Below are 115,343 nucleotides of genomic sequence, written 5' to 3'. Positions count from 1 at the left end.
TGACGGATGCGGCGATCCATCTGACGGGGATTCTGTTCGCTGAGCCGCGCTTGATTGCCGCATTGGGAATTGAGCCAGCGCTCCGCCTGCTGCAAGCCCACAGTGAGCGGCGGGATACGAACGATGCGCTGCGCACCGCCAGCGCCCTGACGAGTTATATGTTGACCTTTGGCGAAGGCGGCACCGCCCTGCTGGATCGGATGTTCCCCTTGATAAACTGGAACGCCGAGGTGGGCGAGGCAGCGATGGAGCTTGCCCGGACGTACATCCGCAGCGCTCCAGCGGAACAAGGGGCGCAAGTGCCGCGTTTGCTTGCGCGGCACGGGTCAGAGGTGGGAACGGCGCTGGACGCCACCTATCGCTTACACCAGATTGTAGGGGGACCGGATTTCGTTGGATTTGCCGAGCGGGTCAAGATGGCGGCGAATCTCTTGCTGGATTTGGCAACCTTCTACAGCGATGGGAAAGAACTTCCCAGTTTGATCAAGCTGCGACGGAATGCAGAGAGCGTCACGGGCGGGCTGACAAACAGCGAGCGGGCGCGGCTTTCGGAATGTCTCACGCGCATTGGCGGGCAAATTTTGCGGCTCACGGCGCTCCATAACAGCCGCGCCGTCCGGCGGAACAAAGCCGAAAACGAGGCACGCCGCCTCGCCCTGATCAAGAATCGCATTGCGCCGATGACGGCGGTGGAATCGCTGACATGGATGAGCGGCTATTTGAGCGAAGGGCGCGAGGTGAACATCAACCTGAACCGTGATGCGTCGGGAATGCTATTGGGGGCGCGTTCGGTGAATATCCTCCTACGGGAGGGGGAGTTGATCGCGGCGCTCTTTGGGGGGATGATTGCCGCCTTCTCGGAAGACAATACGTTAGAGAGTCCGCGTGCGGCGTGGGCAGCCGAGATTGAGGGATTATGGAGCGGCGTGTCGTTGTTCAAACAGCGGGAACTGCGCGATTCATTCGTAGAGGATGCCCAACGCCTTGCCCAGATCATCCTTTACGTGGGAGAGCGCGGGAATGAACGCAGCTTGCAATCGACGGGTGTGGGCAAGCAGCTTTTCATTGGGAAAGGGCAGCCGCGCACGGTGATTGACGCGCTCCGCTGGCTGAGTGGCTACTTTGCCGGGGAGCAAGGGTGATGGTTGTCATTGGTAATGTGGACTTCACCCATCAACGGCTTGTCGAATTGACTTCATTAGCAGATCGGGCAAAGCCTTTTTATGATTGGGTGGAAACACAATTTCAGCGCTATCTAGGACAAACTCAATCCCTTCATCAATTTCTATCTCATCTAGACGCAGAGGCTATCAGAAAGGGTATTCAGCATTGTTATATCCCATCCCGATCTGAGCCTGTGCCACACTTGTTTGACGGAGTGGGACGAACATATCCCCATACGAAAGCCTGCTTTTATTTCTTTGGGTGGCTTATTCGTGATGCCCATCAACAACGCTTGCGTCCGTTAATTCAACGGATTGCCCAAACGACTCGTGAGGGGCGTCATGAGGTGGAAACCAAAGCCCTAGCTTTGTTGATCACAACCTATCGAGAACAGGTTAAAACCTTTCAGTGGGAAGCAATCCGCGAGGTAATTCTAGATCGTTTGGAGGGGTCACGACGCAGCATCAAAGGACATGATTTAGAAGTGGCGATCCGTACCGCATTGGTCGTCGCTATTGAAGATGTGTTCGAGCGCACCAAGCACTATGGTATTTATCTCGATGTGATTGTTGCCAGTGGACAAACAACCATTGGTAAGGAAACATATGATGTTGTGGCACGGTTGATCGGGGCTGAGGACAGGGTTTCCCGTCGTGTTCTAATTGCCATCAAAACCCGTGAAACAGAGGGAGGAGGACATTCCCATCTCTTCTCACGAGATATATTATCTGCTGTAAAAAGTGTTCGTAGCCATAATCCAGAGGATTTTATCGGTGTTGTGATTGTGGCAAAACATTGGTCTCAGCGGGAGGCAGATACCCTGACCGAGGTCGCTGATCATCTCATTCACATTCAGGGGTCGCCAACAGATTTTCGGGGTCTTGATGAACATGACCAAAGCGGGCTGAATCGTTTTATCGCTTCTGTTTTGGGGGGTGTCATCACGCCCAAAGGGGAACTTTAGATGAACGCTCAGACGCAACAGCCTTTTGTCAATCAAATCATCGCCGGAGATTGTCTATCGATAGCAAAAACATTGCCAACGGAGAGCGTGCAATGTATTGTCACCAGTCCGCCCTATTTTGGACATCGGGAGTATATAAAAGATCGCACCGATCTTCGTAATGACGAGATAGGACGAGAGAAATCCCCTCTTAATTATGTGGGACGGTTGGTCACTCTTTTTGGAGAATTACGCCGTGTGTTGAAAGATAGTGGCACAATCTGGTTAAATTTGGGAGACACTTACCGAGATAACCAACTCTTGGGAATTCCATGGCGGGTAGCGTTTGCCTTGCAGGATGATGGCTGGCTGCTCCGTAGCGAGATCATTTGGGAAAAACCCAATGCAATGCCTTCCTCGGTAAAGAACCGTCCGACAACCTCTCACGAAACCATCTTTTTATTCGCTAAAAAAATGCTTTACACCTACTACGCCGATGCAATACGTGAAGCCCATGTGACCTTTTCCGAACAGTCGAAAATGAAGGGGGGGCGTAATCATTTTGGAAAGGCAGAAGGAACACCCGAACAGGGAAAAAATCAGGGTAATGCTAATTTGCATCGCGGGCGGTGGGATCAAGCATTTCACCCACTAGGGCGTAATAAACGCACGGTCTGGTCAATCCCGCTTGGGAAATTTCGTGAGGCACATTTTGCTGTTTTCCCCCCTGATCTTGTAGAACTATGCATCCGTGCAGGGACAAAAGAAACGGATATTGTCCTTGATCCATTCATGGGGTCAGGAACTACCGCCGTTGTCGCCCGATCCTTGAAGCGTGACTTTGTAGGGATAGAATTGAACCCTGAGTATGTTGCTATGGCGCAGCGGCGTTTAGAGACTGTGCCATCGCCATTATTTGCTTAAATCTATGATGCAAATCCTAATCACTGGGGCGGGGGGAAAATTGGCGCGGCGGGTCGAGGCGTGCCTCACCGCTGCCGGACACCACACGATTGGTATTCCCCGCGCCGACCTCGACATTACCCATTGGAACACCGTGCGGGAGGCGATCTGCGCCCACCGTCCCGATCTGGTGATCAATGCCGCTGCCCTAACAAACGTCGATCACTGCGCCTTGTACCCCGCCGATGCCTACCGCGTGAATGCGGTGGGGGCGCAAAACCTTGCCCTTGCCTGTGCCGAGATCGGTGCAGCGCTTTGCCAGATCAGCACGAATGAGGTCTTTGATGGGGCGAAGGGATCGCCTTACTATGAATACGACGCCACACATCCGGCAAACCCCTACGGCGAGAGCAAATGGGCAGCCGAGCGGATGATTGGCGCGGCGCTGCGGGAACATTACATCGTCCGCACTGCGTGGCTCTTTGCCCATAATGGCATGAATTTCCTCCAGAAAATCCTCGCCGCCGCCGGCGCAGGTCGCCCTATTCGCGTTGTCACTGATGAGGTTGCCAACCCCACCTACACAGACGATCTCGCCGCTGCCGTCGCTGCCTTGATCGAGACGCGGCGCTATGGAGTCTATCATCTTGTCAACGAAGGCTACGCCTCGCGCTATGAATTTGCCCGCCATATCCTCGATAGGTTTGGGCGGGCAGAGTATCCAATCACCCCGATTACCTTAGGCGATTTTGAACGCCCCTCCGCGCCGCCGCCCTTCACCCCCCTTCACAATGTCATTGCCGCCTCGATGGGAATTCGTTTGCGCTCTTGGCAAGAGGCGCTGAGCGCTTTTGTTGAGCGCGAAGGGGCGGTGGGATAACGACGCCGCATGGTCAACACGTCCAGCACATCGCCCGCCTTTTCGGTAATCATCCCCAATTGGAATGGCGGACGCTATCTGCCTGTCTGCCTGAACGCTCTTCGCGCCCAGACTTACCCAGAGGTGGAAATCATCGTTGCCGATAACGCCTCCAACGATGGCTCACAAGCGCTCATCGCCCGCGATTTTCCCGAAGTGCGCCTCGTCCAGCTTTCCGAAAATCGGGGGTTTACCGGCGCGTGCAATGCGGGCTTAAGCGCGGCAAGGGGCGCTTACCTTGCCCTGCTGAACAACGACACCGAGGCTGCCCCAACGTGGATCGCTGAGGTTGTCGCCGCCTTTGAGCGCCACCCTGATGCCGGATTGGTCGCCTCTAAAATGCTCCTTTTTGACAAGCGCGATCACTTTCATACCGCTGGCGATTTGTTCCGCACCGATGGCAGCGCCGCAAACCGAGGCGTTTGGCAGCGCGACGATGGGCAGTTTGACGCCGAGGGTTACGTATTTAGCGCCTGTGGGGGATCGTCAGCCTACCGCCGGACGATGCTCGATCAGGTTGGGCTGCTGGACGATGATTTTTTCTTCAGCCTTGAAGATATTGATCTGGCGTGGCGGGCGCAGTTGGCGGGGTGGCGCTGTGTTTATGCGCCGCGTGCCGTCGTTTATCATATGCTCTCGGCAACGGGCGGCGGTGTCACAGCAAGTTTTTATGATGGGCGCAACGCGATCTATGTCTTGGTGAAGGATATCCCGCGTGCAGTATGGCGCAAACATGGTGGGCGTATTCTGCGGCGGCAGGCAAAAACAGCGTGGGAGGCGCTGCGGGCATGGCGGGGAAAAGCCGCCCGCGCCCGTTTGCGCGGGATGGCCGTTGGCATTTTGCACCTTCCCCGCTTATTAGGCAAACGGCGAACCGTGCAGCGAACGCGCCGTGTTACAATAGCCTACATTGAATCCATCTTGACACAGGACTAAACGAGGTCGCCCGTGACCGCCATAAACACACCTGCCGCCACGCACTATGAAGGCGTGATCGGTTTGGAAATTCACGCCGAACTGGAAACCGATTCCAAGATGTTCTGCGGCTGTGCCGTTGTGGATAGCACCACCGCCGCCCCAAACACCCACATTTGCCCCATCTGTATGGGAATGCCCGGCGTCCTACCCGTGATCAATCGCCGTGCGGTGGAGTTTGCCATTCGTGTGGGGTTGGCGCTCCACTGTGAGATTGCCACGCTGAACGTCTTTGCCCGCAAGAGCTACTTTTACCCCGATTTGCCGAAGGGCTATCAGGTCAGCCAATACGAACTCCCCCTTTGCACGAACGGTTGGTTGGAGATTGACCTCCCCGACGGGGGGACAAAGCGCATCGGCATTCGCCGCGCCCACCTTGAGGAAGACACCGGAAAATCCATCCATGTCGGCAGCAGCAGTCTGATCGATTTCAACCGATCCGGTGTGCCGCTTTTGGAGATCGTCACCGAGCCGGATATTCGCAATGGAGCAGAGGCAGAGGCGTTCGGGCGCAAGCTGCGGGCGATCTTGGTCTATTTAGGGGTGAACAGCGGCGATATGTCGAAGGGCGTCTTGAGGATGGAGCCAAACATCTCTGTGCGCCCACTTGGGAGCAGCGAACTGCGCACCCGAACCGAAGTAAAAAACCTGAACAGTATCCGTTCTGTGCAGCGTGCCTCGGATTACGAGATTGAGCGCCAAAGCAAGCTGTGGGAGGGGAAGGGAACGGTTGTTCAGGCGACGATGGGCTGGGACGAGGTGAAAGGACAGACGATCCTTCAGCGGACGAAAGAGAGCGCCCACGATTACCGCTATTTCCCCGAACCGGATTTGCCCCCATTGAATATCAGCCGCGAGTGGGTGGAGACGATTCGCCAGACGCTCCCTGAGCTCCCCGACGCAAAACGGGATCGCCTGATGAGCGCGGGGGTGAGCGCCTACGAAGCGTCGATCTTGGTGGCGGAACGCCCTGTTGCCGATTACTTTGAAGCCACCCTAAAGGCGGGTGCAGAAGGGAAGAAAGCGGCGAACTGGATCATCAATGAGTTGTTCGCCCGCATGAACAAGATCGCCCTACCCACCGAGCGCGTCGCTGAGACAAAGGTGACGCCGGAAAGCATCGCCGCGCTGATTGCCCTTGTGGACGGAGGGACAATCAACAACAACGCGGCGAAGAAAGTCCTTGATGCGCTCTTTGCCGAAGGGGGCGAGCCAGCGACATGGGTGGCAAGGCTAGGACTGGAACAGACACAAGACACAGGGGCGATTGACGCCGCGATCACCAAAATCTTGGACGCTCACCCAGAGGAAGTGGCACGCTTTAAGGCGGGGGAGGAAAAAGTTTTGAAGTTCCTGCTAGGGCAGGTCATGCGGGAGGGGCGCGGAAAGTTCCCCGCCGAACTGACGGGTACACGCTTAGAGGCGGCGCTCAAGGCGCGGGCATAGCGATTTGTGGGTAGACGGGCGCATACCATGCGCCCCTACACAACAGGTTGCCCATGTTTGCTATACTCCCCCACATACAAATTTTTTGAGAGACAAAAGGATTTTTCACCATGGAATTTCCACGCGCAAGCGGAATACTTCTCCACCCGACCTCGCTGCCCGGGCGCTATGGAATTGGCGATCTAGGGACGTATGCCTACCGCTTTGTCGATTACCTCGTTGCTGCGGGGCAAACCTATTGGCAAATTCTCCCCTTAGGTCCCACCAGTTATGCTGACTCGCCCTACCAAACACTCTCGGCAATGGCGGGCAACCCAAACCTGATCAGCCTGGAAAGCCTTGTTTGGCGCGGCTGGCTAACGCAAGCCGATCTTGCCGATGTGCCGGACTTTCCAACCTTTAAGGTCGATTACGGTCCGGTGATTGATTACCACACGCAGATATTGGCAAAAGCCTATGAACGATTCACCACCATAGGCGACGCCGCCGAAAAAACGCGGTTTGAAGCATGGTGTGCGGAAAATGCCGAATGGTTGGATGACTTTGCCCTGTTTGTCGCCCTAAAAAACTCGTTCAATTTGCGCCCATGGACGGAATGGACGCCAGACTATGCCCTGCGCAAGCCGGAGGCATTGGCGAAGGCGCGGAAAGACCATGCGACGGCAATCCGCGATCAGAAATTTCGCCAATGGGTGTTCCATGAGCAGTGGGCAGCGCTAAAGGCTTACGCCAACGGAAAAGGCATTCGGTTTGTGGGTGATATTCCCATTTTTGTCGCCCACGATTCAAGCGATGTGTGGGCAAACCCAAGCCTGTATTACCTGAACCCCGATGGCAGCCCGACGGTGGTGGCGGGCGTTCCGCCGGATTACTTCAGCGCGACGGGGCAGCGATGGGGCAACCCGCTTTACCGTTGGGATGTCATGGCAAAAGATGGCTATGCGTGGTGGATTCGCCGCTTTAAGGCGACGCTGGCGGTGGTCGATATTGTACGTGTTGATCACTTCCGGGGCTTTGAAGCCTATTGGGAGATTCCCGGCACAGAGCCAACTGCCGTGAAGGGGCAGTGGCTACCCGGACCAAACAAACCGTTTTTTGAGGCGATGGTCAAGGCGCTTGGCGATCTTCCGATCATTGCCGAGGACTTGGGGGTGATCACGCCGGGCGTCGTCGCCCTGCGCGATGATTTCAATTTGCCGGGGATGAAGGTCTTGCAATTCGCTTTTAGCTATGACCCCAACGGGGAAAATGTGTTTCTTCCCCACAATTACACGCGAAACAGCATTTGCTACAGCGGGACGCACGATAACAACACGACGCTTGGCTGGTGGCAAAGCAGCGAGGCAAGTTACGACGCCCGGAACCACCTTGAAGCGTATATTGGTCACCCCGTGAGCGAGCCGCATATCGAATTGATCCGGTTGGGGATGTCGTCGGTGGCGCATACCTTCATCGCCCCCTTACAGGATGTCTTTGGCTTTGGGGCGGATACGCGGATGAACATCCCCGGCACAACGGGCGGAAATTGGGCATGGCGATTCACCGAGGCGTGGTTTGATAATCCGGCGCGGGAACGGTATGCCTTCCTCACCCGCCAATACGGGCGCTGGAATCCCCCCCCAAGCCGTCCCGAAGGGGAAAGCCGCGATTGGGCGGTGGGGAAGAAGGACTGAGGACAGGTTCGATCTATGCCCTACGAGAATTCTGCTGAGTGGTACGACCTAATTTACCGCTGGAAAGATTATCGCGCTGAGGTGAACGCCCTGCGCGGTTACTTCGCCCGCTATGAGTCGCGCCCAACGCACACCATCCTTGATGTTGCCTGTGGGACCGGGGCGCACCTCGTCCATTTGAACGATCATTACACTTGCACAGGGCTGGACTACTCCCCCGATATGCTCCGTGTGGCGCGGGCGAAACTGCCCGATCTGCCCATCCACGAGGGGGACATGCGGACGTTTGATTTGGGAATGACCTTCGATGTCGTCCTGTGCTTGTTCAGCGCCATTGGCTACATGCACAGCACAGATGATTTACACAAGGCTGTGGCGACGATGGCGCAGCATGTCGCCCCCGGCGGGATGCTGATCTTTGATGGGTGGTTTACCCCGGAACAATACACCCCCGGACGGCTGAGTATGCTCACAGTGGATGAGCCAGAGATCAAACTCGTCCGTATGTCGGTGAGCGAGATACGCGGACGACTCTCGGTGATGGACATGCACCATCTGGTGGCAACGCGAGAAGGCGGGACGCGCCATTTCATTGAACACCACGAACTGCATATGTTCACCGAGGATGAATATGCCGAGGCGGTGCGGGCGGCGGGTCTGGGTATTGTTGTTGACCCACAGGGCTTGATGAATCGTGGGCTGTATATTGGGATCAAACCCCTGTAAGCCTAAGCGTCTATCCATAAATTATGGGTAACGTTTAGGGCAAACCCTCACCCCCTAGCCCGTGGCATTTCTCCCCTTTCTCCGCGTGCGGGGAAAGGGAACGGGGGATTAGGGTTCTTCTAGAAATCTTCCTGACGGACTACTCGTTCCCGGACAAGCCTTTAAGCACGGCGCTGAGATCAGGTGTTGGTCTCCCCTCTCCGTTTACGGGGGGCGAGGGGGTTAACACGTTCAACCGACCTTAGCTGTACTATGGACTGCCTGTCTAAAGCGGCTTAAATCCACCCCCGCCGACGGAAGAAATAGATTATCGCAGCCACCGAAAAGACCATCAGGGTGAGTACCCCCAAAAACATAACTCGTCCGCTGATCGGCAAAACAACCGGATCGCTGAGCGAGACAAAATTCAACTCAAAGAGGCTGGTGAGGAAGGTCAGGGGGAGGAAGACCATCGAAAAGATGTGGATGAACTGCTGCTTCATGGCGTAAATCGGCTTGCGAAGTTTGTCTTTCGTCCCGTTCAGCATGAAATCTTCTTCCAACCGGTAGAGGGCTTGGCTCATGCGATCTAGAAGGGGGTAATAGGCGTCAATGACGTGCTGCGCTGCCAGATAGAGGAAATAGGATGCCCCTAACCGCCAGGCGCTGGCATTTTGGGCGACGCGCTCATAGGCATCTTGCGCCCCTTTAGAATCCCTTTTGGGGACGGTGACAAAGTAGTTTTTCCCAACGACGCAGTGAATTTCCTGCCCATTGATCAGGTGGGCGCGGGTATGGGGCTGGATGAGCGAGAAAAAAATGTATTCCGGGTAGACGTGCAAGGCGGGACGGGTATCGTCTCGCCGCAGATCACTGACGATGATCGGATGAAGCCGGAGGTTTGTTTCGAGCCAGCGAATCGTTTCTTCATCAGGATCATCCGTATAGGATCAGATTACAACGATCACATCGAGATACGGTATTTGAACCGATCCCCCCGAAAGGCAGCCTGAAGGAATTCAACAACGATGCCTGATTCAGCGACGACTGTCCGCTCAAGGTAAAGGATGGGCGCTCCCACCGCCACGCCAAGATGCTGAACTTCCAACGCTCCGGCGGGGCGTGCCTCTAATGTACGTTCCAGACGCGCCTTCGCCAACTCCGGCAGCCCGTTGAGATAATCGAGCGATTCGCCTACCTCTAGGGCAGCCTGGTTGATGAAGCGCCCGCAGCGTTCGGGGAGATAAGCAAAATGGTAGCCGATAGGTTTGTCCCCCGCCAAACGCAAGCGGCGAATGGCGATCAGATTGGGGGCTGTCTTACGCCCTCCAAAGGCGGCAACCACTTCTGGCGGAATGGCGACGGCGGTCTCTTGAAGGGCGAGTAAACGCCAGCCAAGTGTCACCCCTTGCTGGCGCATCATCTCGTTCAGTTCGATCTTGGAACTAGGGGTATAGGTGATTTTCGGTTTGGCAATGAATGTCCCACGCCCACGCTGGCGGATGAGATAGCCCTCCGTAACAAGTTCAGAGAGCGTCTGGCGGACGGTGATGCGGCTGACGCCGTAGGTTTCGCCCAACTCTTGCTCACTGGGAATAACCTGCCCTGCCTTCCAACGGTTGGCGATGATTTGATCGAGAAGGATTTGTTTTAGCTGAAAGTACAACGGTACGGGAGAGTCGCGGTCAATCGTCGTCATGAACACGCCGCCTATCCAAACATTATAATGTTATGACAATATAACAAACAGTATAGGGAGATTCTCCGGCGGTGTCAAGCGGGGGGACATCCCAAAGCGCCAAACCAGAGGCGGCGTGAGGGCGGCGCTCGATTCCTACCCCATCATAAACGGTGAGGGTGTATTCAACGGCAAAGACCGCCGCCTGCACCACATGCCCCCCAACATAGGCGGTGTTATTTGGGGCAGAAGGGTCACGATAGGTAACCAGAAGATGGGTATGGATGTGCGGGGCATTGTTCAGGCGGCTGATGGTGGTATGTCCAGCGGCGATCTCGAAGCCGTCCGTCAGGGTGAGCGGCGGGTAGCGAGTTTGTCTCGCCATATCAAAGGATGTGAAGGTGATGCCCGTCAGCCCGCCAAGCAGATCGCATGTCCCTGCCCGCACGTCAAGGGCGCGGGCAAGTTCGCTGAGCGCGGCGATCAACTCAACGCCAGCGGTGAGCGTCCCCATGTAAACACGAATACCGCTGGTGGGCTGTGATCATTGGCTTGTTGAGGGGCTAATTGATCACGTTGTAGGTGATCGTGCGGCGGTTGTTTTGTTCGCCAATCTGCCCCTCGTCTACCTCGTTTTGTACGTCAAGGCTGAGAACACCCTCTTGGTTCGGTCCACCCGTTTTTAAGGTGATATAGAGGGGGGGAAGGGTGACCAACCCACCCGCAGCAATCGGCGGGACGGACATATCGGAGCGCTCGTTGCCCGGTTGGAAAATCCCCGTCAGCAGGGATGCCGGCGCATCCACCGTCCCCTGATTACGGACGACGACGGTGATGTAAAAGGTTTGGTTTGCCAGCGGGGTTTGCGGGGTGATCGTGTACGCCTCAATGATCAGATCGGCAAAGTCGCCGGGGGCGCTGGTGGGGGCAAGTCCGGGTTGGACGATGCTGAGCGTCGGCGTTGCGCCGGGGGCGTCTTGCACGGCGACAAGGGGGAGATTCGTTGTATCGCCGCTGATCTCAACCAAATTTGCGCTTGTGCTGACCCATCCACGCACGCTGCCCCATTCGATGACCACCCAGGTGCGATCCGCGTTGCGCCCCACAACTTTTGCTGTATCCCCTTTGTTCATCCGCCCGATGGGGTCGTAGGTGGTGCCGGGTCCCCGCCGGATGTTCAGAAAGTCAAAGGTGACGCGCAGCGTGGGGGCGATGAAGGTCGGCGAGGCGGTGGGCGTCTCCCCTTCGGCAGCGGGGGTGGGCGTGACGGTTGCTGTTGGGGTCGGGGTGTGCGTTGGCGGAAGCGACGGCGTTTCGGTGGGGGCAAGGGTGACGGGCGGGGTCATTGTGGGGACACTGCCCATCGTGGACACTGCCGCGCTCAGGGTGGGGTCGCCTGTGTTGAGGGGGACAACCTGTACCGTCACACCTGCCTCGCCCAGAGACGAACCATCGGCGCGGAATGCCTCCGCCGTCAGCAAATGCCCTTGTATCCCTTTTGTCACCCACACAATTTTTGCCGTGAAGGTCGTTTGCCCTTCGGGAATGGGCGCGGTGAGGCTCTCTAGCGGTGCGCCATCAAGACTGAAGGTGATTTTGGAAACGCCCGTCAGCGTATCGCGGGCGGCAGCGGCTATCTCCACATGGACGCCCTCGCCAATGACGCTGTTGTTTTCAGGGGCTATCAAGATGATCCCGCTGGTCGCTTCCCCCCCTGGCAGGGGGGGCGTCCCCCCCAACTGGACATTGCAGGCTAACGCCGCCATCCCTAGAACAAGGGCGGCGAGGACGGGCAGACGAAGGGCTTGATAACGTCTCATAGGCATAGATATATCCCAACCTAACGGGAGGGTATGGTAGCCTCAAACGACGAAAAAGGGTAGGTGGCGTCCATGAGCCGTTGCTAAGTCGTAGGTGGCGAGTGGGTGAACAAAGGATGCAGGCGGGCGCCCCCGCAGGATCGTCCCGACGGAAACCCTATCTGTTTTGGTGTACACTTCCCCACACATGGGCGCACATTGCCCACCCCTCCTCCCCGCCGCATCACCTGAACAGGGAAAAACCACTGCCAGTCGGGGGGCGATCTATGGAGGAAAGGGGGGGAAATGACCGATGCCCACACGCATCATTCAGCGAAGGACATACGATGACCGTTCTCCCTGATTACACCACGATCCTCACCCCGCTTGGCGTCACCGTCCGCCTGAACGAGCCGCTTGCCCGTTACACGGCGGCGCGGCTTGGCGGGGCAGCCGATGCCCTTGTCGTCGTGGAGAGCGCCGACTTCTTTGAACGGGTGGCGCGGGCGGCATGGGCGGCGGGTTGGCAAACACGCATCCTCGGCGGGGGGGCAAATGTCCTCGTCCGCGATGAAGGGGTGCGCGGGTTGGTCATAATCAACGACGCCAAAGCGATCAGCATCGATCCATCCGGTGTTGTCACCGTCGAGAGCGGCTTCGGCTTGATTTCCCTTGCCCGCCAAACGATGACACAGGGTCTTGGCGGTTTTGAGTGGGCGATCAACGTGCCGGGGACGGTGGGGGGGGGAGTGGTCAATAACGCCGGAGCGCACGGCGGCGATATGGCGGGCTGCTTACTTTGGGCAGAGGTGGCAGAGCCAGAGTCGCCCGCCCGCCGCTGGATGGCTGACGATTTGGCATACCGCTACCGCGAATCGGCATTGAAACACCGCCAGCCGCCGTTTGCCGTCTTGCGGGCGGCGCTCAGGCTTACCCCGGGCGCTGATCCAACGGCGCTGCTGGCAACGGCAGAGGGGTACACCGCCCACCGCAAGCGTACACAGCCCCCCGGCGCCAGTTTGGGGAGTATGTTCAAGAACCCACCGGGGGATTACGCCGGACGTCTGATTGAAGCGGCAGGCTTGAAAGGGACGCAGATCGGCGGGGTGATCATCTCGCCGCTGCACGGGAATTTTTTCGTGAACACGGGCGGCGGTACAGCCGCCGACTATCTGGGGCTGGTTCGCTTGGCGCAGGAAAGCGTCCGGGCGCAATTCGGCGTTGATCTGGAGCTAGAGGTTGAGGTGATTTAAGAGCCTATCGGTAAATTTGGGTTTGGCTTGTAATCAGATCAGCGCCGGAAAAAAATACCTTTGGCAAGCACCGCATCGTTCCCTGAATACCATCGATAAAGGGGTTGTGAGGGGCAGCACCCCGCACAGACATGATTCCCGCTCTCCCACCGGGTGGGAGAGCGGGTACATCCCGAAGGCGGGTCGCAAGGGGGATGAGAGGGCTGTTTGTATCGTCTATGAGATCGTGTCGCCCCCTCATCTATCTACGGGAAAAGGGGATAAATTCTGCGGGCGAGGGGGATGCGGGCTGTACCACTGGGGACTTGGTGTAAAGGCAGCACCGCGCCGTGAAAGCCCGCTGAGATTTGGCAAACCCTAGACAGACTCCCTACAATAGTCCCTAGAGGGCATGAATGGCACACCCTATTACAGGAGAAATTACCTATGATATTGGTCACGGGCGCGTCGGGGTATGTGGGAAACAACCTTGTGCGGCGGTTGGTGCAGTTGGGAAAACCCGTCCGGGCGATGGTTGGCAGCGTGAACAAGGCGTTGGAACGTCTAAAGGACGTTGAAACGAAGGTTGAAATTGTGAAGGGGGATGTCACCCGCCCAGAAACGCTTGCCGAGTGGATGGAGGGCGTCGATACGGTCATTCACCTTGTCGCTATCGCCATTGAAAAAGGGAAAAACACCTACGAGGCGATCAACTATCAGGGGACGGTCAACATCGTTGAGGCGGCAAAACGGGCGGGCGTCCGGCGCTTTATCAACATGTGCCAAAACGGGGCGTATGCCGATGTGAAATCGCCCTTTCTGCGCAGCAAAGGACGCGCCCAAGAGTATGTGGCGAAATCGGGCTTGGATTGGAGCGCCGTTCGCCCCTCCGTCATTTGGGGTCCCCAAGATGAATTTGCCAACGTCCAAGCGCGGCTGATTAAAATGACACCCTTCATCTTCCCCATTGTGGGGGATGGTAAGGCGCAGTTTCAGCCCGTCTATGTGGGCGATGTGGTCGAAGCGATTGTGAAATGCCTTGACGATGAAGCAACCATTGGCGCTGAATTTGAACTTGGTGGGGCGGAAGTTCTCACCTATAGCGATATTGTAGAGCGCGTTTTGAAAGCGCTTGGCACGCGCCGGGCGCGGGTGAAACTGCCGGTGGGGCTGCTGCGTCCAGCCGTCGCTCTCATGCAGGTGATCCTCCCCAAACCGCCTGTTTCCACAACCCTGTTGGATCTTTTAGCAGTCCCAAACGTCTGCAAAGAGAACGCCCTTGAAACGCGGCTAGGGATCACGCCGAAGCCGTTCACCCCGGAGAATCTGGCGTACATGAGGCAGTTCAATACGTTGACCACATTGAGAAAATTCTTCGGGAAAAACACCGAAGAATCCACCGTTATTCGTGCGGCAATGGGGAACTGATCGGGCGCATCATATGCGCCGCTAGAGGGGATGGAGTCCATTGCCTTCAAGCCCCGAAGGGGCGGTTGATCTCGGTACTTTAGCATCGAGATCAACCACCAATAGTGACCCCACAGGCTAATCTTACGGACAGCGGCGAATAATCCCCACCACATCCCGTAGAAGCGGGATGCTGCAATAGAGATCGTTCGTATCAATGTAGATGGCAGCAATTACCGTCACCACAACACAGAGAACAATCAAGCACCCACAGCCGATGAAAAACCACCGCCCTAACCCGGGATTCTGGCTGAGCGCTGGCTCATAGCCATAGGGTTGTTGGGCATAGCCCGGCGGCGCGGGTTGGTAGCCACCGCCCATCTGCTGCGCTGGGGCGCCTGGATAATTTGCTTGGGCAGGGGGCATTTGCCCCATCCCCTGCGGCGCTTGGGGCATTTGGAGCGTCGGCGCGGGCGGCTGCATGGGCTGTTGTGGGGCGGGGGGAAGCTGCCCAGACTGAACGGGTTGATAGGGTGGGGGCTGCTGTGAGGCGGCGGCACGTGGAAAATCTGCCGGGGCAAAGGCGGCTTCGTAGGCAAGGGTCACTGTTTCACCCAGACCAATTTGGTCGCCCTGTGCTAAGGGACGCGCACCCATCAACCGCTGCCCGTTCACAAATGTGCCGTTTGTGCTACCGAGGTCTTCCATTGTGTATCCGCCGCCGCCACGAGTGAGCCGACAGTGGTGGCGGCTGACTTCGGGATCGTTGATCACAATGTCGTTCGTAATGTCTCGTCCAAGCGTCGAGACATCTTTGCTCAGTTCGTAGACCTGATTGGGTTGCGGTCCCCGGCGTACAATCAGCCGAAAGCTGCCGCTGCCTTGCATAAACCTTGCCCCCTTTGTTTTTTGGGTATGAAATTGATGTTGATTGGCACGGTACGTGGTTAGGAGTCTACGGGCAATTGGGGGTACTGTCAACTCACCTTCCGCCAACGCCTCGCCTCCGCCATGCTGCCGCCCTTAAAGCGCTGGTTTTTCCCCCCGCACAAGCGCTTCGTAACCCTCCAACAGTTCGTCCATGATCGTTTCCCACGCGAATCGCTCGCCCATGACACGGGCGGCGGCTTTCATCTGGGGCAGTTTTTCGGGGCTGTTCACAATATTCTGGACGCTCACCACCAGTCCCTCTACATCGTCCACTGGAAAGCTATACCCCGTCTCTCCTTCAACGATCATATCACCCGCACCGCCCACCCGTGAAGCAACAACAGGAATCCCCGCCGCCATTGCCTCCAGCATGACCAAGCCGAAACTTTCAAAGGCGGAGGGAAAAACAAACATATCGGCACTGGCATAGACACGCGCAAGGGATTCCCCAGTCCGAAAGCCGAGGAAGGTTGCTGGCAATCCAGCAAAATGCGCCTCCAACGCGGCGCGGTGAGGACCATCGCCCACAAGGGCAAGGCGCGTCCGCGGCACACGTTCCAAAACGGGGCGAAGCTGCTCAATCTGCTTTTCCGGAGCAAGGCGTCCGGCATAAAGCAAGATCGTCTCCTCAGGGTGTCCATCACTGATCGCGGCTCGCGTTTCGGCATCGCAAAACCGGGGGTGAAAGAGGTTTGCGTTGACCCCCCGCCGCCACAGCCCGACATTGTGGATGCCATCAGCAACCATTTGTTTTTGGATCAGTTTCGAGGGAGCAAGGGCGTAATCGCTCTGGTTAAAGCCCCACCGGATGGTCTTTTTGAGGATCGCGCCCAAGAGGTGCATCTTGTAAAAGGTCAGCATATGCGCCAAGTCAAGATGAAATGAGGTGAGCAGCGGAATCTTCATCTGCTTGGCAAACAAGACGCCCGCCATGCCGATGAGGGCGGGGTGAAAGACATGGATCAGGTCAGGACGAAAGGCACGCACAGCGCGGTAGGTGAGCGGTGTTGCCAAGCCCAAGCGCCCTTCGGGGTAAACAGGGTTGCGCACACAGGGAACACCTACTACCCGCGCACCGAGGTACTCTCGCGTCCCTTGATCCGGGGCGACAATCAGGACCTCGACCCCACGACGGCGAAGATTTTCCACCGTTGTGCAGACAACCCGCACAATCCCGTCAATTTTGGGGAGAAAGGTTTCTGTGAAAATGGCAACCCGCATGGTTTTATTTGATCCCGTGTGTTAGAGGATAAATGGCACGAAGATGCCAAAAAACGTGGGGCATTGTCGCTGTGAGATGCCAGCTGAAAGAGGCACAGGGCGACAAAATAGGGAATGGTTGGCTTATAAAAGTAGGGCTGGAGGGAGTCGAACCCACACGCCTTTCGGCTAAGGATTTTAAGTCCCCTGCGTCTGCCATTTCGCCACAGCCCCACGCCGTATTCTAATCAAGAATTCCCCGCTGCGCAATCCTTTGTAAGGATAAAAGCGAATGTCACCTATGAATGATTAGGACGCGCTGTAGTTTCTGGCACTGTCATGTTGTTTCTGGCGTTTCTGTGACCCTTTTCCGAGCCGATAAACTAACCAGAGTCCGCTAAATGCCAGCGAGGTCACCACAATGACCATGACATTGGCATCTTCGTAGCGCCGTGCCTGCACCGCATCATAAATTGCCAGTGGGAGGGTTTGTGTGCGCCCTGGGATATTCCCCGCGATCATCAAGGTCGCGCCAAATTCCCCCAACGCCCGCGCTGCACTCAGAATCACGCCGGCTAAAATCCCCCGCTGTGCCAGTGGTAGCGTGACATACCACCACACCTGCCATTCCCCTGCGCCATCGACACGCGCCGCGCCTTCTACTTCGGGGTCTACCTCCTCAAACGCGGCACGTGCCGTCTGCACCATCAACGGCAAGCCAACGACAATGGAAGCAAACACCGCCGCCTGCCAAGTGAACAGGAGGGCAATCTTCAACTGTTCAAGGAGGAAACTCCCACGCCCCAAGATAAACAGCAGATAGTAACCAACCACTGTTGGCGGCAGCACCAACGGCAAGTAAATGATGGTTTCAAGGATGAGTTTGCCGCGAAACGACACCCGCGCCAGCAGAAGCGCCAGCACCAACCCGATGATGAGAATTCCCAGTGTTGCCGTGCCCGTGACTTGCAGCGAGAGCCAAAAAGGTTGCCCATTCATCTTATTGAATCAGGTCTTCCCCTGGCAAGGTAAACCCATAGCGCCGCATGACCTCACGCCCCTCAGGGCTGTTCACAAACAGCGCAAACTGCCGGGCTTCTGCCTCATGGGTTGTGCTGGTGATCACCCCTAAGGCCTGATCCAATGGCTTATGCAACTCCGCCGGAATCAAGATATAACGCCCTTCATCCCCCGCCGCAATACTCAACGAAAGTGCCACAACAGCGACATCGACATTCCCTGTTTCGGCGTATTGCAGCGTCTGAGTGATATTCTCACCTAAAATGAGCTTCTGCTGGAGCGTTTCCCACAACCCGGACGATTCTAAGGCTTCGCGTGCCGCAACACCATACGGCGCGTGTTCGGGGTTGGCAATGGCAATGCGCTTTACCTCTGCGCGGTTCAGATCGCCTAGGGTAGTAAACGTCAGCGGGCTATCAGCGCGTGTCCATAGGGTCAACCGCCCCTGCGTGTAGAGCGCAACCGTATCGGGGATCACTAATCCGGCTTGCGCTAAATCATCAATATGGGAGCGGTCAGCCGCCGCAAACACATCAACCGGAGCGCCCTGCTCAATTTGCTGAGTAAGCTGCCCGGTTGAGCCAAAGTTGAATACGACCCCAATCCCCGTTTGTTTTGTGAACAGAATCCCTAATGCCTCAAAGGCAGGGGTCACCGATGCTGCCGCTGCCACCGTAAGGGTTACTGTTGGCTGTGGGGTAGGGGTTGGCGCTCCGCTGCTGGTACAAGCGGTAAGCGTGAGAACGGCAAGGATGAGAAAACCAATGCGGCGCAGCGTCATAACAGGAAATTCCTTGATTGAAAACGGGTAAATTTTACGAATTGTCCGGCTCAGAGGTCACGTGTTCACAGCGTTCGATCCACCGCAGGACGGCGTCTAACTGGCTGATCTGTAATTCAAGAGCAAGCACATCAATACCATGTTCGGTGTTATCGCGTTCGGAAACGAGGTGGGCATAGTGGGTTGTACATGCCTCTCGTTGATAACCTACAACGGTGTTCGTGGGGATATTCAACTGTCGCAGGATGTACAAACGGCTGAGAAACTCCACCCGAATACGGCGAATGCTGGCAGAGGGTTGAGGATCATTGAGCCAGTCATACAGATGCTTTTCGCCCGTTTTGGTCAGCTTATATTCTGTCCGTGTGGGGGCAACCTCAGAGGCGACTTCATGCCCAACAATCCAGCCTTGACGTTCCAAGCGCTTCAACACGGCATAAATCTGGCTGGTGCTTAAATACCACACGCGCCCAAGCTGGTGGTTGCTGCGAAAGCATTCCAGCAGGTCATAGCCATGCTGCGCTTGAACTGCTAACAGCCCCAAGATCGTTTCATCTGGTGTCAGTGAACTCATGTCACCTATTCTATCATGGAATAGGGTTTATTTCATCGGTTCACCAGACCGTTTCCCTTAGCCCAACCACCAGGGACGCCCATCAACGACATCCGTTTTTTGAGAAACCATGCGGTTATGCGCGGCAGAGGGGTAAACCGCCCCCCGCAGCCAACCGCCTTCGCCTTCCAATCGTGTTGTGATCGGGCGGCTGATATGCCCATCAAAGGGGCGTGTTGCCCACTCCGTCCACAGAGTGAAATCATGCCCAACGGCGTGAATTGCGCTCCCACCCGCTGCGGAGGGGAACGAAGCGGCGATCACATTCAGGCGGTTTTCGGCGGCACGTTCGGGCAAGCCGGTGGTTGATTCCCATCCCTCCACCAGCCGCGTTGGGCAGGCGACAATCTCCGCTTGCGCCAATGCCGCCAGCCGGAACGACTCTGGAAAGAACGTATCCGCCCCCACGACGAGGGCGATCCGCCCCCACGAGGTGTCCCGATAGCCGATGCCGCTGCCGCTTGGCTGCGCCCACTCGTGACGCCCGCCCTGGTGAATCTGTGGCTGACGGTGCAGAATCCCGTTTTTATCGAGGATCACCCCCTGATGGATGAGCATTTCCCCCTCGCGGGCGGGGACGCTCAAGGCGATCAGAGTCGCCCGCCGCCGGATCGCCTGTGTCAGCCGTTCAAGGGCGGTCTCCGTCCGTTCCAGCGCCTTGTCCACATTCTCTAGCAGGTCGGGAAGGAAAAATAATTCGGGAAGGACAATCAAGGCGGGTTCGCTGCTATCTTGGCTGAGGGCAAAGACGGTTTCATCAAGCGCCCGCTGCCCACGTGTTTTCGGCTGGTAGACCGCCACTGTGACCTGATTGGCACTCTCCCGCCATGTGCGCGGAGTGGGTTTTTCCCACAAGGGGGTATAAAGCGCCGGACGGCGGGCGGCAAAGGTCAGCGTGCCATCGGTGCGGCGTTTGTCGTCCGCCTCAGCGGGGTCAAACTCGGCGCAGATCACCGCTTCGCCGTGATGCGACGCTTTAGCAAGGACGCGCCCATCAGGGGCGATAATCTGACTCTCGCCCGCCCCCTGCAAATGTGCCGGATCAACCTTCACCCGTTCGGCAATCATTGGGGCAAGTTCAGGCGGCACAAGCCACCCGATCTTATTCGCAGCGACAACGAACACCTGATTTTCCGCCGCCCGCACGGGGACGTGGAGCGATGCCTCATCAAGAGCGAAGGAATTTAGGCTGTTCAGCAGCACCTGCGCCCCCCGCAGCGCCAACCCACGCGGCGTCTCATAGATCACGCCGTCCATGCACGAATACATCCCGACACGGGCGAAGGGTAAAGCAAGGATCGGGCAGACTTCGCGGGCGGGCGTCAGAAAGTTGTTTTCGCTGCCCATCAAGACCTGTTTATCGGAGGCGGCGATTTGGCGCCCATCACAGTCAAAGAGGATGTTTGTGCCGCTGACCATGCCTTCCCCCCATTTGGGGCGGCGGATAGTACAGTTGATCATCACATAGATGCCGTGCTGCCGCGCCCGCTCGCCAATCTGCCGGAGGAATTCTCCCTCCAAGTCAACAGCGACAAGGTAACTGTGATCGCGATCCCGATACCACGAGAGGTGATTGCAAAATTCGGGCAAAACAAGGATATCGGGGCGCTCTTGCGCAGCAAGGTCGATCACCCGTAGACAGGTGGCAAGGTTTTCATCAAGGTTTGTGCCAATATCACACTGCGCCGCCGCTGCACGCATCAAAGGCATAAGGAACGTTTCCTTTTCGCTGGGTTGTCGATCATTAGGCTTGCCCTGCCATTGCCTTCAGGCGGCGAATCCGTTCTGCTGTTGGGGGATGGGTGCTAAAGAGCGCCTGCATCGTCCCGCCATGCAAGGGATTCACAATGTACAGCGGCGCACTGACAGGATTCACGCTTGGTTGGGGTTGGTTGGCGGTGGCGCTGACCCCTCGTTCCAGTTTCATCAGGGCATCGGCAAGGGGGAGCGGGTTGCCCATAATCTCTGCCCCACCCGCATCTGCCTTGAACTCCCGCGCCCGCGAGATCGCCATTTGGATGATTGCGGCGGCAAGTGGCGCTAACAGCACCATGAGGATTGCCGCAATTGCCCGCAGTGCCTCTGCTCCGCCATTGCTATCACTGCTGCTCCGCCGGCTGGATATGCCGCCCCACATGAGCGAGTGCTGCGCCATTTGCGCCAGCATGGTGATTGCGCCGGCAATCGTCGCTGCAATACTGGAAATCAGCGTATCGCGGTGCTTGATATGGGCAAGCTCATGGGCGATCACCCCCGCCAGTTCGTCCGGCTCAAGCGCCTGCATGATGCCCGTCGTCACTGCCACTGCCCCCTTTTCCGGGCTGCGTCCTGTGGCAAAGGCGTTGGGCATTGGTGAGTCAATCATATAGACGCCCGGTTTGGGGATTCCAGCGCGGAGGGCAAGCGTTTCTACCATCTGGTGAAGGGTGGGGTTTTGCGCCGCATCCACAGGGCGGGCGTGGTTCATGGAGAGCGCGATTTGATCGCTAAACCACCACGCCCCAAGATTGGTGAAGGCGGCGAAGATCAGGGCAAAAAATGCCCCATAATTCCCGCCGAGCAGCCATCCGATGGTGACCAGCAGACCGCTTAGCCCACCAAGCAAGAGCGTTGTTTTTAGGGTTGATTCCATCCCGATTGTTGAAGAATTCACCGGTTAAGCTCCCTTGCCTATGTGTATTTTTCTAACGCATCTTACGCACAGACCCTCACCCCCCAGCTTCCTCAGCCTGTTACGCGGGAGAGGGGGTAGGGGGGTGAGGGGTTCTTCTAAAAATCACTGTGGTGGACTACTAGCCAAAAGGCTAGGGAAAAACTGGTCAATCGAACGCCTAAAAACCCCCCGATTGAAGGACGTAAAACATACGTCCCTCTGTTACGATTTTATCATCGTATGCGCGGGGATCATCCATGCACCGAAAAACAATTCTGCTGGCAGATGATGACATTGGACTACGGGCTGGCTTAGAGACACTTCTCACGCTAACAGGTTATGAGGTGATCGAAGCGAGCGACGGCATGAAAGCGCTAGAACTCTACCGTATTTACCGCCCTGATGTGTTGGTCTGCGACATGAAAATGCCAATCATGAACGGGGATATGGTCTTTAAGGTGTTGAAAGCTGACCCTAACGTTCGTTCGCTGAACTTCATTTTGATGAGCGGCGCGGCGGATGCTACTGCGGTGGCAATGAGCGCCGGCATTCCCGTAACAAATATCCTGCAAAAACCGTTCTTTGTCGAAAACCTTCTCCGTCTGATTGAGGATGTTCTTAATCAGGCGGGACAGGCGTAACCTCTCTGATCTAAAACTTAGGCAGTTGAGCGTATTTACCCTGTATTGATCGAAAAGGGACGTTTGAGGGGGAAACCCCCTTAAACATAGATATCCGCTTCTCCCAGTGAGAGAAGCGGGTACACGCCGAGGGCGGGTCGTAGGGAGATGAGGGCAACTGCGTAACGTCTATGATCAAGAAAAAGGGCTTTCGAGAGGCACCACCTACGCGGATCGCCCGAAAGCCCCCTCTGACGTTTAGCCGCTATCCCCGTAGAGCGGGCTTTACTTTCCTAACGCTGCCACACCCTCCAACTCAACCTCACCGCGTTCATCGTGCGGTTCAGGCACGCTTTCCTTCGCCACTGCCACCGTTTCCGCCGCCGCCTTGAATGGATCGTAGGCGGCTTCGCGCTCGTGCCGGAACTGATTCGTATACAGACGGTAGTAATGCCCTTTCTGGCGCATCAGTTCCGCATGGGAGCCTTGCTCGGCAATGCCCCCATCTTCAATGACAAGGATACGATCAGCGCGGCGGATGGTGCTGAGACGGTGGGCGATGATGAAACTCGTCCGCCCTTGCATCAGCGTTTCCATCCCGCGTTGGATGAGCGCCTCGGTGAGCGTATCGACGGAACTGGTTGCCTCGTCCATGACGAACACTTCCGGCTGTGCCAAGATCGCCCGCGCCAAACTGATCAACTGCTTTTGCCCAACAGAGAGCAAATTCCCGCCCTCGCCAACTTCTTCCTCGTAACCCTTTGCCAAGCGCGTGATGAATTCATGCGCTCCCGCCATTGCTGCCGCTTCTTCGACTTCGGCATCCGTCGCTTCAAGGCGTCCGTAGCGGATGTTTTCGCGCACCGATCCGCTGAACAAGTGCGGCGTCTGAAGGACGATCCCGATCCGCGATTGTATCCCGTGCAGGCTGTAATCGCGGTAGTCCGTCCCGTTGATCGTGATCCGCCCATCTTTCGGCTCGTAGAACCGACAGATGAGATTCACAATCGTTGACTTTCCCGCACCCGTCGGACCGACAAGGGCAATCGTTTCGCCATGCTTCACCCGCAGATTCAGGTTTTTCAAGACAGGTTTATCGGCATCGTACCAGAAATTGACATTCTCAAAGACGATCTCGCCTTGAATGGTGCCGGGGTCATACGCATTGGGTGTATCCGAGACTTCCGGCACAGCATCGGCAAGGGAGAATGTCCGCTCTGCCGAGGCAAGCGCCTGCTGCATCTGGGCATAGACCCGCGCAAGGTCGGCAACGGGCCACAACATAAAGAACACATAGCTGACAAAGGCTTGAATCCCACCGACGGTGATCAAGCCTTGTTGGTTTTGCGTCCCGCCCACCCAGACGATTGCCCCTAGCGCCGCCGCACTGAGCATCTGCACCGCAGGGAGAAAGAGCGCCGAGAGCCACGCCGCTTTGAACGACGAACGGTACATCCCTTTGGTAAGGACGCCGAATTCCTCAAGGTTCTTTTCCTCGCGGCGGAGTGCCTTCACCACCCGTACACCGGTGATGTTCTCGTTGTAGGCGCCGGTGATCTTGCTGTTTTGTTTGCGCACATCACGGTATTCGGTGAGGATGCGCTTTTGAAACCACGCCGCCACGCGAACCAACACAGGCAGCACCAAAAACACGACGAGGGTCAACTGCCAACTGATGGTGAGCATGAAAAAGAGCGAGGTGAGGATGTTCATCACCGCCCACGATACGTCCAACAGCCCCCAGGTGACGAGTTCCGAAATGCGTTCCGAGTCGCTCGTCACGCGGGACATGATCCAGCCGACGGGTGTCTTGCTGAAGTAGCTCAGGGAAAGCGTTTGGAGGTGTTTGAACAACTTCCCCCGCAGTTCATACTCTACACGCTGCCCCAAGATGCCCGCCAACGAGATGAACACGATCACACAGCCCGCCAAGAAGAACATGAGCAAGGCATATTGAAGGGCGAACGACCCAACCAGATCGCGGTTGCCGGTCATAATCCCTTCGTCAATGATGCGCTTATTCAGGTAGGTGAAGTACGCCTCGATGCCGCTGACAAGGGCGATGCTGACGAGGAAGCCGACAACCCACCGCCAATGCGGGGTGACCAGCCCGGCAATCCGACGGAGAATCTTTCCATCGAATTTCGTGCTGAACTCTTGTTCCTCGAATTGATGACTATCCGACATTGGCGATTTCCCTTTCCAATTCCAATTCGATGCGGGTTTGCACCTCGTAGATTTGACGGTAAATGCCCGGCTGTGCCAACAGCGCCTCGTGGCTGCCTGCCTGCACCACCTTACCCTTATCCAAGACAAGGATCAGGTCGGCATCCATGACGGTATGGATGCGGTGGGCAATGACGAAACTCGTCCGCCCGCGCATCAACCGTTCGAGCGCCTCTTGGATGGTTGCCTCGGTCTCGGTGTCCACCGAAGATGTGGCGTCGTCCAAGATCAGGATACGCGGGTCTTTCAACAGGGTACGGGCGATAGCGACGCGCTGCTTTTGCCCGCCAGAGAGTGTCACGCCCTTTTCTCCGATGATCGTATTGTACCCATCGGGGAACGCCATGATTACATCGTGGACGGCTGCCGCCCGCGCTGCCTCATGAATATCCTCCTCGGTCACCTCGCGCCGAACGCCATAGGTGATGTTCTCGCGGATTGAGCGGGAAAATAGAAACGGCTCTTGTTCCACGATCCCGATCTGTTGGCGGAGGTAATCTCGGCTGTAGTCGGTCAGTTCCACCCCATCCAGCGTGATCCGCCCGCTGCTGTAGTCATAAAAGCGCGGGAGCAAGCCCATCAGCGAGGTCTTTCCCGATCCGGTTGATCCCATCAAGGCGATCATCTGCCCCGGTTTGGCGTGAAAACTGATTCCCTCGGCAACGGGCTGCCCCGGCTCGTATTCAAAGCCAACGTCCTCAAAGATGATCTCGCCGCGCAGATTTTCTTCGGGTTGGTAGATACCCTCCATAATCGGTTCGCGTTCTTGCTTGAGCATCTCCATGATGCGCTTGTAAGAGACGCCGCCTTCGCTCATGGCAACGATAATCCGCCCCAAGTTGCGCAGCGGGTTGATCACCTGCCAGATCAGACCAACATAGGCGATGTACGTCCCAACAGTGATCTCTCCGCTGATCGCCATGCTTGCGCCGAGGAAATATCCCACTGCCACTTGTATCCCGCACAGAACGTCGGTGGTGGGCCAATATGCGGCATGAAGCAAGAGCAGCTTTCGCCCTTCTTTGAAGCGATCATAAATTGCCTTGTCGTACTTGCCTTCCTCATAGCGTTGGCGGGCAAACGCCTTCACGACGCGGACACCGCTCAGGTTTTCTTGGAGGATGGTCGATGCCACGCCGTCTTTTTCTTGGTATGCCTCATACGCCTTCCCAATCTTGCGGAAGAAGATCAGCGAGAGGACGACCAACGCCGGAATCACGATCAACGAGATGAGCGTCAGCGGCACGTTTAAGCTCATCAGGGCGATCACATTCACCACGAATAGCAAGCCAATGCGCCCCAGACCAATTGCTTGGTCGGCATAGAAGCGCCGGATGGCGTCCACATCGGAGGTGGAGCGCTGGATCAGGTCGCCCGTCTGCGCTTTGCTGTGGTAGCGGAAGGTGAGCCGCTGCACATGATCAAAGATATAGTTCCGCAGCCGCCAGGTGATGCCCTCTGCCGTGCGTGCTGCCAAGCGCCCGCTCAGAAAGGTGAACGCCCCTTCGCCCGCCGCCAACACCAAGAAGATAAGGGCGATCAGCGGGAGCGTCAGACTTTCCAGCGGTCCGCTCAAGACGTTATCGACAACGTGCGCCAAAAAGAGGAAGGCGAACGCCCGCGATGTTGAGGCGATAGCCAAACTTGCCGCCGCGCCCACATAAGTGGGACGGAAGCCCTTTGAAAGACGCCACAGCCCACGAAGCTGCTTGTCGCTCACCGCCTTGGCAATGTCATAAGGCGGATAGATGCGCGTCTCAGAATCGAACCAACGCGCCAAAAACCCACGACGGGCGGGCGTTTCGGTTGGCTCTAGGTTAGGTGATCCCGGTAAGGGAGCGTTTGCCACAGCGGTCAAGACGACATGCCTCCATGCCTTTAGACATAAAAAACACCCACGGGGAGATTCCATCGGTAGGTGTACTGTACACCAAAACAAATTTTGTGTCTAGGGGGTTTTTGAGGTTAAGAAAGCTCAGGATAGGTCAAATTTTGGCTTATGCGATTACCTTCATAATACGAATTTACCCTGTTGGAGGGGAATTTTCTTGGTGGGGGAAAATCCTGTTATATATCCCCCGCGCCTTAACGAAAATGGATCAGGAAACGCATGTCCGCCGTTTGAAAAACACTGCCCGGATTTTCTTGCCAAAGGTAAATCACGGCTTGGGCGGGGAGTGCTAAGATCGTGTAATAACTGATCTCTGGCGTGGATGGACTCATGTTGTTGCAGCCGCCCGGATAGCCACAGCTTCCCCCACGATGCAAAAAATGGGTGATGTAAAAGGGCGTCCCTATTGGTTCGTAGTGGCTCAGGTTAGGGGATTCATTGAGCGCGAGGAACAGGTAATTCAGATTCAGGTCGCGGGCGTTATAGGCGATCAGGTCAAAAGGCATATTTTGGAGGGTGAGGGGGGCGGTTGCCCAATAGCTGAGTGCCGTCATGCAGCCGGACACATCGTAGGTGACTTCGGCGCGGCGCTCGCTTGGATACCACCGCAGACCTTGTGGCTGGCAGATCAGCGGGAAGTTGGGACGATCTACGTAGGAGTCTTTGATCATTGCCAAATTCCAACCCGGATTCGATTGTTGGGTGAGTCCCCAAAAATCTGCCGCCACCAAGAGGTAGGGGTTGAGCAAAAAGCGTGCTTCCTCAGAGGGTCCTTCGATACTGCGCATCCCCGCCCCATAGTAGAACTGACCGGACATGCCCCACCAGGGCAGCCCATCTTCAACCTGCCCAAAGACGGCATCGCTTGGGGTGTAGGGTGCTGCCAAAAGGTCGGGACGGGATTCCACCGCAGCGCGACGAATTTGCCAAATAGCTTGTTTCGATTTTCCATCGAAATCTTGCGGTGCTTGCAAGGGGATGTTGAGCGGACCCTGTGGTGCGCCTGTGCCGAGGTTTAGGCGGTTCATGTTGGGCGCGGGGAGGTAGCCCCGTCGAATGGCTAAGAGGAGCACCGCAAAAAGGGTGGCGATGAGAATCAAGATAACGAGAATTTGCCGAAAGGTAAACCCTTCCCGTGTGATTGGCGGTGTATGGGACATCGTAGTTCCCTTCCCCTCAAGCCAGTCCGCAAGGAAAAATTATTCACTCACCTTACGCACAGACCCTCACCCCTAACCCCCTCTCCCGCTGCGCGCTGAGGGGGCGGCTTCTCTTTGCGATGGGCGCTGCCCGTCCCCACCTTTTTATGCGGCTAATCTCAGGGAGAAATGCACTGCTTGCGTAAGATGAATTATTCATTCAAAAGGTAATTCCTCAGATGAATATGTTCACTCAGTCTATCATAGGTGTGTGTGGGGATAGATCGTAAAGTGATCACGAACAGCAATCGCCAAATAGCCCCATTCCTTTTGCCCAAACCTAACGAGAGGTGCGCCACACAGATAAGGAGAGATAGACTGACCCAACAACCCCACCCCTCACCCCTCCCCGTAAACGGAAAGGGGAAGGAATTCACCCCCTTTCCCTGCAAGCGGGGAAAGGCGACTGCTACGCAGCAACCGGGGGGGATAGGGATTCTTCTAGAAATCACTGTGGCTAGGTACTAAGATGAACAGGCGGACGTGCGCATGATCCCGCCGCTAAAGCGGCGGGCTGAAAGCAGCCACCCCTTCGGGGCTTGAAAGGCATCGGCGCACCGGTTGTTCCACCTTCTTCACCCAAAGGACTTTTGTGGTGGTACTTAGAGTTTATAGACAATCCCCCTACCGCAAGAAATTCGCCCGCAGCCTCTCAAAGACCTCCGGCTCAAGCCCACCGGTTTCTGTCAGATAGCGCTCAATGCTCCCGTAGCGTTCGCGTACAAATGTCAACGTCTCCTGCATAATCGCCGGATCAGCCGTCAAAAGGGGTTGCAGATCGTCCGGGCGCAAGCCCACTGCCCTCAACCGTCCGGCGTTCTCATCGACCACCACACGAATCCCTGCAAAAGCATGATTCGTTAGCGAGTAATCGGCAATGATCGTCTCGTCAGGGACGCCCAAAACCTCCAGCAGCAGGGCGATGCTGATTCCCGTCCGGTCTTTCCCCGCTGTGCAGTGAACCGCAGCCGGAAGGTTGCTTACATCTGCCAACGCCCGAAACATGGCGGCGAAGGAAGCTGCTTTATGAGCGAGGATGATCGTTGTATAAGACCTTAATAGCAGGCGATCCAACTGCCGCAAATTGAGCAGAATCGCACGCGGCGATAAGCCCCGTTCGTGATCAGCCAAAAGGGGGAGGCGCACGCCAACCGCGTGGGGGGGAAGGGTGTCGGGGTACTCGTGAATTTCCCGTTTCGTGCGCAGATCGCACACCCAACGCAGCCCCAACCGCGCCAAATATGCCGCGTCTGCCTCGCTGAGGTTGTGAAAATGGCTGGTGCGGTAGAGTTTCCCCCACCGCACATGGCGTCCCTCTGCCGTGCGGTAGCCGCCAATATCTCGAAAGTTGTAGCCCCGTTCGAGGGGGAGCGTTCGCTCCGCGACGATCAAGGGATGGGCATCCTCATCAAAATAGAGCGCCACATAAGGGCGTTGATCGGTGAACGGGATGGTTAGGGTAACGCTCCCTACCCCTTCGACAACAGTCAGCGGGGCGCTCTGATCAAGCCCCGCCGCGTCGGGGTCAGCACTGACATACACCCGTGTTTGGGCGGCAGGGCGTTCCCAACGGATGGTGAACGACCCATCGGCGTTTCGTTCGAGCGCGGCGTCTACCTTTGGCGGGATGATCAGCGATTCCGGTGGGGGGTAGGGTGTGCGCGGACGGCGGGCGATGAGGTAGCGCAGCCCAATCAGAATCCCTCCGGCAATCAGCGCCCCGCCAATCTTTCCTATACGGCGTAATGGCGACATTTAGCGTTTCTCACAAGTCGGCTGTGGCGGAATTCCATAGGCAAGGCGTTCGGCAGCGGTGAAATCACGGGGGAGACGCTGACAGGCTTCCCGCAGAGCGCCTTCGGGCGTCGTCGCCCATAAGCGGGCAGTCCGATCCCGACTGCCGGTAAGGATATGCCCCCCATCGGGCGAGGTGACAACGCTGAGGATTTCCTCCGTATGTCCGCTCAGACGGCGGATAAGTCGCCCGTCAGAAAGGCGAAAAACGGCGGCGGTCTTATCCGCCCCGCCGCTGATCAGGAAGGCGCTGTCGCCGCTGAAGGTGAGGGTGTTCACTTGGGCAGGATGGGCGAGGATTTCCCGCTCCATCAGGCCATCTTTCGCCGCATAAAGCCGGATGCGCCCCGCCTCATCCCCTACGGCGGTGGTCTTTCCATCGGGGCTGAGGGCAACCGCCCACAGCGCAGCGCTCTCCGTCTGGATGGCGAACCGCGGGCGGAGCGGATCGCTCGAATCAGGGCTCACCTCATAGAGGCGCAGCATCCCGCTGAGCGTCACGGTGGCAAGGAAATTCTCCGCGCTGCTGAGGGCAACCCCCGAAACCCAATCGCCCTGATCAGGGAGCGTCACCAGCAAGCGCCCACTGGCAATCTCCCAGAGGAAGGCGCTTTGATCAGCGCTGCCCACCAGAAGGTAGCGCCTCCCAATGGCGATACTGGCGATCTGCGCTTGGCTAGGGAGGGTGAAGGTCTGTACCACGTTGGGGGCGGTCTCGCCTAAATCGCCCAAATCGAACATGGTGAGCCTGTCCCCTTCGCTGCTCAGCGCATAGCGACCATCCGCCGAGAGTGCCACAACCGGAACGGATAGATCACGACTGAGGGGCGGGCGATCTGCCCTACCTGTCCACTCCCATACCGTAGTTCCTGAGGCAAAACGGGGGCGGAGAATACCGGTTTCATCCACCCCACCGCCTACACTGATCACCGCCGCTGCCGTTTCGAGGGCAGAAGGGTGCGTGTACTCCCATGTGCGGATTGTACCGTCGGCGCTGGCGCTGAACACCTCTGCTCCCTCAACAACTATATCGAGGACAGCATCGCTATGCCCAAGCAAACGGCGCTGTTCAATACCGCTTTCAAGGTCGTAGAGGCGGATGGTTTTGTCGGCGCTGGCGGTCAGGATTGCGCGTTCCGTTGGGTCAAAAAGGGCGACATTCACCAAATCGCTATGCCCGCTGAACACCGTTCCGCCAAGCGGATCGGCAAGGCGGAAAAGATACGCCTCGTTCCCGCTGGCGGCAAGGACGCGCTTTCCTGTTGTGTCCATTCGCAGGCTCAAGATTGGATTCTCGAATTGGCGCAAGACGGCGTGTTTTGTTTGGGTCGCCACCTCCCAAACGATGATCTCGCCGCCGACGCCGCCGGAGAGCAGCGTTTTCCCATCAGGGGAAAAGGCAAGGCTCAGAATGCCAAAGGCATCGCCCTCCAATGTGCCAATCTCGCGCTGCTTTTCCGTGTCCCACAGGCGAATTAGACCGTCCACCCCGCCCGTCGCGGCGAGACTCCCATCGGTGGTGATTGCCGCCGCCAACACCGCCCCCTCATGCCGACCAAGTTCGATAAATGGCTGAACAGCGGCAAGGTGTGTCAGGTAAACAGCGCCGGAATTCGCCGTCACCAGCAAGAAGGGCGCTGCCCCGCCAGAGACGGCTATATCGGTGACACCTTCGCTGTTGGGGAGCGCCTCGTGCCTCTCTTGCTGACGGATGTAGACAACGCCATCTTGCCCGCCGCTGATGTAATCGGCATCGAAGGCGAGGCTGCTCACCGCCCCATCGTGAGGGGTGGCAATCGCTTTGATGAATAACTGATCGAGCGCCCCCACCAGAACGCCATCACCCTGTGGGGAATAGGCGTGCTGCATCGAACGGACGGCGAGAAGCGCTGCCAATTCGGGGCTGCCCGCCGGATCACGGAGAATGTCGCCAGCGATACCCGCCAAACGCAATCCGGCAAGGAGCGCCTCTTGTTCGGCGCGGGCAAGGGCTACCGCCGTCGCCGTTGAGCGCCCTTCGGTAATCAGCCGTTCGCCCGCCACCAGTGTCAGTTGGACGGGGGTTAGCGTCTGCGGGACGGGGGTGAGTGTTTCCGCCGCAAGAGCGACCTGTGCGGTAGCCTCTGCCGCCTGTCGTGCGGCAAGGATGATAGCGATCACGGCTAAGACGACCACCCCCCCCAGAAGGATCGCCGTCCGCTGGAAATTTTGCACGCGGCGGGCAATACGGGCATCACGGGCGCGGTGTTCGGCTTGCTCCCGCTGGCTTTCCTCTAGAAACCGCCGTTCGCGGGTGGTCAAGCCCAGTTTTGTCGTCTGCGCCCATGTCTCAAACTGTTCTAGCCGCGCCCCCGCCGCAAGGTAACTGGCGTCACCCTTCGCCTCCCACTCATCGACTGCGGCGATAAGGCGGCGCTGTGTGCGGACATCATCCCGTCCGGCATCCAACCACCCGCGCAGTGTTCCCCATTCGCGGATCAACGCCTCATGCGCCACCTCAACGGTGGGGGCGCGGGTGGCGGGGTCGCGGTCAAAACTGAGCAAACGAAACGTTCCGTAACCATCGAGGATCGCCTCAATGTCTGTCGGGTTCTCGCTGAGCGCGGTTAGTTCAGCCCGATCCGCACGGCGGCGGGTATCTTCTGCCCCTTCGCCAAGCATCACCAAGCGCAGAAAAATAGATTGCGCCAATGCCCGCCGTGCTTGATCAAGCGCCTCGTAGAGTTCATCCGCCCGCCGCGCCAACGCGCCGGCAACGCCCCCGCTGGCTTGATAAGCGGCAAGCGTCAGCCGCGTTCCCGTCCGTCGCTCAAAGAGTTCGGTCAGGGCGTATTGCATCAGGGGGAGTGTTCCGGGCTGTGCTTGGACGCTGCTCAGGATCGTCTCTGTCAGCCCGCTTTCAAGCGTCAAGCCCGCCCGCAGCGCTGGCGCGGTGATCGCCATTGCCAATGCCTCGCCATGCAGCGGCAAGATGATCTCCGTCGTGCGCCGCAGCAGATCGCCAAAAAGGGGGTATTGCAGGGGGCGGTCATAAAAATCGGCGCGGATGGTGATCACGATCCGCAGGCGGCTGGCGGGATCATGAGCGGCGGTTTGGAGCGCCCGCAAGAAGGCGGCGCGGCGCAGCTCATCAGGGCAGACGGTGAATACTTCCTCGAATTGGTCGATCAGAATGACCAAATCGGAGTCAGCATCGGGCAGTACGGCGTTGACGATCTCAACAAGGGCGCGATCACCCTCCAAGAGCGCGGCGGGGAGATCGGGGGGCGGGTTGACCGCCACGCGCAAGAGCGCATCTGCCAGTTCGTTATAGGGGTCGCTGCCCGGGATCATGTCGGTGTAAAACCAGCGTTCCGAGGCGGGCAGCACCCCCCGCCGCAGCGCCGGAATCAGACCCGCCCGCGCCAGCGACGATTTTCCCGACCCGCTTGCCCCCACAAGGGCGAGGAAACGCCCCTCCGCATCGGCATCGCTCAGGCGGGCAGTCAGCGCAGTGATTACCTCATCACGCCCAAAAAAATCGCTTGCATCCGCCTCTTGGAAGGCGCGCAGCCCTTTGTAGGGGTTCGTCGGCGTAAGAAGGACGAACGTGCGCATGTCGGTTTGTTCCGCCTCGCGGCTGGTGGCGGGGCGCGTGGAATCGCCGTCCTCCTCATAGCCGAGAGGGGTGATCAGCGTCCGTTCGGGGCTTTCGAGGATTGTCGTCTGCTCGCTGAGGCTTGGCGGGGAGAGGTTGGGACGCTGGCTGGTGGCATCGGTGCGCGGCAGGGGGGCATCAGTCAGGGCGGACTCACCGCCCATTGCCACCGCTGCCGCCCGTCGAAAATCCACCGCCAATGCCAGGGCGTCGGGATAGCGGATGTGGGGCTTTTTCGCCGCTGCCCGCCGGATCACCCCATCCAAATCAGCGGTAAGGTTCGTCCCTTGCAGGGTGGGCAGCACCTCGCGCACATGCTTGATCAAAATATCGGTGGCGCTCTCCGCCTCAAAAGGACGCCGCCCAGAGAGCATCTCAAAGAGAACGATCCCCAAGCTGTAAATATCGGTCTGAATGGAGACCGGTTCGCCCAAGACCTGTTCAGGGGCGGCGTAAGCGGGCGAGCCGACCAAGACGTTCGTCGCCTCCTCGTCTTGCAGATCAGCAATCAGTTTGGCAATGCCAAAATCGGCAAGATAGGCGTTGGCGTCCTCATCGAGCAGGATATTATCCGGTTTCAGATCGCGGTGGACGATCCCGTTGCGGTGGGCGTAATCAAGCGCAGCAGCGATCTGGTCAAGCAGGCGAACAGTCATAGCGGGTGTCCAGCGCTGGCGGGCAAGGGCTTGGCGCAAACTGCCCCCGCGCACCCAACGCATGACAAAATAAGCGCCATCCGGCTCCCGCCAATAGTCATAAAGGGGGATGATGTTCGGATGTTCCAAGCGGGCGACAAGCTGCACTTCGGATTCAAAATCGCGGATGAAATCCGCCTGATTTGCATAGATGGGGAGGATCACTTTGATCGCCACATCGCGCCGGACGGCGGGTTGGTAGGCACGGTAGACCGCCCCAAAGCCACCCGCTCCAATCTGTGCCTTCAGTTCGTACCCGCGCAGTGCCGTTCCGGTCAAGTCCATCACAAAAGGTGTCTCTTTCCTTAGGTCTATGGGCTGCGGTATGAACGGGCGCAGCGAAATCCGGCGATAAGGTCCTCGTTGGTGGGGGCGTAGCGAAGGCGGTTTGCCGCCCGCACGCTGTCGTCGCCGTTGTTCCAGGCTCCGCCGCGAAGAATACGCCCACCTTCTTCGCCAGGGGCTTCCCGTCCATCATCCGCCTGATAGGGGTAGGGGGCGTAAAGGCTGCTCACCCATTCCCACACATTTCCGCTGAGGTCGTAAGCGCCCACCCATGAGACTCCCTCAGGGTAATGCCCAACAGGGGCGGTGTGTGAATACCCGTCGTCAACGGTGGCGTCTCGATAAGGGTACTCGCAGCCCCTGTCGCAATAATTCAGGCGGCGACCCTCAAAGGCATCGCCCCACGCATACAGGCGGCTTTCCGTACCCCTTGCCGCGTATTCCCATTCCGCCTCGGTGGGAAGACGCCCCCCGCGTGATTCACAGTAGGCTTTTGCCTCAAACCAGGTGATCCGTTCACGGGGAAGTGCCTCGTCCGTCCAATTGCTCGCCCGCCCTGCCTGCCCGCCCTTTGCCTTGAACTGCCCGTTCGATACCTCGTACTGATCGATCCAGAATGGCTCGGCGAAGCATACTTCATGAATGGGCTGTTCGTTATCAAAGCGAGTGCTGCCCATCATGAAACAGCCAGCGGGGACAAGGACCATCGGCACGCCCTCGAATTCCTGAACAAATGCCACCCACGATGCCTTTGTGCCAGCGGGGATCATCGTCGCCGCAGAGAGATCGGGCGTGGGAAGCAACGGGATAGGCGAGGAAACGGCTGCCGTCGGAGACGACGGGGGCGAGGTATCCGAACGACCTCCCCGAAAGGCAATCCATACCACAAGGACAAGCGCCACGATCCCGATCAGGCTGCCCCCCAAAAGCACGCCGTTCCGCCGAGGTGTGGGGGGGCGTTGATTCTGATGTGAATCACGGCGCATGGTGTGGTGTCCTCTCTGTCATCTTTGGGCGGCGATCATAAGGTGAATGACCGCACCCTATTGTACCCCGAATGGGTTGTTCGTTCGTTAGGCGCACACCCTGTAAGATACTATAATGGAGATCAGACATTGTGGGGAACGGAGGGGCTATGTTTGAAACACACCACCGACAGTACCCAACCACCGGCGGAAATATCAGCATCGTCGTGGGGGAATCGACCTTGCCCGCTTATTGGGTTTACCCCGACAGCGGCGGGAAACATCCGGGGATTGTGTTCCTGCCAAGCGAACAGGGGGTGACGCCCACCGTGCGGGCATGGGTGCGTCGCATTGCCGAGATTGGCTTCATCGTCCTGATCCCCGATTTTTTCAATGGGTCGCACGCCCCCACCGCCGCCGATGTCGCCGCACTGCGGGTGGGCGATTCCCCCGTTTTCTCGTGGGGGTTCACCGCCGCACGGGAGGCGCTGGAAACGAATATGCGCTGCACACGGAAAATCGGCGTTGTTGGGTGGCAGTTGGGCGGCGAACTGGCATTTCAGGCGGTGGTCAAATCGCCCGGACTGCGGGCAGCGGTCATTATCAGCGGGAATCCGCAAGGGGCGCTGCCCATTCTCCCTCAAAATGAGACGCCGTTGTTGGCGTTTTATGGCGATGCGGACGAGGCAATCTCCCCCCCTATCCTCAACGAATTTTCCGCCGCTATTCAGGATTCCCCCGGACGGGAGCGAATGTTTGTCTATCCAGGTGTGGGGGGTGCGTTCATGGACGATACCTCTCCTGATTACCATGAGGCATACACCGCTAAGACATGGACACGGATGCTGGAATTTTTAGTCACCCACTTGGAGGCAACACCGCGCCCCGTCATGGCGATTATTGATGAAGATGGGGATGAGGACGATGACGACAGGAATGAGTAACCGTCAGACCCTCCTAACAACGCCCTACCAGGTGATCGATCTGGGACGGATGGCTTACGCCGAGGCATGGGCGCTTCAGCGCGATTATGCCGCACAGCGCGGGGCGGATGTGATCCCTAACACCTTGCTTTTTGTTGAACATCCCCACACCTACACACTCGGCACAAAGGGCGACGCGGCGAACATCCTCCTTTCGCCCGCCGCGCTTGCCGCACGGGGCATCACCGTTCATCAGGTGGATCGCGGCGGCGATGTGACTTATCACGGCTTAGGGCAGCTTGTGGGCTACCCCATCCTCAAACTTCCCCCGGGCGGCGATGGGCTTCACGCCGATGTCGTTGGCTATGTCCGCTGGTTGGAGAGTATCCTGATCACGGCATTGGCTTCCTTTGGGATTCACGGGCAGCGCTTGGCGGGGTATACGGGGGTTTGGGTGGAACAGAGGGGCGAACTGGCGAAGATTGCCGCCATTGGTGTGCGCGTCACCACCCGCCGCGTGACGATGCATGGCTTCGCCCTCAATGTCGATCCCGATCTCAGCTACTTTCAGGGGATCGTCCCCTGCGGGATCAGCGACAAGCCGGTGACGAGCCTTGCCGCGCTGTTGGAACAGCCCCCCACCTTAACCGCAGCGGCGGCGGTTGTGGCGGCGATCTTTGCCGCAGAGGGCGGCAAGTCCCCCTCGTAAGGATGCGCTACAGCGCGTCTGCGCCATGACCCACCGTTAAAAAGCGTGTTCGGGAATTAGTATCTCACCCTAGTGATTTCTAAAGAACCCCTATTCCCCTACCCCCTTTCCCCCTACACAGGGAAAGGGGAGAAATGCTGCGGGCGAGGGGGACGCCTCCTCAAAGATGAGATTCCCCTTCTCCCGAAGGAAGAAGGTGGGTAGGGGGGATGAGGGCAATGACGTAACCTCTACGCCTATAATTCGGTGAAGAAGGTAGCCCTATCCATGGTTCAATCCTTTCGTTGTTGGCTTGGATTGTCCATCGGCGACACCTTCTTTTCCTTACCAGACAAGCCTTTTAGCGTCGGGATCATAAGCGATCCCGTAGGGGATCAGCAGCCTATAATTAGGACAGGTAACCTTGCCCATTCGTAAGTTCAGGATAGGCTATGTCAGACACAAAAACCGCCCAAGATTATCTGACCGCAGGGGTAGCCGCCTTGAAAAGAGCCGCTTGGGCTGAGGCTAAAGCCGCCTTTGAACATGTGTTAGAAATGTCCGAGATGCCTGAAGCTCACGATGGGCTTGGGATTGCCCTTTGGTGGCTGAATGAAATTGAGGCGGCTCATCATCAGCGCACCCTCGCCTATATGGGGTTTAAAAGGAGCGGGTCTGTTGGGCAGGCGGCGCTGATTGCCTGTTGGCTAGCACGGGAACAACTTTTTCTAAGCGCGAACGTCCCGGCAATGCAAGGATGGTTCGCCCGCGCTGAACAACTCCTTGTGTTATTGCCCGCTAGTTTGGAACAAGCGTGGTTCGTCATTTTACGTGCCTCGGTGGTGTCCCCCCCCCACGAATTGGTTGATATTGCAGCCCAAACAACCGCGGCGGCTCAGCAGTTCAAGAACAGCAACCTTGAAGCCTTTGGGTTGGCATTACATGGACAAGGACTCGTTACGCTAGGTCAGGTGGGCGAGGGCATGGCTCGTTTGGACGAAGCGATGACCATGGCGACTGGCGGGGAGGTCACTGAGTTCACCATCATCAGCGAAATTTTTTGTTTCATGCTCTCCACCTGCGAGATTGCCGGTGATGTGACTCGCAGTGATTTGTGGTGTCGCCGCGCCGCCGCGTTTGCTGAACAGTATAGCTGTTTCTTTCTGTCTGCCTACTGCCGGACGGCATATGGCGGGTTGATGACTGCCTTGGGACGATGGCAGGATGCTGAAACTGCCCTAATAGATGCCATTCATGCATTTGAGCGCGGTCATAAAGGGCTGCGTATTCACGCCATCATCAAATTGGCAGATTTGCGAGTCTCGCAGGGGAAATTTGAGGAGGCGGAGGTCATGCTTCAAGGTATGGAGGATCATTCCGTTGCTGTCGTTCCTCTTGCCCGACTGTGGCTACAAAAAGGGAAAACAGCCCTTGCCAAAGCGATGTTGGAATTAGCCGTTCCCGATTCCGCATCGTTTACCCTTCACCATCTTCCTGCCTTGCTGCTGCTTGTTGAAGTCTTGTTGAGGCTTGGCGATTATGCCGGCGTTCAACGCCTTGTCGCACACCTTGTCGCAATGGCAGCACAGGCGCAAAGCCCCTTATTCACAGCACAAATCGAATTTATCAAAGGGCGGGTAAGCCTTCACCGTGGCGATTTTGGGGCGGCAAAAGTAAGTTTTAATCGGGCGCTGGATCATTTGCAGTTTTACGAACAATCTCTGCTTGCGGGTCAGGTTAGGTTGAGGATGGCGCAGACCCTCCAAATAGACGATCCGGCGGGTGCTATTGCCTGGGCAAAAGGGGCGTTAGCAACCTTTGAACGGGTGGGGGCTGAACAAGAGATGGCTGAGGCTGCCCAGTTGCTCCGCGAACTTGGCATTGGGCGTGGGGCGCTGCCTCGTACACCGAACATACTCACCCGACGAGAGCTAGAGATCGTTGGGTTGATCACACAAGGGCTGACCAACCGCGATATTGCTGCGCGGTTGGTCATAAGCCCAAAAACCGTCGAACATCATGTGAGCCATGTGCTAGAAAAACTAAACCTTCGCAGCCGAGCGGAGATCGCCGCATTTTCGGCAAGTGGAAAACTTAGCACCAGTCTTGAGGAAAATTAAGCCTAAAAACGACAGGGCTTATGCCATTGAACGGTGTACCCTATCGTCATTGACAGTGTAACCCCCGTAGGGGCGCTAGGCATTGCGCCCATCGCCGTCCGTGACCGCCGCCGCTAAAGCAGCGGGCTGAAAGCAGCCACCCCTTTGGGGCTTGAAAACCCTGACCCCCACCCCGTAAACAGAGAGAAGAACTCTCTCCCCCTTTCCCTGCAAGCGGGGAAAGGATCAGGGGGGATAGGGGTTCTGAACCAAAAACGTCAACAGACCCTAATTTCCCCTCTTCTACGAAGGGCTGAGGGGGGCTAGGGCTAGGGGGTGAGGTCGCCAGCGTACACGTAACCCGATCAAAATAGGGGGTATAAATAGGGGGTATCCCCGATTTTTTCTCAGCCCACATCCCCTATGATCATCTCAATACATTCCACCGAGGAGCATGTGAGATGATGGACGAAAAACAACTCAGGGCAATTGTACTTAACGGCACACAGGGGCGGGCGCTCTGGCATCTTGGAGCGCTGCTGACCTTTAAGGCGTTAGGAACAGAAACAGGCGGACAGTTTTGGGCGCTGGAGGGTCTGGCTGATCGGAATATGGCTGTTCCTTTGCACGCCCACACTCATGAGGATGAACTCTGGTTTGTCCTTGAAGGGGAAATCCGCTTCATCACCGGGACGGAAAGCCGTATTGGGGGACCCGGCACGTTTGTTTACATCCCACGCCATGTACCGCACACCTTCCAAATCCTTTCAGAAACGGCACGCTGGTTTGGCGTTGGCACACCTGCCGGACTTGACAATTGGTTTTTCGAGACGGGCGAACCTGCCCTCCGTCTAACGCTGCCACCGCCGCCTACTGCCCCGCCCAATGTGGAGATGATTGTCGCCAGCTTAAAAGCCTATGGCACAGAAACGATGGGACCACCGCCCACCACTGAGGGGTGATAGGATACAAGGGGCGCTGCCAATAAGGGCGATCCCTAAGATCGCCCACTGCGCAATCACCCCCTTTGGCAAATGGGGTAGTGCCAACGAAGACGTTTAGGCAAAAGCCATTGTCTGTAGCATAAGATCAAGCACCCACTGGTATTGGGCATAAACGTCCGGCGGGGCTGCCAATTCGATGGCATAGCGCCCCCCGGCTGTATCAACAAACGTCGTATCGATCACTAACACGGCCCCATCATAAAACAATTTGCGCGTCCGCCAGCCTTCTAGCCCACCAAGCATGAGTGGAAATGGCGGCACATGCTGATCGTTTGGATCGTCATCCGCGCCAGCTTTGTAAACTGTCTCTGCTCGCTCACGGGCTGTTTGTTCCCCCAATGGCTCAAAGGTCAGGTCAATTTGCACATCATCATCTGTCTCTGTCTCCACGATGATCGCCATCGCCGGTGTCTCTGGGTCGGGGAATTCAGCGATCAACGCCTCACTGGGATAATCAAAGGTCAGTCCATCACTACTAAACTGAGTCACATCAACCCCAACGGGAATTGCCATCATCTCTAAGGTTGCCATGCCTGTTCTCCTACTTCACCTTGGTTATTTGAATGTCCACCGCGCCGCCCACACCCGCCCGGACTTTCACTTTGTACAAGCCGTTGGCAGGGTTTTGCTTGTACGCCTGCTTGAACTTCTCGTTATGTTGGGCTTCATAAACACTGCCATACCCGCGATCCTTCAAAATATACTTCGTATTCGCGGTGTTGAAAGCGTTCGTCTCGTCGTAGGCAATGCCATCGCGCAGGGCATACTCACGGGTATGCGCTCGGATTTCCGTATTCACTGCTGCTTGCACCTGCGCTTGAATCTTCGTCTGAAGTTGAGTAAGCGCCCCGGCATTGGGAATGGCATAGCTGTTGATCACAGGGACTTGCGTCCGCCCCTGATTGCTATCATAAGCGTGCTGCATTTCGTGAATAAGCGTGCGTGCAAACATCGTGGTATTTCCCGGCATGGTAAACCGCGATGTGGAAATCGAGATCGTCCTAGACCCGAAGTAGGTTGTTCCAGAGGCACTGTCTAGATCGGCAAAGTTCACCGTCCATGATTTCGCGTTTGAGGCATTGACATCCCCCAACACTGTGCCACCAGGGAGCGTGAATTTCATGCCCGCGTTGGTAATGCTCGTGATCAGTGCATTTCCGGCGGTGGATGCCGTGATCGTATTCACCACATTGGGAATCCTGCTGGTAAGTGTGGCTTGCGTATTCCATGTGAACAAACCGCCAACGGCATCTTTCGTCTCGGTGGTGAAGCTATCGCCCGTCAGGTTTGCCGCCGAAGGCAGCCGCCCTAACATCCCTATGCCCTCTCCCTTAAAGAGCCGCCCGGCGTCCTCCTCTGCCTCTTGAAAGGCTTGGGCAATTTTCTGGGTAGCGTTTGCCCCTTCCTCAAGGACGGCTTGAAGCCTCTTAAGCGCAGGGAAAACGAGATCGCCCATCTCTTTTTGGTAGCGTACTCCTCCTTCACCAATCCACCCACCTTCGGATAGCCCTTGTGTGATCTTGGTCAGCGCCGCTGTTAAATTGCGGGTCTGCTCCACCCGCCGTTTGAAGAGCGACGAGATCGCTGTGAGTTTTTCGTAATCCGCTTGAATTTTCCGTGCCGACATGGTGTACCCTTCCTCCTATCTTCGTGGATCGTACACCCATTCGGGGATTAGACGGATCGCCCTAACCACCATTTGGGGATCATTTGCGACCTACTTTTGGGAGACTGTTATAAGTTCGTGATGAACCGTTTACGGTTTGCTAAACGGATAGACAATGCGCCATAGGCTACCATAAGTCCGGCAGCCTGATTCATTTATCTTACCCAAACAATGTGATTCTCTCTGAGATTAGCTGTATAAAAGGGTGGGGAGGGGCAGCGCCCCTCCGAAAGAAAATCTCACCTCTCCCGCTGCGCGGGCTAGGGGGTGAGGGGCTGTGCGTAAGGTGAGTGATTCATTCTATGGCACTTATGGCAGCCACATCGGAAAAAATCCCCCCCGCACGATGCGGCGCGGTTCGCCCCCTTCTAGGGTATAAAGCCAAACTTCCGGCACGGCAGCCGAATCGTTGGGATCGAAGCGCTGGAACACAATCTGATCGCCCGTCGGACTCCACTGTTCTGCGCCGTGAATGTAGCGGGCGTCAACGACGAGCGGCACAACCTCCCCCGTTGAGGGATTCATCATGTAGAGCTGCGCGGTCATTGCCCCAGAGCCGTCCATATACCGCCGCGTGAAGGCAAAGCGCTGCCCATCGGGATGCCATGCGGGTTGATGATCCTCTATGGGCGGTGTGTTTTCCCCGCTGAAAGTTTTAATCCCGGCGGCGCGGTCTGTCAGATCAATCCATTCCAACTGCGTCGTAAAGCGCCCGCCGAACATTTTTAGAGTGGGGTAAATGAAATAGCGTCCGCTGGGGTCAAAGGCATATAACCCTGATTCGCTCTCTAGGGTGGGGATGGTCTGCGCGGTGCCTGTCTTGACCTCATAAATAACGATTCCCGATTGAGAGAGGTCAAAGACGGCAAGGCGTGTTCCATCAGGCGACCATAAAGGCGTTCCGCCCAAGAAAAGTGGGTTATCCAGCAGCGGCGCAGTGGCAAGGTCGCGGAGATTAACCGCCCACGCACGGGGAAAGCGCCGATCCGTTTCGGGAACAGCCGCGCTTAACTCCCGCCGTTCGTAGGCAAGCCGTCCACCATCGGGGTGCCAACTGGGCGCCCCGCACGCGGCGCTCACCGCCGCACAGTTTGTCACCTGCCGCACTGCCCCCGTCGCCATGCTCAGTTCGTAGAGATCGGAGACGCCCCCTGCGCCGGCGCGGACGAAAACAATCCGCGATCCATCGGGGCTAGGGCGAAATTCGTTCACCCCAACGGCAAGGCGGCGCGGGGAGTCATTCGCCGTTGGATCGATCAGCCACAAGGCATTCAACGCATCGGCATCAGCGGCGACGGCAGGCGCAAGGTAGACAAGGCGGGGCGAGCGCGGTGTAAACGACCACTGTTCTTCACGCACCAACGCCCGCCCATTCAGCGCCCGAACGCCCATCCCGATGCGTACCGTATAGGGGATGCCCGCTTGCCATGCCCGCCTTGGGGTGAAGGTGAGGACAGCCCCATTGAGGTGCAGCGTTCCCTCGGTGGCAGGGGTGATGGTGAATCGTTCGGTAAGGCTTGCTTCCTCCAGCGGAGCGGAAAAAACGACGCGAATCGCTTCCGTCACAGCGGGCGACTCGGTAGGGGTGCGCTCCAATAAGACGATTCCGGCATGATCACCGCTGAGAACGGTGAATGCAATCAACAGGACAAGCAGCATCATCGCGCCGCCAGCGGCGACATCCAGGCGATCAAAGGCACGCTGAGTAGAGGATTTCATAGAGGGGATTGTAGCAAATGAACGACTTAGAGAATTAGGGCATAACTGCCTGAAAATAGACAAAATAGGGGCGCGATAGCAAGGCATCGGCAAAGAGATAGGGGTTATCGGCATGGCGATAGTGCCTTACATCCCACCGATAATTCCGCGTTGGATCCGCCGCTGTCTCGCTTACCCCGCCGCGATATGCTGTCCAGATGAGCGCCATGTCCGTCGCCGTTAAGGTCGCCATGGATCGTCCATTTAGGCGCAGATCAGTGTAATGGCGGACCATGACCGCCCCGGAAAGAATCCCTACCAATGTAGAACGCGAGGCGGAACGGAGATAGTTTGCCTGATCGCCGTCGATGATCAGATCGTAAAAGTCCTCATAAATCGTTGAAGAAAAAAACGCCCGTCCCATAGAAAGAAGCGTCCGCCGAAGGGGGAGATAGTGAACTTGGGCATAGCCCGCGCTGACATCAAAGGCGGTGAAGGGATCGCCCCACCCGAAGGCAATTGCCCCATCGACAAAGCGATCAATGGCGTTGTAGTCAAAATCAAGGGCGGCAGCAAGCACACCAGCAAGGAGGGACGATGGAATCTCAACAACCTTCGCGGCACAGATAATCTCATCGGCAAGGGCAAAGACATAATCAAGCGCCTCCGATGTGCCTAAGAACTGCCGATCTATCGCCACCGCATTACTGTAGGGCGATTTGCGGGCAAAGAGGGCATTCCATTCGCGGGCGTGGGCGAGATCGGCATAAACTGCTTCGCGGGGGACGAGGGTTAGTGTGGCGCTGGAACAAACAGCCGCTTTCGCCGCCATGATACGCCCCGCCCGCAGATCGCCACTCACGACTGGCACAGTCGCAGCGATCCCTATGCATAGGGTACGGAGCAGGGTGCGCCTTAGCAGGGTTAGTAGGGTGGCAGCCATACAAACCTCGTTCCCAGAATAGGAAGCAGCCCTGAGCGTCCGGTTTCCACATCGAGTATGCCAAGCTGCCCATCCCCCCGAAGGAACGCCAAGCGCGTCCCATCAAGGCTGAAGGCGGGCTGCCACGCTCCCCCCAACACGCCGGTGACGAGGGGCGAAATAGCCCCGTTGGCGGTGCTGAGGGCGTAGATCGTTCCCGAAGCCCGTTCGCTGAAGGCAATTGCCGTTGCGCTTGGATGCCATGCCACCCCTTCAATCACCCCCGCCACCACCTTGATTTGCCATGCCGAGGCGCTGCACGCCATATCCCCAACGCAGTTTGGGTCAACCGTGTAAAAGGCAGCGCTCTTAGGTGTTTGTTGATCAACAATGAGCAGCCGCCCCGTTGCCGGATCGGGAAGGGCGGGGGCGGCGGGCAGCGTGACCGTCAATATCGATTCCACCTCACTACCCTCCAACGGGGTGCGCTGCAAGATATAACCTGTCCCCGTTTGGAGATAGCTGTAAATTGCCTTGTGATCGGCGCTGAGGACGGGAAGAATCCCCTCTGTAGCACGAGAGTCGATCATCCCTACATTGTCTGCCCAACAGAGCTTTGCCGTTGTCGTGACACAGGGCGCAATGACCCAATCGCCCCCCACCACGAACGGCTGATCGCCGCGCAGCCCGGCAAGAGACAACCCATTGGGGTAATCTGGCGTGTAACGGCGCACCGTGCCATCGGGAAGCGCCACCGCCAAACTCCCCCCTTTAAGCGCATCGGCAAAGGGTATCACAGCATCACCGATAGGCGATGGGGCGCTCACCCCACCGGCTCTGTAGACAGTGGGTATGGGGGGAGCGGGTTTGTTTTGTGTCCATGCCCAGATGCCGATCCCGCTGAGCGTAAAAAGAGCGACAATCCCCACCCCAAAGGCAAGGTAAACCGGATTTAATGCCCAATAGAGAACCCATTTTCGTTTGCGCATAGAGTGCCCATCCTCGCCACTGTGTTCATCGCTTTGATGGCAAAACAACCTTCTAAAGACCGGTTGTAGGGATGCCCCACAAGGGCACCCCCTGACGTGATTTAGACTACCGTTTCACCAGCCTCCGCCGGAAAATGCCCACCAGTCCTAACCCTGTCACCAGCCCCCCAATGATCATCAACGCCGTATTCAGCGCCCGAAAATCATCTCGGTAGAGCAGGGCGAGTCGTGGCAACCCGACGCCGGGTAGCCCTGCCACTGGCTGCCCTGCTACAGGTTCGCTAGGGTTCGGGTTGACAACGACGAACGAGGTGTAGGGGGTGATGATCTTGTAGGTCTTGCCAAGCGCTTTCACCTCATCAACGAGTTTGGCGTCGGGTCCGTGAATGGCCATATGGCGCACGAGTGAATCGGCTTTTTCTTGCGCCCACAAACGAGGGACATAACTGTTTACCGCGTTTGCCTTCGCTGCTTCTGAATCGTTGACCGCCACCGCCTTTGAGTCAAGGAAGGTGATGTCCTTATACTGTGTTTCGTAGGGTTTGCCATTGATCGCCCCGCGCAAGGTGACGGTGGTTGTCCCGCCGCCTTTGTAGCGTCCGGCAATGACCACCTGCCCACCGAGGAACATATCAGGGAGTGGGTTGGGATAGAAATCGGTGACTTCGATCCCGCCGAAGTCAAGGGCAAGATCAACCAAAACGGGGTTATCAATTGCCGCGTAGAACTCTGCCAGCGGTTTTTCCAGCGGTTGGAAGGCATCGACAAAGAGCGCTTGCCCTCGGTTTTCACGCGCCAATGATTCCAAAAGCGGCTTGTTTACATCGCCAATGCCAATCGTGTATATCCGGCTGCGATTATGGATTTCCGTTTGAACGTTCTTCAGGATTTGCGCGGTGTCTACAACGCCCGTTGAGGCTTGTCCATCGGTCAGAAAAACGACGATATGAGGGCGTTCGGACGTTTTGTCCACTGTTTTGAGTGCCGTTTGCAGCGAGTCGTTGATGTTCGTCCCGCCGCCGACTTGGAACAGATCAACCCATGCCCGTGCCGTGTCACGTTGATCGATCCCTACGAGGTCATAACGATAGGTGGTGACATCGTTATCAAAGACGATCACGGTGAAACGATCTCCCTCGTTGAGCGCATCCAAAATCCGTTTTAAAGCGGCGCGTGCTTGCTCAAACTTTGCCCCCTGCATACTGCCCGAACGATCCAACACAAAGACGAAATCTTTCTCAATGATCTCGGCATGATCGGCGTTCAATTGGGGAGCGGCAATCAAGATGAAGTAGCCATCATCCTCGCCTGTTTTCCGGTGGGTGGCGACATTCAAGCCAAAGGTGTCTGCCGACTGGGTATAGACGATCTCAAAATCCTGGGCGGGGACGATGTTTTGCGCCCGATAGAGCGCCACTGCCTCTGTCTCTGAGGGGCGGGCGATCTCTACCCCGTTTGTGTGGGAAGGCGAATAAACAGCGCGAATCGCGTCTTTCTCGTGAATAGTGACTTGAACGATCAGGTCGCCCACCGGTTCGCTGGAAAGGTGCGAGTGGCTTAAGGGGTAGGTATAGCGTGTCATGCCAGCGGTCCCAATTAAGACCTCGCTGAAGGTAAGGCGCACCGTGCGCTCAGCATTGGCGGGCAAAACGACTTGTGTCCGAAAGGTCATTCCGGCGTCAATAGAAACGAATGCGCCAGAGGCAAGGGCGGCATCTTTCCCTTCTTCTGCGGCTTTCTCAAAGTCTTTTTTCGCTTCCTCGCTGTCTTTCACCTCCGCCTCAATCCACACCCCGTCAATCAACTGGGCAAAGGCTGTGATCGTCGCGGTGCTAGGGACAGGGGCAACGTAGAGCGCTGTCACCTGCTCATCGTTAGGGTTTTTGAAGGTCTGCTCTAGGACGGTGGTGGATACCCGCGACTCAATGGTCACGGTGATGTGGGACACGCTCGGTTGACGATACACACCGCCCAAGATCATCAGCCCATCGGCACGGGCGGGGCGGGGCATCAGGCTGGTGCTGATCAAGGCGATCAATGCCATCACCATCCAAAAACGATAGGGTTTCATCTTAGATCTCCGGTGTTCGTAAACGTAGTGGGAAAAGCAACCGCAATCACCCGATATGCCGCCGTATGCGGTGGGAAACAGGTGATCAAGGTGAGGCGCTCATCGCCGGTGGGGGCAAGCCAAGCGGCAGCTTCGGGGTTGTTCGCTTCCCCCGCGGGAATGGCAAAGACTAGCGCAACCTGATAGCTGTAACGGGCTGTTCCAGCCTCAACGACGATCTGATCCCCTCTATTGAGCGTTGGAAGCGCCCGAAAGACAGACCGCGCCCATACCTCAGGGTCGCTTGCGGGGGTGTGTCCGCCAAGGACGACATTCCCAAACCCGCTCCCCGCCTGTCCGGGTATGCCCGATGGAACATGCCACGCGCTGTCGGCGGTCTCCCATAGGGGGGTATTTGCCGCATCATAGGTCACGGTGACAGGGGTGAGAACGTTCCAAAGGTCGTACTCTGGCAGGCGAAGACTAGAGGGGGCAGAAGGGGCAAGCGCCAACGGCTGAGACGATGGGGCGGTAAGGGCGATGGGCGATGGCGGACGGGCGTCAAGAAGGCGTTGAATCGTTTGCCCCAAGGTGATTTGAGCATAGACACGCATCCCCGCCCCCAGTGTAAAAAGGGCTATCCCAATCATGACGACGCCCCGCCAGAGTTTGCCCGAACCGCCGATACGTCCCATGCTGTGCCTCTCTTTCTGGGCTAAGGATAAATGATGCGTCGGGGGGGATCGATGGGTAGGGCGTCTAGATGATCCCTGACAACCGTCTAGATGTTGCACGCTCAAGCGTTTTCTGTATGATCGCTTTACCGTACTGATCTAAGGGGGGCTATGTCGAAACAAAATGCCACACCCGCCGACCAAAAAGGCGGCTTCAAACTTTCAAGCATCCTTAATTTCAATGTCCTGCTCGTCTTTTTGCCCATTGCCTTAGTGCTGCGTGCCAGCGGCGGGAGTGATGTGCTGATCTTTGGGGCAGCTGCCTTAGCCATTGTCCCCCTCGCTTCATTGGTGGGAAGTTCGACAGAGGTTGTCGCCGCCAAACTCGGACCCGGGTTAGGCGGTTTGATCAACGCCACCTTAGGGAACGCGGCGGAGTTGATCATCACCATTTTCGCCTTGCGGGCAGGCTTGTTGGAACTGGTCAAATCCTCGATTATCGGCTCGGTGATTGGCAACTTGTTGTTGGTCATGGGCTTGAGTATGGTGTTTGGGGGCGTCAAAAACGGACGGCAAACCTTTGATAAGCATGTTGCCGGAGTGAATGCCACTTTTTTGATCCTCGCCTTTTTGATTCTTGCCATTCCTTCTGCGTTTGATACGGCAATCCTCGGCGCCAGCGATGGGCTGAACCGCGAACTGCTCTTTAGTGAGGGGTTGGCAATCGTGATGATCGTCCTCTATGGGCTGTATATTCTCTACACGCTGCGCAACCCCACCCCCAGCGCCGGAGAAGCCCACCACACAAGCTCGCTGAGCATCCGAACGGCGCTGATCATCCTTGCCCTCTCAACATTGGGGATCGTCTTTATGAGCGAGACGCTCGTAGGGACGGTGGAAAAGGTTGGTCACAGTTTGGGACTGTCCCAATTCTTCATCGGGATCATCATCGTCCCGCTCATTGGGAATGTCGCGGAACATCTTGTTGCCGTACAGGTGGCATGGAAAAACCGTATGGATTTGAGCATGTCGATCTCGTTGGGATCGAGTATGCAGATTGCCTTGTTTGTCGCCCCTGTCCTCGTCTTTATCAGCTTGCTGTTTAAAGATAAGCTGCTGCTTGTGTTTAATGCCTATGAATTGTTGGCATTGGCAGTGGCGTCCATCATTGCGGCATTTGTGGCGATGGATGGCGAATCGAATTGGCTAGAGGGGGCAGCACTGTTGGCAGTGTACCTGATCTTTGCGTGGGCGTTTTTACTTGTGCCAGCAATGGCAACAGGCGGAGTCCACTAAGAGGGGTGTGATGAGGCTAGGGTGTGGGGTGGAATCACCCCACCGGAATGGAGAAAGTGAAAGTGCTGCCTTTGCCAACCTCACTCTCTAGCCAAATCTCGCCGCCCATGATCTGGACCAATTTCCGTGAGATCGCCAAGCCCAGACCTGTCCCGCCAAATTCTCGTGTCGTTGATTGGTCGGCTTGGCGAAATTCATCAAAGATGATGGCATGATCTTCAGGGCGAATACCAATGCCCGTGTCCGTGACGGCAACCCATAACAGATCGCCGCTACCCTCATTGGGGTGCAGACTCAACACCACAGAGACCCCGCCTGTTTTGGTGAATTTTAGGGCATTGCTCAGAAGGTTGGTGATCACCTGCCGCAAGCGGATGGGATCGGCTTTTGCGGTGGGGAGGTCTTCGGGCGCTTCCATGGTCAGCCTCAAGCCCTTTGCCGCCGCCTGACTCTCCAAGTTGTACATGATTGCCCCCACTTCGTCGTGGAGTTTCAGCGCCTCAAGGCGGAGTTCCATTTTTCCAGCATCAATCTTGGATAGATCAAGGAGATCATCAATGAGGGCGAGGAGACTTCGCCCATTGCGTAGAATCCGTTCCACCCGATCCACTTGTTTGTGCGACATATCGCCATAAATCCCCCGCAGGAGCATCTCGCTATAGCCATTGATGGCGTTCATCGGGGTGCGCAGTTCGTGGCTGATGCTGGCAAGGAATTCGCTTTTCAGTTTGTTCGCCTTAGAAAGCTCCACATTCCGTGCCGCCATTGCCTCCACAAGGAGGGCGTTATCGAGGGCGATTGCCGCTTGGGTGGCTAGGGTCTGTGCCAAGCGCACATCTTCATCAGAAAACATGCGGGATTCGCGTGTTTCCAACCAAACCACCGCCCCAATGACACGCTCCCCCAAAAACATAGGCACGATCAGGCGGGCAAAAATATCCCCGGCGGCGAAATCAGCGGCAACTTCAGAGGGGGCATCGGCTCGTGTGGTGATCAGCCAACGCCGCGACTCAACGCTTTGGTTGACAGACTGCGCCACTTCGGGATGAAGATCACGCACCGCCCGCCCAACCATAGAAGGCAAGTTGCCGCTGTGTGCGCCAGAAAGCCGGTATTCGGCGGCAATCGTATCCTGATCGTCCTCATCACGGACGATGAGCAGTGCCACTGCCGTATCCAGCGCACGGCTCATATGGCGCACGACTGCCGTCACCAAATCGTGGTACTTCAAAATGGAGGTGAGGTCTTGCCCAATCTGATGGACAATGCTTTGTTCTAGCAAGCGCCGCCGCACCTGATCCCAGAGACGTGCGTTTTCAATAGTCACGGCGATTTGCCCTGCCAAATTTTCCATGACAAGGCAGTCCATCGCATCAAACCCATCGATGCGGACGGTCATCAGTTCCAGCGCACCGAGGATGCGGTTGCCATACCGCAGCGGCAGCACCAACATACTACCCATCTGCGGGGTCGGCAGACCGGGCAGCGGCAGGGTCGTGTCTTCGGCAAGGTTGGCAATCACTTGCACTTCATTGCTCACCATTGCCAGCCCAATGACACCCTCTGCTAAGGAAAAACTAAAGCCTTCAGGAATACCGCCGTGAGAGACAGAGGAAACAGTGGCACGACACACCGCCTTGCCTAGCATATCGTCCAACAAGACGAGGTTGACCGTTTCGTAGCCAAAACGAGTATGAATGGCGTTCACAATTTTTTGAGAGAGTTCACTCAGGCTGAGGGTGGCGCTCAGCTCTTGGCTAATCTGGTTGACAAGGGCGGTCATGTCAGCGCGTTTGCGCTCGGTGGCAAAGAGTTTCGTATTTTCCATGCTGGTGGCAATTTGTGTAGCAATGGCGCGTATCATGTCCACATGGGCATCATCTAAGGGGGTATCATCTTGGCGAATCAAGCCGATAACCCCTAAAGGCATCTGACGACGATTCAGGGGAAAAATGACAAACCCGTAGCGTTTTCCCTCAAGGGTAAGTTCATTATCGAGATCGGGGCGCCCCGTTTGGAAGGCTTGTTTCATGCGCCTTTCAACATCGGAGGGGAGGGGCATGAACGGGCTTTGAGTGGCAATCCCAAAGCACGATTTGGCATGGGGGATGAGCGTTTCGGCGTCTCCCCCTTCCCGCTGTGGCATCATCAGCAGCGCCCCATCCGCCTCCATCAGAGAGGCAGCCTCACGCACGGCACGTTCCAGCATATCGTCCAGATCAAGGGTGGAGCCGGTGATTTCCGCCACATGCTGCAAGGCTTGGGTATCTTTCAGGCGCTCTTGGGTATCATCCAAAAGGTCTTTCGTGCGCAGCATAGCTGCCACATGGCTGCCCATTGCCATGAGCAGTTCCCCCTCAGCACGGGTGAATTCCCCTGTTTTATTGGCAATAATGAAAACACCCATAGGTGCATCTTGCACCCGTAAAGGAACAGCGAGGACGTTCTGCAATCCTAGTGATTCAATCATCTCCGCATAGGGTGATAAGGGCGGCGTTCCATCACGCCGAATGCGGTTGCTGATGTAGGGACTGCCCGCGTTAAAGACAATGGCAATCTGGCTGGTGGGGTCGTTCGCTGGAAAACGCATCCCTTCATAGTGGCGCGGAATACCGAACGCACGCCCTGTATGTAAGATGAGGGCATTTTCCCGACGGTTGTAAAGCAAAAATGCCCCAAACCGAACGCCAAAGGTCGTTTGGGTCAGGTGGAGCATTTCATCCAGTGTTCCATCGAGCGCCAAACTGCTAGAGGCAATTTGGGCGCTCTGGAGGAGGACGGTAGCCTCCGAAAGCCGCGCCTCCATATCACCTAACAATAGGCGATTATCAATGGTCATGGCAATCTGATCGAGGGCGGAGGCAACCTGATCCGCGTCGTGCAAGGTGAAGGGAGGGCTTCCCACCGTGAGATGAAGTAAAAAGACCCCACCAATGGGCTTTCCCCGTGCAATGAGCGGCATAGCGAGGAGATCATGAGCGCCAAATTCAGCAATCAGCGGTGTGGGCTGCTCAAGAAGGGTCTGCGCCTCGTTGTAAATATAGGTTTGCCCCGTCGTGATCATCACTTCGGTAAGGGAGGGTGAATCGTTTGGACGGTTGCGCCCGCTGAGGAATAATCCACTGTCAATGCCATAGGCAGCAATGCGCTGCGGCTCGTTTTTTACATCGTCCCAAAGGGTCATGGCGCAGGCGTCCGCGCCCAAGATGTTAGCAAGATATTCCGCCATTTTGGGCAGCAGCAGTTCAAGTGCCTCGTCCGAGGTGGCAAGATGGCTGAATTCGTTGCGCAGCATGAGCGATTCATCGCTGGCGGTCAGTTCTACCTCGCGCTGAACAAGGTTTTCTTCCACGCTGGCAAGGTCGCAGGCAAGGGCAACCTGATCGGCTATCCCTTCTAAGATAACCAGATCGCGCTCGGTAAAACTGGCTTGTTCCGATTCAATAAGGATCACCCCAAGCCGTTCGAGATCCAACCGGATTGGGGCAGTAATGGCAGCACGGGCATTGGGCGAATGACGCAGATCGTCAGAGAGGTCATTTTCTAGGCGAGACTGCCCACTTTGGGCGACGATCCCCACCAAACCTTTCCCAAGCGGAAAGTAGCTGATTTCCTCTGGAAGGTTGTAATAGGTGTAGGGTTCAAGTTCCCCCGTTTCTGGATTAACGAGGACGATCCCCCCACTATCACACGGGAAAATCGCCCGAAGGCGCTCCATGAGCTTGGCGAAATAGCTTTCCAAATCAAGCCCAACGGGGGTATTGTGGTCAGTCATGGCTGGCTGTTTTGAATTACCCTATCTTAGACTATCCTAAACTTGCGCCGGTAAATGCCATGAGCATCGTCCAAACGATCAGGAAGAAGACAATAGCGACGAAAACCGCCACAACGCGGCGCGGGAACCGGCGCTTCGGACGTTCCGCCGGAACTTCCCCGAATTTTGTGCGCAGTTCTTTGGCAAAGGTGCGCACGTCGGGGTAACGGCGGGCAGGCGCTTTGTCTACCGCCATGCCCACAATTCCAGGCAGATCAGAGGAAAGATCGGTGCGGTTTAGGGGCGGCGGCATGTCTTTCAAAACGGACGTTTGCACATCCTCTGGCTCACGAAGTTTGAAGGGGTGCGCTGGGCGTCCCATCAACATTTCATACAGTAAAGTTCCCAAGCCATAGACATCCGTCTGTGCGCCAAACGGAGCGCCCGCAACGCCGAGGAGTAGTTCGGGGGCGATGTAGGATGGGTGAATAAAGCGCTTTGCCATTTCCCAATCCATATTGCCTGGGTCGGCAAGCGTGCCTAAATCGGTCAGCAGCGGGCGTGGAATACCATCTTTGTCGGTGCGGATCATGATCCCATCGGGGTTGATATTCATGACCAACGTTTGCGCTTTGACATGAATAAAATGAATGGCGTCGGCAAGCTGAATAGTAATCCATGCGGCGTGCTGATACCATGGCTGGGGATTCTTGATCAACATCTCCCGAAGGGATGTTCCCTCCGCCTGTTTATAAACAACATAGTATTTGGTATCCCCGCCAACACTTGTTTTCCCATAGGCACGCTGTTGTTTCCCATCGGAAAATTGATAGGGAGGCAGCAGCACAGGCAGCATCGGATGTTGGCGTTCTTGCTGCAATTTAGCAAGCAGTGTCGCTTCTTTTTTCAATTGATCGCCAGCATCGTTATGGGCAACCTTGAGCAGCACGCGCTCTTCTGTCAGCCCCGCCCCCCGCCCCTTCCCAATAACCATCCGCTTCGCTTCGTAAAGCGCCCCAGTGCGGTAGACATAGAGGAGGCGATCAATCTCAATATCGCCAATCGCTTCGCCGTGATCGAAGATCACGGACATCAGCCCCGGTTTGGAATCGCGTTTGGGCCCCCATACATTGAACATGGGGGTGATTGCTGTTGTGTCCACATCGTAACGTTTCATGCCCTTGCCCTTCTGTGATCGCCTTGATCCCTTTCAAGCCCCGTTTGACAAAGCCCCCTAAGTGATCCATAGTAGGAGGCTACAGACCTTTCCTGAAGGTACTACCGACTGTCTCTGGTGTCAAGCTAGGCTGGAAGGACGCGCCGTATATGCCGAAATATATCAGCCGCCCACCGCGTATTCAACCGGAACTTCCGGTTGGCGAGGTGCAAATTCCAAACCCACCGCAGCGTGAGCAAGGCGGACAAAACCTGCTCACCATGATTGTTCCAATGATTACCATCTTTGGGTATGTCATGGTTAGCGGTGGGCGCGGGGGCAGCAGTTTTCTCTTTGTGCTGCCTATGGTGTTGTCCGTTGGGGCAACAACAGGTCTCTCCCTTTATCAGTTTTTCCAAGCGCGAAAGCTCCAGGGGGTACGCGATGAAATTTATCGCCGCCGCCTGCTCGAACTGCGCAAACAAATGCAAGAAATGCATGATCGCCAACGTGCCTTCTATACGCATAACTATCTTGATACTGAAGCTGTCCTGCGTTTGGTGAATGGGGTTGACGGCAGCACTCCCGATACCCGTCTTTGGGAACGCCGCCCCTATGACAACGATTTTGGTCATGTCCGTGTTGGCATTGGTTCGATCCCTTCGACCTTTATCCTAAAACCGCCGCAAGCCGATAACGCCGACTCCCCGCTCGTCTTTGACGCGATTAAACTGGGCGAGGATTCGATGATTGTCCGCGATGTGCCGATTGCCATTCCCTTGCGCCCCCGCGTCGGGGAAACGCCCGAAGATGATGAGGCAATCCGCTTGGGCGAACGGCTGAAAGCACCGGGGCGTTATGCCTTCGGTATCGCTGGCGAGAAGGGGAAAACCTCCGATTTTGTCCGCGCCGTACTGACCCACTTCACCGCCTTCCACTCCCCCAATGATGCGCGGCTCTATCTGATTGGCTCTGAAGACCGTAAAACGGATTGGGATTGGGCGCGGTGGCTGCCCCACTGCAACACCAGCCGCGATGAAGCCGGACGTGGCGATTTGATGGCGTTTGAACAACGGAAGGCACGCCGTCTGTGGGCAGATCTGCAAGGCGAACTGGAACGACGCCAGCAGCGCCTCGGTGATGAAAATGCGGGCGATGTAACCCTTCCATTCATCCTTGTGATCGTAGACGCCTTGAACCCCGAAGCAAAAGATGCGCCGCTAAATGTGGTCAGCACCGAAGCCGCCGCCTCTATCCTCATGACACAGGGTCCGCAGTTGGGCGCGGCGATTGTTTTCATCGTCCCCTCGCGGGATCAGGTGCCGTCCGAATGCCGTTCGATTGTCGAAGTGAATGATGTTGAAGGGCGCTCCGTCTTCCGCTACGCAGAGGTTGGCTTGAACACCCTCCGCGCCGATGGCGACTCCGATCACATTGACGCCAAACGCGCCGAGAGCGATTACGCCCGTAAACTTGCGCCATTGGTCATTCGCACCACCTATGGCGCTGACCTTGCCAACGCCCTCTCCCTCTTGGAGTTGATGACGCTCTTTGAGAAAGAAAAAGCGCCAAACTCCACAACCATTTATGACGATGTGAACAAGTTCCCCATCCTTGAGTGGTGGCGGCGCAGTCGGGAGAGCGAAGCCTCCGAATGGATGGTCGCCCCCATTGGCTTGTTGGGCGGGAACAAAGTCCGCTCGTTGATCTTTGAGGCGCAAGCCGACGGGGTTCATGGGCTTGTCGCCGGGACGACTGGATCGGGGAAATCGGAAATGCTGCTGACGGTGATCGTCGGCTTGGCACTTCGCTATGACCCCAGTGTGATCAACTTCGTCCTCGCTGACTACAAAGGTGGCGCGGCGTTTGACCCCTTCCGTCCTCTACCGCACGCGGTGGACGTGGTGACCAGTCTGCAAGGCTCGTTAGGGGCGCGGACGTTCGTTGCTACCAAAGCTGAGATGAACCGCCGCAGCGCCATTCTTGCCGAAACAAAAGCAAAGCATATTGTCGAATACCGCAAGCGTAACCTCCATGTGAGCCGTGAGCCGTTCCCCTTCTTGTTCATCATCGTGGACGAATTTGCCGAGATGATCAAGGAAAACCCAGAGTTCAAGGGCAACCTCGACTCCATCACGCGCTTGGGACGCGCCCTCGGTGTCACGCTGATCCTAGCGACGCAGCGTCCGGCAGGTGTGATCACCGACCAGATGCGCTCGAACATCAAATGGCGGGTGTGCCTGCGTGTGGAGACGGCGGAAGACTCCCGCGAACTGCTCAAACGCAGTGACGCTGCCTTCCTTCCCAACAACATCCCTGGACGTGCCTACTTGCAGGTGGGCAATGACAATGTGGAGTTGATGCAGGTTGCCCGCGCCGGAGGACCTTACCTCGGACCGCAGGTAGACACCGAACCGCCGGTGATTTGGTTCAACCGCGAGAGCAGCCGCAAAGACAAGCAAGATCGCGGACCCTCGGTGGAAGCAAAAGCGCTCTCTGATGTGCTTGTCGAACTGATGCACCAGATCGCTGATGAAAACGATGACATTGTGCCACAGAAGAAACCGTGGCCCGATCCGCTTCCCACGCGGCTTTCGCTCACCCAAGAGCGGCTGCCTACCGATGTTGAGCCGAGTCTCTTCCTTCCGCTCAGCCCCGCTGTGATCGACTGGGTAGAAGGCGAAGGATCGTGGAACGGCGTGGACTGGGAAAAGCGGGCGATGCGGGCAACTGTCGGTATTGTCGATAACCCGGGCAACGCCGAACAATTCGCCCTCACGGTCGATTTAGCACGCGGTCACGCCATTATCTTTGGGGCGTCGGGATGGGGGAAAACTGTTTTCGTCCGCACCGTTGTAACGGCGCTGGCGGCGATCCAATCCCCCCGTGAACTCCACGTCTATATGCTTGACTTTGGCGGGAAGGGGTTGGACATTCTGACCGACCTTCCGCAAGTTGCCGCTTGTATTCAACCTTCGGAAGATGATCGCGTCATGGGCTTCATCCGCCGCATGACGGACGAGCTTGAACAGCGCAAGGCAATCCTTGCCCAAGCCCGCACCGACAATATCTATATCTACAACGTCCAGCATCCCGAAAAGCCGATTCCTTCCATCTTGGCGATCATCGATAACTTCGCTGAGTTCAAGGAAAGTTTTGAGCCGAATATCCAAGACCTAATCGCTATCACCCGTGATGGACGGTCAGCAGGTATTCACTTCATCCTGACGGCACAGACAATTGCCACCGTGCCAAGCAAGCTCTATAACAACCTGACCGAACGCTATACGCTGAAACTTGCCGATGGCGATTACGCCTCTGTGGTCGGGCGCTCCCAAATCCCGCTCTCCGATATTGCCGGACGCGGCTTTGTTAACCACGAAAACCAAGCGCTGGAAATGCAAATTGCCATGCCAGTGATTGCCACCCGTGAAGAACTTGAACAAGGCATTGACGACGGCAAGAAACTTTCCAAACTGATGATGACGATGGACGCCGCCTGGGGCAACAACCCACGCCCGCTTGCCATCGACCTTTCAACAGCGCTCTCGCTGACGGAACTGCTTGGCTTCCAAGATAACACCGTTTATGATGATGTGGCGAAATTCCCGATCATGGATTGGTGGCGGGCAAGCCGTAAGCCGGAAAGCTCGGCATGGATGCGTGCGCCGCTTGGTCTGGTGACGGGCAACAAAGTCCGCACGCTGATCTTCTCTGCCGACGCCGATGGCTCACACGGGATGGTGGCAGGGACCACCGGTTCGGGGAAATCCGAACTTCTGTTAACCCTTGTGGCGGGCATGGCGCTTCGCTATGACCCCTCGGTGGTCAACTTCATCCTTGCCGACTACAAAGGTGGTACGGCGTTTGACCCCTTCAAAGGGTTGCCGCACGCCGTAGACATCATCACGAACTTGCAAGGGACGGCAGGTGCGCGTACCTTCACGGCAATGCGGGCGGAGATGAACCGCCGTTCGGTCATGTTGGCAGGGGCGGGCTGCAAGCACATTGTGGAATTCCGTAAAAAGAACTTCCACGTCACTCGTGAGCCGTTCCCCTTCCTCTTTGTGATTGTGGACGAATTCGCTGAAATGGTGAAAGAAAACCCCGAATTCGTCGCCAGTTTGGACTCAATTACCCGCTTGGGTCGGGCGTTGGGCATGACCCTGATTTTGGCGACGCAGCGCCCCGCTGGTGTGGTGAACGACCAAATGCGGGCGAACATCAAGTGGCGTGTCTGCCTCCGCGTGGAGACGGGCGAGGACTCCCGTGAGTTGCTCAAGCGTCCCGACGCCGCCTTCCTTCCCAACAGCATCCCCGGACGCGCCTACTTGCAGGTGGGAAACGACAACATCGAGTTGATGCAGGTTGCCCGCGCTGGTGGACCTTACTTGGGACCACTCCCTCAGTTCATGCGTGAGACAGTGGGCGAAGAAGGAGAAACCTCTACAAAGACCCGTTCGGCGGAAAACGCCCCGGCGCTCTCAGACTTGCTGACGCTGATGATGAAGCGCTTGCAAGAAGAACACAGCGACGAAGTGCCGAAGCAGATCAAACCCTACCCTGATCCGCTGCCAGCACGCTTTGCCCTGAACGATCCTGAAATCCCGCACCAAAGCATGGATAACCCCCTATTGCCGCTCGTCCCCTCCCTCAACGATTGGTGGGAAGGGCGCGGTGAATGGAAGGGGATCAATTGGCTGGACGATGCCATGCGCTGTCGGGTTGGTCTGGTTGACCACCCCATGCAGGCACGGCAGCTGCCCTTGCTCTTTGACTTCCAACGCGGACACGCCGCCATCTTCGGCGCGTCTGGGTGGGGCAAGACGATCCTCATGCGGAGCATCGTCACCGCCCTGTGCGCTACGCACAGCCCACAAGAACTGAACGTCTACATGATGGACTTTGGCGGCAAGGGCTTGGATGTCCTCACTGATCTGCCCCATGTTGCCTCGTCCGTCGCCCCTAGCGAAGATGATCGCGTCACCGCCCTGCTGCGTCGTCTGAACGACGAAATGGACGTGCGCAAGACGATCCTCTCCCAAGCGCGTGCAGATAACATCTACCGCTACAACTCGCAGAACCCCGACAAAGCGATTCCCTCCATCTTGGTGGTGATCGATAACTTTGCCGAGTTCAAAGAGAACTATGAACCGCTGATGGCGGACTTAACCTCCATCATCCGTGACGCCCGTTCAAATGGTATTCACTTCATCATCACCGGACAGCAGGCAGGGGTGATCCCGAACAAGCTGTTCAACCAACTGACGGAGCGGATGACCTTCAAACTGGCAGATGTGGGCGAATATGGCATGGTCGTTGGGCGGGCGGCAATGCAGCTTCCCGACCTTCCCGGACGTGGCTATGTGGCGCTGGAAAACACGCCGCTGGAAATGCACGTTGCCTTGCCAATGATCGTCACCACCGAAGAATCCCAAGCGGGTCTGGACGATACGAAGAAGCTGAGCAAGCTCATTTTGAAAATGCGCGATGCGTGGGGTAGCAAACCTCGTCCGCTGAGCATCGATCTGGTCAAGGCGCTCTCGCTCTCGGAATTGTTCGCCCTGCTCTATAACACAACGTTCGATACCGTCGATAAATTCCCCATCGAAGATTGGTGGCGCGAAAGCACCATCCCCAAAAATGCTGATTGGATGGTCGCCCCCATTGGGCTGGTGACGGGCAACAAAGTTCGCAGCCTGAAGTTTGAGGCGAACGCCGACGGCTCACACGGGATGGTGGCAGGGACTACCGGTTCGGGGAAATCTGAACTTCTGTTAACGCTGGTGGCGGGCATGGCAATGCGTTATGACCCCTCAGTAGTGAACTTCATCCTTGCCGACTACAAAGGTGGTACGGCGTTTGACCCCTTCAAGAAACTGCCCCACGCCGTAGACATCATCACGAACTTGCAAGGGACGGCCGGGGCGCGTACCTTCACCGCAATGCGGGCGGAAATGAACCGCCGTTCGGTCATGTTGGCGGAAAAGCGCACCAAGCACATTGTCGAATACCGCTCAAAGGGCTTTGACAAGACGCACAAGCCCTACCCCTTCCTCTTTGTGATTGTGGACGAATTTGCCGAAATGGTGAAGGAAAACCCAGAGTTCAAGGCAAGCCTCGACTCCATCACGCGGTTGGGACGTGCGCTGGGACTCTCGTTGATCTTGGCGACGCAGCGCCCGGCGGGTGTCGTCACCGACCAAATGCGCTCCAACATGAAGTGGCGCATCTGCCTCCGCGTGGAATCTGGCGAGGACTCGCGGGAGTTGTTGAAACGCCCCGACGCCGCCTCGCTGCCAAACAGCATCCCCGGACGTGGGTTTGTCCAAGTGGGCAACGACAACATCGAATTGATGCAAGTTGCCCGTGCTGGAGGTCCCTACCGAGGTCCGCTGCCAGAGTATCTGAAAGACCCACAATACGAGGAAGACTTCGCCGCCAGCGGTGGCGATCTGCCGCTCTCTGACGTGCTGACGCTGATGATGCATCACATGCAGCAGGAGAGTCCCGAAGAATTCCAAAAACAGCCAAAGCCCTACCCCGATCCACTGCCGGAAATTCTGACGGTGACACAAGACCGCTTGGTGAAAGACTTTGCCAAGAACAAACTGCTGCCGTTGCTCCCACAGGTGATCGAATGGAACGAGGGCGGGAATGGCTGGCATGGCATCAACTGGGAAACCGAGGCGATGCGCATCAACATCGGCTTGGTCGATAACCCAATTTCTGCCGAACAAGTTCACCTGCACTTGAATCTTACACGCGGTCATGCCGTGATCTTCGGCACGTCTGGTTACGGGAAAACAACCTTCCTCCGTTCGCTGATCACCGGCTTATGCGCAACGCACAGCCCGGCAGAACTGCAAGTCTACATGTTCGACTTTGGCGGACGTGGCTTGGATATTCTGACCGAACTGCCCCACGTAGGCGCCTCGATCCAACCCGCCCAAGATGAGCGCGTCATGCGGATGATGCGTAAAATCGCCAACGAGTTGGACTACCGCAAGCAGGTGCTAAGTGAGGCGAAGGCGGAAAATCTCTACGCTTACAACGCCCAGAACCCCGACAAAGCAATTCCCGCGATGTTGATCGTCTGCGATAACTTTGCCGAGTTCAAGGAAAGCTATGAGCCGCAGATGGTCGAACTGATCAGCATGATGCGCGATGCTCGTGCCAACGGTCTCCATCTGGTGATCACGGCGGAACAGACAAACTCTGTCCCCGGCAAAATCTATAGCCTGCTGACGGAACGCATGTCCCTGAAGTTGAGTGATTTTGGCGAGTACAGCAGCATCGTCGGACGCCCGATTGGAGATTTGCCCCCAGTGGCGGGGCGCGGCTTTATCGCCGTGGATCGTTCGCCGCTGGAAATGCAAGTCGCTATGATCGTCAAAGCGACGGCAGAAGAACGTGCCGAAGGCTTAGACGACAACAAGAAACTCTCAGCGCTCATCGCCAAACTGAAAGCGGCGTGGGGCGACCAACCCTTGCCAAGCAAGATCGACGTGCTGCGGACGGTCATTCCGCTGCGCAGTGTCCTTCCGGCGAAGCGCCCAGCGCGTGTCGCCGCCCATCTGGGCTTGATGGACTCCGATCTCAGCACCTTGACCGTCGATCTCGCCGCACGCGGACCGCACTTTGTCACGCTTGGAGCGCCGCTGTCGGGGAAAACAACCTTCTTGCGGACGTGGGCGCTCTCCATGGCGACCATGTACACCCCGCAAGAGGTCATGATCATTCTTGTCGATTTCTCTCAACGCCTGTTCCGTTATGGTGGGCGCAAGACGATGGCGGATATTCCCCATGTCTTAGAGTGTGTGGCAACCCAAGAAGCGATGGAGCGCGTCGTTAAGTACCTCCAAACAGAGTACATGACCGAGGATCGGGACTACAAGACCCACCCGCGCCCCGAAATCTACATGATCATCGATAACTACGATGAGTTCACCAATGTCTTTGGCTCAGGGATCACCTCCCGCAGCACGTTCTATAAAGACATGTCGGACATCACCCGCAAATATGGCACGGATGGCTTCCATGTCGTCCTTTCGGCATCCTCAGGAATCATGCGCCAACTGGATGATTTCATTCGGCAGGCCCTCGCTCCACGCCTCGGTGTGGGCTTGGACTCTGGTGAATCGGCAGGGCAGCTTGGCGGGCGCGTGCGCGGCGGTGGGCAAGAGGAATTCCCCCCCGGACGTGGTTTCCTCGTCCGTTCAGGGAAGGCAAGCCTGCTCCAGATTGCCACCCCCCAAGAATCAACCATGACGATGGAAGATGCGCTCGATAGTTGGGTGCAGCAAAGCATCGAACGTGCTGGCGGCACAAAAGCCGCCTGGTACATCCACAGCCGTCCCGATTTAATGGCTGCCTATGAAGAACAACTGGCAATGATGGCGAGTGGCGCTCAACCGATGATGCCCGGCGGAATGATCTCGCCCAGTATGCGTATCGTCACGCCCTCCGCCGGCAGCGACCCCGCTGAGGTTGCGAAGCTGAAGGCGGAACAAGAGGCGCTGAAGGCAGAGCAGACGGTTGATCCCTTCGCTGCCATTGAAGGCGACGACTCGAATCTTGATAAATACAAGCTCTCTGAGGAAGAACTCAAAGCGCAAGAGGAAGCGATCCTTGCCGAACTGAAAGCAAAACAGGAAGGCGAGGCAACAGGCAACGGCAGTGCCAGCACAAACGGCGATGCCGAAACGCCCCAAAAGGGCACCAGAAAGTCCAAAGCGCCAGAGGCGGGCGATAAATAAGCTGTCTCGCTGGTTTGGGCGGGTCACCAAGTGACCCGCCCTTTTTTGTCCAGTGGTTGACCACAACCATTTTGAAAGAATCCCCATGGGTGGGGCTAAAAACCCTTGCCTGAAGGGGATGATCTCATTGGTTTTTGCTGTAAATGGTGCAGTTGGGGAACATGGCGGCAAAGCCATACCAGCGCTGAAAGAGTTGCAGCGGGCGCTCCACGCGAACGCCCTTCCCTGTCTTGTCTCGGACTCGCCCCTCTGCCACGATTACCCCATTGTCTAAGTGAAGCTGCTCCCCAATCCACTTGAACGAGGTTGCTTCAGTAAAAAAGGCGTCGGGAATCCCTGTTTCCAAATCAAAGTAGACAAGCAGTGAGCGCCCCTCAATCGTATCGATCACGGCGTTATCGGCGGCGTTGATCGTCAGAATCGAATAATACCGCGCCACCCGCTGCGGCGTCTCCAGCCACACCCCCAAGCCCATATCATAACGAGGGAGGCGGTTGTCCTCATGAACAAGCGTATTGGTGAGGCGTGGTGACCACGTGGGCTGTGCCGCCGTGCGAAATTCCTCCGATTCGGCCATTGTTGCGCGGTGTTCGTCGGTGAGAGGCGCACGAGCAATGACAATGGTGGGAAATTCTTGCAGCGCGTCACGGGCGATCAGGTGGCGCAGCACGCCCATGAAGGGAAGCTGTTTTCCCAATGAGGGACCGTACATCGCCCGCCCATGAATATGATCCCAATACGACCCCGTTTCCTTATCTCGAATAATCGCCATCGCATTGTAAATGCCGCCGAGGGCAAAGTGAAATAGCTCCTCTCCAATTCGGCTGGAAAAACACGCACCTGCATTGCAGATCGGGCAAAAGGTGACGATCCAAGGGTCTTTGGGGTGATCGAATTGGGCGACATCGAACATGATCAGTTCACGGGTGAGGAACGCATAGGGCTGACCGTCAATGGTGATCACTTGGAGGGAGGTTTCGGGAAGGATTTCTCCCTGTGAGACCAGTGGTTCAAGGAACATCGTCTGCTGAATATGAAACAACGGCAAAGGAGGTTCTGGACGCAGGATGGCGCGGGATGGATCAAAGGCAGTTGTGGATGCGGCAAAGGTGGTCATAACTCTACCTACACAGAACTCACACTATGATAAATATGGCACAGGATAGATGGCAGCAGCACAAACGTTTATTACGGGCTGCGTCGTAAACAATTGGTGAGGGTTAACGCACCCGCACCGAATAGCCTCACAAAAAACGCTAAGTCCTTACTACAGGTATATTCCTTAATTTTAGTAGGAATTTACGCTCTTGCCTGCACCTCTGTAGAGGCGCACTATAGCGCGTCTGGGGCTCGCCGCTAAAGCAATGAATCAAGGCGCCTGTTTTGGCTCACAACGTTCTGAGCCGTTCATTTCCCGTTCCTCCTTCCCCGCGTTTGCCACAGATACAAAACACGCATAGTAGCAATAAACACGGTGAAGGCTAACCCAAACACACTTCCAAACGTCCATACTCCACCAATAGCACCGACGAAGCGAAAGAGGACGACAAGGTAGACTAAATCGCCAATCAAATAGCCTTCAAGGACATAGCGAAGGGCGCGATCATTCTGGGCAAAGAGCGCCCGCGCCAAGATGTAGGTGATTACGATGAGGAGCGTGGCAAACCATTGAAACGCCTCCACGAGGGGCGGAGTGACCACCGCCACACCGAATTGTTCCAAGATCGCCGCCCCGCCGAACATAAACGCGAGGATCGAAGCGAGGTTGACGAGAAGTTCCACATAAAACACGCGCCGCAGATTTTTGGGAGTCACCACAAGGCAGCATCCTTTACCTGACTATAGCAAAACAACCCTGATCCCTATTGTAGCGAGAGGGTCGTTAAGCGGAGATGAAGGATGTCGTCAGAATGCGAAAAAGGGGCGAGGTGGGGTGTTGGCAACGGCGCGGGCGCACCTGTGTGGTCGCTTGCCGCTAAAGCAGCGGGCTAAACATGACCACCCCTACGGGACTTAAAAGGCAAAAGACGCTGTTCGTCTCTCCCCCTCTCTGTAGGGGTGTGTGGTCGCCTGCCGCTTATTTCCGTAAATAGTGGGCGAGTGCCTCCAACAGGAGCGCTTTGCTGATCGGCTTTTGCAGGTAGCCATCACAGCCCGCTGCCAAAATCCGTTCGCGGTCACCTTTCATGGCGGCGGCGGTCAGCGCCACAATCGGGATGTGCGCGCTTTCCGAGGCGCGAAGGGCAGCAGTGGCTTGAATCCCGTCCATCCCTCCCATATTGATATCCATGAGGATCACATCGGGCTTTTCGCGCAGCGCCATCTCCACACCGCGTTGTCCATCTTCCGCTTCCAGCATCTCGTAGCCAGCCGCCGTCAGAATCTTCCGCACAAGGCGGCGGTTTTGGAAGTTATCTTCGACATAGAGAATTCGTTTAGGCATGTTCACCCGCCTCCCGATGATGGGCAATCATCTCTGTGATTTGCGTCGGAAACAGCCGTGTATTGATTGGTTTGGCAATAAAATTATGGCAGCCAAAAGCAGCCGCCATCTTCCGCGAACGGGGACTGTCATCGGCGCTGAAGGCGATGATTGGGGCGACGTTCCCGCGTAGATTGGCGGCAACCACTTTTCCATCAAGGTCGGGGAGGTGAATGTCCAGCAAGATCAGATCAAAGGCATACTCTTGTGCCAGCCCCAAGCCAGTCATCCCATTAGGGGCATAATGGACTGTCATATCGGCTGTCTCCAGCACTTTCTGTACCATGCGGGCAGTCTGAGCGTTATCTTCGATAAGTAGGATGGTGTACATTGCAGCTAATCCCTATCCCAAACCCAATGTGGACGATAGGTGCCAAGACCTTAACTCATTTGCGAATCATTTGGATAGTGTTAATCATTGGTATGTTATCGATACTTAGTATATAGGAAGACTCAGGCAATTCGATTCGACATCTTGTCACAATACTGTCACAGATGTGATTAGTTTTTCTGAGTTGACTACACATAACCGCTCACTTTACAATAATAAGGGATACTCTGTGATCAACAGCACCTATATGGGGGATAGATCGCTATGACCGACTCCACGCCCTTGAATTCTTCTGACCCCATGATCGGCAAAACCATAGGAAATTATAGTATTAGCGGCATTCTGGGCAGGGGTGGGATGGCGACGGTGTACAAAGCGTGGCAGATAAACATGAGTCGGGAAGTTGCTCTCAAAATGATTAACCCCAATAATATAGGTAATTCGCAGTTTATCACGCGGTTTGAACGTGAAATTAGAACTATCGCCGGTTTGGATCATCCCCATATTCTGCCCGTCTTTGATTCAGGAACGTATGAGAACACGATCTACCTGACCATGCGTTTGGTGGGGGGGGGATCGCTGGCTGATTTGGTGCAAGAGCGCCAAAAGCAAACTAAACAACTTTCAAGCGAGGAAATCCTTGCTTATGTCGAACAGATCAGTGAAGCCCTCGATCATGCTCATCAAAAAGGGATTGTTCACCGCGATTTAAAACCAGCCAATATTATGTTGGACAAGGAAGGAAACGCTTATTTAACCGATTTCGGGATAGCAAAAATGGTTGAAAGCAATACCCAACTGACTCAGACCTCCATGATAATTGGAACGCCCTCCTACATGCCCCCAGAACAATGGGAGGGTAAGGAGTTAGACGCCCGTACCGATGTCTATGCGTTAGGGGTGATGACCTATGAGTTGTTAGCGGGAAGGGTTCCTTTCAACGGAACAACCTCCGCCGCCATGATGACGATGCACATTCTAAATCCACCCCCATCGATCCAAGAGCATCGCAAGGATTTACTGCCTGCCATTAATGACGTATTGCAAAAGGCGCTGGCTAAGGATAAACAAGATCGCTATCCATCGGCGGGGGCATTTTTCCAAGCGCTTAAAAAGGCGTTAAACGGTGACAAGAGCATTGGCGGGGATCACTCCCCTGCCCGCTCTATGCCCATTGTATTCATCGCTGGTATTGCCTTAATCGTCGCCCTGCTGCTCATCATCATTATGCTTACCAGAGGGCAGGCAAACACCCCCAGCGCTGCCCTGATCCTTGACCAGACCTCAACCCAAATTGCCCTGATCCTCAGCGCAACGGCAACCTTCACCCCTACCTTCACCGAAACACCGACGTATACCCCCACCCTTCCTAGCGCCACGCCGACCCCAACGGATACGGCGACCTTCACCCCCACCTTCACCGCGACGCCCACCCACACGGCAACCTTTACGCCAACGCCGACCTTCACCGATACCGCCACCTTTACGCCAACACCCACCGCTACCCCAACGGCGACGGATACCCCGCTGCCCACCGCGACACCAACCTTCACCTACACCCCAACGGATATACCCACCGCCACCCCGACCCCAACGGCAACGCTGCTCCCCGCCGGAACATCGGTGGCGTTTCTTACCGAAAGAAAGGTAATCAAGGGGCTGCCCGTTGTCTATGTTCCGGCAGGGCGTTTCCTGATGGGCGATCCGGCGGGGAAAACGCTCTCCGTGACGATTGACACGCCGTTTTGGATTGGCGAGTATGAGGTCAGCGTGGGCGATTACGCGCAGTGTGTCCAAGCGACGAAATATCCATGCGAGGTTCCTTCGGGGAGTGAATCCAGCCCAGAGACGATGCCGCAAACCGGTATCTCACAGCGGAATGCCCTCCATTATTGCCAATTCGTTGGGGGACGACTTCCCTTAGAAAAAGAATGGGAATATGCCGCACGGGGGGTTGATGGACGGCTTTACCCTTGGGGCAACAACACGCCAACGACTGAACACGCTGTGTACGATGAGGATTCCCTCACCGGTAGCCCTTTGCCCGCCCAGACAAATTACCCAGAGGGCGCATCATGGGTGGGGGCGCAGCATATGGCGGGGAATGTTGCCGAATGGACGAACAGCCCGTACCGCGATCCGTTCACTGCTGCTGATCTAGATCGCACTGCCACCGCCAATGATGATGTCGTGATTCGCGGTGGGGCATATGATGACGATGCGCTGAGGATCACCAGCACCTCACGCGGCAGTGTAGGGAATGCCACCAGCACCTATCCCTATGTTGGCTTCCGCTGCATTTTTCCGCCAAACTAGGGGGCGCAGCACAGTGGTTTCTAGAAGAACCCCTATCCGCCCCGGTTACTGCGCAGCAGTCGCCATTCCCCGCTTGCAGGGAATGGGAGTAGGACGCGGACGCCCTTGGGGGCGTCTCTACGGGGGTGCGGGTGGGAGGCGGGTTAGAATGTCAACTAAGTGCAAAAAACTTTTGGAGTGAAGAAAGCAGAAACCCCTGGGCAGCGATGTTTTTTAAGCCCCGAAGGGGTGGTTACTTCTAGCCCGCTGCTTTAGCGGCGGGCGCTCACGGGCGGCGCTGGGCGCAAGGACTTGCGCCCCTACAGGGATTACACCCTCAACACACCCTACTTCAGCGTCAAGGAGCGAAAGTGAATCCGTGATTTGGCGTCCATCAAACGGGGGCGACCTTGCCCCTCAATGACCACCGGATAGAGCGCCAGCGTGCGCACCGCCCCCTCATAGACATAAACTTCCACCATGTAGGAAAACTTGTAATCGAAGGTTTGGTCGAAGAACAGGTTGCCCAACCCGTAATGGACAAAGGATTCCCCGCCCCGCGCATTCGGTAAAAAGCGGGCAAACTGCGTCAGATGCGCCTGCGTCCCGATGATCACATCAGCGCCCCAATCGGCGTAATCCTGCGCCTTTGCCTCTTGGCGGCGGGTGGGGATTTGCGTCTCCGATTCGATCCACTGGATGGAGATGATCACCACATCATTCTCGCGCTGAAGGCGGGGGAGCGCTTCCCGCAGCCAGCCATCGTCACAAGTTGCCGCGCCCGGTTCAAGCTCGGTTGCCATTGCCCAACGCGGACCGACATCGTTGCAAGAGACCCACGCCACGCGCCCCCCCCCACCGGTGATGAGGAAGGGCTGCCGCGCCTCGCCACCATTGCGCCCGCCGCCAACGGTCTTGATCCCCGCCCCCGCGTACATCTCTAAGGTGCTGAGGTAAGACGGCTGCTGGTAATCCATGTTATGGTTGCCGGAAAGCTCCACAACGTCAACGCCAAGCTCCGTCAGAATCGGAAAATGATCGACATTCGAACAGAACTCTCCAAAGGGCATCCCACCCCTGAAGCGTGGGCAGCCCTCATGAAATGAAACCTCATTGCTGACGTGAAAAATATCGGCGCGGCGGGTGATCCCGCGCAGTCCGCCTTGCGCCCATTCGACCCCCTCGCGCTCAATGACTTGGCGCGTCTCGCGGGTGATCGCCGTGACACCGGAAATCAGGATCGTCGTCAGGTGTTCGCGGGGGAAGGGGGCAAAAGCAAAGGGGTAGTCCGCCAGCGTACCATCGATCAAGCCATAGACGGGGTTCACCTCGTCCACCATGAGCAAGCGCAGGCGAGGCGTCAGCCGCGTGAGGGGGAGCAGCGTCCAGACACGCGGCTGACGTTCCAATTCCCGCACGAGTATTTCATCAGGATAGATGGGCGTTTGCGGGTGAAGCATCACCCCCCGCGCTTGGAGTGCCGCCGCCGTTGTCTGATCGAGTGCCAAATAGGGAGCGAGATCGCCGCGCCGCGCCGCCCGTAACGATTCCATCGGGAGCGGGTCGAGGATGCTCTTGTAGGCGATCACCGGAAGGAAAATTGCCTCTCCCGCATCCTCGCCAGCACCAAGGTTGGGGCGGGCAAGCGGTAAGGCGACAAGGGGTGTTGGTGTCACTGTTGGGAGTGTTGGCAGCCCCACTGTAGGGGTTTCTTTCACCTCTGCGGTGGGCAGCCAGGGTTGGGCATAAAAAAGCAAGTATTCCATCATATGGGATGCCCAGTACTTCCGCTCGTGTTTGCCCTCTGCGTACACCTGATAAATGTGGGGCAGTTTGCGCTGTTCCATCAGCCGGTTCATCTCAATGATGTTCGGGGCGGCGTAATCCTCCCGCCCATGATCCATCCAGATACGCAGCGTCTCCAGATTGGGGAGGGTGTTCACCAAGACAAGCGGATTCGCCCCTTGCCAGTGGCTAGGATGGAAAAACGGGCTGTGTCCGCCCAAGGAAACGAACAGATCGGGGTGCAGAAAGGCAATGTTAAACGCCCAAAAACCACCTCGTGAAATCCCCCCAATGGCGCGTGATTCACGGCGTGGATCGGCGCGAAAATTCCCCTCCACATTGGGCATCAGTTCGCTGAGAAAGACGGTGCTCCACGAAACGCGATTGAACTGGTTGTTGTTGGCGATCCAATCGCCAAAGGGCAAGACGACCAACATCGGCGGGAGAATCCCTGTTTTAATACCCCGATCAAGGGCATCAACCACCCCTAACCCTACCCAATAGCGCGTATCCACCGCATCTGAGCCATGCATCAGGTAAACCGTCGGGTAGCGCTGCGAATCGGCATTGTAACAGGGTGGGAGGTAGAGCGCATAGGTCATGGTCTGTCCAAGAATGGCGCTGCGGTAGGTGCGATCTACCAGCATTCCAGTAGGCTCAGCGCACCCTTCACCCTGTGCGGTCAGAGGTTGGTGAGGGATGAAGTTGAGAAAGGCTACCAAAACTAGGGCAAAACCAGCGGCAAAGGCATTGCGGAGTCGATGCATCACGGGCGGGTCATCCGATGAAATAACCTCACGATTGGGGGGATTATAGCGCGGGAGAAAATGCGCAGTTGCACTGTATAGATTTTGGATTACACTGATCGGCGTGTATTTTGCAACAAGGAGTGCATCTCTATGCGTAAGTCATTTCGGGTTTTGACCCTCGCTGTGTTGTTCCTCAGCTTGGCGCTCACGGCGTGCGGCGGCGGCGGCGGCGGCGGCGGCGGCACCCCCGCTGATGGGGCAAAGGGTTTCTTTGAAGCCGTCTTCAAGAACGATTCGGCTGCTGCTAAGGGTTACATTTGTAAGGCGTTGGAAGCTCAGGCTGACCAGATGGTTTCCTCCTTCGCAGCAATTGCTGGCGGTGGGGCAAGCGGCGTGACCGTTGACTCCTCGGGTTTGAGCTTCACCGTCGAGAACGAGAGCGGCGATAAAGCCACTGTCAAGTTCTCCGGTAAGTTGAAGGTAACTGTAGGGGGTGTCTCCCAAGATGTCGATATGGGCGCGGCTGGCGCTGCCCCCATTCCGATGCTCAAGGAAGACGGCAAGTGGAAGGTGTGCAGCTAACCCTGCCCACAGGCTGATGCCTCACCACCGTTCATGGTTGATGAGGTTCCTTTAGGATAACGGCGCGGGCGATGGGTTGACCACCGCCCGCGTTCGTTTCCTTCCACAGAAGTTTTGGCGAGAGGGCGTGTTTTGGATTACACTGAAACACACTAGCGTCTTTTCCTGATGAGGAGTGGAACGGTGAGGAGTGCAAAAACGGGTATGCGTAAATCATTCCGAATCATGGCTCTTACGGTCATTTTTCTCAGTCTGACCTTAACCGCCTGCGGTGGTGGCTCACCAACAGACGCGGCACGAGGATTCTTTGAAAACGCGGTGAGAAAAGATAAAAAAGCGCTCGATTATTTGTGCAAATCCGTTCTTCCCGCCGGAGAAGGTATGGCGTCTGGCGTCAGCGCCATCATCGGGGGGACGGCGGAGTCGTCGTTTGATTTTGGGAATATCACCTTTACCCTCACCAGCGAAAGCGCTCAGGCTGCCGAGGTAAAACTAGGTGGCAAGCTGAAGGTAACGGTTGGTGATCAAAGCCGCGAGGTCGATTTAGGCATCACCCCGCTTGGGGCAGCCCCGATTAAACTGATCAAAGAAGATGGGGCGTGGAAGGTGTGCAGCTAGGGGTATAACACCCCTCCCCCACACCTTGTAGGGGCGCCCTAGAGGGCGTCCGCGCCATCCCACCGCTCAAGGAGTGGCAAGATCAGCCGCCTGTCAGCGCCCGTTCCAACGCCGCCGCTTCGGTGGCGGGACGTTTGCAGACAAAACTCCGGCAAACATACGCGGCGGGCTGCCCCTTGACGAGCGTCCGCCCCCGCAGCAAGGGCGGGATCGCCGTTTCGTCAGGCTCAGCCGGGGCATAGGCCAGCACAAGGAAGGGGCGGTAGCCGCTGAGGACAACCCCGCGCAAAGGGGGCGATTCCCCGATCAATGCGACCTCATCAATGCCATGCACGAGGAGGACGGCAGCGTTGAGCGCCTCACCAAAGGCAGCCGGATACTCGCTCAGCGCGTTCGCCACCGGATTCAAGACGGCGAGAGCGGCTTTTTCATAGCGCCCCTCCCCCGTGTAGGCGCTCAGTTTCAGCAAGACATGCGCCATCAGATTGCTGCCCGATGGGGTTGCGTTGTCTTGCATGTTGCGCGGACGGGCGATCAGTTTTTCGTGATCGTCACTGGTATCAAAAAAGCCGCCATCCGCCGCCGCGAAATGGCTGAGGACAATGCCCGCCAACTGTTCCGCCTCGGCAAAGTAGCGGGGGGCAAAGGTCGTTTGGTAAAGTTCGAGCAAGCCATCGATCAAGGCGGCGTAGTCTTCAAGATAGCCGTTGAACTGGGTTTTTCCATCCTTGTGGCTGCGCAGAAGGCGTCCTTCGGGTGTGCGCATCGTCCGCAACAGAAATTCCGCATTGCGCACCGCCGCCGCCTGATAATCCTCACGTCCCAACCGACGAGCAGCTTCGGCAAGGCTTGCCAACATCAGCCCATTCCACGCTGTCAGAATTTTCTCATCGCGCCCGGGCGGGATGCGGTGCGTCCGGTGGGCATAGAGCCGATCTTTGGCGCTGGCGATCAGCGCCATGAGCGCTTCTAGGGAGAGATCGAGGTTTGCTGCCACCTGCGCCGGTTCAAAGGGTACATTCAGGATCGTCTGCCCCTCAAAATTTCCCGACGCGGTGACGCCCCAATAGGCAATGGCGGCACGGGCTTCCTCGGCGGGCAGCACCTCGCGCAGTTCCGCCGCCGACCAGACGAAAAACTTCCCTTCTTCTCCCTCACTGTCAGCATCGGTGGTGCTGTAAAAGCCCCCCTCAGGGGCGGTCATCTCGCGCAGGATGTAATCGTATATCTCGGTGGCAATGCCCTTGAAGAAGGGATCGCCGGTCAGCGCCCACGCATGGAGGTACACGCGGCTCAGCTGCGCGTTATCGTAGAACATCTTCTCAAAGTGGGGGACAAGCCAACGTTCATCAACGCTGTAGCGGTGAAAGCCCCCGCCAATCTGATCATACATGCCGCCCCGCGCCATTTTCTGAAGGGTAAAGCGCACGGCATCCACCGCCGCTGTCTCGCCCGTGCGGGCAAAATGGCGCAGAAGGTATTCCAAATTCATGGGGTTGGGGAACTTCGGGCGCCCTTTCGACAGCCCCCCGTGAATGCCATCGAACCCGCTGAGCAGCTTTCGGGCAGCGGCGTCTAGGCGTTTCGCGGTGATCGTCTCGCCCCGCCCTTCCGCGCCGATTCCTAACCCCTCGCGCTGCAAGCCTTCGGCAACTTCCGCGGCAATTGCCTCCGCTTGGGCGCGGCGGTTGCGGTAGGCATCGATCACACCAGCAAGGATGCGCCGAAACGAAGGCATCCCATAGCGATCTTCGCTAGGGTAATACGTTCCGGCATGGAAAGGGCGACCATCGGGCAAGAGAAAGACCGTCATGGGCCAGCCACCATGCCCCTGGGTGAAGATAAGTGTCGCTTGCATGTAAATGTCGTCTATGTCGGGGCGCTCCTCTCGATCCACCTTCACGCAGAGGAAATCCCGATTCATGATTGCTGCCGTGTCGGGGTCTTCAAAGCTCTCGTGCGCCATGACATGACACCAATGACAGGCGCTGTAGCCGATGCTGAGCAACATTGGCTTGTCGTCTCGGCGAGCGGCAGCAAACGCTTCCTCGCCCCAGGGATACCAGTCCACCGGATTTTCGGCGTGCTGCAACAAGTAGGGCGAGGTCGAATCTTTCAAGCGGTTCATAATCTATCCTAGCTTTGCCTTAATGCCCCAAGACGGGGTGCGGCGCATAGGGCGATTCCAGAGCGGCGATGTCCTCCGCCTCTAGGGTGATTGTCAAGGCGCTGACCGCCTCGCTCAGTTGGTAGGGCTTGCTGACGCCGATGATGGGGGCGCTGATGTGACCCTTTTGGAGCATCCAGGCAAGGGCAATCTGGGCGGGTTTCACCCCGTACTTTTGGGCAACCACGCCAACCTGATTGGCAACGGCAAAATCCGCCTCTTGATAGTAGAGTTGGTGGGCAAAATTATCCGTCCGCGAACGGAGTGTCTCGCCATCTTGTTTCCCCTTCGGGCGATTTCCCGCCAAAAATCCCCGCGCCAGCGGCGACCAAGGAATCAAGCCGACGCCTGTCGCTTGGCAGTAGGGAATCATCTCCCGTTCTTCCTCGCGGTAGACAAGGTTGTAGTGATTTTGCATGGCGACGAAGCGCGTCCACCCGTGTCGTTCGGCGGTGTGTTGCATGGTGATGAACTGCCAGGCATACATGCTGGACGCGCCGATATAGAGTGCCTTGCCCGCCCGCACAATATCGTGAAGCGCCTGCAGCGTCTCCTCAATGGGCGTCTCTGGATCAAAGCGGTGGATTTGGTAGAGATCAATGTACTCTGTGCCAAGCCGCCGCAAGGAATCATCGATGCTCTGCATAATATGCTTGCGGGAAAGCCCTCGGTTGTTGGGCTGGCTGCCCATCGCCCCGTTTACTTTTGTGGCGATAATGATCTCCTCGCGACGGGCGAAATCACGCAGCGCCCGTCCGGTAATTTCCTCACTGACGCCGATAGAGTAAACATCCGCCGTATCGAAAAAATTAATCCCTGCCTCCAATGCAGCTTTGATCAGCGGGCGGGATTCGCCTTCATCAAGCATCCACTCGCGCCACTGTTTGCTGCCATAGGTCATCATGCCCAAGCACAGCCGGCTCACTTTGAGACCGGTATTTCCTAAACGGACGTATTGCATCGTCGTTCTCTTTCATGCTTACCTTAACTGACCTTACACACTTGCCCGCACCCCCTAGCCCCCTCTCCCCATGTAGGGGGAATCCAACTTTTGAGGGGGAAGCCCCCTCAAACTGCCCTTTAGCTAAAAGAGAGGGTAAAAAACTGTGTAGGGTGAGTTATACCCTTTAACCCATCTTAGAAGATACACCTGCGTGCTAGACACTGCCAATTCATCAGCGGGGAAGCCCCCCGCCCTGGCGTTTCCCCTTTACGGCGCGGGCGAGCCAATCGATAATGTTCCAGAGGATCAAGACGGTATACGCAAACGGCGCGAAACACCCCAGATAAAAGCACCCCGCCCGCCGCCGTTTCGTGATCATCAGGAGATTACGCCTAACCCATGACCTACTTTCGCTATCATTCATCCATTGTGGCACAGAATCCAACGCTTGTCGGTGGTCTGATCATCGTTAAGGGGGCGAACAACCAGCAGACGCCACCCGAATTCAACACGTATTACGCGGCTGAGCAAGCAACAGTACGGACGCGGATTGGCACAACGCCGCTCAGCGAGTTACCCACCCTTGCCGCGTGGCGGGCAGCCTTTCGGCGTTTTGGCGCAGACCCCACCCGCTACCGCTGCGCCGCCGAATCGCTGCTGCGCCGCCTGACAAAGCAGGGCGATATACCATCTCTCTCCCTCTTGGTCGATATAGGCAACCTGATCAGCATCCGTTACGCCCTTCCGGTGGCGGTCATGGCGACGGAGCGTGTCACCCTGCCGATCACCGTGAAGCACGCTGTTGGTACAGAGCGTTATACCCCGCTTGGCGAGGCAAGCCTTGAACACCCGGAGGTGGGTGAGGTAATTTTCACTGATGAGACGGAATGCGTCCTTGCGCGGCGGTGGTGCTGGCGGCAAGGCGAGGAAAGCGCCGCCCGCCCCGAAACGACGCACCTTGTGATCGCAGTAGAGGCACACCACGCCGAAGGGCGACGCGATTGTGCAGCGGCGGTGGCGGATATGGCTGCCCTGATCGAACGCTATGCGGGCGGGCGCGTGCAGGCGGCGATCTTAGATGCCGCCGGACAAGAGGTCTGAGCAGCCTCGGCGCGAAATCGGCGGGTTGAGATCAGCCGCCACGACGGGACTTGAAGGCAAAGGGCGACTTTCCGCACTCGGTCTTAACCCCCAATGGGGGGATTATGCCTCGTCTCTGTGCGCCCTCTTTTGTATTCCTCACCCGCGCAAGACGGCGCGGATGGGCGTCCCGCACACCCCTGCGATCTTCAGTGGCAGGGCGATCAGTTCATAGACCCCCATCGGGACATCGCGCAGCATGATGTTTTCGAGGATCACAATATCGCGCTCGTACATGCGGCGGTGGGTGGGCAGTGTCTTGCTGCTAGGGTGATCCACAGAGGGCGTATCAACCCCCACCAAAAACACCCCCTGATCGGCGGCGTAATCAACAAGTTCGGGCGTTGGGTGAACAAAATCACCATCCCACTGATCATCCGTGAGGACGCTTGCTCGTGTCCGAAAGAGCAGGCGCGGGGCAAGACGAAGATCAATGCCGCTCAGGTCGTCAGGGGTGATCCCGCCGTGCGTGCGCGAAATATGGACGACCTGTGCCGCGCCGAGATAACGCTCTAGGGGAAGCTGATCGGGGTGAATCCCCGCATCGCTGTAGTGGTAGACAGCATCGGCGTGCGTCCCACAGTGGGCGGTCATCGTCAGGGCGAACAGATTCACCGAGTCCCCGTTTGCCAGTGAGAGCATCCGTTGGGCGGAAAAGGGCGTATCGCCGGGAAAAACCGCCAACGTGGGGGAGATGGTGCGGGTAATGTCGTAAAGACGCATAGTGACTTCATCCTTCGCAGGTAATGCGATTGAATTATAGTATATCGGGATGCCTTATCCGCCTGTGGTACACTTCCTCCCTTGCAACGATGGCAGAGCAATGATAGGCAGAGGGAGTTCCTCAAAACGGTATGTGTGGCATTGTCGGCGCGATTGATTTAGAAGGCAAGTCCATCGACCCCGCCTGCCTCAAACGGATGGCAGACGCCATTCGCCACCGCGGACCGGATGGGGAGGGGTTTTACATTTCAGGTGCGGTAGGAATTGGGATGCGCCGCCTGAGCATCATTGATGTGGCGGGCGGCGATCAGCCGATTGCCAATGAAGATACCACCCTTCAGATCGTTTTCAACGGCGAAATCTACAACTACCGCGAACTGCAAACCACCCTTCAGGGGCGGGGACATGCCCTCCGCACCCGCTCCGACACGGAAACGATCCTCCATCTTTATGAAGATCACGATCTGACTCTCTTTGATCACCTGCGTGGGATGTATGCCTTTGCCCTGTGGGATTCCCGACGGGAGCGCCTTCTCTTAGCGGTTGACCACATCGGGATCAAACCCCTTTATGTTGCTCAGGTGGGAAATGTTCTGATCTTCGCCAGCGAGGTGAAGGCGCTCTTTGCCTATGGAGACGACGTTCCCCGCATCCTGAATCTACCCGCCCTCGAAACGTACCTGACCTATGGGTTCATGGTAGGCGACGAGACGCCTTTTGAGGGGATTCGGCGCCTTGACCCCGGAACAGCGCTTGTTGTTGAAAAGGGCGCCGTGCGGACGATTCAGCATTGGGCAATGACCTATCCCGAACAGCCCATGAGCGAGGCAGAGGCGGTGGAGCGCGTGCGGGCAACGCTGCGCGAAGCCGTCTCCATCCACCTGCGAAGCGATGTCCCTTTAGGGTTGTTCCTCAGCGGCGGGGTCGATTCGGCAACCCTGTTGGCGCTCATGGCGGGGGAACTGTCAGGGACGATTGAGACGTTCAGCGTCGGCTACAGTGACGGCGATCACCCCGACGATGAACTGAGCGCTGCCCGTGCCAGCGCCGCCTGTTTCAGCGGCACCCACCATGAACTGACCCTGACGGCGGCGGATTGGTGGGGGCATGTCGAGCGCTATGTCTACGCCCACGACGAGCCGAACGCGAATCCTTCAGCGGTGTCGCTCTTGGCGCTCTCCGAACTGACCGGACGGCATGTGAAGGTTGTCCTGAACGGGATCGGGAGCGACGAACTCTTTGCCGGCTACGCGCTCTACCGCGATCTCCCTCGCGCCCTACGGCAAGCGGCGACGATTCGCCGTCTTCTTCCCGCGCTCTTGCGAAACGCGGCACGGGGAGCGATCCGCTCCGCTGAGGGACTTTACCCATTTCTGAGGCAGGGGCGGTTTGTGGGCGCAGTGCCGAATCTTTTCCCGCCCGCCTATCACCGCCTTGAGCCGGACGAGGTGCATCACTTGTGGCGGACAATGGCGTTTGATGGGACGGTGTTCACCGATGGGCTGCGGCGTTCGCTGCTGTGCCTGCCCGAAGGCGGGCGCGCCTTTAGTGTATTTCAGGCGCTCTTAGCCCGTGCGCCACAAACAATGGCGGAGAACCTGATCCACTGGCTGAAGATGTACCTCTGGCTGCCGGGCAATGGGCTGCTCTCTGCCGATAAAGTCTCTATGGCACACTCGCTGGAAGGGCGCGTCCCCTTCTTTGACCGCATTTTGATGGAACTAGTGGGGACGATTCCCGCCGCCATCCGCCTGAAGGGGAACAAATTTTTACTGCGGGCGGCGATGGATGAAACACTGCCCGCGCCGATTCGGGATCGGGCGAAAAAACCTTTTGGGACGCCCATTCGGGCGTGGTTTGAAGGGGCGCTGCGCGAACGGCTGCGCGAGGTACTCTATGACCCCGCCGCCCGCCAACGCCCCTACCTTGATGGGGTGGTCTACAGGCGGCTGATCGATGGGCATTTCGCCGGACGCACCTCCCAAACGGAGCTTATTTGGCGGTTAGTAACGCTGGAACTATGGGTGCGGGGATTTGGGGTATGACTCACCCCCCGCAGGCATACAAGCCGGGTGTGATTCCCCCGCCCATACCTAACAGGGTTGCCCCGATCCCAATTAAGTTTGGGGTGGTTGTCAGCCCTTCGACACGTTGGCAATTTGCCCCCACCCACGCCATGACGCCCTGATCGCCTTCACCTCCCGCACCCCCCATCGGCATCCCCGACGCTAAGACGTAGCGTAGGTCACCCGCCTTCACCAATGCGGCGATGCTCTCTGCGCTGTGAATCGGGTCACTGCCGGTGAAGCCGCCCAAATACAACACGGGGCGGTGTGTCTCTAGGACAAGCGGTGCGCCCGTCATGGCGCTGCTGACCGCCACGAGGTATTTCGTCTTAGTAGTATGTTCCTCAAGGTAGGCGAGCATTTCGGCGTTTACCTCGCCCATTCTGTCTGAGAAACCACCGCCAGCGGGCAGCCCGCCCGCCGGCAAGGATGGTGGGTTTCCCCCACCAAAGGCAACCATGCTCCCGCCACCGCCTCGCCCGCCCGCATAGGCGCTGGGCAAGACGTTGTTCACTTGGGGATCAAGCGCTGTGAGCGCCCCCCATGCGGTGGGTATGGCAAACACCGCCGCCATGAGCGCGGCAGCAAGCCCCGCCCCGAAGGATGGTCGCCATGCCAGCCACAGCCCGCTTAGGACGAACAAAACGATCACCCCCACAAGACCGATCAGCAGCACAGGCAGGGGCAGCCCATAGCTCATCGCTGCCGCGATTTGGTAGAGCAGTGTTCCCAAACAAAGGGCGATAAGCATCACGGTGAGCCACTGCCGCGTTTGTGCGCGTTCATAAAGGCGACTCAGCCCAATCCCAAGCAGGGCGGCAAGCGCTGGCGAGAGTGTCGCCAAGTAGTAGGCGTGGAAGAACTCTGAGACACTGAAAAAGACGATGCCCGTCACCAGCCAACCGCCCCATAGGATGAGGGCGCGGTGCGTGTTTGTCAGAGGGCGGCGGGGGCGTTCCCCAATCAGCAATAGCAGCCCCAACCCGAACCCAAGCGGCAGCAGCCAACTGATCTCGTTCGCCAATTCGGGCTGAAAGAAGCGCAGCACGCCGGGCGAACCGACCTCACCGCCAAACATGCCGCCCATCCGCCCGCCGCCCCCTAGTGGAGGTACCGGAGCAGCCCCGCCGCTCCCGCCGTTTGGGGGAGGAAACTGCCGGATAGTACCACCGCGTCCCCCCAAATCCATTCCCAAAAGGCGTTGCAAGCCGTTGTAGCCGATGGCTAATTCAAGGGCGCTGTTCGTCTGGCTGCTGCCCACATAGGGACGCTGTGCGGCGGGGGTCAACTCCACAACGATGATCCACGCCAACGAACTGCCCACCAAGACGACGCTGGCAAGGGCAAGCGAAAGCACCTTCCGCCGCACGCCAACGGATGCCCCGCACAGGTATAAACTATAGAGCGCGGGAAGGATCAAATAGGCTTGCAGCATCTTGATATTGAAGCCGATCCCCACCAAAAGCGCCCCAACAAGCAGGGGGCGTAGTTTTCCCGTCTCTGTCGCCCGTAGAAATGCCCACGCCGCAAGGATCAAAGTCAAAATAAGCAGGGAATCCATCGTGTTGTTGCGATCCGCAGCAATCGTCACGGGCATTACGGCGAGGGCAAGGGCGGCAATCAACCCCGCCCTTACCCCAAAGCGCCGCCCCACAATGTGGTAGAGCAGCAGCACCGAGAGGACGCCAGCGACGATCTGCGGCAGCGTCACACTGACACCGCTCACCCCAAAGAGCAGCGCCGAGAACGCCTGAATCCACAACCCTAGCGGTGGTTTGTCGACAGAAACCGATCCGCCCGGTTCGGCAGCGGCGAAGAAGAAATTTGAGGAGGATTGCAGCATACTGGCAACGGCGGCGGTGTAATAGGTGTTCCCGTCGCCCACGCGCTCAATGGCGACGAGGCGCAAAAAGAGGGCGAGAGTCAGAATAACCGTCAGCGCCGCAACGCGCCACAACGGGCGAAAAAAGAGGTAAGTGTGGTATGACTCAGGATGGGTGGTTAAAGACATGAATCAATCTCCTGTGGGGAAGTATCCTGAATCCTCGTGAAGAAGTGATGAAGGTGAGAAGGTGATTGGGTGAAGGGGTAGCCCTACCGCGCCGCGATCCACCACGTCCAACGGCGAATTTCCCATTCGGGCAAGGCGCCCGCCCAGGCAAACTGAATCACCCCTTCTCGGTCAAGGAACACCGTCACGGGGAGCGCCCTTCCCGCACCATAGGCACGGGCAATCGCTCCATCCCGATCCGTGATGATCTCGAAGGTGATTCCCCGTGCGGCAAGCCACGCCTGAAGGTCGGTATGTGTCGCTGTCTCGGCGGTGTTCACCCCAATGACGCGCACGGCTAAATCCTCAAATTGGCGCTGGAGGATGGGCATTTCGACCTCACAGGGGGCGCACCACGTCGCCCAGAAGGTGATGATCGTCGGGTAAGGGGCAAAGGTGACGCCCGGGAGGGGCGGGGGGCGATCCCCCACCCTCAAAGGGAGAGCGATTTCGTCGGTGGGGTAGGGATTCACGGCATAAGAATTATTGACGGAGGGCAGCCCCCTGACAAGCACAAGGCTCACCGCAGCGATCACCAAGATCGCCGCAACCAAAAACCGCAGCCAACGGGCGCCGAGGAAGAACACCGCGAGCGAATTACCCGACGCTCTCTGGGGGTTTTTCGGCTACCTTTGGCGGGGCGGGGGGCTGTGCCTCGGCGTTTCGTGCTGCCTCATCCGTCGTCCCGTTGTGGCGGGTCATCATGAGCGCCAAACCGAACCGCAGCCATGTATCCACCGCCTTCACCACGCGGTCTAGGGTGAGCGAGACCTCTAGCTGTTGATTGGCGGCAAAGGGCTGTAACACATAAGCAGCGGGGTCCATCCGCCCGGGCGGTCTGCCAATGCCAATCCGAAGGCGAGGAAACTCCTGTGTCCCTACATGATCGATGATGCTTTTGATGCCCTTTTGTCCGCCGCTGCCGCCCTTTTCGCGAATACGGATCGTCCCTAGCGGAATGTCCAAATCATCCGAGATCACTAGCAGATTTGCCAGCGGAATCTGGTAAAAATCAATCAGCGGGCGGACGGTTTCGCCACTGAGATTCATGTAGGTTTGCGGCTTGACGAGGATAACTTTCCGTTCGGCAATTAGCCCATCGGCAAGAATGCCCTTTGCCTGTTTTTTGGCAAAGGTGAAGCCATAGGCGGCGGCGAGGGCATCTGCCGCCCGAAAGCCGATATTGTGACGGGTGTTGTCATAGTCCCGTCCGGGGTTGCCCAAGCCAACAATCAGGTAGCAATCTGTCACGCCTGCAAATCCTTATTCATCGCGATCATTTTATTCCTCGCCCCGCCAACGCGCCACCCACTGCCGCCAACGGGGACGCAAACGCCCATAGACAAGGCGATAGAGAAAGCCAATGCCAAAGGCAATCACCGCCAGATAAACGCCCGTACAAAAGGCATTCCGAATAGCATCCACCGCAATGACAAACGAGGACAGCGGGGTTTCGGAGGGGGGCGGCGGGGCGGTGGGAAAAACCGCCAGCGTTGGGCGGGGCGTCCCCGTCGGCGGCTGCTGGATCAGCGGTGTTGGCGAGGGTCCCTCCGTAGGCAGCGGCGTTGCCGGCAGCGTTGTCGCCGCTTGGGGCGGCGTGGGCAGCGGCGTTTGGCTGGCATTTGCTACCAGAACATTCTGGACGGAGGTCTGCACCACGCTCCCATCGCGCAGGATGACCCGGAGGCGAATCTGATATGCGCCGTCGGGGACATTGCGTGTATTCCACTGTGCCAACGCGCCGTTCGTCACCTGTTGGCTGATCTCGGCAATGGGAAACCACAGCTCGTCGGCGCTCTGCATAAGGGCGAAATCAAGCGTGTAGCGCTGAAAGTTGGGGCTTGCCGCCGTGCCATTGATGGTCACCACGCCGAGGACGGTCTCGCCGCTGGCGGGAGCGGTGATCGCTGCTGTCCCCTCGGTTTGTGCGCCTACCCGCTGGCTATTGTTTATGAGTAGGCTGATCAGCAGCAGGGCAACCGGAAGAATGATGCGACGGCTCATCGCCAGGGGTCTTTCTGGGTCATCAGAACGATCTCCACACCGGGGGCGTGTTCCCGAAACCACGCCTTCATCCCGTCCCGCAGGACGATCATCTCGCTGGCGTAATGGGAGGTGGCGATCAGATTAAGGGGAATGGTGGGCAGCAGCGCCCGCATTTTCTCGCGGTACTCGGCACGCCAATCGCCGGGACCAAAGGGAAACCATTCGCCCGTGATGAACGTATCGCAGCCAAGCGCCGCCGCTTCTTGGATGAATTCTGGCGTCCCCCCAAAACCAGCAACAATGGCAACCTTGTGAACAATCTGCCCATTGTGGCGAATATTCCCATAGCGAAGGGTGGGGAGGTCATGCGTTTCCATCAGCTTTTTCGTCAGTTCGTCAAAGCCGCTGCCCCCCCATTTTCCATACACGCCAGACTGCCCACCATGATAGGTGGCGAAACGCCCTAATACCTTGAGTTTAAGAGCATCGGCAATGGCGCCACTGGTGGAGAGTTCGGGGTTGCAATCCAGCGGGGCGTGGCAGACATAACAGGCGATGCGGTGTTCGCGCAGTTCTTCCAACTGCGGCTCGGTGATGTAAACAGCAGAAGGGTACTGGCTTTCTGGATAATCGGCGGCGTGATGAGTGAAGATCAGCGCCCCCGGCGCGCCGCGTTCCACTTCACGGGCAATAATCTGGTCGATCACATCGCGGTTGGGAAAGACAACAAGGTACACACGGTCAATTTCCGGTGTGTTGTTGAGGAAAAGCCCGTTATACGAGATATTGATAAACTCTGGCAGGGCAAAGCGTGCCAAGAGCGCATCATAGCCCGGCGGGGTGGTTGCCACCCGAAAGTTTTCGGGATAGGACGCCACCTTGAAAAAGGTATCCAGTTTTGCGGTGATTGGTTTCAGGGCGATCATGCCCCGCCTCGCTTCTGTTCTGCCTGTCGCGCTTCGCTGAGGACGAATTCTACCACGCCGGAGATCGTTGGGTGAGGGGGTGTTTCCGGCGGGATAGCAAGGGGACGCTGATTCACGACCCGTATCCCCGGCGGATTAGGGAGCAGTTCAAGGTCAAGCTGCCCAATGAGCGGCGCTGTTGTGGGGGCTGTGGGAAGGCACGCCAAACTGACCAAACGCTCCCCCTGTAAGAGGTTGGCGGTCATTTCGGCAGTGCGATCCAAACTTAATAAGAGGTGCAGATCGGTATGCGGGTCAAGGGTGATTGCCACCCGTTCGAGCGCCGCCGCATTGTAAAGCCCGATTTTGACGCCCCCCCGCGTGGCGCTCCCCGCCCATGTGCCGGCGATGAAGGGTGTCATAACGATCTCTTTCATTTTGACGACCATCTCTGGGTAGTGGTAAAGGGCGTCGGCGCGTCCGATGTGAAAGCCATCGTAGCCGAGGGCATCCATTGCCACCAACATGCCACGCCCGCCCGTCACCTCGCAAATCCAGCTTCCCACCGCGCAGGATTGCCCTAGATCAACAAGGATCGTTCGTTCGGTGCGTTGGGTGGTGAGGAAGGTGTGAAGGCTAGGCAGAAGGTCGATTCGCCCGCGCAGGCACGCCGTATAGAGGATTCTAATGCCAGTTGGTTCGCTGATCATAACTCGGTTAGGTTACCTATCCGTGAGAGATCGTACCAAAGCCAGCCGGAGTTGCCATATCAATCTTGATCTAACCCAGTGTCACAACATGGTTGGGCAGGCTAGGACGAGAAGGCGACGGCTTCACGGCGGGTATCGCGGATGAGCAGGTGAAAGGTACTCCCACCCTGTTCGCCAACATCCACCCAAACACGCCCATCGTGCGCCTCGGCAACAAGACGACAAAGGGCTAAGCCCAAGCCCGTCCCTTTTTGCCCTGATTCTTGATTCGGCGCTTGCCCATACTTTTCAAAAATGACTTGGCGGTAAGATTCGGGGACGCCCGGTCCGGCATCGGTGATGCTGAGAACAACCCCCACACGCTGATCGTTTGGATCGGCGGGGGGGAGGGTGTGGGCGGCGAGGGTGATCGTTGATCCGGGTGGACTGAACTTGATCGCGTTGTCATAAAGATTGATCAGCGCCCGCCGCAGCAAGCCGCCATCTGCCGAGAGCGGTGGCACGTTGGCATCCACACACACATCGGCGTTCAGGCGGGCGGCGGTGGTTTTTCCAATGAGCGAATCGACCACCTCTTGCAAGACGGCGCGAACATCCAACAGTGAGGGTTGGATGGGCATCATCCCCGCTTCCAACTTGGTAATCTGCAACAGGTTATCGGCAACGCTCATGATCTGTGCCAGACCACGCCCCGCCTTCCCTAGATAGTTGAGCGCCCGCGCCGGATTCACTTCGTTGTGTTTTTCATCAAGCGCTTCTTGGGCAAAGATCACCCCGTTTAAGACGCTTTGCAGCGGGCTGCGCAAATCGTGAACCAGCATATGGAGCATATCATCGCGTTGGCGTTCCAGCTCGGCTTGGCTGGTTTCGTCGTAAATGACGGTGAGCATTCCACTGCTGGTTGTCGTTTGCCAGGGGATATGCCGGCAGCGCACCATACGGCGCACCTTGCCCTCAAGCTCGAAGCGAACATCCTCATCGGCGGTCATAATTTTTTCGAGGGGCGGCAAAAGCCGAATGCTGCTGCGGCTGAGCGATTCAAGGTATTCGCCCGGCACGCCGAGATACATCGCGGCAGTGGAATTGACAAGGACAATTCGCCACTGCTCATCCCATGCAATCAAGCCATTGTCAGTGGATTCAAAGAGTGCCTCAAAGCGCAGTTTTTCTTGTTCCATCGCTTGGCTAAGGGCGCGGCGCTCGGTGACATCTTGGAGGATCATCCCAAAGTTGATGAACTCGCCATTGGTGGCAAAGATAGGAAAGATGGAGATTTCAACCACCGTCTCCTGGTCATTAACCGGTTTAAGGCGTACTTCGCCCGACCAACCACCCAACTGCATCGCCCATGTCGTAAACTGCTCGTTTGCCTTTGCCCATGCCTCAGGGTCGGCAACAAATTCATTGAATAAGCGCCCACTCAGCGATTCTGGTGAAGTAGCCCCAAACAGTTCGGCGGCGGCGCTGTTGGCATATTCAATGACGCCCTCGCCATCGCGGGTGACAATGCCCACATTCGATTCATTGGCAAGCTGCCGAAACTTCCGAATTTCGTTCAACTGTGCCTGCGTTTGCTCAAAAAGGGAGACGCCATTCAACGCCCCGCTGAGTTGATCGGCCAATAACTTGAGGGTGGAAATATCGTGCGTATCAAAAGCATAGGGGTGGCGGCTCTCGGCAAAAATGACGCCGATCATCTCTCCGCGCTGGCGAAGGGGAACGCACACACCAGATTGCATCCGCGCACCCTGAAAGCGCACCTGATCATTTTCGGCAAGGGCGCGGTTGGGGTAATGGCGGCTGCTTATGCCGTTGACCACAGCGGCAATCAATGTGCCGCTTTCAAGGGCAATGACCTGTTGAACAGGACTCTGCCCAAATTCTTGGCTGGAAAGCAGCAGGTACTCATTCTGCTCGCCCAAAATACCAATTCCCAACAGATCGCAGCCCATCATCTCACGGGCGGCTGTCGTCGTGTGCTGAATCAGCGTTTCCATATCCCGCGCTTCAATGGCATGGGAGGCAATACCCCGGAACATCTCCAACTGCATCACGCGGCGATCTATCTGCGTAAACAAGAGGGCGTTTTCAACCGCCACCGCCAGATGAAACGAGACCGTCTCCAAGACGGCGACATCGCGGCTATCAAAATGGCGCGGCTCAAGGTGGTTCACCATCAGCACGCCAAGGGTTGTCCCCTTGAGGATGAGCGGAAAGACGAGATAGGAACGTGCCTGATTGGTGAGGTTATCAGGGTTAAAGCGGGAATCTTCGATCATATCGGGGATGTTCAACAGCCGTCCGTTGCGGGCGCACCATGCCATCGGGTGGCGGCTGTCAAGGGTGAGCCGCAAGCCGCTTTCCAAGCGTGATTCGTCGGCGTAATAGCCATGCTTGATCAAGATTGTGTCCTCTTGGATCAAGCCGATGGAGGGAAAGTACCCGAAAAGCGTTTTGAGGACATCCACCGCTTCGCGTAGCAAGTCATCCAAGACGAGGATCGTCCCAAGCATCTGGTTGACGGCGCTCAGCGCCATAATTTTGCCAGTGGTCTCGTGGTCTTCCATCCCCGTCCCACCAAGAGCGCGTGCGCCGCCTTGCAAAAAGGTATCGAGGTGCGCCTTGAATGTTTCGACGGGGATATTCAACCAGTCAGCCGCTGCCTCAAGAGAGAGCGCCCCGCGCAGATGATCGAGAATTGCCGCGCTCATTGCGGCGGTATCTGAGGATGAATTGGATGCCAGTACCGACATAGGATCACACTATTGGAAATAAACTGCACGCCCCTGAATCAAGTCAAACCTTATTCTAACGTGATATGTCACAAAATAGATGAAATTGAGTGAAGATTGGTAGTTTTATGAATATTGTGAAGTGTACGCCGGAGCGTGACGGCGGGCAACAGAGATTCGGGGGAATTGCTCATACCCTGTGTGGTCGCCCGCCGCGAAAGCAGCGGGCTAGGAGTAACCACCCCTTCGGGGCTTGCCCCCACCCCCTAACACAGAGAGGAACTCTCGCCCTCTTTCCCTGCAAGGAGGGAAAGGCAACTGCTGCGCAGTAACCGGGGGGGATAGGGGTTCTGAACCAAACCCGTCACCATACACAGCCAAGTGGGTCACATTTGCGTTTACCCCTTCTTGGCAGATATTCCTTTTTCTAGCTGCGGACACGCCTTTTGTCCCTGCGCTTTACCCCACCGCCTTACCGCCGAAACCCAACTGTTTCCCTACCTCCCACGGAAAAGTTCACCCTTGCATCCTGTGGGGGCGTGATGTATCATCAGCCCATGTAAGGGCTCGTGGTGTAGTGGTTAACACGTCGGCCTGTCAAGCCGAAGATCGCGGGTTCGAGACCCGTCGAGCCCGACTATAGCAATAACGCATTGCCTGTCGGTCAACGTCCACAACATGGTTTGTGGACGTTTTGTTTTCCCCCACAAAGCCCACCGTATAGAATAGACCTTCATTCCAAGAGGTTGGGAGGGGCAGCGCCGTTTACAAGGACAATTCCCTTCCCCACCTCTGTAGAGACACCTCCCCTTTCGCGAAACATAACGGATCGAAACACGTACTTGGAGGGAGAGACTTATCCTCAAAAGGATGTTGCCCATGAAACGCATTGCCCACCTCGTGTTTGTCGTGGCGCTTATCTGCGCCCTCGCCTTCACCGCCCTGCCTACACCCGCCCGTGCCGAAACAAACACTGTCGCCATCGATCAGGCGGTTAACGCCCTGATGGAGCGCTATCGCGTGCCGGGGTTGGGTATGGCGCTGCTCAAGGATGGCGAGGTCGTTTACGTACAAGGCTACGGCTATCGTGATGCCGCCGCGAAAGCCCCGGTGACGGCGGAAACAGTCTTTGGAATCGGTTCGGTCTCCAAATCGTTCACGGCGATGGGGATCATGCAGTTGGTTGATCAGGGAAAACTCGATCTCGATGCGCCAGTGACCACCTACTTGCCCAATTTCGCCCTTGCCAACCCAGAGTACACCCCACTGCTGACGACGCGCCACCTCATCAGCCACACCAGCGGGCTGCCCCGCGCCGATGAACAGTGGATCAACAGCGTCCCCGCCACCCGCCAAGCCGCCGTCGCTGCCATGAAGGAAATCACCCCAACGGCAAAACCGGGTGAGGTGTGGCAATATTGCAACCAGAATCATGTTGCGGCGGGGTTCATCCTCGAAAGGATTACCGGCATGGCGTGGGAAGATTACACACGCAAGGCGATCTTTGCCCCGCTTGGTATGAATACCGCGTCGTTCGGGATCACCACGATTGATCACACGCCGAATTACGCCATACCCTACAATCCCGATGTGATGAACGATTTCGCCCCCATCCCGCTGACAATGGAGGGTTACGAGGCATTGAAACCGATGGGGCCAGCGGGATCAATTACTGCCAGCGCTACCGATATGGCTGCCTATGCTCGCGCCCTTTTGGGGAAGGGGACGCCCATCCTCAGCGAGGAATCACGGCTGCTGATGGAAACCCCTGTGATCGGGCTTGCCGGACGCCCCGAAGGGGATGGGGTGATCGCCGTCTCCCTTTCTACCGATATTGGCTATGGCTTCGCGCTGCTGACGGAAACCTACCGAGACTACCACATTGTTCAGCATGGCGGGTCGGTAGAAGGCTACACGGCGAGCATGTCGCTTGTCCCTTCAGAAGGGGTGGCGGTTGTCTTGCTGACGAATATGAGCAGCACGACGGCGTTTCTTGAAACAACACGGCTCACGCTGCTGGAGATGCTGCTTGGTTTGACGCCAACGGCTGACCTTGCCGCGCAAGTCGAAAAGCGCTATCAGCTTGACCTTGCGACAGCGGCGGCACAGATTGCTGCCGCCCGTGCCTATACCCCCGCCCCCGACGAGTTGGCATTTTATGTGGGGGATTACGATGGGGTGACCGGAAAATTCACGATCACCTTAGAGGGTAAGGCGCTCATGCTAAACATCACTCAGCCCGTGACGCTCTCGCTGCGTTTGTACCCTTTTGCCAAAGATGAATTTCTCGTCAACGAAACGCCGGGGACAACATTCAACTTCAGCGTTGGCGCGGATGGCGTTTTGCGCATCATGCAGAGCGGGGTAGAGGTTGCCCGCCGCCTTCAGTCAAACGCGCCCGCCGACAGCACCTACAGCGATCCTGACGGGCGCTTCAGCTTCACCGTTCGGGCCGATTTGACGGTGGTACAAAAAGACGATCATGCTCTGATCACCACCCCCGACAGCGCGGCGACGTTCACCCTCGGCACGCTTGAAATGTCCGGGGACGATCTGGGCGTAGCGGTGAAGGCAGTGAAAGATCGCTTTGCCAGCGCGATCAGCAGCGACCCTGTTGATAAACGTGACATTCCAATAAACGGGACGACATGGACGCAGTTCGTCTATGTAGGCGCAGATGGGGCGCTGTTCGTTGTGGAGGCGCTGCCCAAAGAAGGGACGCTTTATTACATTGCCATCGCCGGCAGCCAAGCGGGAATCACAACCTATACCTCGGCGCTGAACACAATGCTGCTCAGCTTTAAGCTGAACTAGCCCGTTCACTTTTGTAGGGACGCCCCCCGTTGGGGCTTAAAATAGCGGATTGATCCCTTCGCTCCACACGGAGAGGGGGTTAGGGAATTGCCTTTCCCTGTTTTCAGCCCCGCCCTAAAGGGTGGGGTGATCAGCCCTTGACTCCCTCCCCCATTCGCTATATGATGAACGTCACAACCAAATAGCCCAACGGCTGCCAGAACACACCACGCCCGGATGCGTGTTGTGAGAGGTGAACGCCTCTGGGGGAAGCCCGGTGAAAGTCCGGCACTGTACCCGCAACGGTAACTGCGCTCTACCGCAGAAGTCCGACTACCCGCTGACCGCCGTCGTTCGTATCTTTTCGTGGTCAAACGGAGCGAGCGGAATGTCTACCGGAACAAGAATACCTCTTTCCCCGGCATTTCTACACCATCCTAAACCCGCCACTCGGCGGTTTTTTGTTTCCCGCGCCGCTGCCGCGAGTTCGCCTGCTTTCGTGTCCCTTTTCACCATCCGTCAGGAGTCACTTACGGCAATGGCTAAACGACGTGTCCTTCTTTTCCTCATTTTGGCTGCGCTCACCCTCAGCCCCATCATTCCCGCCCTCCATACCAGCCGCGCACAGGGGGAAAACCCCACCGAGTGCCTCACCAGCTACGATGCGGCGGTAGATTACTTCCCCGAAAAAGCTACCGTTGAGTATGCGACGGGCTTCAGCGTTGAATACGCCAACAGCTACAAACTCGTCACCGTGAGCAAGCCCTGGCAAGGCGCAGAGAGCGCCTTCCGCTATGCCCTTCTCCAGTGTGGTGCGCCCGCCCCCACCGATCTGCCAGAGGGGACGACCATCATCGAAGTTCCGATAAAGCGCCTTATCAGTATGTCCAGCACGTACCTCCCACCGCTTGTCGATTTGGGCGTCGTGGAGACCCTCGTTGGCGTGGACAGCCTCGCCTTTGCTTACGCCCCAGAGGTGATTGCCGCTGGCAAGGCGGGAACGATCACCGAAGTCGGCAGCGGACCGACCCTTGATCTGGAAAAAATTGCCGTTCTCGATCCCGATGTGATCATGACTTTTGGCAGCGGCTCGGCGGACTATGATTCGCATCCTAAGCTGATTCAGGCGGGCTTTCCCACCGTCCTCAACGGCGATTTCATCGAACCAACCCCTTTAGGGCGTGCCGAATGGATCAAATTCATCGCCCTATTCTATAACCAAGAAGGCGCAGCAGCAGCCTACTTTGATGACGTGGCAACAGAGTACAACCGCCTGAAGGTGCTTGCCGAGGGTGCGGCGGAAAAGCCGCTTGTCCTCTTTAACACGCCCTATGAGGGGACATGGTACATCCCCGGTGGGGCAAGCTTCACAAACACCCTCTTGGAGGATGCCGGTGGGCGCTCTCCCTGGGCAGATGACGCCACCACAGGGACATTGTTTCTGAGCCTTGAGGTTGTCTTTGAGAAAGCAGCAAACGCCGATGTGTGGCTGAATCCGGGCTTTGTGTTCTCCCTTCAAGACATTACGGCGGTGGATTCCCGCTTGGCGGAATTCGCCCCCTTTGCCAGTGGGAAGGCCTATAACTACACGGGACGCACGGGCGAAAACGGCGCAATTGATTTCTTCGAGAGCGGCGTTACCCGTCCAGACTTGATCTTGGCGGATTGGATCAGCATTCTTCATCCCGACCTGCTGCCCGATCACACCCTGTACTACTACGTCCAGTTGAAGTAGCACGCTCACACCTTTCGATGGATACGATGGGACGTTCACGCTTTTCCTTCACACTGCTGTTCTTGCTCGCCGTTCTGATCGGGATGGTGGGCGTGGCGCTGGCGGTGGGGTCGGTGAATGTCCCGCTCAGCGATGTGATTGTCGCGCTGACGGGCGGCGCCCCCTCAAAGCCCGTCTACGCGACGATCATCGTCCAGTTTCGCCTTCCCCGCGTCCTGACCGCACTTTTGGCGGGGGCGGGGTTGGCGTGTGCGGGCATCCAGATGCAAACCCTCTTTCGCAACCCCCTTGCCGATCCCTACGTGTTGGGAATCAGTTCGGGGGCAAGTTTGGGGGTGGCGCTCGTCGTCTTGGCTGCGGGCGGCATTGGCGGGGCGGCGCTCATTGCGGGTCTGGGGTGGTTAGGCGATCTCGGTTTGGCGGCGGCAGCCAGCCTCGGTGCGGGCGGGGCGCTGCTGATTGTTGTGGCAGCGTCGGGGCGCTTGCGGAGCGTCGCCGCGCTGCTCGTTTTGGGGCTGATGTTCAGCGCCTTCGTTGGCGCTATCGTCAGCCTTCTCATGTATTTCAGCGCGGCGGAGCGCGTGCAAGCGTTCATTCGCTGGTCGTTTGGCAGCTTTGGGGGTGTGGCGTGGCGGCAGATGGCGATCTTCGCGCCAGTTACCCTGGTTGGCATTGCCCTTGCCCAAGCCCTTGTCAAGCCGCTGAACGCCCTCTTGTTGGGGGAAACCTACGCCCAGAGCATGGGGCTGAATCTAAAGCGGGCGCGGTTGGCGGTTATCCTCAGCGCGGCAATCTTGGCGGGGGCGGTCACTGCCTTTTGCGGACCGATTGGCTTTTTGGGGATCGCCGTGCCGCACCTCTGCCGGATGCTTTTTCGCACCTCCGATCATCGCCATTTGCTGCCCACCTGTGCGCTGATCGGGGCGATGGTGGCGATCCTTGCCGATCTGATCGCCCAGATGCCCGGCGGGGAAGTCGTCCTGCCGCTGAACGCGGTGACGGCGGTCATCGGCGCTCCCATTGTGATCGCCATCATCTGGCGCGGGTGGGAACGCCACCGCCTAGAGATGTGAACGGCGGACGGGCGCAACCGGACGCCCCATGGGGCGTCCCTACAGGGGTGCGGGGATGTATGTCGGAATACAAAGGAAGCCAGATCGTGATGACCACCAATCCAAACACAGCCCTTCTTGCCGCCGCCGATCTCGCCATTGGCTACCCTCGCCCTCGGGGAAGCGCCTCTCGCCTTGCCGAAGGAATCAGCCTCGATCTTCAGGCGGGGGAACTCGTCTGCCTGATCGGGACGAACGGCGCGGGAAAATCCACTCTCCTGCGGACATTGGCGGGCTTGCAAGCGCCTTTAGGTGGGCGGGTGAGCCTCAATGGACGCGATCTGCACCGCCTGACGCCCACCGAACGGGCGCGGGGCATCGCCATTGTCCTCACCGAGCGGGTCGATACCGGGCTGCTCTCCGCTTATGGCGTCGTGGCGTTGGGGCGTCATCCCCATAATGATTGGCGCGGGTCGCTCACGGCGCGGGATCATGCGGTGATCCGTGAGTCGCTTGCGGCGGTGGGCGCTGAGGGTTTGGCGCACCGCCCCCTCAGCGAATTAAGCGACGGCGAACGGCAAAAAGTGTTGATTGCCCGTGCTTTGGCGCAAGAGGGCGATGTGCTGATCCTTGATGAGCCAACGGCGTTCCTCGATCTGCCCCGTCGGGCGGAGATTATGGCGCTGCTGGGGCGTTTGGCACGGCAGACGGGGCGGGCGGTTTTGCTCTCCTCCCACGATCTCGATCTCGCCCTGCAAACGGCGGATCGGCTCTGGCTTTTGGAGGAGGGCGGGCGCTTTCAGGCTGGCGCCCCGGAAGATCTTGTATTAAATGGGCAGTTGGGACGTGCCTTTCGCAGTGAGGGTATCCGCTTTAATATTGCGGCAGGGGGGTTTGCCCTCAGCCGAACACCCATTGGAGCGCTGGCGCTTGTTGGTGAGGATGATTCGCCCATTTTGCTTTGGACAAAACGGGCGTTGGCGCGGGCGGGCTATGCCTTATGCCCCCCTACCGAGGGGCTGCCACGAATTACTATTCACCAAGATCGGTGGGAAATCGCTCAGGGAAATCATAGACACCTTGTTGAATCCGTGTATGATCTGATTCAGACTCTCCGCACCGTTGATGTAACAGATTCAATCGGGGAGCGTACAGCCTACCCATCAGTCGAGAGAATTGACGCCTCATGCCCAATGCCAACCGCATTCTTCTGACCGCCCAACCAGAATCGCTGCGCTATGCCCTCCACGAGCTCCGGCGCATCGCCCCCAACGCCCACCCCGAAACTGGACGTGCCGATCTCGCCCCCGGTGTGATCGTTGTCGATATGGGAGCGGTCTCTTTTGCCACCCTTACCAAAACATGGAGCGTCACCCCGCCCATCTTCCCGCGCCACATCGTCCCTGTTGATCTCCAATTTTCCGTCAATGGGCGGATGGCAGATATAGCGACGATTCGCGGCGGAATTACATCCCTCATCCCTCACATCATGGTTGAAACGCCTGTCTCCGTCCAAACGCGGGTCTTTGGTGAGGGGTTGCCTTACGCCCCCTTTGATATCAACAATGCCCTTGCCGATATAATTCGGGCGGAACGCGGGGCGGCCATTGACGTGCGCAACCCCGATCAAATTCTTTCCGTCGCCGTTGCCGGTGTACCCGGACAATTCAGCGCGTGGGTGGGTCTATCCCGTGCGACGGAGAACCTTTCCGATTGGGCGGGGGGGATGCGGCGTTTCTCCCGCGAAGCCGGACAGATCAGCCGCGCCGAATTCAAGCTCTTGGAAGCCTGCAAAATCTTTGGGATTGCCCCTCAAGCACGGGGACTTGCCCTTGATCTTGGGGCAGCACCGGGTGGCTGGACGCGCATTTTGCGCACGGCGGGAATGTACGTTACGGCGGTTGATCCGGCGGATATGCACCCTTCCTTCAAGACAGATCGGGATACGCGCCACCTGCGGATGACGACTCAGGCATACCTTCAGCGCGAGGGAGACACCTACGATTGGATCGTCAACGATATGCGGATGGATGCTATGGACTCGGCAAACCTGATGGTCGCCCTTGCTCCCCAACTCCGGCATGAAGGGGTGGCGTTGATGACGCTCAAACTTCCCGAAGATGACCGCATCGAAGACCTGATCAGCGCCGCCTTCAAACACTTGGAACAGGTCTATGTGATCCGAGGAGCGCGGCAGCTTTTTCACAACCGCAGCGAGATCACCGTGTGGTTGGGGCGGCGCTAGGATCCCGCACCTGCGCAACCTCATCCCCTCTCCGTGGGGGCGACCCCGCGTGGTCGCCCCCACCCCTTGCTGATTATGTTCCCCTGCTGGTATAGTCGTTTCACAATTTCGCGGGATTTCTCCGCCCGGCACACACCTGCCGAACACACCGTAGCCTATTTCCAATGACTGCTGATGGTATAGAACGCATGACACCCCACCCCTCGCCCGCCCTGCTGACGCCCTCTGGCGCACTGCCCCTCCCCATCTTCCTGCCAGATGCCACCCGCGCCGTTGTGCGGGGGGTGGATAGCGCCGATCTGGAGGCGTGCGGCGTCGAAGGCTTGGTCATGAGCGCCTACCACCTCATGCAGCGTCCCGGCTCTACCACAGTGAGCGCCCTCGGCGGCTTAGGGACGATGACGGGCTGGCGGCGTCCGATCATCACCGATTCCGGCGGCTTTCAGATTTACTCGCTCATCCGCGAGAACCCCAACGCGGGGACGCTCCGCGACAAGGGGGCAACCTTTGCCATTGAGGGCAAAAAGATCAACCTGACCCCCGAAAAAAGCATCCAACTGCAACTGAGCTACCGCTCCGATGTTGTGATCTGCTTGGACGACTGCACCCACCCCGACGCCCCCGACGCCGACCAGCGTGAGTCCGTCCGCCGGACGATTCGTTGGGCGCGGCGCTGCAAAGGGGAATTTGAGCGCATCCTCAGCGGGCGGAAAGGCGATGCCCCTCGCCCGCTGCTCTTTGCCGTTGTGCAAGGCGGCGCATCCCGCGATCTGCGGCGGGAGTGCGCTGAGGCGCTGTTGGCGATTGGCTTCGATGGCTATGGGTATGGCGGCTTTCCGCTGGATGGGGAGGGGAATCTGCTCACCGAGATTCTGGGCTATACCCGCGACCTGATCCCCCGCGGCTACCCCATGCACGCGCTGGGCGTGGGACACCCCAAAAACGTCTGGACGTGCCATGCCCTCGGCTACCCCATCTTCGACAGCGCCATGCCCACCCGCGATGCCCGTCATGGGCGGCTGTACGTGATCGACGGCGATCCCCGTCGCGGCGGCGATTGGCTGCGCTACATCTATGCCGACGACAAAAAACACCTGAAAGATGGGCAGCCCATTGATAGCGCCTGTGACTGCCCCGTTTGCCAGCGTTACCCGCTTGGCTATATCCATCACCTGTTCAAGATCGGGGATTCAACCTTCCAACGCTTTGCCACGATGCATAACCTGCGGACAATGACGCGCCTGATCGCTATCTTACGGGAGGGTGTATGAGCGATCCGAACGACCCACTGGAACGGATCGTCCTCGCCGTGCGAGAGAGCGCCAAGTATCACGCCGTCCATAAGGGGCTAATACGGGCGGTTGGCGCGGCGGAACTGGCGAAACGTCCCTCGCTGAAAGAGGCGATCAAGGCGACGAAGAACAAACTGCATCAGGTGGGGGCTGCTTATTTCGGCGCGGAAATCCCCTACACCCTGTGGCAAATGACCCTTGCCCAAGCCACAGATCGCGACTCCGGCAAGGAAACCATTCAGGCGATTCTCCGGCTGCACGCCAGCACGCGGGAACGCCTGCCGATTATGACTGACTTTTACACGGCAATCTTCGGCGCAATCACCGATCCCGTTCGGCAAGTGATCGACGTTGCCTGTGGGTTGAACCCACTCATGATTCCCTTCATGCCGCTCCCGCCGGAAATACACTATCAAGCGTTTGATGTTTATGAGGATATGATCACCTTTTTAAACGGCGCCTTTCGCGTCTTGGGCATCAACGGGGAGGCGCACCTTGCCGATGCCCTGCGCGATCCGCTCCCTGCTGCCGATCTCGCCTTCGTCCTCAAGGCGATTCCCTGTTTGGAGCAGCTTGCCAAAGATGCCGGACGCATCCTGCTGGATCGGCTGCGGGCGCGGTGGATCGTCGTGTCGTATCCGGCGCAGAGCCTTGGCGGGCGGGGGAAGGGCATGGCGGCAAGCTATGAGACGCACTTCAACGCGCTGATTGCCGGACGGGGATGGAAGGTCACGCCGCTACGCTTTTCTACGGAGATCGCCTTTGTGGTGAGAACAGACCATGCGTAAAGGGATCGTCTTACTCATCGTAACCATGCTTACGACGCTTACCGCCTACCCCGCCCGCGCCCAAGATGATCGCGAGCGCCGTCCCCGTCTGCCCGCGCCGCTGTGCGCCCTCGCTGGCGGGCGGCTGATCTGCTACGACGCGCAAACCGCCCAACCAACACCGCTGAGCGATCCCGATCTCCGTGTGCTGGATTTTGACCTTGCTCCCGATGGGCTGTGGGCGGTCTACCGCACCGAAGATGGGCAGGTGTGGATCGGCTCGCTTCAGGATGCCCGCCGCGCCCAACTCGACGCTGACGCGCTCCCCCCAGCCGCCCTTGCCCCGACAGATCGGACACTGGTTTGGTCGCCTGATGGAATCACGATCAGCTACATTGTGGCGGGGGGCGTCCGCGTTGCCTTTCCCGGCGCCGACGGTGCGCCGATCTACACTGATTTCACAGATCGGCTCTACACCAACCTGACGATTGCCCCCAATGGCGGACGGCTTGCCGTTCAAGATGTGAACGACACCTGGACGGTGTTCACCGTGACCAAAACGAACGGTAGCCCGCAGAGCGTCACCCGCACCGCCGTTGTGGATCGCCCCGCTGAGGCGGCGTGGCTGGATGATAATAGCCTTATCCTCGCTCCGGCGATGGGTGGGCTGCTGCGCCTGAATGTGATTAATACCATAAGCGAGGGGGAAACCCGCCTGATGGTGGCGTGGGAGAAACCAGACGGACATTTCACGAAGCTGACCCACACCCTTGATGGGACGATCCGAGCCTTTTACCACGAACTGAATGAAGGGCAAGGGACGCCCATTGCCATTCTGGGGAGCGGGGAGGTCAGCGCGGTGGGCGGGACGGAGATCGACGCCCGCGCCGAATGGATTGCCGAGGGGACGCACCTTGTGTACATCACCAGCGGGACGCCCATCTTCATTGAACCAGCAACAGCGTCGGAAGATTACGCGCCGATCCAGCGGGTGACACGCCTGGCGTGGGGGGCGCCGCCGATGAACATTGCCGGAACATTGGCAATGGATGGCGATCTGTTCTTCCTTGCCCGCGCCGAAAATGGGGTTCGGCAGGTGTTCCAACTCCCGGGCAGCGGCGTACAGCCCATTCAACAAATGACAACCCTCCCCGAAAATGTGGCAGCGTTCGGCGTCAGCGCGGATCGGCGTTCGGTGGTTGTGGCGATGGGGCAGCGGTTGATCCTCCTCCCCTTACACAGGGTGAACGAAGCGCCCACCCCCACACCAGCCGGTTTCCGCGAGACGCCCATCCCCGACGATGTGCCGGGCATTGCCGGATCGCGCCTCTTAGCAACACTGGATACGGCGGCGGGAGCGTTCCCCACATGGCGTTCGGATGGCGGCGAGATCGCTTACGTGCAGGGGAATGCGCTCTACACGGTCAGTTTGCCGCTGATAGCGGGCGTCCTCCCCACGCCGCGCCTTGTCTACGCCGCCCCCTCCGATAGCTACCTTACCCGCCCCGCCTATAGCCCAGATCGGCGGACTCTGATTGTTGAACAAGTCCCTATTGGGGGGGGCAGCCTCTCGCTGTGGGTGAGTATTCCATTAACTTCTTGGGGCGCTCCGGTGGAGGCAGCCGCCGCCGCGTGGGGCTTAAATGCGCTGTTTTACGGGGCAAGGGAAGGGGCGGGGTGGGCGCTGCTTGCCAGTGACGGGCGGGAACGGGCGGTCTTGGCGCTCTCTGCCGCGCCGATTCTCGATGTGCGCCCGCTTCCGGGCGGCTTGCCGGGCATCGGCGGGGGGGCGGCGGTTTATCTTGAAAACATCGGCTGGGCATATGGCAGCACGGTGATTCGGGCGCGGGGGACGGTGGGCGAGGCGGCAGCAGCAGCCTTTCAGGGTGTGCCTGTGGTGATGCCCAACGCGATTCTTTCCCCAACGGGGCGCTTTGCGGCGGGAGTTGGCTTGGCAAACGATGGTAAAATGAACAAATTAATCGTCGTTGATGTGCAGAATGGGCGGCGGTTGATGATCCGCGATGCGGCGGATGTCTCCGACCCTATCTGGATACGTTAGAGGATACACATGGCAGAGAAAATTCTCGTGATCGAGGATGAACATCGGATCGCCCAATTTCTGGAGCGGGGGCTACTTTTTGAAGGCTACCGCGTCGATGTCGCACATGACGGGCGGACTGGCTTGGCAATCGCCCGTGACAACCCGCCGGATTTGGTGATCCTCGATTGGATGCTCCCCGGCTTGGATGGCTTGGATGTGATCAAGCGGCTGCGGGCGGCGACGAACGTCCCCGTCCTGATGCTCAGCGCAAAAGATGAAATTCAAGATCGGGTCACCGGTTTGGAGACGGGCGCCGATGATTACTTGGTGAAGCCCTTTTCCTTTGATGAACTCTTGGCGCGGCTGAAGGCGCTCTTTCGCCGCTCAACGGTGAGCAGCAAGCCAGAAATACTGCGCTTTGCCGACCTGACCCTTGATACGGGAACACACCGCGCCACACGGGGGGAGCGGGCGATTGACCTGACGGCAAAGGAATACGAACTGCTGGAATTGTTCATGCGCCACCCGCGCCAAGTCCTCACCCGCGAGATGATCTTTGACCGTGTGTGGAATTACGACTTTGGCGGGGAGAGCAATATCATTGAGGTTTACGTCCGCTATCTGCGCCAAAAGACGGAAGCCGATGGCGACAGCCGCCTGCTGCACACCGTGCGCGGGGTGGGCTACGTGCTGCGCGAAGAATAACCCCCGCATCCTGTGCGGACGCTCCCTGGGGGCGTCCGCACATCTCTACAGGGCAGTGGGAATTATCCCCCACCCCCTAATTTCCCTTTCCCTATAAGGCATATCCGTAACTAGAAAAACGAACATCTGCCAAGAAGGGGTAAACGCAAACGTGACCCACTTGGCTGTGTCCCCGGTTACTGCGCAGCAGTCGCCTTTCCCTGTCTATGGGGAAAGGGCGAGAGAGTCCCTCTCTGTTTACAGAGTGGGGGTTTCCAAGCCCCGAAGGGGTGGTTACTTCCTAGCCCGCTGCTTTAGCGGCGGGCGCTCACGGGCGGCGAGGGGCGCAAAGCATGGCGCCCTAGGAGAATTACACTGCTAACAGAGCCTAGACCCTTCGGTGCTTTGGCGACTCTCTTAGGCTGACCTAGTTGCGGACATGCCGTATAGCCCCTGTGTACAACACGCCTCGAATAGGATGGCAGGGGGACACACTCCCCTCGGAAGCCTGATCGGTAGTACAATAAGGGCTATTAAGGAGAACCCGATCAGACGACTATGCCCACATCATCTACCATGCCTACCGTTCGCTACCGCGAGGCGTCTGCCCACGACCTACCCACCATTTTGAATATCCTCACCGAGCTTGAACTACGCCCCGAACATGTCATGGAGGGCAAGTCACGCTATTGGATCGCAGAGTTACCCTCTGGGGAGATGATCGGCGTCATTGGTATGGAATATACTCCTAACGCCGCGCTCTTGCGCAGCGCTGGAATTCGCCCTGCCTACCAGCGCCAAGGCATTGGCGAACGGCTGACCTTCATCGTCATTAGCGCCTGTGCCGAGATCAATATTCCGGTGATCTATACCTTTAGCACCGATGCCCAAGATTATTGGCAGCGACGCGGCTTTCGGCGGGTGGGGGTGGATGAGGTTGTCGAAGCGCTCCCCGACGCCCCCCAAGTTCACCTCTTTCGGCGTTTAGGCTGGCTGCCAACAGAAGTGGCGTGGCGGCTTGATCTGGAGACGCGAGACGAGTCCGCTGAGTCTGCCGAGTGACCGAACGCCTGATCGCCTTTTGGCGAGCGATTCCCTGGCGGGGGCTGCGAACACGATTCATCTTGATGCTGTGGGCAGTGGGCTTCCTCGCCCTTGTTCCCACCAGTACGCCGCAAGGGGATCGCCTAGAGGAAAAGGTTTTAGGCAAGGCGCGAGATGTCCTCTACAACTACGCTGCATGGGAAGTTGAGGCAGTCTTTGCCAAGATTCGCCAAGCGCACGGCAGCCCCGTCCCCTTTATGGATGAATCTACCCGTGTCGCCCTTGTTTTGGACTATGCGCAAGCCATCGCCAAAGTGGGGGAGCTAAACCGCCAGATTGACGCAAGCCTATCGGACCCCACCTTGCCAAACGCCGCGCCGCTGATTGCCCAACGGAACGCCCAACAAACGATCATCGCCCGCCTTGAACCACTTGCCGAGGCGATCATCGAGGGACAGATCGCCGCCGTGCTGCACGACGAAGGGTTTACTCTGTTGGGGGGCGTCTTTCCCCCCGTCTCGGCAAAGATCACCACGCTCCCCATGCTTTTGGTAATCTCCCCTCGCGAGGTGATCCGCCGCGATTTGGCAATCAATACGGTGAACCTAGCCCCCGATGCCATCCTAGACCTAGAGACTCAGATCGATCACGATCTTGGCGTGTCTTCGATCATTGTCCCCTTGGGCGGCTTGGCGCTCTACCCAAGCATGATCTTGCAAACCGGACACCTCCCCACGCTCTATGAAATTGTGGCGCACGAATGGGCGCACCATTACCTGTACTTTTTTCCGTTGGGCTTGGAATACCTCAACAGCGGTGGCGAGACGTGGATCATCAACGAGACAACAGCATCGCTCTTTGGCGTGGAGATTGGGCGAAAGACGATTGAACGTTTCTATGCCGATTATCCTGAGGTGCTGCGCCTGCTGCCCCCGCCGGACTCAGCGCGGCTGCCACGCACACCAGCACCAGCGACACCAACGCCCATGTTTGATGCGGCGGCGGTGATGAACGAGACGCGGGTTGAGGTGGATCGTCTTTTAGCGGCGGGTAACATCGACGCGGCAGAGGCATACATGGAAGCCCAACGGCAGCGGTTCGTTGCCAATGGCTACCGCTACCGGAAGATCAACCAAGCCTTTTTCGCGTTTTATGGGGGCTATCAATCGCCAAGCGGGGGAGGGACGGCGGGGGAAGACCCCATTGGTCCGGCGGTGGCGGCACTTCGGAGGGCATTACCTTCCCTTCGGGCGTGGATGGAGGTCATGCGCGGGATCACCTCGCGGGGGGGGCTGCTGCGGGCGCAGGATCAGGCACATCCCACTGGGCAACCTTGACACCCCGCGCTGTGCTGTTATAATGCCCCTACCACGCCCGGCGTTTGCACCGGGCATTGTTTTGCAACCGTTCAAGGAGATTTAGCTGTGGGTCCGCTGCCGAAGCGCAAACTTTCCAAGACCAGCAAACGCAAGCGCCGGACGCATGATCGGCTCGACCTGCCGCATTTGGTCGTCTGCCCGAACTGCGGGGAATATACATTGGCGCACCGTGTTTGCAAACACTGTGGGTACTACAAGGGCGATCAGGTTGTGGAGATGAAGTCGGAGTCGAAGTAACCTCCGCCTCGTCTGCCTATTCCCTATTCATCATTGCCACACTAAACGCGGGGCGCGACGCCCCGCGTTTGCTATTCTGAACATGGCGAAGGCAATGTGGGGGTAATGCCCGCATAGGGACGCCCCCCGAGTCGTCCCCGCCGGACTATCCCCCTGCTGGCGGCTGGAACGTCCCGCTTTGAATCTGGTTAAAGGCGGCGAGTGCCGGAGAAAAGTTCGGGTTCAGCGCCGCTGCCGTTTGCAGATCGGCAAGCGCGTTCGCCGTATCCCCTAGCGAGGCATTGATCAAGCCCCGATAGTAAAACATCTCCTCCACATTGTCTTTGGAGGTCGTGATCGTCGCATTGATCAGGGCGAGGGCGAAATCGAAGCGGCGGGCGTTGTAATAGGCAATGAATGGTTCAAACTGATACCACATCATCCGGTAAGGGATGCCCTCCATGCCCTGCACGGTGTATGCCACATCGTATGCCTGTGCTGCCTCGGCATAACGCCCCAAGACGGTCAAACTCGTCCCGATATTGAACCATGCAAAGGGACTCGATGGGTTTTGTTCGGCGGCGGCACTGGCGATATTCAAGGCGTTTTGCGCGTTGTAAGCAGGATCGGCGTCGGGACCGAGAATATCAGCCACCTCTGCCTCACGCTCCAGTGGGTAGATGACGAGGTATTGGCGGTTGAAGTGACTCCACAATTCGTCCATGCGGGCAAAGTTCTCGCTGGTTTCCTGCCGCAGCGTGTCCATCGTCCAAATCAGGTTGATCCGGTTGTCGTAGCCGGAGATCGTCAGGTAATGCCCGATCCAACCTTTTTCCGGTTCATCGGGGTCGTAAAAACCCGTTTCCACGATCACCGCAAGGTCGCGGGCGACAAACTCGCGCAGTAGATCGAGATTGCCCGCTGCGCGATGCTTTGCCCGTAGGTTCGTCCGGCTGTTCACATAGCGTTCCATCTCCCACAGGCTGACATTTTTATCGTTTGTGTTCGGCTTGAGGAAGGAGGCAACTTCGTACTGCCCTTCCCGCCAGCCGTAATAGCGCATTGCCTGAACCAGATTCGCCGGACCGCAGTTGTTCCATAGCTGCGGCTCGTGGCTCAAGCGCCCCGCCAGGCGGTGGCTGGCGGGGACAGGAAAGGGCGTGTTCGTCGGCAGCAGGGTGGGCGACAGCGGAGTCAGCGTGGGGGTGGCGCTTGCTGCTGGCGTGTTCGTCGCCGGAAAGGTGGGAAAAGGCGTCGCCGTGATGATTCCCGGCGGGGTGGGCGTCGCCGTAGGGAGCATCCCCGATTCGGCGGGTGTATACGTCGCCAAAACGACCAACATCCCTAAGGTGGGCGTCACGCTTGGCGTGTAGGTCAGAGTTGGTGTCTCGGTAGGGGGTGGCGTCATGCTAGGCGGCTCGGTGGGGCGATCCGTCGGCGTTTCGGTGGGCAAAACCGCCACTGTCGCTACCGGTGTTATCGGTGGGGTTGTCGCTGCCGAAGCGGGAGTCGTTGCCGCGGGGAGGGTCGGCGGGATGGCGCTTGGCGTTGGCGAAGGCGTATGGGTGGGCGGGGTCGTTGGCGTTGGCGTGGCGGAAGCGGGCAAGGTTGCCGAGGCAGCCAGTGTGAAGGTGGGGGAGGGGACGGCGAGGGTCCTCAGCAGGGCGGCTGGATCAATCGTTGGGGCATTGACGGTGGGCAGAATCCCTTCAACATCAAGCGTGGGCGGCAGAAGAAATTCCAAAAAGGGCAGCCGCCGCACAATGCGATGCTGATCGCTTTCGGAAAGCCCTCGAAAGAGGATTGGAAAGACAACCACCGTCCCTAATACTGCCACGAGAAACAGACTACCAATACCTAAAAGGATGATTCGCCACCGATTCTGCACCGTATGTAGCCCTCATGTGTGATTGCTGCTGATGGGTTCAGTGTACCGCGTTTCCAACCCCTTTAGGCTGATCCGAGGGTGGGCGGTGCTGCCTGATGAAGGGGTTGCCTTAAAGCGGCAATAGGCGTACTATGTGTTCGTCTACAGATTGACTCTTACATAAGGGTTTTTGCCATGAGCGATAGTCAACGCAGCCTCATTGAAACAGAGATCGCTCCCGGACTCACCTCTAAATGGGTGCAGGATGGGTCTCTTTTGCTAATCACCTTCCAAACGATCACCCGTCAAAACAATGCGGCATGGATTGCCTTTATGGAGGAAACGCTCCGTCATTGGGACGAAGGACGCCCCTTTTCCTACATCCTCCGTGCCGAAGAGATCAGCCTGACGGGGATGAGCAGCTACATCCGCGAGTCAGCAAAAACAGTGGCGAAGTATGCCGCCGCTTTTCCCGGCGGGGTGGCGATTGTCCTGCGGCATTCGCTGCTTTCGGATGCGGTAGGGCTTTTCCTCCGAATGCTCCCATCGGGGAAGCGTCAGCGCCGCCTATTCACCAGCGTTGAGGATGCCCTTGCGTGGTTGGAGACGTTGGAAAAAGCACCACTTGCCACCCCACCGCGCTGAATGGCACAGGGGTACGTGTTCCCCCGCACAGGATATATCGGGGGAACACGCACTATGTTTAGCCCGCAGCGGGGGTATCCGTCAGCCCGCCATGCGTCAGCGCCGTTGGGTCAAGCGCCTTCTCCGCATCTTCGCGGGTCATGTAACCCTTTTCCACGACGACCTCAACAATGCCCTTGTTTTCCTTCATGGCAATCTTGACGACCTCGGCGCCCTTCTCGTAGCCGATGATCGGGTTGAGCGCTGTGGCGAGAATGGCATTTTTCGCCAGCCAACCCGTCGCCTTTGCCGGATTCGCCTCCACCTTTGCCACGCACTTCGCGCTAAAAGCGTTCACCGCGCCGATCATGACATCCATCGATTGAAACAAGCAGTGGGCGATGATCGGCATCATCACGTTGAGTTCAAGCTGTCCAGCCTGCCCCGCCAACATGACGGTGAGATCGTTGCCCATGATGTAGAACATTGCCATGTTCAGCATCTCGGCAAGGACGGGGTTCACCTTCCCCGGCATGATCGATGATCCCGGTTGGACGGGCGCGAGGCGAATCTCATCCAAGCCTGTAGAGGGACCCGACGAGAGCAGCCGAAAATCGTTGGCGATGCGGGTGAGGTCTTGCGCCACGTTGCGCAAGGCGGCAGAGAAAAACACGGCGTCGCCCATGCTCTGCATCGATTCAAAGAGGTCGTCGCTAGTTTGGAGAGGCATTCCCACAAACTCGCTCAGTTTCGCCGTCATGCGGGCATGATATTCAGGATGGGCGTTCAGCCCCGTCCCTGTCGCCGTGCCGCCAATGCCCAATCGTTTCAGCCCTTCTGCCGCCGCCTTCACCTTCTCAATGTTCCGTTCAACGGCTTTAGCGTAGGCGGCGAATTCCTGCCCTAGACGAACGGGAACGGCATCCTGAAGGTGCGTGCGCCCGCTTTTGACAATGCCATCAAATTCCACCGCCTTCGCCTGAAGCGCGTCTTGCAGCCCCTTTAGCGAGGCGATCAGGTCTGGCAAGCGCCACAGGCTGCCCACCCGAATCGCCGTCGGGATCGTGTCGTTCGTGCTTTGCGCCATGTTCACATGGTCGTTGGAGCGGACGGGCTTTTCTTTCGCATCTTGCGAGAGCGAATAGCCGAGGATTTCGTTGGCGCGGGCGGCGATCACCTCGTTCGTGTTCATGTTGTGGCTGGTGCCTGCGCCGGCTTGGAAGGGATCGACAACGAATTGATCGTTCAGTTTGCCTTCCATCACTTCCGCCGCCGCCTGCATGATCGCCTCGGCAAGTTTCTTATCGAGCAAGCCCAGATCGCTGTTGACCTGTGCTGCCGCCCGCTTGATTGCCGCCATCGACCAAATAAAGGCACGGTAAGGCTTCAACCCGCTGATGGGAAAATTATTCACGGCACGCTGCGTTTGAACGCCGTAATAGGCATCGGCTGGCACATGCAGTTCACCGAGGGAATCTTTTTCAATGCGCGTCGCTGACATGTTTAGGGAATCTCCTAAGGGGGTTTGGTTTATCTGGTTTCTAAAGTAGGGTTCATCTCGGTAGGGTTTGGCACATCACCCCCTCAGGATGGGTCAGCGACCCGCCCTAGAGGGGACATGCCAAACGGTGGGCGCTTACTTAACGGCGGCGTAGAATTTGCTTACGGTTGCCCAATCGACAACGTTCCACCACGCGGTAAGGTAATCGGCGCGGCGGTTCTGATATTTCAAGTAGTAGGCGTGTTCCCACACGTCCACACCGAGGATCGGCTTTTGCCCATCCATCAGTGGGTTGTCTTGATTCGGCGTGCTGACGATCTTCAGCGCCCCGCCATCGACAACCAGCCACGCCCAACCCGACCCAAAGCGCCCGATTGCCGCCTTCTGGAACGCCTCTTTGAAGGCATCCATCGAGCCAAAGGTGCTGTCAATGGCGGCGCTCAGTTCGGTGCTAATCGCCCCGGGCGTCCCCGACATGAGCGCCCAAAAAAAGGTGTGGTTCACATGCCCACCGGCGTTGTTGCGAACCACAGTCCGCACATCTTCGGGGACGGCGTTCAGGTCTTTGATCAGAGCTTCGGCGCTTTTTTCAAAGAGTTCGGGGTGTTTTTCAGCAGCGCCGTTCAGGTTGTTCACATAGGCGGCGTGGTGCTTGCCATGATGAATGGTCATCGTCTGGGCGTCGATGTGCGGCTCAAGCGACGCGGCATCGTAAGGCAGCGGCGCAAGTTCAAATTTCGGCATCGTCATTCCTCTCCTATTGTGGGGGAGTGTTCCCCTTCCCATTTCTATACAGGATGATTCTATGCCGTTTGAATTCGCTCTGCCAAGAGTCAGTTCGGAAAGGGGCGGGATTCTCCCTCTGCGCCCCGCACCCCGGTAGGGACGCCCCCTGCGGCGTTCGTCTACGCCCGCCGTTGTGTTGATTTCCTCGTTATACTATCTCCCACATCACCTTACCATGATAATCTTACCTGTGCGAGAACTACCTTTACGGAGAACTATCCTCATGCCCGCTACACCTGCCCAATTTCACCCGCTCGTTTTTGACCGCCTGCCCTTAGCCGACCAACACCAGCACTCCAACGACTTTTTGGCGCGGATGAGCGCCCGCCGCACGGTGCGCTTGTTTTCCAGTGAGCCTGTCCCCTTTGTCCTCATCGAAAACGCCATTGCGACGGCGAACACCGCCCCTTCGGGGGCAAACCAGCAGCCCTGGACATTCGTCGTCGTGGGTGATCCCGACCTCAAACGGCAGATACGGATCGCCGCTGAAGAAGAAGAAAAAGAAAGCTATGAGCGGCGTATGAGCCAAGAATGGCTGGACGCGCTCGCCCCATTGGGGACAGATTGGCACAAGCCGCACCTTGAAGATGCCCCCTACCTGATCGTCGTTTTTCGGCAAGCCTACAGCATGGACGCCGAGGGAAACAAAGTAAAACACTACTACACCGAAGAATCGGTGGGTATTGCCGTCGGGATGCTTCTGTGCAGTTTGCACCTCGCAGGGCTGGCGACGCTGACCCACACCCCAAACCCGATGGCGTTCTTGAGCGCCCTCTTGCAGCGTCCAGCCAACGAACGTGCCTATGTTGTCCTTCCGGTGGGCTACCCCGCCGCCGATGCCCATGTACCGGTGATCCAGAAGAAGGGGTTGAAGGATGTCATGATCTGCTTTGGAGCGCCCGCCGAGGGGTGAAAGTGGTGGACTCATCTGTATTCGTCTATACTTTGCTCATGGCAATTAGAACACCTGACCATGACCGATAATCGCCTCCTCAGCCCCAAACGCCGCCCCGACGATCAGGATCAGAACCTTCGTCCCCAGACGCTTGCCCAAGTGATTGGGCAAGAACGGGTAGTGGAAAATCTGAAAATTCTTGTTGGGGCGGCACAAACGCGGAAGGAAACGCTCGATCACATCCTTTTTTACGGACCGCCCGGCATTGGCAAGACGACGCTTTCCAATGTGATGGGCAAAGAGATGGGTGTGAACGTCCGCCCGACGGCGGGTCCGGCGGTGGAACGGGCGGGTGACCTCGCCGCCATTCTTACCCACCTGCGCGAAGGGGACATTCTGTTCATCGATGAAATTCATCGCTTGGGCAAGGCGGTTGCCGAGATTCTCTATCCGGCGATGGAAGATTTCGTCCTCGATCTTGTTGTGGGGAAGGGTCCCGCCGCGAAAAACGTCCGGCTAAACCTTCCCAAATTCACCGTGATCGGGGCGACGACGCGCTTGGCGCTGCTCACCTCGGCGCTGCGTTCGCGCTTTGGGGCAATCTACCGCCTCGATTTTTACGGGGCGGAAGCAATGCGCCTGATTGTCACCCGCGCTGCCGAAACGCTGAAGATTCCCATTGAGGAGGCCGGCGCGGTGGAGATTGCCAACCGTGCGCGGGGAACGCCGCGTATTGCGCTGCGGCTGCTCAAGCGCGTCCGCGATTACGCTCAGGTGCGCGGTAAGGGGGTGGTCACCCAGACTATGGCAGATGATGCTCTCGCCCTGCTCAACGTGGACAAACTAGGGCTGGATGACATTGATCGCCGTGTCCTGTTGGCGATCATTGATAAAGGCGGCGGTCCCGTCGGTTTGGAGACTGTCGCCGCCTCAATCAGCGAGGAGTCCGATACGATCATGGATGTCTGCGAACCGTATCTGATTCAATTAGGGTTTCTAGATCGCACCCCACGTGGGCGGATGGTTACGAAACGTGCCTACGCCCATCTGGGGCTTCCTTACGACGGCGCAGACGACGACACAGGACAGCCCCCGTTGTTTTAGACTGGTGGGGCGCAGCCCGCCTTGTCCTAAAGAGTAAAGAACGTATCCGAAGGGCGACCCCTTGTGAGGTCGCCCGCCGCTAAAGCAGCGGGCTAAGGCTGACCACTCCTTCGGGGCTTAGAAGGCAATCCACGCGCCTAGCGAACGATGATCCGTCCAGACCCCGCCTGCACCGTGCCAATTTGCCAATACTCGCCACCCTCTTTAGTAAATTCGCCCACGAACGCCGGAAGGCGCTCTGGCGGAAGGGCGATGAGCAGTCCGCCGGAGGTTTGCGGATCGAACAGCAGCATCCGTTGATCGTCGCGGAGCGCTGCCTCCACCGTCACCCACTGGGTGTAAAAGTTTACATTGTTCATTGCCCCGCCGGGGAACAAGCCCGCCTCGGCATATGCCTCCGCACCCGGAAGGAAGGGCAGCGCAGCAAAATCGATCAGCAAATCCACCCCACTCAGCGCCGCCATCTCCCGCCCATGCCCCATCAGGCTGTAGCCCGTGATATCGGTCATAGCGTGAACGCCTACTGCCCGCGCCGCCCGCGCCGCTGCTCGGTTAAGCGTCATCATCCCCGCCACAGCGGAATCAACGTGACGCGGATCGGCAAGATCGCGCTTGAGCGCCGTTGTGATCACGCCCGTCCCTAACCGTTTCGTCAGGATGAGGACATCGCCGGGCTTTGCCCCGCCTTTCGTGATGATCTGTGCGGGGTGTAGCAGCCCCGTCACCGCTAAGCCATATTTCGGCTCGTCGTCCTTGATCGTATGCCCGCCAGCGATTGCCGCCCCTGCTGCCCGCACGCGATCCGCGCCGCCGCGCAGAATCTCACTGAGGATGGCAAGATCAAGCGTTTCGGGAAAGGCGACAAGATTGATCGCAAAGAGGACTTCGCCGCCCATCGCATAGATATCGCTGAGGGCGTTGGCAGCGGCAATCGCCCCGAAACTGTAGGGATCATCTACGACAGGGGGGAAGAAATCCACCGTTGAGATGATCGCCTGATCCTCAGAAAGTTGGTACACGGCAGCATCGTCGGGGGCGCTTAGACCAACCAACAGCGCCGGATGATCCACCGCGTTAAAAGACGCCGCCAGCGGATGCAGCACATGGGCGAGATCGCCCGGCGAGAGTTTCGCCGCGCAGCCGGCACAGGTGGCTAAGGCGGTCAGTCTGACTTCGGGTAATACCGTCATGGAACACTATCCTCTACCATTAAATGCCTATCTGTACATTTGGATTCGGGGTGCGATTGTACCTCGTCTGCGAAAGGGGGGAGGGATATCCTCTGTGGGCGTCTGCCCGATACCACACCATCCCCAATACGTTGGGGAAGCGTTATGGAGCAGATCATCACCGTCGGGTAGATTCCCCCGCTGCTTAGGGAGTGCTATCCGTTGAACACGGCGCATGGGTTGGTGAGGGCGCAAGCGCTCCACAACATTAGGAAATAGACTGATGAGAACTACCACAAATCAGCAGCGTTTTGCACCCATCGGAATCATGATTATCGCCCTCCTTCTTGTCGGTTGTCAGATCGCCCCGCTTGGACGTTGTGATTGTGAGTACGGATATAGTCCGGTAAAAGGGCGGGTCGTGTGGCGTCAACGGTATCCCCTACCTGTCAAAGACATCCCTATCCCAGACGCCCAAATCACCATGGTAAGTGGGCAAACCAAATTTATGTGGGAGGGGGCGACCAACGCTAAACCACTCATTTTAAGGACGGATGCTGATGGGGTCTTTGATGGGTCGCTAGGAGCCTATGGGGATGATGTGTTTATGATAATGATCACGGCAGAAGGTTGCCGCCCCTATATCACTGGGGGCTTGCGATCAGTTTTTGCCAATGGGGGAGATGTTTTCTTAGAGTGCAAAGGGCGTGTCCCTCTCTCAGAAACCGCCGAACCGACGGCGGAAAGCAATCACTAGGCGCGGGGCTAAAACGTCGGGCGTAACCGGATGCCCCATGGCGCGAGGTTAAAACACTCGCGCTATGGCTGATCACCCCGTTGGGGCTTAAAACAGATACAGAACGCGTCTTTGCCTTCCAAGCCCTGTAGGGGTGGTTAATCTTAGCCCGCTGCTTTAGCGGCGGGCGTAAACGCGCCAAGGAGAGAGGTGCGGGGCTTCACTTTTCTGAGCATTTCCTGAATGTCATAGAGACATCACCGAGTATAATGATCATGCATCATTGATCCCTATGAGCCGTGCCGTCTATGAGTCATCTCTCCCATCTGGAACAACGCCTTCAGACGTTGATTGAGGGTGGTTTTGCCCGTCTTTTTAGCGCCTGCCTTCATCCGGCAGAGGTGGCGGCACAGCTTGCCCACCAGATGGATGAGAGCGCCGAACGCACGGCGGATGGGGCGATCATTGCCCCCCACAGCTACACCGTTTACCTTCATCCCGATGATTGGAACGCCCTCACCGCCACTGAGCCTGACTTACCATCGCTTTTGGCGAAAAGTATCACCGAACTCGCCCGCCGCGCCGGGCTGCACCTGCGCAAGCCCCCTGCCGTCCAACTACTGACCGACCTAACCCTCCCCCGCCGTTCGTTTCGGGCGGCGGTCTGCCATGAAGAACCCACCCATTCCACACAACAAATCGTCCTCCCCGGTGCTGCCTTCAACAATCCCCCACCTCAGAAAATAAAAACTGCCTTTGTAATCTATCAGGGCGTTCATCACCCCCTGAACCGCCCCGTGACCACCATCGGACGGCGGCGGGATAACCACCTTGTCCTTGATGACCCACGAATCTCCCGCAGCCATGCGCAAATTCGGGAACGCTTTGGCAGCTACAGCCTCTTTGATGCCGGAAGCACGAGCGGGACGTATGTCAACGGCTACCGAATCACCGAGTGCGTCTTGAAGCCGGGCGATGTGATCAGCCTGGGGGCGGTGCAGTTGGTCTATATTGAAGATGACGCCCCCTCCCAAGCCGACGGCGCCTTTTCCGATACGCAAGTGCGCCCCATGACCCTTCCCCCCAAAAAGGACATTCCCGAAGGCTCATGACGGTTGAGATTATCCTGATCGTCTTGCGCATTGCCGGGGCGCTGGCGCTGATCGCTTTTTTATCAGCGCTGTTCGCCCTTCTGTGGCGGGATATGCGCCTGACCGCCCGCGAGGTGGAAAGCCGCACCCAGAAGCGCGGGCGCTTGGTGATCCTCACCTCAGAAGATGCCACTATGCCCCCTGGCGTAATTTTTCCCCTGCTGCCGCTCACCCGCTTGGGACGCGCCCCCACAAACACCATCCGGCTGAGCGATTCCGGCACAAGCAGCGAACATGCTATCCTTACCCTACGGGGGGGACAGTGGTGGTTGGAAGACCGCAAAAGCCGCAACGGGACTCTGCTGAACGGGCATCCGGTGCTAGAACCCGTCGTCGTCACAACGGGAGATGTGATCGGCGTTGGCTTGGTAACTTTGCGCCTTGAACTAGAATGAACTGGATGAGACACGCATGCTCCTCGACAACATTCCATTTTTACAGGGGTTGCCCCCCGAACTGCGCGAATTCGTCGTCCGCTTGCTGCTGGCGCTTTTGGCGCTGTTGATCACCTTTGCCCTGCGGCGCTTGCTGACGGCGCTGATCATCCGCCCCTTTCGGCGGCGGGCGGAACGGACTGCCTCTACGCTGGACGATCAAATTTTGAACATCTTCACCGCGCCGGTTCAGTGGTTCATCCTTGCCGCGGGGATTCTTCTGGCGGTGACGCTCCTCGGCGTGGATCGCGAGCGCGATAGGGTGATCAACCCGATCTTGAACAGTGTCGTGATCATTGCCATTGCCATTGCCTGTTACCGCGCCGTCACCATCGTCTCGCTCTCTGGGCAGCGCCTCAATGATTTGATCGGCGTCTCCATTGAGGAACGCCTTGTCCCCTTCGTGCGGGTGGCGCTCCGCTTTGTGATCATCATCCTGACGACGACGATTGTCTTGCAGGCGTGGGGCTACAATGTCGATACGCTGGTGGCGGGGTTGGGCATCGGCTCAATCGGTGTTTCCCTTGCCGCCCAAGACACCATCGGCAACCTCTTTGGCTTCGCCAGCATCGTCACAGACCGCCCCTTTGTCGTGGGCGATACGATTGAGGTCGGCGGCGATGAGGGCGTCATAGAACATGTCGGGCTGCGCTCCTCGATCTTGCGCAAAAGCGATCAATCGCGGGTGATCATCCCCAACGGCGTCCTTGCTAAATCCACCATCACGAATTGGTCGCGGCTGAACAAACGCCAGATCGAAATGACAATCACTTTGAAGGCAGGCGTCACCAGCGACCAGATCACAAAAATCACCCGCACCCTGCGCGATATGTTCCTCAGCCGCCCCAAAATTGAGCCGACCTCCGTTACCGTCCTACTCTCCGATGTGGCAAGTGCCAGTGTCAAGCTCCATATCGTGGCGTATTTCTTCATCCGCGAAAACATGGAATTTCTCCGTGAGCAAGACCAGATCAACCGCCGCATCATGGACATTTTGGCGGGGATTGTCGTCTGATGGGTACAACGGGTACGATGGGTATGTTGTGGGGGAAGTACCGCCGCCCCTTGTTGATCGGTGTGGGGTTGGGGGCGGCTGCCTTCGTCGCCGTGCTGCTGCTGAGCGATGTGTCCCAATTGGTGCGCTATGCCACCGCCTTCCCCTGGCTGATTATGATTCCGGTTTTGGCGCTGCGGGTGGGGAATTGGGCGCTGCGCTTCCTGAAATGGCATTTCTATCTCGGGTTGGTCGGCGTGCCAAACATTCGGGTGGGCGATAGCGCGGCAGTCTTCCTCATGGGCTTTCCGCTGGCGATCAGTCCGGGCAAGGCGGCGGAAGTCCTGAAAAGTTTCGTCTTGCACAGTCTGACGGGGACGCCCATTGCCCAAACGCTCCCCGTTGTGGCGGCGGAACGACTCTCCGATGGGATGGCGGTTTTGATCCTGATCGCCTGGAGCTTGCTCAGCCTTGCCGACAGCGCCTATTGGAGCGTCGTGTTCATCCCGCTGGCGCTCATGGTGATAGGGATCAGCATCCTCCAAATCCGCCCACTCTGTCGGTGGATTCTACACCGCTTGACAGCCGCCCCCCTGATCGGGCGCTTTGCCCATAGTTTCGAGGTCTTTTACGAGAGCAGCTACCAGATAGTCCGGCTGCGGAGTTTGGTTGTTGCCGTTGGCTTGGGGACGCTGGCAAATCTCTTGGATGGCGTTGGCGTTTACCTGATCCTGGTGGGGATCGGTCAACCGCCCACCGCGACGACTTTTTTTCAGGCGCTGTTGGTGATCAGCCTCTCTGTCGTTGCCGGATCGCTCTCTGGGATGCCCGGCGCAATTGGCGCATCTGACTTGACGATTACCGGATCGCTTCAGCGCTTGATCGGGTTGGGGGTGGCGCAGGCGGGCTTTGCCACGCTGGTGATTCGCGTTGTCCAGTTGTGGTTTGGGGTGTTCGTTGGGGCGGCAGTCACCTATCTGGCGCGGGGACGGTTGTTCACGGCGAAGGCGACGGGGCAGGAACAGGGCGCGATCACCCCCCCCGCACCCAGGCGATCAGCGCCTCTTGAAGGGCAGACTCAGCCGTGATCAGCGCCACCCCTTGCCCCGCGCCGGAATAGGTCAACTGGCGAATTGCCCCCCGCTCCGCCGCCGCCATGCGGCTGACCACCGCCGCGCTCTCGGCATCTTCGCTCCCATATGCCAGCAGCAGCGGACGCACCCCGTAGATGGTCAACGCCTCGTTCAGCGTGGGGTCAAAAACGCCCGTCTGCGGGCTGACGGCAAACGCCCCTCGACAGCCATCAACCTCCGCACAGGCAAGGATTGCCGCCGTCCCACCCATGCCCACCCCGCCCATCGCCGCGCCGCGCACGCCGGGCAGTGTCAGCAATCGGCTGAAGATCGCTCGCAAATCGCTTGGCACGGCGTCCCACGCCAGCCGCCCGCCGGAATCGCCCGCCCCACGCAGGTCAATGATCAAGACGTTCAGCCCGCCTTGCTGCAAAAGGGGGACAACCTCCATCCACACGCGGCG

The 115,343-nt window shown here is 57.6% G+C and carries 89 protein-coding genes, 2 tRNA genes and 1 riboswitch (2 of these 92 running past the window's edge); of the genes, 43 read left to right on the top strand and 48 right to left on the bottom strand.

Translation table 11 applies throughout. From position 1 onward, the window contains the following. The 8 genes from HS103_02920 to HS103_02885 all read left to right on the top strand — a co-directional run. Window positions 1-1,142: the 3' end of a hypothetical protein gene (locus HS103_02920; GenBank protein MBE7511755.1), read on the top strand. It extends 2,035 nt beyond the left edge of the window; only the last 1,142 of its 3,177 coding nucleotides appear in the window; its start codon lies beyond the left edge, outside the window; it ends in the stop codon at window positions 1,140-1,142. Next, on the top strand, window positions 1,142-2,128 hold the full coding sequence (locus HS103_02915; GenBank protein MBE7511754.1) for a hypothetical protein: 987 nt from the start codon (window positions 1,142-1,144) through the stop codon (window positions 2,126-2,128). Before HS103_02920 ends, HS103_02915 begins: the two co-directional genes overlap by 1 nt. Beyond that, a complete protein-coding gene (locus HS103_02910) occupies window positions 2,129-3,031 on the top strand; it encodes a site-specific DNA-methyltransferase (protein MBE7511753.1) in 903 nt (300 codons plus the stop codon). It begins immediately after the preceding gene. A gap of 7 nt (window positions 3,032-3,038) precedes the next feature. Then, window positions 3,039-3,890 (top strand): dTDP-4-dehydrorhamnose reductase, encoded by an 852-nt coding sequence (gene rfbD / locus HS103_02905; GenBank protein MBE7511752.1) that lies wholly within the window; start codon window positions 3,039-3,041, stop codon window positions 3,888-3,890. A 9-nt stretch (window positions 3,891-3,899) separates the two neighbouring features. Further along, entirely contained in the window at window positions 3,900-4,865 is a 966-nt protein-coding gene (locus HS103_02900) for a glycosyltransferase family 2 protein (protein MBE7511751.1), read from the top strand. A 21-nt stretch (window positions 4,866-4,886) separates the two neighbouring features. Next, complete coding sequence (gene gatB, locus HS103_02895; GenBank protein MBE7511750.1) at window positions 4,887-6,350, top strand: Asp-tRNA(Asn)/Glu-tRNA(Gln) amidotransferase subunit GatB; 1,464 nt, start codon at window positions 4,887-4,889, stop codon at window positions 6,348-6,350. Between the two features lie 110 nt (window positions 6,351-6,460). Next, window positions 6,461-8,023, top strand: coding sequence for a 4-alpha-glucanotransferase (malQ, locus tag HS103_02890; GenBank protein ID MBE7511749.1), 1,563 nt, complete (start codon window positions 6,461-6,463; stop codon window positions 8,021-8,023). A 15-nt stretch (window positions 8,024-8,038) separates the two neighbouring features. Then, on the top strand, window positions 8,039-8,749 hold the full coding sequence (locus tag HS103_02885; GenBank protein ID MBE7511748.1) for a class I SAM-dependent methyltransferase: 711 nt from the start codon (window positions 8,039-8,041) through the stop codon (window positions 8,747-8,749). Window positions 8,750-9,024: 275 nt separating this feature from the next. Here HS103_02885 and HS103_02880 read toward each other — a convergent pair whose 3' ends face one another. Genes HS103_02880 through HS103_02865 form a run of 4 tightly spaced genes read right to left on the bottom strand, consistent with a single transcriptional unit; the run spans window position 9,025 to window position 12,226 of the window. Continuing rightward, window positions 9,025-9,648, bottom strand: a complete 624-nt coding sequence (locus HS103_02880) for a hypothetical protein (GenBank protein ID MBE7511747.1) — start codon at window positions 9,646-9,648, stop codon at window positions 9,025-9,027. A gap of 44 nt (window positions 9,649-9,692) precedes the next feature. Beyond that, entirely contained in the window at window positions 9,693-10,427 is a 735-nt protein-coding gene (locus HS103_02875; GenBank protein ID MBE7511746.1) for a GntR family transcriptional regulator, read from the bottom strand. Between the two features lie 22 nt (window positions 10,428-10,449). Then, a complete protein-coding gene (locus tag HS103_02870) occupies window positions 10,450-10,920 on the bottom strand; it encodes a DUF296 domain-containing protein (GenBank protein MBE7511745.1) in 471 nt (156 codons plus the stop codon). A gap of 49 nt (window positions 10,921-10,969) precedes the next feature. Continuing rightward, the gene (locus HS103_02865) at window positions 10,970-12,226 is read right to left on the bottom strand and encodes an SH3 domain-containing protein (GenBank protein ID MBE7511744.1); all 1,257 of its coding nucleotides are present in this window, start codon (window positions 12,224-12,226) and stop codon (window positions 10,970-10,972) included. A 326-nt stretch (window positions 12,227-12,552) separates the two neighbouring features. Here HS103_02865 and murB point away from each other — a divergent pair, with 326 nt between their 5' ends. Together murB and HS103_02855 are read left to right on the top strand one after the other, a co-directional pair. Beyond that, window positions 12,553-13,458 carry a UDP-N-acetylmuramate dehydrogenase gene (murB, locus tag HS103_02860; GenBank protein ID MBE7511743.1) on the top strand — a complete coding sequence of 302 codons (906 nt, stop codon included), beginning with the start codon at window positions 12,553-12,555 and terminating at the stop codon, window positions 13,456-13,458. Between the two features lie 426 nt (window positions 13,459-13,884). Next, on the top strand, window positions 13,885-14,865 hold the full coding sequence (locus HS103_02855; GenBank protein ID MBE7511742.1) for a complex I NDUFA9 subunit family protein: 981 nt from the start codon (window positions 13,885-13,887) through the stop codon (window positions 14,863-14,865). Window positions 14,866-14,988: 123 nt separating this feature from the next. On the opposite strand, the gene HS103_02850 is transcribed toward HS103_02855, so the two are convergent. From HS103_02850 to HS103_02815, 8 genes are all read right to left on the bottom strand, one after another. Next, entirely contained in the window at window positions 14,989-15,732 is a 744-nt protein-coding gene (locus HS103_02850; GenBank protein ID MBE7511741.1) for an FHA domain-containing protein, read from the bottom strand. A 135-nt stretch (window positions 15,733-15,867) separates the two neighbouring features. After that, complete coding sequence (locus HS103_02845; GenBank protein MBE7511740.1) at window positions 15,868-16,995, bottom strand: glycosyltransferase family 1 protein; 1,128 nt, start codon at window positions 16,993-16,995, stop codon at window positions 15,868-15,870. Between the two features lie 132 nt (window positions 16,996-17,127). Then, a tRNA-Leu gene (locus tag HS103_02840) sits at window positions 17,128-17,208 on the bottom strand. Window positions 17,209-17,283: 75 nt separating this feature from the next. Beyond that, complete coding sequence (gene modB, locus HS103_02835; GenBank protein ID MBE7511739.1) at window positions 17,284-17,973, bottom strand: molybdate ABC transporter permease subunit; 690 nt, start codon at window positions 17,971-17,973, stop codon at window positions 17,284-17,286. Between the two features lies 1 nt (window position 17,974). Beyond that, on the bottom strand, window positions 17,975-18,775 hold the full coding sequence (gene modA / locus HS103_02830) for a molybdate ABC transporter substrate-binding protein (GenBank protein ID MBE7511738.1): 801 nt from the start codon (window positions 18,773-18,775) through the stop codon (window positions 17,975-17,977). A gap of 34 nt (window positions 18,776-18,809) precedes the next feature. Further along, the gene (locus HS103_02825) at window positions 18,810-19,349 is read right to left on the bottom strand and encodes a PadR family transcriptional regulator (GenBank protein ID MBE7511737.1); all 540 of its coding nucleotides are present in this window, start codon (window positions 19,347-19,349) and stop codon (window positions 18,810-18,812) included. A gap of 57 nt (window positions 19,350-19,406) precedes the next feature. Continuing rightward, window positions 19,407-21,098 (bottom strand): carbon-nitrogen hydrolase family protein, encoded by a 1,692-nt coding sequence (locus HS103_02820; GenBank protein ID MBE7511736.1) that lies wholly within the window; start codon window positions 21,096-21,098, stop codon window positions 19,407-19,409. Window positions 21,099-21,132: 34 nt separating this feature from the next. Then, on the bottom strand, window positions 21,133-22,020 hold the full coding sequence (locus tag HS103_02815; protein ID MBE7511735.1) for a zinc metalloprotease HtpX: 888 nt from the start codon (window positions 22,018-22,020) through the stop codon (window positions 21,133-21,135). A gap of 278 nt (window positions 22,021-22,298) precedes the next feature. On the opposite strand from HS103_02815, the gene HS103_02810 reads away from it, so the two are divergent. Then, window positions 22,299-22,682: a response regulator gene (locus tag HS103_02810; GenBank protein MBE7511734.1), complete on the top strand. Its 384-nt coding sequence runs from the start codon at window positions 22,299-22,301 to the stop codon at window positions 22,680-22,682. 264 nt (window positions 22,683-22,946) lie between these two features. Here the strand turns inward: HS103_02810 and HS103_02805 are convergent, their stop codons facing one another. The 6 genes from HS103_02805 to HS103_02780 form a co-directional block, all read right to left on the bottom strand. Further along, complete coding sequence (locus HS103_02805; GenBank protein MBE7511733.1) at window positions 22,947-24,848, bottom strand: ABC transporter ATP-binding protein; 1,902 nt, start codon at window positions 24,846-24,848, stop codon at window positions 22,947-22,949. Continuing rightward, window positions 24,838-26,799, bottom strand: coding sequence for an ABC transporter ATP-binding protein (locus HS103_02800; protein MBE7511732.1), 1,962 nt, complete (start codon window positions 26,797-26,799; stop codon window positions 24,838-24,840). Before HS103_02800 ends, HS103_02805 begins: the two co-directional genes overlap by 11 nt. Before the next feature lie 173 nt (window positions 26,800-26,972). Then, window positions 26,973-27,938, bottom strand: coding sequence for a hypothetical protein (locus HS103_02795; GenBank protein ID MBE7511731.1), 966 nt, complete (start codon window positions 27,936-27,938; stop codon window positions 26,973-26,975). Between the two features lie 663 nt (window positions 27,939-28,601). Then, window positions 28,602-29,732 (bottom strand): tyrosine-protein phosphatase, encoded by a 1,131-nt coding sequence (locus HS103_02790; protein ID MBE7511730.1) that lies wholly within the window; start codon window positions 29,730-29,732, stop codon window positions 28,602-28,604. Continuing rightward, on the bottom strand, window positions 29,733-34,391 hold the full coding sequence (locus HS103_02785) for a protein kinase (GenBank protein MBE7511729.1): 4,659 nt from the start codon (window positions 34,389-34,391) through the stop codon (window positions 29,733-29,735). It abuts the gene before it with no gap. Window positions 34,392-34,414: 23 nt separating this feature from the next. Further along, on the bottom strand, window positions 34,415-35,374 hold the full coding sequence (locus HS103_02780; protein MBE7511728.1) for a formylglycine-generating enzyme family protein: 960 nt from the start codon (window positions 35,372-35,374) through the stop codon (window positions 34,415-34,417). A 149-nt stretch (window positions 35,375-35,523) separates the two neighbouring features. On the opposite strand from HS103_02780, the gene HS103_02775 reads away from it, so the two are divergent. The 4 genes from HS103_02775 (at window position 35,524) to HS103_02760 (ending at window position 40,025) form a co-directional block, all read left to right on the top strand. Continuing rightward, a complete protein-coding gene (locus HS103_02775; GenBank protein ID MBE7511727.1) occupies window positions 35,524-36,297 on the top strand; it encodes a dienelactone hydrolase family protein in 774 nt (257 codons plus the stop codon). Then, window positions 36,278-36,985, top strand: a complete 708-nt coding sequence (lipB, locus tag HS103_02770; GenBank protein MBE7511726.1) for a lipoyl(octanoyl) transferase LipB — start codon at window positions 36,278-36,280, stop codon at window positions 36,983-36,985. Before HS103_02775 ends, lipB begins: the two co-directional genes overlap by 20 nt. Window positions 36,986-37,416: 431 nt before the next feature. Further along, window positions 37,417-39,084, top strand: coding sequence for a hypothetical protein (locus HS103_02765; protein MBE7511725.1), 1,668 nt, complete (start codon window positions 37,417-37,419; stop codon window positions 39,082-39,084). Window positions 39,085-39,527: 443 nt separating this feature from the next. After that, on the top strand, window positions 39,528-40,025 hold the full coding sequence (locus tag HS103_02760; protein ID MBE7511724.1) for a cupin domain-containing protein: 498 nt from the start codon (window positions 39,528-39,530) through the stop codon (window positions 40,023-40,025). A 96-nt stretch (window positions 40,026-40,121) separates the two neighbouring features. Here the strand turns inward: HS103_02760 and HS103_02755 are convergent, their stop codons facing one another. From HS103_02755 to HS103_02725, 7 genes are all read right to left on the bottom strand, one after another. Then, window positions 40,122-40,598, bottom strand: coding sequence for a hypothetical protein (locus HS103_02755; protein MBE7511723.1), 477 nt, complete (start codon window positions 40,596-40,598; stop codon window positions 40,122-40,124). A 10-nt stretch (window positions 40,599-40,608) separates the two neighbouring features. After that, on the bottom strand, window positions 40,609-41,694 hold the full coding sequence (locus HS103_02750; GenBank protein MBE7511722.1) for a WXG100 family type VII secretion target: 1,086 nt from the start codon (window positions 41,692-41,694) through the stop codon (window positions 40,609-40,611). 348 nt (window positions 41,695-42,042) lie between these two features. Further along, window positions 42,043-43,452, bottom strand: a complete 1,410-nt coding sequence (locus HS103_02745; protein MBE7511721.1) for a PD40 domain-containing protein — start codon at window positions 43,450-43,452, stop codon at window positions 42,043-42,045. Between the two features lie 34 nt (window positions 43,453-43,486). Beyond that, a complete protein-coding gene (locus tag HS103_02740) occupies window positions 43,487-44,302 on the bottom strand; it encodes a hypothetical protein (protein ID MBE7511720.1) in 816 nt (271 codons plus the stop codon). A 53-nt stretch (window positions 44,303-44,355) separates the two neighbouring features. Continuing rightward, on the bottom strand, window positions 44,356-45,342 hold the full coding sequence (locus tag HS103_02735) for a hypothetical protein (protein ID MBE7511719.1): 987 nt from the start codon (window positions 45,340-45,342) through the stop codon (window positions 44,356-44,358). 106 nt (window positions 45,343-45,448) lie between these two features. Next, the gene (locus HS103_02730; GenBank protein ID MBE7511718.1) at window positions 45,449-47,413 is read right to left on the bottom strand and encodes a VWA domain-containing protein; all 1,965 of its coding nucleotides are present in this window, start codon (window positions 47,411-47,413) and stop codon (window positions 45,449-45,451) included. After that, window positions 47,410-48,087, bottom strand: a complete 678-nt coding sequence (locus HS103_02725; protein MBE7511717.1) for a sortase — start codon at window positions 48,085-48,087, stop codon at window positions 47,410-47,412. The genes HS103_02730 and HS103_02725 overlap by 4 nt, the downstream gene beginning before the upstream one ends. Before the next feature lie 150 nt (window positions 48,088-48,237). Here HS103_02725 and cax point away from each other — a divergent pair, with 150 nt between their 5' ends. Next, window positions 48,238-49,362, top strand: coding sequence for a calcium/proton exchanger (gene cax / locus HS103_02720; protein ID MBE7511716.1), 1,125 nt, complete (start codon window positions 48,238-48,240; stop codon window positions 49,360-49,362). Between the two features lie 34 nt (window positions 49,363-49,396). Here cax and HS103_02715 read toward each other — a convergent pair whose 3' ends face one another. Beyond that, window positions 49,397-53,137, bottom strand: a complete 3,741-nt coding sequence (locus HS103_02715; GenBank protein ID MBE7511715.1) for a GAF domain-containing protein — start codon at window positions 53,135-53,137, stop codon at window positions 49,397-49,399. 31 nt (window positions 53,138-53,168) lie between these two features. Continuing rightward, a complete protein-coding gene (locus HS103_02710; protein MBE7511714.1) occupies window positions 53,169-54,293 on the bottom strand; it encodes a protein kinase in 1,125 nt (374 codons plus the stop codon). Between the two features lie 149 nt (window positions 54,294-54,442). On the opposite strand from HS103_02710, the gene HS103_02705 reads away from it, so the two are divergent. Then, window positions 54,443-63,031, top strand: coding sequence for a hypothetical protein (locus tag HS103_02705; GenBank protein ID MBE7511713.1), 8,589 nt, complete (start codon window positions 54,443-54,445; stop codon window positions 63,029-63,031). A 124-nt stretch (window positions 63,032-63,155) separates the two neighbouring features. Here HS103_02705 and HS103_02700 read toward each other — a convergent pair whose 3' ends face one another. The 4 genes from HS103_02700 to HS103_02685 all read right to left on the bottom strand — a co-directional run bounded on the left by HS103_02700 (window position 63,156) and on the right by HS103_02685 (window position 65,844). Next, window positions 63,156-64,148: a DUF3179 domain-containing protein gene (locus HS103_02700; protein MBE7511712.1), complete on the bottom strand. Its 993-nt coding sequence runs from the start codon at window positions 64,146-64,148 to the stop codon at window positions 63,156-63,158. 290 nt (window positions 64,149-64,438) lie between these two features. Continuing rightward, a complete protein-coding gene (locus tag HS103_02695) occupies window positions 64,439-64,846 on the bottom strand; it encodes a hypothetical protein (GenBank protein ID MBE7511711.1) in 408 nt (135 codons plus the stop codon). A gap of 262 nt (window positions 64,847-65,108) precedes the next feature. Next, a complete protein-coding gene (locus HS103_02690; protein MBE7511710.1) occupies window positions 65,109-65,474 on the bottom strand; it encodes a response regulator in 366 nt (121 codons plus the stop codon). Continuing rightward, window positions 65,467-65,844 (bottom strand): response regulator, encoded by a 378-nt coding sequence (locus tag HS103_02685; protein MBE7511709.1) that lies wholly within the window; start codon window positions 65,842-65,844, stop codon window positions 65,467-65,469. The genes HS103_02690 and HS103_02685 overlap by 8 nt, the downstream gene beginning before the upstream one ends. A 264-nt stretch (window positions 65,845-66,108) precedes the next feature. Between HS103_02685 and HS103_02680 the strand changes: the two genes are divergently transcribed. Then, window positions 66,109-68,160 carry an SUMF1/EgtB/PvdO family nonheme iron enzyme gene (locus tag HS103_02680; GenBank protein ID MBE7511708.1) on the top strand — a complete coding sequence of 684 codons (2,052 nt, stop codon included), beginning with the start codon at window positions 66,109-66,111 and terminating at the stop codon, window positions 68,158-68,160. 326 nt (window positions 68,161-68,486) lie between these two features. On the opposite strand, the gene HS103_02675 is transcribed toward HS103_02680, so the two are convergent. Continuing rightward, entirely contained in the window at window positions 68,487-70,691 is a 2,205-nt protein-coding gene (locus HS103_02675; GenBank protein MBE7511707.1) for a CapA family protein, read from the bottom strand. Window positions 70,692-70,823: 132 nt separating this feature from the next. Between HS103_02675 and HS103_02670 the strand changes: the two genes are divergently transcribed. Together HS103_02670 and HS103_02665 are read left to right on the top strand one after the other, a co-directional pair. Further along, entirely contained in the window at window positions 70,824-71,255 is a 432-nt protein-coding gene (locus HS103_02670; protein ID MBE7511706.1) for a hypothetical protein, read from the top strand. A gap of 204 nt (window positions 71,256-71,459) precedes the next feature. Next, a complete protein-coding gene (locus HS103_02665; GenBank protein MBE7511705.1) occupies window positions 71,460-71,873 on the top strand; it encodes a hypothetical protein in 414 nt (137 codons plus the stop codon). 82 nt (window positions 71,874-71,955) lie between these two features. On the opposite strand, the gene HS103_02660 is transcribed toward HS103_02665, so the two are convergent. The 3 genes from HS103_02660 to HS103_02650 all read right to left on the bottom strand — a co-directional run bounded on the left by HS103_02660 (window position 71,956) and on the right by HS103_02650 (window position 75,362). Further along, window positions 71,956-74,001 (bottom strand): thioredoxin domain-containing protein, encoded by a 2,046-nt coding sequence (locus tag HS103_02660; GenBank protein MBE7511704.1) that lies wholly within the window; start codon window positions 73,999-74,001, stop codon window positions 71,956-71,958. Window positions 74,002-74,020: 19 nt separating this feature from the next. Further along, window positions 74,021-75,001, bottom strand: coding sequence for an aldo/keto reductase (locus HS103_02655; GenBank protein ID MBE7511703.1), 981 nt, complete (start codon window positions 74,999-75,001; stop codon window positions 74,021-74,023). 214 nt (window positions 75,002-75,215) lie between these two features. After that, window positions 75,216-75,362: a hypothetical protein gene (locus HS103_02650; protein MBE7511702.1), complete on the bottom strand. Its 147-nt coding sequence runs from the start codon at window positions 75,360-75,362 to the stop codon at window positions 75,216-75,218. Window positions 75,363-75,382: 20 nt separating this feature from the next. On the opposite strand from HS103_02650, the gene HS103_02645 reads away from it, so the two are divergent. Continuing rightward, entirely contained in the window at window positions 75,383-76,084 is a 702-nt protein-coding gene (locus HS103_02645; GenBank protein MBE7511701.1) for a hypothetical protein, read from the top strand. A 138-nt stretch (window positions 76,085-76,222) separates the two neighbouring features. Here the strand turns inward: HS103_02645 and HS103_02640 are convergent, their stop codons facing one another. Then, window positions 76,223-76,846: a cyclase family protein gene (locus tag HS103_02640; GenBank protein MBE7511700.1), complete on the bottom strand. Its 624-nt coding sequence runs from the start codon at window positions 76,844-76,846 to the stop codon at window positions 76,223-76,225. A 131-nt stretch (window positions 76,847-76,977) separates the two neighbouring features. On the opposite strand from HS103_02640, the gene asnB reads away from it, so the two are divergent. Further along, window positions 76,978-78,891 carry an asparagine synthase (glutamine-hydrolyzing) gene (gene asnB / locus HS103_02635; protein MBE7511699.1) on the top strand — a complete coding sequence of 638 codons (1,914 nt, stop codon included), beginning with the start codon at window positions 76,978-76,980 and terminating at the stop codon, window positions 78,889-78,891. Between the two features lies 1 nt (window position 78,892). Here the strand turns inward: asnB and HS103_02630 are convergent, their stop codons facing one another. The 7 genes from HS103_02630 to HS103_02600 form a co-directional block, all read right to left on the bottom strand. Then, window positions 78,893-80,923 (bottom strand): glycosyltransferase family 39 protein, encoded by a 2,031-nt coding sequence (locus tag HS103_02630; GenBank protein ID MBE7511698.1) that lies wholly within the window; start codon window positions 80,921-80,923, stop codon window positions 78,893-78,895. Window positions 80,924-81,006: 83 nt separating this feature from the next. Further along, on the bottom strand, window positions 81,007-81,549 hold the full coding sequence (locus tag HS103_02625; protein ID MBE7511697.1) for a TlpA family protein disulfide reductase: 543 nt from the start codon (window positions 81,547-81,549) through the stop codon (window positions 81,007-81,009). A 10-nt stretch (window positions 81,550-81,559) separates the two neighbouring features. Beyond that, on the bottom strand, window positions 81,560-82,198 hold the full coding sequence (locus tag HS103_02620) for an aminoacyl-tRNA hydrolase (GenBank protein ID MBE7511696.1): 639 nt from the start codon (window positions 82,196-82,198) through the stop codon (window positions 81,560-81,562). A 45-nt stretch (window positions 82,199-82,243) separates the two neighbouring features. Continuing rightward, window positions 82,244-82,966, bottom strand: a complete 723-nt coding sequence (locus HS103_02615) for a hypothetical protein (GenBank protein MBE7511695.1) — start codon at window positions 82,964-82,966, stop codon at window positions 82,244-82,246. Next, window positions 82,963-83,874, bottom strand: coding sequence for a Nif3-like dinuclear metal center hexameric protein (locus HS103_02610; protein ID MBE7511694.1), 912 nt, complete (start codon window positions 83,872-83,874; stop codon window positions 82,963-82,965). Before HS103_02610 ends, HS103_02615 begins: the two co-directional genes overlap by 4 nt. Continuing rightward, entirely contained in the window at window positions 83,871-84,563 is a 693-nt protein-coding gene (locus HS103_02605; GenBank protein MBE7511693.1) for a hypothetical protein, read from the bottom strand. Before HS103_02605 ends, HS103_02610 begins: the two co-directional genes overlap by 4 nt. 101 nt (window positions 84,564-84,664) lie before the next feature. Next, entirely contained in the window at window positions 84,665-87,316 is a 2,652-nt protein-coding gene (locus tag HS103_02600) for a GAF domain-containing protein (protein ID MBE7511692.1), read from the bottom strand. Between the two features lie 542 nt (window positions 87,317-87,858). On the opposite strand from HS103_02600, the gene HS103_02595 reads away from it, so the two are divergent. From HS103_02595 to rpmF, 13 genes are all read left to right on the top strand, one after another. Next, window positions 87,859-87,931: transfer RNA gene (locus HS103_02595), tRNA-Asp, on the top strand. Window positions 87,932-88,174: 243 nt separating this feature from the next. Continuing rightward, the gene (locus HS103_02590; GenBank protein MBE7511691.1) at window positions 88,175-90,109 is read left to right on the top strand and encodes a serine hydrolase; all 1,935 of its coding nucleotides are present in this window, start codon (window positions 88,175-88,177) and stop codon (window positions 90,107-90,109) included. A gap of 203 nt (window positions 90,110-90,312) precedes the next feature. Further along, window positions 90,313-90,448: riboswitch (cobalamin riboswitch) on the top strand. Window positions 90,449-90,626: 178 nt separating this feature from the next. Beyond that, complete coding sequence (locus HS103_02585) at window positions 90,627-91,823, top strand: ABC transporter substrate-binding protein (protein ID MBE7511690.1); 1,197 nt, start codon at window positions 90,627-90,629, stop codon at window positions 91,821-91,823. Between the two features lie 17 nt (window positions 91,824-91,840). After that, entirely contained in the window at window positions 91,841-92,896 is a 1,056-nt protein-coding gene (locus HS103_02580; GenBank protein MBE7511689.1) for an iron ABC transporter permease, read from the top strand. 89 nt (window positions 92,897-92,985) lie between these two features. After that, the gene (locus HS103_02575) at window positions 92,986-94,089 is read left to right on the top strand and encodes an ABC transporter ATP-binding protein (protein MBE7511688.1); all 1,104 of its coding nucleotides are present in this window, start codon (window positions 92,986-92,988) and stop codon (window positions 94,087-94,089) included. Then, window positions 94,062-95,120, top strand: a complete 1,059-nt coding sequence (locus HS103_02570; protein ID MBE7511687.1) for a 50S rRNA methyltransferase — start codon at window positions 94,062-94,064, stop codon at window positions 95,118-95,120. The genes HS103_02575 and HS103_02570 overlap by 28 nt, the downstream gene beginning before the upstream one ends. A gap of 188 nt (window positions 95,121-95,308) precedes the next feature. After that, the gene (locus HS103_02565; GenBank protein ID MBE7511686.1) at window positions 95,309-96,391 is read left to right on the top strand and encodes a queuine tRNA-ribosyltransferase family protein; all 1,083 of its coding nucleotides are present in this window, start codon (window positions 95,309-95,311) and stop codon (window positions 96,389-96,391) included. Continuing rightward, on the top strand, window positions 96,388-97,200 hold the full coding sequence (locus HS103_02560; protein MBE7511685.1) for a 16S rRNA methyltransferase: 813 nt from the start codon (window positions 96,388-96,390) through the stop codon (window positions 97,198-97,200). The genes HS103_02565 and HS103_02560 overlap by 4 nt, the downstream gene beginning before the upstream one ends. Further along, a complete protein-coding gene (locus tag HS103_02555) occupies window positions 97,193-99,241 on the top strand; it encodes a hypothetical protein (GenBank protein ID MBE7511684.1) in 2,049 nt (682 codons plus the stop codon). The genes HS103_02560 and HS103_02555 overlap by 8 nt, the downstream gene beginning before the upstream one ends. A 9-nt stretch (window positions 99,242-99,250) precedes the next feature. Then, window positions 99,251-99,928 carry a response regulator transcription factor gene (locus HS103_02550; GenBank protein ID MBE7511683.1) on the top strand — a complete coding sequence of 226 codons (678 nt, stop codon included), beginning with the start codon at window positions 99,251-99,253 and terminating at the stop codon, window positions 99,926-99,928. Between the two features lie 537 nt (window positions 99,929-100,465). Continuing rightward, on the top strand, window positions 100,466-100,969 hold the full coding sequence (locus HS103_02545; protein ID MBE7511682.1) for a GNAT family N-acetyltransferase: 504 nt from the start codon (window positions 100,466-100,468) through the stop codon (window positions 100,967-100,969). Beyond that, complete coding sequence (locus tag HS103_02540) at window positions 100,966-102,288, top strand: hypothetical protein (protein ID MBE7511681.1); 1,323 nt, start codon at window positions 100,966-100,968, stop codon at window positions 102,286-102,288. Before HS103_02545 ends, HS103_02540 begins: the two co-directional genes overlap by 4 nt. Before the next feature lie 96 nt (window positions 102,289-102,384). Then, a complete protein-coding gene (rpmF, locus tag HS103_02535) occupies window positions 102,385-102,567 on the top strand; it encodes a 50S ribosomal protein L32 (GenBank protein MBE7511680.1) in 183 nt (60 codons plus the stop codon). A gap of 145 nt (window positions 102,568-102,712) precedes the next feature. Here the strand turns inward: rpmF and HS103_02530 are convergent, their stop codons facing one another. After that, window positions 102,713-104,434 carry a tetratricopeptide repeat protein gene (locus HS103_02530; protein ID MBE7511679.1) on the bottom strand — a complete coding sequence of 574 codons (1,722 nt, stop codon included), beginning with the start codon at window positions 104,432-104,434 and terminating at the stop codon, window positions 102,713-102,715. Window positions 104,435-104,608: 174 nt separating this feature from the next. Between HS103_02530 and HS103_02525 the strand changes: the two genes are divergently transcribed. Further along, the gene (locus HS103_02525) at window positions 104,609-105,058 is read left to right on the top strand and encodes a hypothetical protein (GenBank protein MBE7511678.1); all 450 of its coding nucleotides are present in this window, start codon (window positions 104,609-104,611) and stop codon (window positions 105,056-105,058) included. A 58-nt stretch (window positions 105,059-105,116) separates the two neighbouring features. Here the strand turns inward: HS103_02525 and HS103_02520 are convergent, their stop codons facing one another. Further along, window positions 105,117-106,538, bottom strand: coding sequence for an aspartate ammonia-lyase (locus HS103_02520; protein ID MBE7511677.1), 1,422 nt, complete (start codon window positions 106,536-106,538; stop codon window positions 105,117-105,119). A gap of 135 nt (window positions 106,539-106,673) precedes the next feature. Continuing rightward, window positions 106,674-107,282 (bottom strand): superoxide dismutase, encoded by a 609-nt coding sequence (locus tag HS103_02515; protein ID MBE7511676.1) that lies wholly within the window; start codon window positions 107,280-107,282, stop codon window positions 106,674-106,676. Between the two features lie 265 nt (window positions 107,283-107,547). Here HS103_02515 and HS103_02510 point away from each other — a divergent pair, with 265 nt between their 5' ends. Beyond that, a complete protein-coding gene (locus HS103_02510) occupies window positions 107,548-108,237 on the top strand; it encodes a nitroreductase family protein (protein MBE7511675.1) in 690 nt (229 codons plus the stop codon). A gap of 60 nt (window positions 108,238-108,297) precedes the next feature. Further along, window positions 108,298-109,323: a Holliday junction branch migration DNA helicase RuvB gene (gene ruvB / locus HS103_02505; protein MBE7511674.1), complete on the top strand. Its 1,026-nt coding sequence runs from the start codon at window positions 108,298-108,300 to the stop codon at window positions 109,321-109,323. Between the two features lie 137 nt (window positions 109,324-109,460). Here the strand turns inward: ruvB and selD are convergent, their stop codons facing one another. Continuing rightward, entirely contained in the window at window positions 109,461-110,513 is a 1,053-nt protein-coding gene (gene selD, locus HS103_02500) for a selenide, water dikinase SelD (GenBank protein MBE7511673.1), read from the bottom strand. 262 nt (window positions 110,514-110,775) lie between these two features. Between selD and HS103_02495 the strand changes: the two genes are divergently transcribed. From HS103_02495 to HS103_02475, 5 genes are all read left to right on the top strand, one after another. After that, on the top strand, window positions 110,776-111,249 hold the full coding sequence (locus HS103_02495; GenBank protein MBE7511672.1) for a hypothetical protein: 474 nt from the start codon (window positions 110,776-110,778) through the stop codon (window positions 111,247-111,249). A 287-nt stretch (window positions 111,250-111,536) separates the two neighbouring features. Beyond that, a complete protein-coding gene (locus HS103_02490; protein MBE7511671.1) occupies window positions 111,537-112,340 on the top strand; it encodes a DUF3662 domain-containing protein in 804 nt (267 codons plus the stop codon). After that, window positions 112,337-112,774: an FHA domain-containing protein gene (locus HS103_02485; protein ID MBE7511670.1), complete on the top strand. Its 438-nt coding sequence runs from the start codon at window positions 112,337-112,339 to the stop codon at window positions 112,772-112,774. Before HS103_02490 ends, HS103_02485 begins: the two co-directional genes overlap by 4 nt. A 16-nt stretch (window positions 112,775-112,790) precedes the next feature. Then, a complete protein-coding gene (locus tag HS103_02480) occupies window positions 112,791-113,828 on the top strand; it encodes a mechanosensitive ion channel family protein (protein MBE7511669.1) in 1,038 nt (345 codons plus the stop codon). Beyond that, on the top strand, window positions 113,828-114,895 hold the full coding sequence (locus HS103_02475) for a flippase-like domain-containing protein (GenBank protein MBE7511668.1): 1,068 nt from the start codon (window positions 113,828-113,830) through the stop codon (window positions 114,893-114,895). Before HS103_02480 ends, HS103_02475 begins: the two co-directional genes overlap by 1 nt. Here the strand turns inward: HS103_02475 and HS103_02470 are convergent. Then, window positions 114,840-115,343: the 3' portion of an alpha/beta fold hydrolase gene (locus HS103_02470; GenBank protein MBE7511667.1), read on the bottom strand. It continues 450 nt past the right edge of the window; 504 of the gene's 954 nt are visible here — the last part of the coding sequence; its start codon lies off the right edge, out of view; it ends in the stop codon at window positions 114,840-114,842. The genes HS103_02475 and HS103_02470 overlap by 56 nt on opposite strands.

The sequence above is a fragment of the Anaerolineales bacterium genome (assembly GCA_015075625.1).
In the GTDB taxonomy this organism is placed as follows: domain Bacteria; phylum Chloroflexota; class Anaerolineae; order Aggregatilineales; family UBA2796; genus UBA2796.
Note: the sequence above shows the minus strand (reverse complement) of the source record. Positions and strands in the feature narration are given on the sequence as shown.

What these genes read in the sequence shown, in the direction of transcription:
- HS103_02875 (MBE7511746.1), bottom strand. Translation starts at nt 10,427, where the DNA reads ATGACGACGATTGACCGCGACTCTCCCGTACCGTTGTACTTTCAGCTA.
- HS103_02655 (MBE7511703.1), bottom strand. Translation starts at nt 75,001, where the DNA reads ATGCAATACGTCCGTTTAGGAAATACCGGTCTCAAAGTGAGCCGGCTG.
- asnB (MBE7511699.1), top strand. Translation starts at nt 76,978, where the DNA reads ATGTGTGGCATTGTCGGCGCGATTGATTTAGAAGGCAAGTCCATCGAC.
- HS103_02775 (MBE7511727.1), top strand. Translation starts at nt 35,524, where the DNA reads ATGTTTGAAACACACCACCGACAGTACCCAACCACCGGCGGAAATATC.
- HS103_02760 (MBE7511724.1), top strand. Translation starts at nt 39,528, where the DNA reads ATGGACGAAAAACAACTCAGGGCAATTGTACTTAACGGCACACAGGGG.
- HS103_02590 (MBE7511691.1), top strand. Translation starts at nt 88,175, where the DNA reads ATGAAACGCATTGCCCACCTCGTGTTTGTCGTGGCGCTTATCTGCGCC.
- HS103_02565 (MBE7511686.1), top strand. Translation starts at nt 95,309, where the DNA reads ATGACACCCCACCCCTCGCCCGCCCTGCTGACGCCCTCTGGCGCACTG.
- HS103_02580 (MBE7511689.1), top strand. Translation starts at nt 91,841, where the DNA reads ATGGATACGATGGGACGTTCACGCTTTTCCTTCACACTGCTGTTCTTG.
- HS103_02795 (MBE7511731.1), bottom strand. Translation starts at nt 27,938, where the DNA reads ATGTCCCATACACCGCCAATCACACGGGAAGGGTTTACCTTTCGGCAA.
- HS103_02520 (MBE7511677.1), bottom strand. Translation starts at nt 106,538, where the DNA reads ATGTCAGCGACGCGCATTGAAAAAGATTCCCTCGGTGAACTGCATGTG.
- HS103_02765 (MBE7511725.1), top strand. Translation starts at nt 37,417, where the DNA reads ATGTCAGACACAAAAACCGCCCAAGATTATCTGACCGCAGGGGTAGCC.
- HS103_02690 (MBE7511710.1), bottom strand. Translation starts at nt 65,474, where the DNA reads ATGCCTAAACGAATTCTCTATGTCGAAGATAACTTCCAAAACCGCCGC.
- HS103_02525 (MBE7511678.1), top strand. Translation starts at nt 104,609, where the DNA reads ATGAGCGATAGTCAACGCAGCCTCATTGAAACAGAGATCGCTCCCGGA.
- HS103_02680 (MBE7511708.1), top strand. Translation starts at nt 66,109, where the DNA reads ATGACCGACTCCACGCCCTTGAATTCTTCTGACCCCATGATCGGCAAA.
- HS103_02865 (MBE7511744.1), bottom strand. Translation starts at nt 12,226, where the DNA reads ATGAGACGTTATCAAGCCCTTCGTCTGCCCGTCCTCGCCGCCCTTGTT.
- HS103_02490 (MBE7511671.1), top strand. Translation starts at nt 111,537, where the DNA reads ATGAGTCATCTCTCCCATCTGGAACAACGCCTTCAGACGTTGATTGAG.
- HS103_02810 (MBE7511734.1), top strand. Translation starts at nt 22,299, where the DNA reads ATGCACCGAAAAACAATTCTGCTGGCAGATGATGACATTGGACTACGG.
- HS103_02730 (MBE7511718.1), bottom strand. Translation starts at nt 47,413, where the DNA reads ATGAAACCCTATCGTTTTTGGATGGTGATGGCATTGATCGCCTTGATC.
- HS103_02815 (MBE7511735.1), bottom strand. Translation starts at nt 22,020, where the DNA reads ATGGAATCAACCCTAAAAACAACGCTCTTGCTTGGTGGGCTAAGCGGT.
- HS103_02575 (MBE7511688.1), top strand. Translation starts at nt 92,986, where the DNA reads ATGACCACCAATCCAAACACAGCCCTTCTTGCCGCCGCCGATCTCGCC.
- HS103_02510 (MBE7511675.1), top strand. Translation starts at nt 107,548, where the DNA reads ATGCCCGCTACACCTGCCCAATTTCACCCGCTCGTTTTTGACCGCCTG.
- lipB (MBE7511726.1), top strand. Translation starts at nt 36,278, where the DNA reads ATGACGACAGGAATGAGTAACCGTCAGACCCTCCTAACAACGCCCTAC.
- HS103_02585 (MBE7511690.1), top strand. Translation starts at nt 90,627, where the DNA reads ATGGCTAAACGACGTGTCCTTCTTTTCCTCATTTTGGCTGCGCTCACC.
- HS103_02560 (MBE7511685.1), top strand. Translation starts at nt 96,388, where the DNA reads ATGAGCGATCCGAACGACCCACTGGAACGGATCGTCCTCGCCGTGCGA.
- HS103_02630 (MBE7511698.1), bottom strand. Translation starts at nt 80,923, where the DNA reads ATGTCTTTAACCACCCATCCTGAGTCATACCACACTTACCTCTTTTTT.
- HS103_02495 (MBE7511672.1), top strand. Translation starts at nt 110,776, where the DNA reads ATGAGAACTACCACAAATCAGCAGCGTTTTGCACCCATCGGAATCATG.
- HS103_02615 (MBE7511695.1), bottom strand. Translation starts at nt 82,966, where the DNA reads ATGAGCCGTCGCATCATTCTTCCGGTTGCCCTGCTGCTGATCAGCCTA.
- HS103_02475 (MBE7511668.1), top strand. Translation starts at nt 113,828, where the DNA reads ATGGGTACAACGGGTACGATGGGTATGTTGTGGGGGAAGTACCGCCGC.
- HS103_02780 (MBE7511728.1), bottom strand. Translation starts at nt 35,374, where the DNA reads ATGCGCCGTGATTCACATCAGAATCAACGCCCCCCCACACCTCGGCGG.
- HS103_02675 (MBE7511707.1), bottom strand. Translation starts at nt 70,691, where the DNA reads ATGCATCGACTCCGCAATGCCTTTGCCGCTGGTTTTGCCCTAGTTTTG.
- HS103_02645 (MBE7511701.1), top strand. Translation starts at nt 75,383, where the DNA reads ATGACCTACTTTCGCTATCATTCATCCATTGTGGCACAGAATCCAACG.
- HS103_02850 (MBE7511741.1), bottom strand. Translation starts at nt 15,732, where the DNA reads ATGCAAGGCAGCGGCAGCTTTCGGCTGATTGTACGCCGGGGACCGCAA.
- HS103_02685 (MBE7511709.1), bottom strand. Translation starts at nt 65,844, where the DNA reads ATGTACACCATCCTACTTATCGAAGATAACGCTCAGACTGCCCGCATG.
- HS103_02885 (MBE7511748.1), top strand. Translation starts at nt 8,039, where the DNA reads ATGCCCTACGAGAATTCTGCTGAGTGGTACGACCTAATTTACCGCTGG.
- HS103_02640 (MBE7511700.1), bottom strand. Translation starts at nt 76,846, where the DNA reads ATGCGTCTTTACGACATTACCCGCACCATCTCCCCCACGTTGGCGGTT.
- HS103_02800 (MBE7511732.1), bottom strand. Translation starts at nt 26,799, where the DNA reads ATGGAATCTCCCCGTGGGTGTTTTTTATGTCTAAAGGCATGGAGGCAT.
- HS103_02845 (MBE7511740.1), bottom strand. Translation starts at nt 16,995, where the DNA reads ATGCGGGTTGCCATTTTCACAGAAACCTTTCTCCCCAAAATTGACGGG.
- malQ (MBE7511749.1), top strand. Translation starts at nt 6,461, where the DNA reads ATGGAATTTCCACGCGCAAGCGGAATACTTCTCCACCCGACCTCGCTG.
- HS103_02555 (MBE7511684.1), top strand. Translation starts at nt 97,193, where the DNA reads ATGCGTAAAGGGATCGTCTTACTCATCGTAACCATGCTTACGACGCTT.
- HS103_02515 (MBE7511676.1), bottom strand. Translation starts at nt 107,282, where the DNA reads ATGCCGAAATTTGAACTTGCGCCGCTGCCTTACGATGCCGCGTCGCTT.
- HS103_02790 (MBE7511730.1), bottom strand. Translation starts at nt 29,732, where the DNA reads ATGTCGCCATTACGCCGTATAGGAAAGATTGGCGGGGCGCTGATTGCC.
- HS103_02745 (MBE7511721.1), bottom strand. Translation starts at nt 43,452, where the DNA reads ATGAAATCCTCTACTCAGCGTGCCTTTGATCGCCTGGATGTCGCCGCT.
- HS103_02715 (MBE7511715.1), bottom strand. Translation starts at nt 53,137, where the DNA reads ATGACTGACCACAATACCCCCGTTGGGCTTGATTTGGAAAGCTATTTC.
- HS103_02550 (MBE7511683.1), top strand. Translation starts at nt 99,251, where the DNA reads ATGGCAGAGAAAATTCTCGTGATCGAGGATGAACATCGGATCGCCCAA.
- HS103_02915 (MBE7511754.1), top strand. Translation starts at nt 1,142, where the DNA reads ATGGTTGTCATTGGTAATGTGGACTTCACCCATCAACGGCTTGTCGAA.
- HS103_02670 (MBE7511706.1), top strand. Translation starts at nt 70,824, where the DNA reads ATGCGTAAGTCATTTCGGGTTTTGACCCTCGCTGTGTTGTTCCTCAGC.
- HS103_02545 (MBE7511682.1), top strand. Translation starts at nt 100,466, where the DNA reads ATGCCCACATCATCTACCATGCCTACCGTTCGCTACCGCGAGGCGTCT.
- HS103_02605 (MBE7511693.1), bottom strand. Translation starts at nt 84,563, where the DNA reads ATGATCAGCGAACCAACTGGCATTAGAATCCTCTATACGGCGTGCCTG.
- HS103_02750 (MBE7511722.1), bottom strand. Translation starts at nt 41,694, where the DNA reads ATGTCGGCACGGAAAATTCAAGCGGATTACGAAAAACTCACAGCGATC.
- HS103_02665 (MBE7511705.1), top strand. Translation starts at nt 71,460, where the DNA reads ATGCGTAAATCATTCCGAATCATGGCTCTTACGGTCATTTTTCTCAGT.
- HS103_02900 (MBE7511751.1), top strand. Translation starts at nt 3,900, where the DNA reads ATGGTCAACACGTCCAGCACATCGCCCGCCTTTTCGGTAATCATCCCC.
- HS103_02485 (MBE7511670.1), top strand. Translation starts at nt 112,337, where the DNA reads ATGACGGTTGAGATTATCCTGATCGTCTTGCGCATTGCCGGGGCGCTG.
- murB (MBE7511743.1), top strand. Translation starts at nt 12,553, where the DNA reads ATGACCGTTCTCCCTGATTACACCACGATCCTCACCCCGCTTGGCGTC.
- HS103_02660 (MBE7511704.1), bottom strand. Translation starts at nt 74,001, where the DNA reads ATGAACCGCTTGAAAGATTCGACCTCGCCCTACTTGTTGCAGCACGCC.
- HS103_02710 (MBE7511714.1), bottom strand. Translation starts at nt 54,293, where the DNA reads ATGAAACGTTACGATGTGGACACAACAGCAATCACCCCCATGTTCAAT.
- selD (MBE7511673.1), bottom strand. Translation starts at nt 110,513, where the DNA reads ATGACGGTATTACCCGAAGTCAGACTGACCGCCTTAGCCACCTGTGCC.
- HS103_02825 (MBE7511737.1), bottom strand. Translation starts at nt 19,349, where the DNA reads ATGAGTTCACTGACACCAGATGAAACGATCTTGGGGCTGTTAGCAGTT.
- HS103_02705 (MBE7511713.1), top strand. Translation starts at nt 54,443, where the DNA reads ATGCCGAAATATATCAGCCGCCCACCGCGTATTCAACCGGAACTTCCG.
- modB (MBE7511739.1), bottom strand. Translation starts at nt 17,973, where the DNA reads ATGAATGGGCAACCTTTTTGGCTCTCGCTGCAAGTCACGGGCACGGCA.
- HS103_02755 (MBE7511723.1), bottom strand. Translation starts at nt 40,598, where the DNA reads ATGGCAACCTTAGAGATGATGGCAATTCCCGTTGGGGTTGATGTGACT.
- HS103_02700 (MBE7511712.1), bottom strand. Translation starts at nt 64,148, where the DNA reads ATGACCACCTTTGCCGCATCCACAACTGCCTTTGATCCATCCCGCGCC.
- HS103_02820 (MBE7511736.1), bottom strand. Translation starts at nt 21,098, where the DNA reads ATGCCTTTGATGCGTGCAGCGGCGGCGCAGTGTGATATTGGCACAAAC.
- rfbD (MBE7511752.1), top strand. Translation starts at nt 3,039, where the DNA reads ATGCAAATCCTAATCACTGGGGCGGGGGGAAAATTGGCGCGGCGGGTC.
- HS103_02570 (MBE7511687.1), top strand. Translation starts at nt 94,062, where the DNA reads ATGCCCAATGCCAACCGCATTCTTCTGACCGCCCAACCAGAATCGCTG.
- ruvB (MBE7511674.1), top strand. Translation starts at nt 108,298, where the DNA reads ATGACCGATAATCGCCTCCTCAGCCCCAAACGCCGCCCCGACGATCAG.
- HS103_02725 (MBE7511717.1), bottom strand. Translation starts at nt 48,087, where the DNA reads ATGGGACGTATCGGCGGTTCGGGCAAACTCTGGCGGGGCGTCGTCATG.
- HS103_02735 (MBE7511719.1), bottom strand. Translation starts at nt 45,342, where the DNA reads ATGCGCAAACGAAAATGGGTTCTCTATTGGGCATTAAATCCGGTTTAC.
- HS103_02910 (MBE7511753.1), top strand. Translation starts at nt 2,129, where the DNA reads ATGAACGCTCAGACGCAACAGCCTTTTGTCAATCAAATCATCGCCGGA.
- HS103_02480 (MBE7511669.1), top strand. Translation starts at nt 112,791, where the DNA reads ATGCTCCTCGACAACATTCCATTTTTACAGGGGTTGCCCCCCGAACTG.
- HS103_02855 (MBE7511742.1), top strand. Translation starts at nt 13,885, where the DNA reads ATGATATTGGTCACGGGCGCGTCGGGGTATGTGGGAAACAACCTTGTG.
- HS103_02610 (MBE7511694.1), bottom strand. Translation starts at nt 83,874, where the DNA reads ATGATCGCCCTGAAACCAATCACCGCAAAACTGGATACCTTTTTCAAG.
- HS103_02650 (MBE7511702.1), bottom strand. Translation starts at nt 75,362, where the DNA reads ATGATCACGAAACGGCGGCGGGCGGGGTGCTTTTATCTGGGGTGTTTC.
- HS103_02870 (MBE7511745.1), bottom strand. Translation starts at nt 10,920, where the DNA reads ATGGGGACGCTCACCGCTGGCGTTGAGTTGATCGCCGCGCTCAGCGAA.
- HS103_02805 (MBE7511733.1), bottom strand. Translation starts at nt 24,848, where the DNA reads ATGTCGGATAGTCATCAATTCGAGGAACAAGAGTTCAGCACGAAATTC.
- cax (MBE7511716.1), top strand. Translation starts at nt 48,238, where the DNA reads ATGTCGAAACAAAATGCCACACCCGCCGACCAAAAAGGCGGCTTCAAA.
- HS103_02600 (MBE7511692.1), bottom strand. Translation starts at nt 87,316, where the DNA reads ATGTCGGTACTGGCATCCAATTCATCCTCAGATACCGCCGCAATGAGC.
- modA (MBE7511738.1), bottom strand. Translation starts at nt 18,775, where the DNA reads ATGACGCTGCGCCGCATTGGTTTTCTCATCCTTGCCGTTCTCACGCTT.